Below are 102,668 nucleotides of genomic sequence, written 5' to 3'. Positions count from 1 at the left end.
GACCGCGCAGGCCAAAAGAGAGCCACACGACCAGCGTGGGCAGCCGCAAAGAGAGCGACGGCCCGGGCGCCTGGACCGAGCCTGGCCGGGCACCGGTCCTGAGGCAATGAAACAAGTAGCCGCGAAGCGTTCGAGAGCCGCGGGGATCTGCCATGGCGAAGTCGGCCGATCATGGGTGTGGCCAGCGTGGTGGACGTGGGTCGGTCAGCAGATCTGGGCACCGATCATCTTCGAGGGCAATGGGCGGAAGGTGTTCGAGCGGTGTACATCCGCTTGAGGCCGCTCCGGGGCCGGAAACTGAAGCGCCCCTGACCATTTTCCTGCTGGTCAGAGGTGTGGAGGTGGGCAGGGGGGGTCGAACCGCCGACCTTCCGCTTTTCAGAAGTAAAGAACCACCCTGTCGCCATGGCGTCTACCGAGGTTGGACGGTGCCCGACGTGCGCCCGTGGTGCTGCTTGGTTGCCGTCGTTGTCGTCAGAGCTGTCGTCACCCTCCGGCCCGTCGACCTTGGCCTTTCAACCGCCGGACGTGCCGCTCATGCTGTCCGGCTCGGCGTCGCTGGGCGCGGTCGATGAGCAACGCTCGCGGGTCGGCTGCCAGCTCGTACAGCTCGACCTCGAACGGGTCGGCGTCGTACTCGATGAGTCGGGCCAAGGCTTCCCGGTCTTGCTCGACAGTGCCTCGCCGGCGCACACGGTCCCGCCAGACTCGCCCGCTCGCCTCCGCCGCGTCCACGCCTCGACGGTAGCCCAGGACGGGCGCCCAGAGCACTGCGAGAAACGCACATGCTTCGAGGACAAGCCAGGTCAGGAGCGGCGCCCCGAAGATCCACCTTCTAGAAAGTCGGCCGCCCCAAGATCGCCACCATCACCGCAGGTAGACCAGTGTGCGCCCCGGTCGCCGGTGCCAGCAGTCGTAAGCCTCTGTTGCGGTACTTCCGTGCTGTACCTTCCAGCCCCATGACGGGGCTATGTCCTGCCCCCTTGTGAGAGTTGCCCCATCCAAAAATTTGAGCGTCCAGCCCATGACGTATGTCAATTTTCTTGTATGAGTGATCCGTCGGCGGAGCGGATCCATCGTACCCCTGCCGCATCACGGAAGGTGATCTCTACCAAAAACATCTCATTGCGGAGATGGTGTGGAACTTCTTCATACTCATCTTCCGTCAGTTCTAGCAGAATAAACTTAGTCTCGTGGGGTGGAAGTACGGCGATGTTTTCAAAGAACCAATCGCCTCCGTCAGTCGGCTCACCATCACTTGCCGGCCGAAATACCGGGTAGATATCGAATACAGGAAGATCGGACGCATTCCGCACAAAAGCACCAAACGAATTCTCTCCGGGGACGTCATTTGATGCTGGCGCGAACCACGCCGCAATTTTCTCTGCCTGGCTGCGGCTTTCTGCTTCATAACGGGCCCTGCGTTCCTCGGCCGCGCGTTCGTCACGCTCGGATTCAAGCCTGTAGATGCGATGGGCGTAGATCACTGTGAGGACCAGGCCAACGAGCGTGAGGACGGCTACAAGAGCGCTGACCCACGTGGGGACGTCGCCCCAATCGAGCTTTGCGCTGCTGGCCGAGAGGCGCGGGAGAGGCATGCGATCAAGCATTGCCCAAAACGTTGATCAATAGTGCCCGATCTAACCAGCGTAGAGCATCTGATTACAAGCAAGATCAGCGATGTCCAGGAGCGTCCCCACATATCCCTTGACCAGGGCCGCGACCTCCCGCACGTCCACACCCGTCCAAGCTCATCCAACCCCGTTGTTAGCACTGCCGTTAGCACCCACACTCGCCCCGGAGGGTGCGCCCGCGCGAACGGCGAGACGGTGTGACAGACGGATTCGCGCGGGCGTGCCCTCCGGCCCGCGGGGGGCTGGGGGCCGCGAGGCCCCCGCTTCACACACGCTAAGCCCGTAGAAAAGGGTTCTTGCCGTCCCTGCACCGCTCCTGAACAAGCGCATCCCACTCTGCCTCAGAAAGCGGGCAGTCCACAAGTTTCCAGAACTCCGCTTTTTGAAGACAACACTGCCTAGCCATGAGGCCAGCAAGATGTTCATTTATCTCTTTGGCGCTATGGGATATCCGGGTAACAAGAGTGGTGACACCATCAACATCCTTCCGGAGCATGTGATGATGATTCTCGTCCGGAACCATGCCCTTAGCGGTGAGGGCGGTTGCGACCTTTTCGACCTTTACGCTACGGGCCATTGGTCCTACCTAAGGGGTATCGAAGTACGTCCGAAGTTCCCTCAGATGGTACTCAAGTTCGGGTGAAAGGGCGGGTTGTTCGCTAAGGAACTCCAAGTGCTCCCGGAGCGCTGCGTGCAGGTCCACCACCGCCTCGCGCAGAGTTACGCCGACACCGAAAACGCCAGTAGCAGTATCGGCCAGCGAGGTCAATCCATCGCTCTGTTGCACGAAGACGTATATGGGGCGAGCAAGATCCTCAATAAAGATGAGTACCCTCTTGCGTGGCTCGCCCGGAAAAGTGACTACCTCGCTAGAAGATTGTTCTACAGTCTTACTGGCGGATTGTTCGACCTTGACGCGGGTGGGTCGGCTGCGGACTACAGGGAATGCGATGGTGGTGCTGGCGCTGTTGGTGGCTGACTCTGCCTCAACCTGCACCCTTGACGATGAGGCAACGGCTTCACCCAATGCCATGACGCTCATGCCTATCCTCCTGCATCGGCCTGATCGGGTCCGCCATCTTCGAGCAGCTTGTTGAGTAGATCCGCCAATTCCTTGAGGCGCTTTTTGGAAAGGCTGACCCTTGCCACGGGTTGAACCTTTACGTGGTGGAGTTCCTGGGCAGCTTGCCGTTGCTCCTCCGTGCTGCCGACCAAAATGGGTGGAGCGAGGTATCCCAGGCTCAAGATCGCTTCGTCTGCGCCCGGTCCCGCAGGGGCGCTCAACTGGAGCAAGAACTGGTTGACCGCCATGATCGGGACCTTCTCGGCATCCTTCCAGCTCACGGCAAGGTTCAGTGTCTGAGTCACGGGTTCACTCACCCTTCGATGATGCCATGCGTACTCGTATGGCTGTCGTGCCCCTGCTCCAGCTTTTCATGACCGCTCTTGGACACAAAGGCTTCTTTCAGGACTGCTTGGCGGACGGGCGGCGTGGCGTGGCGGGACCGGACGGGACAGGCCGCACGCCCGGCGCGCCGGGGCGGGCGGCCGCCGGCGGCCGCGTAGCGGGCGCCCTTTAAGACGTAGAGAAAGTCCTCATCCGGCACGGGTCGCACTTCGCTGACCTGCGGTTATGGCATGAGTCTGGTTAGGGTTCTGCGGGTTTGGTCGGCGAGGCTGGTGGCTGCGCCTAGGCGGTTGTCGATGGTGATGTGTGCTGAGTTGGGTGGGTCGTCGGTGTTGACGGTGCTGGCATAGGCGTCCCAGTTGGCGAGTTTCCAGCCGTCGCGGGGGGCGTCGCGTTGCTCGATGTACTCGTGCATGGTGTCGATGTCGCTGTGGACCCAGATGGACGTCACGTCTACGCCCTTGGCTTGACATCGGTGGGTGAGGCGGGGGAGCCAGCTCGGGTTGTTGAGTTCGGTGATGAACGGGGCGGCGAGGATGATCGATACGCCGCAGTCGATGTTGCCGTAGGCGGCGTTCATCAGGCATCGGTACTCGTGCGGGCGGACTTCGGCGCGGTAGAGGGTGGTGTGGCGGTCGTGCTGGTCGGCGCCGAGTGAGATGAGCAGGCGTTCGGTCATGCGGCGGGTGAGGGCGTCCTTGTCAAGGAACGCCCAGCCTGAGAGGTCGGACAGGAAGCGGGCGAACTCGGTTTTGCCGGATCCGGCGTAGCCGCCGACCAGGACCAGGACGGGGTTGCCGCCGGCGTTGGCGACGGCGCGGCCGTGCCAAGCGTTGGCCAGGCGGGTCTTGAGGGTGTCGGCTCCGGGGAAGAAGGCGGACAGGTCGAACGGGGTGCCGTCGTGGTCAGGGTCGTTGCCGTGGGCTTGGGCGGCCATGCGTTCCAGGACGGAGAGCGCGACGTTGTGCGCGCGGGCGAGGTAGGGAAGCCAGTCGTCGGGGATGCGTATGCCGCGTTCCCAGCGGGACACCTCGTGTCGGGTGATCGTGTCAGAACCGGCGAGGTCGCAGAGTTGGGCGGCTAGGGCGCGTTGGCTTCTGCTGCCTCGTAGGCGTGCCAGGTATGCGCCGAATGCTCGCCTTGCCTCGGTCGTCATGGGCGGCTACCTCCTGTGAGCAAGTCTGGCCCCCGGGTGGCCCCCTGTCAGGCTCCTTTGTAAATCGCGGGGCGGCGGGACGCTGGCGGGGCGGTTGACGACATGCCGCGCGGGCCGATCCGGCTCGACGACCACCCGTGAGGAATCCCGCGATGGAAACGCGTGCGCAGACTGATGACCCGGTGCTTGATCGGCTCCGGGAGGAGTTCACCGGACATCGGATCTGGCGGGCTCGGCGCTGGGATGGGCGGCCCGGTGACTGGGTCGCGACGCTGCATGATCCCTCCGCCGGCGTCGACCCGACGGTGATCCGGGCGGACTCGGTGGCGCTGCGTGAGGCGCTGGTGCTGGAGGCGCAGCGTGCGGGCCGCCCGGTGATCAAAAGGGCGTGGTGATGGTTGCTTGGACTCCCCCGCCATCACCGGAAGGGGCTGCCTCTGAGCGCGGGGCGGCTCCGGGGGAGGCTGAGGTGGCGCGGCGGGTGCTTGTTCCCCCGGATGCACTGGCCGCGCTGCCTCGGCCGGTGACGGCGCGGCGGCTGCTCAACAGGCTGCGGCGGGCGCTGCGGCGTGAGGGGTGGAGGACCGAACGCCGGTACGACTATGCGGTGCCGTTGTTGCGGGTGTACTCGCCGGGCACGTCGTGTATCGGGGACAGCGTCGCCGTTGTCGGGGTCGGTGGTGAGTGGTGGTACCGGTCGAGTACCGGGGAGCTGCTCGCGCCGTGTTCGCGGGTCGACCTGGCCGTGAGTGGGGTCTCGGCTCTGCTGATGCCGTGGGTGTCGGCCGCGGCCTCGTCGCGGAGGACGGGCGGGGCCTGATGGATGCCGGGGCGGCCCTGGAGGAGGTTGCGGAGCGCTTCGGGGTTCCGTGCTGGCTGGGGCGCGCTACCCGGACCTATTGGGCGCTGGTGCGCTGTAGCGGCGGGTGGCGCCTGGTGGAGGCGTTGACGGTTCGAGAGCTGGCCATGGCCATCAGACGGCCAGACGGGTGGCCATGGCCGTGACGGCCGCGCGGCAGAGGGAGACGTTGGGGCGTGGTCCCCTGTCGCGCGGCCGTCTTCTAATCGAGGTCGGGCGGGACGGTCACGGGCGGCCGGGGGCCGGTGGTCACGGTGGTGATGATGCGGTGGGCTGTCTGGGCGGGGTCGGTCTGGTCGGTGTGTATGACCAGGTTGAAGACCGGTTCGGCGGTGGCGTGGAGGTCGCTGCGGGTCTCGTCCCATGCCTGGAGGCGGATGGGTGTGTCGACGTCGCCGCGGTGCTTGGAGCGGTCGGCACAGACTGCTCGGGGGATCCAAAGGAGGACGGCGGTCCAGTCGAGCGGTACGGCGGCGCGTAGGCGTTGCAGGTCGGCGAGGTTGCCCATGTGCACGACGGGGATCCGGTCGGCCTCGACCAGGGCGGCGACGTCGTCGCGGTCGACGGCGTAGACGTTGCCGTAGCGGTGGGTCTCGACGGCCAGACGGCCGATGGCGCGCAGCTTGTCCAGGTCGGCGGGTGAGATGTGGCGGTAGCCGGTGGTGCGGCCGGTGCCGACTTTGAGTTTGGGCAAGGGCGCGTATCGGGTGTCCTGGCGTGCCAGCTCGGCCGTGACGGTGTCCTTGCCGCTGGTGGGTGGACCGTAGAGGATCACGCCGTGACTGGTCATGGAAGGACCCTACGCAGCGCCTCCCGTGTCTGGTCGGCGATGCTGATCGCGGCGCCTAGCCGGTTGTCGACGGTGAGGTGGACGCCGGGCGGACTGGCCTGGGTGTCGAGCGTGGCGGCGTAGGCGTCCCAGTTGGCGAGCTTCCACGCGTCGCGTGGGGCGTCGCGGAACTCGATGTACTCGTGCATGGAGTCGACGTCGCACCGGACCCAGATCACGGCGACGTCCACGCCCTTGGCCTTGCACCGGTTGGTCAGGCGGCTCAACCATGCTTCGTTCTTCAGTTCGGCGATGAACGGGGCGGCGAGGATCGTGGATATGCCGCAATCGATGTTGTCGTTAGCGGTGTCCATGAGGCAGTTGTATTCCAGTGGCCTGACCTCTTTTAGGTAGAGGTCGGTGTGGCGGTCGTGGGGGTCGCCGTCCAGGGAGGTCAACAGGCGTTCGGTGAGGCGTCGTGTTAGCGAGTCCTTGTCGAGAAATGCCCACCCGGATACGTCGCCGAGAAACCGCGCGAACTCGGTTTTTCCTGATCCGGCGTAGCCGCCGACCAGGACAAGGGTGGTCGTGGCGATGCTGCCGCTCATGGCCCGGCCTCGCCATGCGCTGACCACTCGGGCTTTGAGCGCGTCGCCGGCGGTGGGGTCACGGTCCTGGGTCTGGTCGGAGACGCGGTCCAAGCCCTGTGAGATGGCGGACGCGGCGTCGTCCGTGGCGGCAGGGCTGAGCGGGCCTGGCAACGGGAGCGTGAGGTCTCCGGACTCCTCGGCGGGAAGTGGGAGACGGAATCCCAGTTCGGGCTCGCTGGCCTCGTACATGAGGCAGTAGGCGCGGCGGTAGTGCGGGCCTGGGTACATGTTGCCGTTCTCGTGGCCCCACAGGGTTTGGAAGTTCGCCGCGACTCTGAGCCCTCCCCGATGGGCGACTTGGCGCAACTTGTCGCCTGCGGCCTCAAGACTCAGTCCGTGGTTCTCCCGGCGTTCACGGAGCTTGCGGGGCTGCCAACCGCTTCGCTGCTTGGTCGTGCTCAAATCCCAGCCTTTCCGGTTTCAGTAGATACCGACACATATCGGTGCGTGCTCGGCGTCTACTCGGGGGCGTGAAAGCGGACGTATAAACAGACGTGAAAGAACCCGATGAAGCATTAATGATGGGCTTTGCGTGCCTCCTGAACTGAAATACCGGTGTGCCGAACGAGAGAACGGATCAGGACAGGAGGCGGTCACCGGTGGCGGCGGACGGCGAGCATGAGCAGACTCCTCGGGAGTTGTTGGAGCTGATTCTCGCCGAGTTGGACGACCTCACTTGCCGGGTTGATCAGCTTGAGGACGCTCTGAGAACACGGTCCGCTCAATCCGGGCGACGCGTTCGCCCAGGTCCCGGACAGCGGCGAGAACTTCCGTGAGCTGCTTCGTTGTCACGTCGGCCTCGGCGGCGGGCGCGGCCTGGCTCGTCGGGTCGGTGTCGGCCTGGTCGCGGACGAACACGCCCTTGCCCTGCTGGCCGATCACCATGCCCTCGGTCCGCAACACGCTGATGGCGGCCTTCACCACTCCGGCGGATACGTCGTACTCCTCGCCGAGTCGGGCGGTGGACGGCAGGGACTGGCCGGGTGCTAGCCGTCCGTCGTTGATCTGTTGCCGCAGGTCATCGGCTATCTGGAGATACCCGGGCTGGCCGGTCCTCTTGACCATCGTCCGCCTTCCTTCGGGGGCCTGCACTCAAGTTCAGCACACACGACCGACCAAGAAAACCATGGCGGCCTTGACAACTTAGACAGCTAAGTAGACTATGTTGTCTAAGTGGAACTACGAACCTCGGAGGTTCTTCGTGCGCAACATCCCGGTGAACGTGTCGACGTTCACGTTCGTGTGCGTGTCGGCGCCGCGTCCCAAGCTGGTCAGTCAGGAGACGGGCGAGGTCAAGATGGACCGCAACGGTCAGGCGGTGTTCACGGTGGGCCTGGCGGCCGCCGACCCGATGGGGCGGGTGGAGTTGCTCAACGTGGCGGTGCCCGGCGACCAGTCGGTGACCATCGGCGAGATCGTCACCCCGGTCGGCCTCGTCGCCTTCCCCTGCGGTTCGTCCCGCCCAAGACCGACGACTCAACGCGAACCATCCCGCTGCCGGACCTGTGCGTCACGGCGCTCTGTGAGCACCGGGTGTTGCAGGACGCCGAACGGGCCGACGCCTGGCCGCGCTGGCAGGATCGTGGGCTCGTCTTCCCGTCCAGCCTCGGCACTCCCATGGAGCCGGACAACCTTCGCCGTAGCTGGGGCCGTATCCGTGCGGCGGCTGATCTCGGCGACATGCGGCTTCACGACATGCGCCACACGTGCGTCTCGCTGCTCCTGGACCTCGGCGTTCCGCCGCACATCGTGCGAGAGATCGTCGGACACAGCGACATCGAAGTGACCATGACGATCTACGCACACGCGGCCCTCGACGAGAAGCGCGCGGCGCTCCGGAAGCTGGGGGATGCCCTCGGCTAGGGACGTTGTCGTCAGGACTGTCGTCAAAAGGCCCGGAACCGATAATGGTTCCGGGCCTTTTGGCTGGTCGTATGGGGTGGGCAGGGGCGGGGTCGAACCGCCGACCTTCCGCTTTTCAGGCGGACGCTCGTACCGACTGAGCTACCTGCCCAGGACGCGTGGTGCGCCTGGCGGTCCTGACGGGATTTGAACCCGCGGCCTCCACCTTGACAGGGTGGCGAGCACTCCTAGCTGCTCCACAGGACCTTGCTGCTCCGAGCTTAGTGGCTTCGGAGGGTGTGTCTTGGCGGGTTGCCCCGCGCTTGGCGACGTCCGAGAGCATACGCGATGGCCGAGGTGGTCGCCAACTCGATATCCAGGGGGCCGGCGCGGGCGTCAGGGGGAGATGCCGGGCCGATACGTGCATCGGGGGGTGGTGGTTCGGTGGCTGGGGCGTGGCATGATCCCTGGTAGCGGTTCCTTCCCTCCGGAGGCGCACGTGACCAGCATGCTTGAAATCCGTGTGCGGTGGGTGCTGCTCGTGGTGGTGGGCTCCGCGAATCTGGTCGGTGCGCTGGTCGTGTTGTTGTTCGCGACGTTCGTGCTGCCTGATCCGCCGTTGGACGATCGCGACTATGCCCGTCAGGTGAACGCGGTGGCGTTCTTCAGTTATCCCGTGGTCGCGGCGCCCGTGGCGTTGATCTCGGGATTGTGGCTGTGGCGGCCCGTTGTCAGGCTCGTCCGGGACGGGGGGACCGCCGATCGGCAGCAGAGGCGGGCCGTGCTGCTCGGGCCGCTTCGGTTGACGCTGCTCGTCGGTGGGTTGTGGGTTGTCGGGGCGCTGGGGTGGGCTGTTCTCGATCTTGTGCTGTTCACCGGGCGGCTGGCGGTGAAGACGGGGTTGACTTGCCTGCTGGGTGCGGCCACGACCTGCACGATTGTTTATCTGCTGTCGGAGCGGCTGTTGCGGCCTGCGGCGGCGCTGGTGCTGGCGGCGGAGCGTCCGCGCCGGGTCCGGTTGCCGGGGGTGACGACGCGGGTGATGCTCGCGTGGGCGCTGGGGACGGCGATTCCGGTACTCGGGCTGATTTGTGTGGCTGTCGCCGCGTTGGCTGCGCCCGACATCAATGTTGTGCAGCTCGCGATCACGATCTTGGGGCTTGGTGGGGTCGCGCTGCTGGCGGGGGTTTATGTCACCTATATGGCGACCCGGGCGATCGCTGATCCGATCAAGGCCGTCCGGAAGGGGATGGCGCGGGTCGAGCGGGGCGATCTCAGTGCCGAGGTCGCCGTGTACGACGCGAGTGAGGTCGGGCAGCTCCAGGCCGGGTTCAACCATATGGTCGCGGGGCTCCGTGAACATGAGCGGTTGCGTGACCTGTTCGGACGTCATGTGGGGGAGGAGGTCGCCGACCTGGCGCTGGAGCGTGGCGACATCACGCTCGGTGGTGAGACCCGTGAGGTGGCGGTCCTGTTCGTCGACCTCACCGGTTCGACCAGGCTGGCGGACACGCGGAGCCCGGACGAGGTGGTCGGGCTGCTCAACAGGTTCTTCGGTGTCGTGGTGACGGTGGTGGCCCGGCACGGGGGGTGGATCAACAAGTTCGAAGGGGACGCCGCCCTCGCGATCTTCGGGGCGCCGACGCAGGTGGAGGATTCGGCCGGCGCGGCGCTCGGTGCCGCGCGGGAGCTTGCGCTGCGGCTTCGGGTCGAGGTCCCGATGCTGGACGCGGGGATCGGCGTGTCGGCGGGTCCCGTGGTGGCCGGGTACATCGGCAACGAGCAGCGGTTCGAGTACACGGTGATCGGTGATCCGGTGAACGAGGCGGCGCGGCTCAGCGACATGGCGAAGACGATGGCGGGGCGTGTGCTGGCGTCGGCGGTCGTGTTGGAACTCGCCCACCTCGCCGAGTCGGACGAGTGGGACCTCGGCAGGTCGGTGACGCTGCGTGGCCGGAGCCGTCCGACCAGGCTGGGCACGCCCCGGCCGCCTGTGCCGCCGCTCCCCGTCCAGGGGGAGCCGGTGACGGTGAGGACGCCGGCCGTCCGGCGTGTGCGCGTCCCGCGCCGGCTGCGGCGAAGCCGGAAACTGCTGCTCGGCGCGCTGATCCTTTCGAAGGCGGCCAAGGACGCCAAGCAGGACGACGGCGAATAGTCCCTCTGTTCTGATCAAAGGACCGTGTCCGCTCACGTGTCACGCGGAGCCGATGCGTATCGTCAGCGGCTGTACACGGTCTGCTACCGGCCCGTAACTCCGGTGTCACCGGACGGCCCGAGGCTTGGGGCGGACACGCCCAGCTCCCGGAAGGTGACCATGCACCGACGTACTCGTATCGCGCTCATCGCCGTCACGGCGTCGACGGCGATCGTCGTCCCCGCCGCGTCCGCCGCCGCGGATCCCGGCCCCGTCCCGTCCCCGCCGCCCGGTGCGCCCGAACCGCGCCCGCGTGTGAACGCCTCGTCGGATGCCGAGGTCACGAACGTCGCGCACCGCGGGGCGTCCGCGTACGCGCCGGAGAACACGCTCGCCGCCGTCAAGCTGGCCAAGACGCAGCGGGCGGACGTGTTCGAGATCGACGTCCAGGAGTCCAAGGACCACAAGCTGGTCCTCATGCACGACACCACGCTCGCCCGGACGACGAACGTCGAGGAGGTGTACCCGGACCGGGCGCCCTGGAAGGTCTCCGACTTCACCCTCGCTGAGATCAAGAAGCTGGACGCGGGTTCGTGGTTCGCGAAGAAGTACAAGGGTGAGCGAGTCCCGACGCTGGACCAGGTGCTCAGGGCCATGCGCGGCCGTGGCCTCGGGATGCTCCTGGAGATCAAGAGCCCGGCGCTCTACCCGGGTATCGAGAAGCGCATCGCAGCCTCGCTGAAGCGCTCGCCGTCGTGGCTGCGGCACGACCCGAGCGAGCGCCGCCTGGCCGTCCAGTCGTTCGACTGGGAGTCCGTGCGCCGCTTCCACTCGGTGATGCCCAGGGTGCCGACGGGGCTGCTCGGTACACCGAAGGTCAAGGACCTGCCCGAGCTGGCGTCCTACGCCGATCAGATCAACCCCACGTACGGCGACCTGACCGCGTCCTACATCAAGAAGGTGCACGCGGCCCGCATGGACGTCCTCACCTGGACGGTGAACGACCGCGGGCAGATGAGAAAGGCCGTCCAACTCGGTGTGGACGGGATCATCACCAACAAGCCGGACGTTCTCCGCCGCGTCCTCCGGGAGTCCGCCACCCGCTCGGCGGCCTGAGCGCCACGCCGCCCACGGGCTCCGGGGCAGCGTTCGATCAACGTCGCGACAACGAGAGCCGGATCGCCGCGTCGGCTGATGTCAGGCGGCGAGCGCGGTGATCACGAGGGCTGATCACGAGGCCGGCTGATCACGAGGCCGGCTGGTCCGGGGTCGGCTGGTCCGGGGGTGCGGGGAGGCGTTCGCGGGCGCGGGTGATCAGAGCGCGCGCCGCGGGGCTGCGCGGGCCCTCGGCTCGCCAGGCGAGCGCGATCCGGCCGGTCAGCCGGGGCCGGACGATCGGCATCGCGTGGAGGTCGCCGGGAAAGCCCCGCGCGGCGGACTCCGGGAGGACGGCAACGCCTAGACCGTGCGCGGCGAGCTGCGCCAGCACGGGCGGTTCGCCGGCCTCGAACGCGATTCGCGGGCTGAGGCCGGCGTCCCTGCACGCCTCGTCCAGGACGGCGCGCACCCCGGTGCCCTTCGGCAGGCTGACGAGGTTTTCGTCGGCGAGGGCCCGCAGCGGGACCGTGGACCTCCGCGCCAGCGGATGATCACGGCTGACGGCGGCGAAGAGGTGCTGCTCGATGACGACCCGGGTCGCGATGCCTTCGGGAGGTTCGCCGCCGAGGCTGAGGAACGCGAGATCGACCCGCCCGTCCCGCAGCGCCTCGGCCAGCGTCGCGGTGTCGTCCTGGATGACCGTGATCTCCACATTCGGATGGTCGCGGTGGAAACCGGACAGCATGCCGGGCAAATCCAGGGACTGAATCCAGTCGACCGTGCCGATCGTGACGCGCCCGCGCAGCAGCCCCGTCAGCTCGTCCACCGACCGCCGTGCGCCCTCGACCGCCGCGAGCGCGGCCCGCGCGTAGGGGAGGACCACCGCGCCCGCCTCGGTCAGCCGGACGGTCCTTCCGGACCGGTCGAGCAGCGGCTGCCCCAGTTCCCGTTCCAGTTGCCGGATCTGGGCGCTCACGCCCGGCTGGGCGACGTGCAGCCGCGCCGCCGCCTTGGTGAAGCCGGCCTCTTCCGTCACCGCCACGAAGTACTCAAGCTGGCGCAGCTCCATAACCAGTGATGCTAACAGTGGGCTCGTCCAGCGCTGAGGCTTCTGCCCGCTCCGCGGGGCGATGAACGATTTCTTTGGCCTCTCTTGGGTGCGTCACTGCTGTTCAGAGGACTGATTCCGGTCTGGGCGGTGATTACCTCACCTGCGGGAGGTCGGGTGAACGGACGGCACACATGGTCCATACGGGTGCGGATGACCGTGATTGCCGGGACGGTCGCCGCTCTGATCTGCGTGATGCTGAGCATATTGATCGTCGTCGGGCTCCGTGGCCGCGCGACGGACTACGAGCGGAACAAGGCCGCCTCCTCGGCACTGCGGATCGCCTACGAGGTCGATCGGCGAAGGGTGCAGGGCGCGCTCACCGCGCCGGAAGACGTCGTCGTGCAGCTCCTGAACGATCGGCGCGCGGTGGTCGCCGGTACGGAGAGGGCGCTGGACGGGCCGCCGATCGCCCGATTCCACCCGGCGGAGCCGAACATCTACGCCGACCGGGTGCTCTGCCCGCCCGCGGGGCTCGACCGCTGCATGTGGGTGCTCGCGCTCCGCGTCTACAGGCAGGGCGGAGACTGGGTCATCTACGCGGCAACCCCCACCATCCCCTGGTATGTCAGCCCCGGCCTCCTCATGTTCCTGATCAGCACGTCCCTCCTGGTCACGTTGCTGGTGTGCCTGCGGGCCTGGGGGACGGTCGACCGCACCCTCGCCCGGGTGGACGCGATCCGCGCCGAACTGGCGGAGATCACCGCGAGCAGGTCGGGCCGCCGCGTGACGGTGCCGGAGAACCAGGACGAGATCCGATGGCTCGCCGAGGCCGTGAACGCGACCCTCGACCGCCTCGACAGCGCCCTGGGGCGGCAGCGCACCTTCACCTCCGACGCGTCCCACGACCTGCGCAGCCCCATCACCGCCGCGCGCGCCCAGATCGAGGAGGCGCTGCTGTTCCCGGACAACGTCGACTGGCCGCAGACCGGCCGGGCCGTCCTGCAGAGCCTCGAACGGCTGCAGGCGATCGTGATCGACCTGCTGCAGCTCGCCCGCCTGGACGCCGGGGCATGGCAGGGAACGGAGATGATCGACCTCGGTGCCCTCGTCACCATCGAGGTCGCGAGATCCGACCGCACCAAGCGGATCGTCCCGCACCTCCAGGAAGGCGTGACGGTGCGCGGTGACCGGCTCCGGCTCGTCCGGCTGCTGACGAACCTGCTGGACAACGCCGAACGCCACGCCGACACACGGGTCGACATCACCGTGCGCCGCGAGGGCGACGCCGGCGTCCTCGAAGTCCAAGACGACGGCGCCGGCGTCGCCGAGCAGGACCGGGAGCTCGTCTTCCAGCGCTTCGCCCGCCTTAAGGCCGGCAAGGAACGGGACGCCGGCGGTACCGGCCTCGGCCTCCCCATCGCCCGCGAGATCGCCAGACTCCACGGCGGGACGCTCACCATCGAGGACAGCGACCGAGGCGCCCGGTTCGTCCTGCGCATCCCCCGCTCCGTCCCAAAGATCAACGACCACCCCAAGTAGGACACGGAGCGAGGCAACCCGAGACTCGGACGAGACACACACGAGACGACGCGCGAGCCGGGTCTGCAGGACGAGACGCGCGCGGGGAAGGAGGCGGGGCGCGGAAAACCCCGCGGTGCGTCGTGCACGCGGGGTCGAGAGGGGTGTGCGGGCCCGCGCGGGGACGGGCCGGACGGTGGTGCCGCAGGTCAGACGGCCGACTGTGCGGGCACGCCGCGCAGGTGGATCCAGCCTTCGGTCTTGAGCTTCTTCACCCGGCAGCTGATGGGCTCGTACTCGGCGGGGTTCACGTGGCCGGCGCTGTGGGTGATGACGGATTCGTAGACGAACTGCGAGGCGATGAAGCCGAGGTCGGCGCCGGTTGCGGCGAGCCGGTCCTTGAGGGGGCGCGCGTCCAGGAGCCGGGCGGTGTGGATGAGGGCCCAGCCGGTGACGCCTGGCGGGTCGGGCATCACGGGTCCGACGTCCACCGCCACCCTGAGCTGGATGCGGACGGCGCCGCTCGACCGCTGGTTGTGGCGGCGCAGCCGCACGGCGAGGGCGGCGAGCATGGGGTCGATGACGGCGGCCGTCGGCACCTCGGGAGGCACGACGATCAACGCGCCGTCGCCCCGGTCCTCGGTGTGGCAGGCGTCCCAGGGGACCCGCGACTCCTCGAACGCCTCGCGCAGGACGGCGTACATGGCGTGCCGCATGTCGAGGCGGTCCGCGTCGTTGCGGTGGGACGCGGTGAAGCCGGCGATGTCGGTGTAGACGATCGTGCAGTTCTGGCCCGCCCAGGACGGTCCGGGCGGGGTGATGACCATGGGCTGCGTCGCCTGCGCATGGGACGGGGCCCGGGGGGCCGCCACCGGGTGGACCGGCCAGGACCCGCCGCCCGGCGACCGCACCATGTACGCCGATCCTCCAGTGGCCGCGGGGTATGGGGCGTGACCCACCGGCGGGTAGGTCAGCTGTGCCGGCCCGGTCGCGTAGGTCTGCGCTGAGGTCGCGTATGGCTGCGTTCCGGTCGCGTAGGTCTGCGTGTCTGTTCCGTATGGCTGCGTTCCGGTCGCGTGGGGATGTGTTTCAGGCGGGTAGGGCGGTGCTGCGATCGCGTACGGGGGTGTTCCGGTCGCGTACGGGTTGGCTGTGGTCGTGTGGCCCGGCGGCGTTCCGGTCAGGCAGGGCGGCTGGGGTACGTGGTGTGCGGCGTGGGCGTATGACGCCGGCGGCCGCGGCGGGGGGCCCGTCTGCTCGGTCAGCCGGTCGTAGATCTGGCGTTCCATGACGGCGACCACGCGGGGGTGGTCGCTGAGGTACGTGACGAACTGCTGCGTGGTCATGCGCAGGCCGTGGACGGTGTCCATGGCGACGATGGTCGCCGACCGCCGGCGCAGCAGCAGGGCGGCGCGTTCGCCGATGATGTCGCCGGGGCCGCGGAAGGCGATGATCCGTTCGCGTCCGTCTCGTTCCACGGAGACCCTGATCGAGCCCGACCGGATCACGATGGCCTGGTCGGCGGACTGGCCCTCGAACCAGAGCACCGTGCCGACCGGGTAGACGACCTCCTCGGCGGTCGCGTGGAGCGCGGCCCGTTCGATCTCGGTGAGGGAGCCCCAGAACCCTTGCCTCGGGGGCGGCGCGGCGGGCTGCTCCGTCGGACCGGACGCGGCCGTCCCGGTGGGCGGGAGTTGGCGCCGGCATTCGATGTCCCGGCACCCGGCCTCGGCCGTGTCGTGGGTTTGCGGGGGGTGGGGGAGGACGGAGGGGCCGCTCTCGGAGGGGGCGATCTGGTCTGGATCGTGCTGGCGGGTGTATTCGTCCATCAGCACACCCGCCCGATGTTCGGCCGGACGGTGAATGGTGTGTTCGCGGGGTGGATGTCAAAGGTCGGGGAGTGGATCTTCTGTCGTGCCATGTCGAGAACCCCATGCCTCGAATCGCGTCTTCGGATGCCGCCCATCCGGCCGTTGTGGATTACCTGGCACGGACGGTCACGGGGATCCGAAGTCCGCTTTCACCTATAGCCCGCACCGCGTGATCGCGGTTAGACTGGGTGAGTCCGCAGGGAACGTTTTGGCAGGTCAACCCCGGATCTCGCTGCGTTTTCGCAGGGGTCCGGTGACGATCGGTCAGTACGTTCTCACGCGGGCCCGGGGAGTCGCTCTCCGCTTTCCATCGATCGTCTTGGCTCGCAACCGGTGATCGGCGGGAAGCGGTGAGCGACTCTTTTGTCTTTTCTGGCAATGCCGAAATATCGGTGTCCCGTGGCGACCTCCCCGTTCGGCGCGTCCGTCTTCGTTCGCCGGCGGCGTACGTGGCCCGTGTCCGCCGGTGGGGAGTTCCCGGACGGGGGACGCGCGCGTCCCGTCCGAGCCCTCACTCTGCGTCGAGGTCGTTCCGATTCCGATGTAGCAGCGCGCTTGGTGGCAAGACGAAGTCTGCTATATGCTACCTAGCACATTACAACATAGTTCGCGGTCATGCAGCGGTCTGGAAGCTTCAGGGCAGAGTTTTAGGCGATATGGCGGGTCTGGGCCTGGGGGTGTGGGTTGGCGTGGCCAGGTCGGGTGGCGCATTGACGGGGTGCACCGCGCAACGTGGCGCGCTGCCAGATTGCATGCAGGCTGGTGTCACCGACTACTTAGAGTGAGCGAATGAGATGACCAGTGATCAGGGCCCGATCGTCCAGAGCGCCTTGCTGCGCAGTGAGCTCGTCCGCCTGCGCAAAGCGAAGAAGCTGACGCAGGAACAGGTGGCGCGGCAGCTCGAGTGGTCCCCGTCGAAGCTCATCCGGGTCGAAGGCGGTAAGAACGCCATCACCCGCACCGACCTGCAGGCCTTGCTCGGGGTCTACGACGTCACCTCGGAGGAACGCCAGGAGCGGCTGCAGGCACTGGCCCGCGGCGCGCGGGAGCCCGCCTGGTGGAACGCCTACCGCGGGGAGTTCGACCCCGGTTTCCTCAACTACGTGGCGTACTCCGCGGGTGCGGCCTACATCCGGCAGTTCCACGGGACGGTCGTCCCCGGGCTGATTCAGACCCCCGAGTACGCCGATGTGCTGTCCACCAGCAAAGCGACCGAACGGGCGAGAGGGCTCGCGGTCAAGTTGCGCATCCAGAGGCAGGAGGAGCTCGCCAAGCGGCAGAACCCTCCGCGCCAGCACTACATCATCGATGAGGCGGTCATACGCCGCCATGTCGGGATCAGGATCGATCCCGGGATCATGCCCGCCCAGCTCAACCACATCGCCGACACCTCCGAGCGCGACGATCTGCTGACCATCAGGGTCATCCCGTTCAGCGCGGGCGCGCACCCCGGTCTCGACGGGCCGTTCAGCCTGCTCGAATTCGACGGCGACCTCGACGACGTCCTCTACCTGGAGGGCCGGCCCGGGGCCAGCGTGATGGTCTCCGGCGATGACGACAAGATCCCGGAGTACCGCGACACCTTCGAGGTGCTTCGCGAGCACGCACTGTCGGCCGATGAATCGATCGCGCTGATGCGGCAGGCGGCCGAGGACCTCATGGCCTGACTCCAGCCCCGCAACTCGACAACCCGACTCCCGCCGGGAGGTGACAGCCGCCGCAGGCACCCACAAGGCGAGTGGCCTTCATAACACGCAGCGTGATCTTGTGACCCGGTTGTAGGCGAGATAACCAGAACCGTTTACACTCGTGACCGGGAAATTATCCACAAGGTCGTGGTTTGTCGTGCCCTGCTTGGTACTCGCCGGGCGGGTGTTCTTGTCCGATCGGTTGGCGAGACGGCACCCGCCGGCAATGGATGGAGGGTTGCTGGATGGTGGACCGGTCGATACAGGAGGCGTCGCTGTACTGGCGCAAGAGCAGCGCGAGCACCAACGATGACTGCGTGGAGGTGGCGACGCTCGGCCCGGCCGTGCTCGTCCGAGACTCGCGCGATCGCTCCACCGGTGTCCTCGCGCTCGATTCCGCCCAGTGGAATGCACTGGTGAACGCCATCCACAACGGGCAACTGGACGGACGCTGAGTCACAAGCCTCATTTATCGCGCCTATCGCAGAAATAGTCGAAACTAACGATGTTCCGAAGCATTGACTAGCGACTATTGACAAGACTGCGAATGGGAACTGGATTCAGAAATCCCTGAGCAGAACCTGAATCCCCGCTGAACCCGCCCCTGACCGCTCCGCCATGCCCGCCAGGGGCGCTCCGAACGCGCACCACCCCACCCGCCCCCAGCCTCCCGAACCGGCGCCCCCGGTGGCGCAAGCGTGTGGTGGCGCCGCCCCGCGCTCGCCCGGACCCTGTGGTCAGGTGGCGACTCTTGTGGTGTGAGGTGCGCTGGGCGGGACGTAGTAGTTAGGCATTGAACTACGGGTCGCCGGTGTGGCAGCCTGCCGTCACCGGGATCGTCGACCACCGGACGAGGAGTCACCGTGGACATCGACGCGTGGCATCGGATCTACGAGGCCCTCGACGACGAGCACGACTACGACGTCGGGGAGATCGACGGCAAGCTTCCCGAGGGCCTGGCGGGGACGCTGTACCGGAACGGACCGGGACGCTGGCAAGTCGGCGAGAGCCTCCTCGACCACATCTTCGACGGCGACGGCATGCTGTCGATGTTCGTGTTCCCCGGCGACGGCCGGATCCGCTACCGCAACCGGTACGTCCGGACCAGGCACTACCGGCACGGACAGCGCAAGGGACGGGTGGGGCTGCGCGGGCTCGGCACCCAGCGTCCGGGCGGACGCCTCGGCAACATGTTCCGCCCGCCCGCGAACGTCGCCAACACCGGCGTGGTCCTGCACGGCGGGCAGCTCCTGGCGCTCTGGGAGGGCGGACGGCCGTTCCGCCTCGACCCCGACAGCCTGGACACCTTCGGTGAGCATTCGTTCGGCGGACGGCTGAAGATGGCGTCGGCGTTCTCGGCGCACCCGTCCCGCTGCCCGGTGACCGGTGAGCTGTTCAACTTCGGGATGGACTTCACGCGGGTCCGCAGCCTGCGCTGCTACCGGGTCGACCCCGCGGGGGCGCTGCACCACATGCCGCGCGTCTCGCTCCCGTACACCCCGTGGAATCACGACTTCGCGCTCACCCGCAGACATCTCGTCTTCGTCATCAACCCGGTCATCCCGAAGGCCGCGCCGATCCTGCTGGGGAGCGGATCGATCGCCGACGGCCTCACCTACGAGCCGCACCGGCCGACGTGCTTCACGCTCGTCCCCCGGGACGGCGGCAAGGCGCGGGTCATCGAGCACGAGGCGCTGCTCGGGTTCCATTTCGTCAATGCCTTCGAGGACGGCGACGACACCGTCATCGAGTTCGTCCGCTTCGCCGACTGGGACCAGGTCGCGACGCGGTTTCGCGACTTCCGCACGAGTGACTTCCCGTGGGGCGACGCGCTGATGCGCTACCGCGTCACCCCGTCCGGGGAGGTCGAGGGGCAGGAGGTGTGCGCGCTGCCGATGGAGTTGCCGCACGCCGACGTCCGCCAGGCGGGCCGCCCGCACCGCTACACCTACTTCGCGGGACGGACGGAGACGAGCACGGGCGTCCACGCCTACGACCACACGACGGGCCGGCGCACCGTCCACGAGCTTCCTCCAGGCCACGGCTTCGGCGAGCCGGTGTTCGTGCCGCGCGCGCCGGACGCCGCGGAGGGCGACGGGTGGCTGATGGTCCTCGCCTACGACCCGGACGCCCACCGCTCCCGCCTGATCGTCCTGGACGCCCGGGACATGGAATCCGAACCCCTGGCCGTCGCGCACCTACGCCACCACATCCCCATGGGCTTCCACGGTTCCTTCACCGACCGCATCGCCACCCCGCCCGCCACCACATGAGGGTCGCGGCGACGGCCCTGGCGAGGGGGGCGGGTGTCAGGTGAAGGCGGTGGCGTGGGTTTCGGCCCATCGGCGGAAGGTCCGGGGCGGGGTGCCGGTGACGTCCTGCACTGTGGGACGGACGATCGATTCGTCCAGGGAGCCGTTCACGTAGAAGTCGAAGAAGGCGTCGACGTATTCGGCGGGCATCTGCCCGGTCATCTCGGTGCGGGCCTCGTCGTCGGGCTGGGCTTCGAAGCGGAGGTCGCGGTCGAGGACGTCGGCGAGGACGGCGACCTGCTCGGCGGGCAGGAGGGGTTCGGGGCCGGTCGGGTAGTAGGTGCGGCCTTCGTGGCCGCCGTCCAGGAGGGCGGTGGCGGCGACGGCGGCGACGTCGTGCGGGTCGACGGCGGCGGTGCGGAGGTTCGCGAACGGCAGCCGGAGGGTGTCGCCCGCGCGGAGCTTGGGGAGCCAGCGCAGTGTGTTCGACATGAAGGCGCTCGGGCGCAGGATCGTCCAGGGCAGGCCGGATTCGTGGAGCGCGCGTTCGGTGGCGGCCATGTAGCGGGTGACGGCGTTGGTCATGTCGCCGCTGCCCGCGGAGGCGCCCGAGAGCTGGACGACGTGCTGGACGCCGGCGCGCCTGGCTTCGGCGTAGACGCCCGGCATGTCGGCGTAGCCGGGGAGGAGGAAGGCGCCGGTGACGCCGTCGAGGGCGGGTGCCAGGGACGCGGGGTCGTCGAGGTCGCCCACGACGTGTTCGACGCCGGGCACCGGGGCGGCGGGCGGCGTGCGGACGAGGGCGCGCACGGGTTCGCCGGACGAGACCAGGATGCTGACGAGTTCGGAGCCGATGTTTCCGGTGGAGCCGCTCACCAAGATCATTGAAAGGGTCCTTTCACCAGGGGAGTGCGCGGCCGTCGCGGAAGAACCCGCCGGTCGGGCCGTCGTCGGGGAGGGTCGCGGCCCACACGATGCCCGCCGCGCCGTCGGCGGCGGGGCGTCCGCCGGGGCCGCCCATGTCGGTGGCGACCCAGCCGGGGCAGACGGCGTTGACGAGGACGCCGTCGGCGTGGAGTTCGGCGGCGAGCATTCGGGTCAGTGCGTTGAGGGCGACCTTGGACGCGGTGTAGGCGGGGGTTCCGCCGCCCATGTTGGTCAGGGAGGCGGCTTCGCTGGAGACGTTCACGATCCGTCCGTGGGGGCTGCGGCGCAGCTGCGGGAGCAGCGCCTGCGTCAGCCGCCATGGCCCGTACAGGTTGGTCTCGGCGGCCTCCCGGACGACCGAGAGGTCGGCGGTCGTCGCGCGCTGCCACGTATCGTAGGTGATCGCGGCGTTGTTGACCAGGACGTCCAGGTGCCCGATCTCGGCGGCGGCGCGGTCGATGTCGGCGGGGGACGTGACGTCCAGGCGGAGCGGTGTCGCCCCGGCGTCCTTGGCGGCGCGTTCTGCGGCGTCGGGTGAGCGGGCGCCGAGCAGCACGTCGTGGCCGCCTGCGGCGAGCTGCCTGCACACTTCGAGGCCGATGCCCCGGTTCCCGCCGGTGACCAGTGCGATCGTCATGAGGTTCCTCCCTCGCCGACCAAGGAAAGGATCAGCGGGGGAACGGGTGCGCGTCCAATGGCGATCGTGATAACCATCGGTTATGGACGCACATCTGCGGGATCTGCGCTACTTCGCGGCGGTCGCCGAGGAGCTGTCGTTCACGCGGGCGGCGGAGCGGCTGTTCGTGTCGCAGCCGGCGCTCAGCAAGCAGATCAAGCAGCTTGAGGAGCAGCTGCGGGTGCGGCTCCTCGACCGTGACCGGCGGACCGTGTCGCTGACCGCGGCGGGACGGGCGCTGCTTCCGGCGGCGTGCGAGATGCTCGGCGCGTGGGACGAGGCGCAGCGGGCGGTGAGCGACGCCGCGGCGAGGGAGGCGTCCGTCCTGACGGTCGGCATGTCCACCAGCGTGGGGCGCGGTCTCCTCGCGGACGTGCGGGAGCGGTTCACCGAGCGGCGCCCCACGTGGACCATCCGGTTCCGGCAGGTCAACTGGGAGGACCCCACGGCGGGCCTGGCCGACGGTGACGTCGATGTGGCGTTCGTGTGGCTGCCGATCCCGCGCCAGGAGACGTTCAACGTCCAGGTCGTCGCCGAGGAACCGCGCTGGGTCGCCTTCAGGGACGACCACCCGCTCGCCGGACGCGACACCGTGGCCTTTGAGGAGCTGCTGGACGAACCGTTCGTCGCGTTGCCGGACGACGCAGGCCCGTTGCGCGACTTCTGGCTCGCCACCGATGAACGTGGGGGACGTCCCGTGCGGGTGGGCGCGACGGTGTCGAACGCCGATGAGACGTTCGCGGCGATCGAGGAGGGCAGCGGCGTCGTGCTCATGGCGTCCGGGAACGCCGCCATCTACCGGCGTCCGGGCATCGTGACGGTTCCGGTGACGGGCCTGTCGCCGAGCCGTCTCGCTCTGGCGTGGCGGGCCGGCGACCACCGCAGCGCGATCCGTGACCTGCTCTGCACGCTTCTCCCGGACGGCGGCGCGGCCTGCGAGAGCGAGACGGCTAAGGAGTGACGTCCTCGGGGAGCAGTGTGGTGAGCTGCTCCGTCGTGAGTTCCGCGCCGTCGTTCGCGAGCTGCTCGGTGCGGCGCGCGTGCGCGGTGACGGCCGACCGGAACAGCTTGTCCACCTCGCGGCCGTTGCCCTCCTCGTACCGGTCGCGGGCGGCTTCGAGGTGCGCGGTGAGGGCCTCCCGGGTCGGCTCCGGGACGAGATAGTCCGCCGCTTCCGCCTTGCCCTGGAAGATCGCCACGAGGCCGTCCACGTCGTAGGGACGGAACGTCAGCGTCCGGGCGAACCGCGAGGCCAGGCCCGGGTTCGCGGACAGGAACCCCGCCATCTCGGACGTGTACCCGGCCGCGATCACGATGACCTCGTCGCGGTGGTCCTCCATGAGCTTGACGAGGGTGTCGATGGCCTCCTGCCCGAAGTCGTGACCGCTCCCGGCGGGCCGCGACAGCGCGTACGCCTCGTCGATGAACAGCACCCCGCCGCGCGCGCGCTCGAACACCTCCGCCGTCTTCTGCGCCGTGTGGCCCACGTACTGCCCGACGAGATCCATCCGCGCGGCCTCGACGACCTGGCCCTGTGCGAGGACGCCGAGGGCCGCGAGCAGCTCCCCGTACAGCCGCGCCACGGTCGTCTTGCCCGTCCCCGGCGGCCCGGCGAAGATCAGATGCCCGGTGAACGGCTCGGCCTCCAGCCCGGCGTCCCGGCGGCGGCGCGACGACGCCAGCAGGTCGAGCAGGTCGCTGATCTCCCGCTTGACCTCCGCGAGCCCCGTCATCGCGGTGAGCCGGCCGAGGACGCCCGCGACCTGGTCGGAGTCGCGGGCCTTCCCGAACCGCGCGGCGAGGCCCGTCTCGACGTCGAGGTCCTCGGCCAGCAGCAGGCTCAGTTCCTCCCCGGACGGCAGTTCCTCCAGGTCGGCGAACCGCTGCGCCTGCCGCTCCACCGCCGCCTCGAACACGCGCCGAGCCGCCCGCCCGTTGCCGAAGCTCGCGTCCCGCTTGACGGACGCGAAATGTTCGAGGATCGCGTCCCGCGTTCCGTCCGCGAGCCGGTAGCCGTCCTTCTCCGCCTGCGTCTCGGTGATCCGCAGCAGTTCGGCGGGGCTGTAGTTCTCGAACTCCACCGTCCGGGAGATCCGCGACTTCAGGCCCGGGTTGGCGGCGAGGAACTCGCGCATCTCCGCCGAATACCCGGCCGCGATGACGACGACCTCGTCGCGGTGGTCCTCCATGAGCTTGACGAGCGTGTCGATGGCCTCCTGCCCGAAGTCGGTGCCGGTGGTCTTGCGGGCGAGCGTGTACGCCTCGTCGATGAACAGCACGCCGCCCTTGGCCCGCTCGAACGCACCGGACGTCTTCAGCGCCGTCCCGCCGACGTTCTCCGACACCAGCTCGGACCGGCTCACCTCGACGACCTGGCCGCCGTCGACCACGCCGAGCGCCGCGAGGATCCGTCCGTACAGGCGGGCGACGGTCGTCTTGCCCGTCCCCGGCGGCCCCGCGAACACCATGTGCCGGCCGATCGCCGGTCCGGGCGGCAGCCCCGCGAGACGACGCTGCTCGGCGACCTTCTGCAGGTTCGTCAGCTTCCTGATCTCGCGTTTCACCCCGGCGAGGCCGACCATCGCGTCCAGTTCGGCGAGCAGGACGTCCGCCGTCGCGCCGCCCGACTGCTCCGGCGTCGCCCGCGCCTCGGCGGCGCCCGCGTCCACGACCGTCACCGGCTCCTTCACCTGCGCGGTCTCACCGGACTCCGTCTCGAAGTCGAGGACGTCGGGCGCGGCGTTCCGCTCGCTTGTGACGCCTTCCATGTGGACGCGCGCGGAAACGTCCGCGAACACGCCCGCCCGCCCGTTCTCCACGACCGTGCAGCCGCGCAGGGACAGTTCCGCACGAGGGTCCGCGCTCACCCCGAACAGCGCGCTGCCGGTGACGGTCGTGGCTTCGACCGTCCCGGAGCCGCCCTCGGCGACGGCGATGCCGATCTCCTTCGCACCGTCGACCCGCCCGCGCACGAACGTGGCCCGCCCCTTGTCGCCGACGACGACGCCGTGCTTGCCCGGGCCGAGGACCTCGCAGTCCTCGAAGACTCCGGCCCCTTCCTCCACGGCGACGCCGCTGCGGCGCGGCGACTCCATCCGGATGCGCCGACCGGTCAGCGTCCCGCCGGCGGTCACCCACACCGCCTCCATCGCCGCGTCCGTGATCAGGCAGTCCTCGGCGACGGCGGTCGCGTTGTCCCGGACGACCAGCGAGCACCGCTCCGACCCGTGCAGCGCCGAGTTGCGGATCGCCGCGTCCGCCCGGTCGTCCACCAGCACCGCGGCGGCCCCGGCACCCGTGATCGTGCACTGCTCGATCAGCGGCTTGGAACCCTCCGTCACCCAGATGCCGCTGCCGCCCGCCCCCTCGATCCGGCACGACCGGACCGTCACGGCACTGCCCTTGCGCAACGCCACCGCGTTGGCGTCCGTCCCCGTCACATCGGTGGACTCCATGATCCCGGACGCGGCGGAGTAGACGACCGCGCCGTCCTGGACCCGGCAGCCGTTGAGCGCGAGGCGGGCGCCGCCCCAGCCCCGCACCGCCACCGTCTCCGCACGGCTCACGAACTCGCACTGCTCCGCCAGCACGCTGCCCTCGGAGACGTCCAGCGCGGCGCCCTCCGCGCTCCAGTTCCGGACGATGAGTCCCTGCAGCGTCACGTTGCCGGTGAGTTCGATCGTCGCGTCCGTCGCGCCGTCCAGCGTGACCGAACCCGGCCCGCCGACGGCCGTCAGCACGAAGTCGCCAGAGCTGCGGAACCCGGTGTTCGGGTAGTGCCCCGGCTCTACCAGGATGTGCCGCCCGGAAGGTCCGTACGGCGGAGCCGGTGCCTGCAGCGCGTCCAGGACCGTCCGATAGGCCCCCGGGGAGGTCTGTGACACGACCAGACGAAGCAAACGGGCCTCCTCATGAAATCACCGTTATGGTGCCATGAGGAGGCCCGCTCCGGCGGGGTCAGCGGACTCCCCGCGGCCTGAACTGGACGCTGATCCGCGGCCCGGCCACGCGGGTGCTCTTCGGGATCGCGTGCTCCCACGTGCGCTGGCAGCTTCCGCCCATCACGATGAGGTCGCCGTGCCCGAGTTCGTGGCGGATCGTCCGGCCGCCGCCGCGTGGACGCAGCAGCAGGTTCCGCGGCGTCCCGACCGACAGGATCGCGACCATCGTGTCCTGCTTGGCGCCGCGCCCGAACCTGTCGCCGTGCCACGCCACGCTGTCGCGGCCGTCCCGGTACAGGCAGAGCCCGGCGGTGCGGAACGGCTCCCCCAGTTCGGCGGCGTAGTGGGCGTCGAGCGCCGCCTTCGCCTCGTCCAGGACGGGATCGGGCAGCGGCTCGCCCTCGTCGTAGAACGCCAGCAGACGCGGCACGTCCACGACCTTGTCGTACATGTGGCGCCTCTCGGCACGCCACGGGACGGACGTGTGCAGCCGCTCGAACAGCGCGTCCGCCCCCGGGATCCAGCCGGGCAGGACGTCCACCCAGGCGCCGTGGGCGAGCCGCGTCCGCCGCGCCGCACTCAGCGGACGCGGACCCCGCTCGTCCGTGTCGTCCAGAAGCGACCCTTGGAACATGCCTCCACTGTAACGCGCTGGTCAAACATGTGTTCGATCATTCAGCGGCGGAAGATCACCGCCAGGACGCGCAGGGACAGGACGCTGCAGACCACCAGCCCGCAGTACCCGAAGAACTGGTACAGCGTCACCGACGGGGTCATGACCGGGCCGCCCTTCAGGCCGAGCAGCAGGACGGCCATCACCCCGGCCGTCGAGGCGAGGATCGTGAGCAGCACCTGCTGGAGCAGCCCGGTGACCGTCCGCCGGTCGCCCTCGTCCGCGAACAGCCGGACGTTGATCGACAGGCGACCGGCCTCGGCGGCGGCGGTGATGCGGTCCAGGCGGCGGGGCAGGCGGCGCAGCATCGGCAGCAGCCCCATCAGCTCGTCGGTCGCGGCCTCCTGGAGCGACGCGGGACGGAGCCGCTCCCGCAGGTACGTCTCGCCGAACTCCTGGGCCTCGTTGACGATGCCGAAGCCGGGCGCCAGTTCGCTGAGGCCGCCCTCCAGCGTCGCCAGCGCCCGGAACACCGCCGCGATCTCCGCCGGGACCGCCAGGTCGTACCGCGCGACCAGCCGGAACAGGTCGGTGAACATCGCCATGTCCGGTGTGGAACCCGCCCCGAGATGCCGCGTCATGAAGGCGCCGAGAGCGCGGGCGAGGCCCTGCTCGTCCAGCTCGTCCGGACGGGCGACGACTTCGAGGAAGGCGTCCGTCACCGCGACCGCGTCACCGCGGTTCATGGCGAGGAGCATGCGCTGGAGGCAGCCGCGCAGTTCGGTGTCCAGCCGCCCGACCGAACCGAAGTCGATCAGCCCGAGGCGGCCGTCGTCGAGCAGCATGATGTTGCCGGGATGCGGGTCCGCGTGGAACACGCCGTCCAGGACGATCTGGCGCAGCACCGTGTCGAGGAGGGTGTGGGCCAGCTTCGTCCGGTCCATCCCCTGACCGTCGATGCGCGGGCCGGCCTTGCCGAGCGCGACGCCGTCGAGGCGCTGCATCACCAGGACCCGCCCGGTGCACAGGTCGCCGTACGGGTGCGGGATGACGACGTCCGACCCGCGCGCCGCCGCGACCGACGCCATGTTGCGCGCCTCGACCCGGAAGTCCAGCTCCTCGCGCAGCGCCGCCGCGAACCCGTCGGCGAGATCGACGACGCCGAACGCCTTCGCCCAGTCGGCACGGCCCTGCAGCGTCCGTGCCAGGCGCCCGACGATGTCGAGGTCACGTTCCACCACCGACCGGATACCCGGCCGCTGGATCTTCACCACGACGTCCTCGCCGGAGCGCAGCGTGGCCGTGTGCACCTGCGCCACCGACGCGGCGGCGAGCGGGGTGCGGTCGAAGGCGGCGAAGACGTCCTCGGGCAGCGCGCCCAGTTCCTCCTGGACGACCCTCTCGATCTCCGGCCACGGGACGGGGGCGGCGCGGTCCTGCAGCCGCCCGAGTTCCGACACGAACTCCGGCGGCAGGACGTCCCGCCGCGTCGACATCACCTGACCGAGCTTCACGAACGCGACGCCCGCCTGTTCGAGGGCCCGCGTCAGCTCACGCGCCAGCCTCTCCCGCTGCTCCGGTGAAGGCGGACGGGTACGTCCCCGCAGGTAGGGGCCGAGGCCGTGGCGCAGGAAGATGAACGTGATCCGCCAGTAGCGCCGCGTGCGCGCCACCCGCGACCGGACGCCGCCGAACCAGGAGAGCGGCGACGGGACCGAACCGGTCGGGACGAACGCCTCCCACAGCACGAGCAAGGTCATCGAGACGAGGAGGGCGCACGCGAATCCGAGGCAGACGAACCAGAGCATCGGCGTCACCTCCCGGCGCTCGCCCAGGTCGCCGATCAGCGAGGTGATGATCGGATTCGCCGCGCCCTGCCCGACGGCGCCCGCCGTGATCGTCCGGAACAGGGAGAACCGGACATTGAGGAGCCTCCGCGCCCCGTACGCCATGACCCATGTGTTGATCGCCGTCCCGACCACGAACGCGACGACCGTCGCCGAAGTATCCAATGCCGCCACCACCTGCTGAATCGCTGACCGTCGCAGGCGAGGCTAACGAGCGGCCCGCGGGCCCGGACTCCCGCCCCAGGGGGAGCCCCTCACCCCGGCGAGGGATCGGATCCGCCTCGGGGCCGGGGCGGGGGCGCGTGGCCGGGGCGGGGGCGCGTGGCAGGGCGGGGCGCGTGGCTCGGCGTCAGGAGTCCTTCAGGAGGTCCTTGAGGAATGTGGTGGTGCTGGCGGGAGGGGAGGCGCGGATCGCGAGCAGGTCCATGATCTTCTGGTAGCGGTCGGCCTCGTGCCCCTCGGGGTAGCGGGCGCCGGTCAGCTGTTCGAGGTAGACCACGTCATCGAGGTCGTGCTCCGCGAAGCGGACGATCGTGATCGGGCCGCCGAGCGCCACATGACCGCCCGCGGAGAACGGCAGGACCTGCACCCGCACGTTGGGCATGGACTCCGACACCGTGATCAGGTGCTCGATCTGGGCGCGCATCGTCTCCGGCCCCCCGATCGGCCGGCGCAGCGCCGCCTCGTCGATGATCGCCCACAGCCTCACCGGGGCGACCGGCCGGTGGAGGATCGACTGCCTGGTCATCCGCAGGGTGAGGCGCCGGTCGAGTCCCTCGTACGCCGCGTCGTGGTACTCCAGGCCGATGACGGCCCGCGCGTATTCGGGGGTCTGCAGCAGGCCGGGGATGTACTGCACCTCGTAACCGCGGATCGTCGTCGCCGACTGCTCCAGGCCGAGGTACTGCTCGAACCAGTTCGGCACCAGGTCGCCGTAGCTCTGCCACCATCCGGGCTTCTTCGCCTCCCGCACGAGCTCGATGAGGCTTGCGCGCTCGTCGGAGTCGTGGACGTCGTACAGGTCGAGGAGGTCGAGGACGTCCCTTACCTTGAATCCGTGCCGGCCGAGTTCGAGCCGGCTCATCTTGGAGGCGGACCCGCGAATCGCCTCTCCCGCCTCCGCCCGCCCGATTCCTTTGTCCTCACGCATCCGCCGCAGCCGCGCGCCGATCTGCATGCGCAGGGCGGTCGGACTCGGCCCGGCCTGCCGATGGTCCAGCACAAGATCTCCAGCGTCTCCGTACGTCACGGCAACCATCGGAGGGTCTCACAGGCAATGGCGGGCGCGCAGGAAACCTTCGGACAGAGATATGTAACTGCAGGCCGCCTGTACAAATCGCGGCATCGTGTTAAATGACCTTTACGGACCGTTCCAATATGTGGCGTCGCCGTTAGTCCGGCGCCGGGCGGCGGCGTTATCGCCGCGACACCAGCAGATCGAGATCGGCCCTGGTCACCCGCGCCCGCTCGGCGACCCCGTCCCGGTCGGTCCCGGCCTGCCCCACGATCTCGATCGCCCGCGCCAGCATCGTCGGCTGCTCAAGGGGCCTCGCCGGCCCCGGCTCGTGCCGCCGCCACCCCCGCGAACTCATCGTGCTCATCGCGTTGCGGTACGCGGTCTCCGTCATGATCCCGAGTGTGCGTGCCCGGTAGAGCAATGCCGCGATGCTGACGCCCCACACCGCTTTCAGATCGGCCAGCCGCTCCCAGTCGGCCTTCGCCGGCAATTCGGCGGCGATGTCCGCCTCCGGCATCAGGAATTCCGCCGCGAACCTGTGCGCCTGATCCTCGACGACCTTCTCCCCGGGCTCGGCATCGGCGTGCATCACCAAATGTCCCAGCTCATGGGCCGCATCGAACCGGTTGCGCCAATAATCGCCCTTGGCGGGATTGAAGAAGACCATCGGCCTCGGATGAATCCCCACACTGAACGCGTCGACCCGCTCCGCCGCCTCCGGCAGCACGAGGACGATCACCCCGTGCGCCTCCAGCAGCCGGACGACATGCGCCACCGGTCCGGGCTGCTCTACCAGCGACTTCCTCGTCAGCCGCGCCGCCTCGACGGGACCGCTCCCGGCGATCTCGTCCGGCGAGACCGGATACTCGGGCAGGTCCACCATCGGGAGGTCGACGAGGCCCTCGAGGACGGCGACGACATCGGTGGCGATGCGGCCGTACGCCAGCGCCTGGTCCCGTTCGATCTGACTCGTCGACCTCAACGACCGGAAGTGGGCACCGTCCATGGAAACCGGGCTCCGCCCAGCCTGAAAGAACGCGACCGGCACCCCGAGCGCGATGGCCAGGCGCCTCATCGTCGGCTCCTCGGGCCGCTGCACACCCGCCTCGTACTGCCCGATCGCCTTCGGCGTCGTCCCCACGGCCTGCGCGAGCTGGTTCTTACGCATCCCTCGGAGCCGCCGGGCAAGCGTCAGCCGCTCGCAGTCGAACAGCACCCTGCGCCACCCTTTGCTAGGCCGTCTTCGTCTCCCCGCGAAGCCGCATCGGGACGTCGGCTTCCTTCTCGTCCCACAGCGGCATGGTCCGCTCGACGAGCTTACGACGTGGATCGGGCCCGATGGTGTCGTCCAGCTGCTTCACCCAGTGCCAGGCGGTCCCGCCGTCCGCGTTCCACCTGGGACGCCCCAGGAAGAGCTCAAGCTCCAGCGGTTCTTCGCTGGCACTATGCGCGAGGACCAGCGTGACGACCCCGGGCGTGTCGTGCGCTTCGAGCCCGAGCGGCAGGGTCAGCTGCGGATCCTCGATATAGCCCTGACGGGCTACGGCCTGCTTGGTGGGACTGTCCCTGTCCCAGCGGATCCCCCCGACGTTGCCGAACTCGTGCCGCTTGAGGAGGACGCGATACGGCCCGTACCGCCACCCGGGTGAGCCGTTCAGATCGTCCCGGACGACCTGCTTCGCCAGGTCGCCCTTGCCGAACACGCGGTCGAGGTGGGTCTCCAACAACTCGAACGCGCCGACCCCGTACGTCCGCTCCTTGAAACCCGCCGCCCGGCTCAAACCCCCGAACAGGGCCAGCGTCGCCTCACGGTGGGCCTCCCGCACCCCATGCAGGAAGCCCGCCGCCAAGAGCTCGTCCCACGCAACCCGGTCCTCAGCCACCCTCCGACGATAACCGCGGGCACCGACACTATGAGCAGCCCTCGAACTGCGGCACTTCCCCGACCAGCTTGAGCCCGCTCGGCCCGAACCATTTACGCAGCAGCTCGCCGGCCGTCCCGTCCTGGTACATCGTCGTCACGGCCCGGTTCACCGCCTCGCACCCGTCGATGTCGCCCTTCCGCATCCCGACCCCGTAACGCTCGTCGGTGAAGGGCGAGTTGAGAATCTCCAGATCCGGCGCCGAGAACCCGGCCAGCACCAGATCCCCCGTCGAAACCGCATCGACCTCTCCACTGCGCAGCTTCGCCACACAATCGCTATAGGACGATCCCGGGACGAGCTTCGCCGGAATGCTCAACCCGACCACCACGCGCTCGGTGGAAACCGACCCGCTCGCCTGGCACATCCGCTGCCCGCCCAGGTCACGCACACCCCGAATCCGGGTCTCCCCGCGCCGCACCATGACGTCCTGGTGTGCCACGTAGTAGGGGCCGCCGAAGGTGACGAGCTTGGCGCGGTCCGGGGTGATCGAGTACGACGCCAGCACGAGATCGACGGCGTGATCGTTCAGCTTCTGCTCCCGGTTGTCCGACCTGACCTCGCGAAATGTGACCCGGGAAGCCCCGAGATACCGGGCGATGTACGTCCCCACATCGACTTCGAACCCCGTGAAGACCCCCTTCTCCCGGAACCCGAGCCTCGGCTGATCCGCTTTGACCCCGACCACGATGACGTCATCGTCGGCAATGGACGCCTCCGCGGCCGCACACCCCGATAGACCAATAGCGAGGACCAGAACCCCCAGAATGCACCGCACAAGGCATGACTAGCGCTCGAAACCAACCAGCAGATGAACACAGGACGATGCCAAAACCAAACAGCCGCAACCATCGCCCGACCCACAACGAATGGTCTACACGCTCCCCTCAAGCAGTTCCTTCAGTCGCTGGTGGCTGGCCGGGGCACCCTTCGCAGCCATACGCCGGACCATCGGCGCCAGGGCCGCGGCCACCCCACGTCCGTCGAAGTCCAGGCCGAACGTGACCCGGCAGCGACCGTCTCCGAGCGGCTCGACGGAGACGGTCGCGTTCGGACGGATCGCCCCGTCCACGCCCCGCGCGGCCCAGCTACGCGGCGGCGCGTTCTCCGTGATCTCCTGCGTCATGCTTCTCTCAGCGCCGCCGATCTTCCGGACGGTGGTGAATCGCGAACCCACGTCGCTTCCCTCAACGCGCACATCCGCCACGTCCTTCTGCCACTCGGGGAACCTCGCCGGATCGGTCGCGTAGGCGAACACCTCCTCCGCCGGCCGGTCGATATCGATGCTGTTCACCATGGCCGCCATGTCCCCTCCCGATGCCGTCACATCCGCACTGAGCGGTTCGTCATAGATACGACGGACCGCGAGGGGAGACTGTGACCGGTGGACGACGAGCGGCTCGTGGAACGGTTCGAGGCCGACCGCCCGCGCCTCCTGACGGTCGCGTACCGAATGCTCGGCTCACCGACCGAGGCACACGACGCCGTCCAGGACGCGTGGCTGCGCCTCACCAGGACCGACGTCGACCGCATCGAGAACTGCGCGGGTGGCTGACCACCACCGTCGCCCACATCTGCATGGACATGCTGCGGACCCGAACGTCCCGCCGGGAAGAACCGCTAGAGCAGCACCTACCCGAGCCCCTCGTCACGGAGGACGGCGCCGACCCAGAGCAGCAGGCTCTACTCGCCGACGCAGTGGGCCTCGCCATGCTCATCGTCCTGGACACGCTCACTCCGGCCGAGCGGCTCGCGGAACAGGCGTTGGCGTTCTCGTCCCGGACGGAGTACGCGCGCCCGGCCCTCGTCAACGGCGCCGCAGGCCTGGTCGTAGCGGCCAACGGCCGGCCGATCGCCGTGATGGCCTTCACAGTCGCGGACGAAAGGATCGCCGAACTCGACATCTACGCCGACCCGCAACGCCTGAATCAGCTCGACCCAGCGATCTTCAACGGCACCGCGAAAGACCCATCCCGCAAGCCTTGAACGTTGCCCACGCCGAGCTGCGTGCCTCACCAGCCACCATCGGCCCTCAGACCGAGCCCGAAGGCTCAGCTCACTTACGAGCCCGAGCCGTCCGCTGCTGGCTGCTCTTGACGGGCGCGGCCTTCCCCTCCGCCACGAACCGCTCGTGCTGCTGCCACCCCTGAAGCCACTTCCATCCAGCTCCAAGCGCAGCCGTGGCGGCCGCCACCATGAACGTCGTCACCTGAGTCTCGTCCAAGTCAGCCCCGGGGACGAGCTGCGCCACGACCCCGGCCAGCCACCCGGCCGCCACTGCGAACACGGGCGTGAACAAGGCAACCCCACGCCCCAACCATGACGCCTCACCCTCCGTCCCCTGATCAGGGACACCCTCGCTCGGAACACTGTCACCCGCGCCATCCACCACGAACATCACCCACTCCAAGATGGGGACGACGAGCGCTTAGACCGTCCCGTCGCCTCAACGACATCAGCCACCCAAGAGTGATGCGCCAACCCCCTGCCCGCCGCAGGACGGCCAACACCGGTCACGCCATACCCGCCGCATGGGCCGCGTTCGCCCAGAGGTTGATCACGAAGCGCAGGATCAGGAACTGCGCCGGCCGATGGCGACGAGAACGTCCACCAGCCTCGCCCCGTGACTTCTAGTGCCCGACCCCAGGCCCAGTTAGCGACCCCAGCCCCGGGCGACCGGGGGGCTTCAGGCGCGGAGGCTCACCAACTGGCGGATGACGTCTTCCAGCGCCGCCCGGCCGGCCGTGACTTCACTCATGTCGGCGAAGTAGGTCATGCGCCTGCCGGGCATATCGCCCTCCAGAAGCGCGCTGTTGATGTTCACGACCTCGGGGTCGTGGAAGACGAGGTGGACGCGGTCGGTGGCGCGGAGGTTGAAGGTCACGAGGTAGCCGCCGTCGAAGCTGAAGGTCGGCGCGTTCCACTTGATCTGCTCGGTGATGCCCGGGTTCACGCCCTTGATGATGTCGCGGGTCTCCTGCACCTCGGCCTTGAGCGGATGGTCCAGCTCGGCCATGAAGTCATCGACTGCGGTCATGAGCTGATCGTAAGGCGCAGTGCTCACACACAACGCCGCTGGAGACGAGCCGAGACGGGCGCTTGGAACGTCCCCGCCGCCTCACGACATCAGCCACCCAAGAGCGATGCGCCACCCCAGCCCGCCGCAGCACGGCCAACACAGGTCACGCCATACCGCCGCAGGGGCCGCGTTCCGACCTCCTGAGGATTGATCACCGAAGCACGGGATCAAGATCTCGTACTCGCTGGCTCGTCCACGTTCCAGGCGCCGGGCAGCGGTGCTTCGCAGACGGCACAGACATAGTGATCATCTTTGACGATGTTGCGTTGGCGGCATCGGAGACAGCGGCGGAAAACGATCGGGTGGGTGAAGCCGCCGGGATGGTGAATGCCTGCGCCGTCAAGCGCGGCCTCCACGGCAGCCCAGGACGTGAAGTCAGGACAATAGCCCGTGGATTGGTTACTGATCTCCAAGACCAGCCAGCGGCCGTCCTCTTGAGAGAAGGTGATCTCGCCGGCGCTCAGCACAGGGTCACCTCCCGCACAGGCGACATGTTCGCTGCGCTGCGGGGCGACGCGGAGAGTCCCGTTCACGTCGATGACGAACGTGAACGGGTCCTCCCGCTCGGACTGGCCCTGCTCGTTCAGCCAAGCGGCGAGATCATCAAGTGAGGTGATCCGTCGCCCGCCAATGTCGGACCGGACGTGGTCGCGGATCTCAGCAGGCCCGACATAGTCGTATCGGCGGTTCATATGGAGAGCCTGCCCCAAGTTCGCTGACGAGAGCTACGAACCTGACTTTCGGATCTGCTCCACCTCGGCGCCGTCTCGGCTTCACGCCCCGAGACCGCACTCCGCCCGCAGTCTCCGCACCATAGACTTCGCCCGAAACAGAAGCGAGCCGGAGAACCGTTGATTTTGGATCACCAGCAGCGCCTGCGCGAGCGTTACCTCGCAGCACCCGTCATGCCCGCTCCGGCGCCTTGGCAGCCCGTCCTGACCAACCGAACACCTATCGGTGGTCTGCTGGGCATCGGATTCGCACCTCACCCTGCCGACGGCCGTGACCTGGCGATGGTCGTCTCTACCAACGGCCACGGTCTCTTCGACACCCAGACCGGCCAGAAGATCGCCCGCGATCACGATCCCGACCTGGACACCAGCACTCCCGACGCATCTCCCGACCTCACCTGTCCCGGGCTCGGCCCCCTCACGGGAACGCAGGTGCGCATCGCGGGACTGTTCGGCGGAGGTCTCCACACCGCCACACCTGACGGTTGGGCGCTCGACGTCGTCGCCCCAGACTGGCCCGACCACCGCGTTTTGCTCTCCGCAGACGGTGGCGTCAACAACGGTCCACCCGGCGGCCAGTGGTGGCATATCTTCCACGCCAACTACTCCGAGTTGCGCACCGCCGGATTCTCACCTTCTGGCCGCACACTCGCCGTCGCCACCAGCAGCGACCTCACGCTCTGGACCAGGCCCCCACTCAACCAACCAACCTGACCGCCAACGCCGAATTCCCAACGATCTCGACGCGCCAGCATCGCTGTGAGTCCCATCCCACGCCCCAGCACTCCGCTGGACCCGTGAGTTCCCCGCCCCTCCGCGCCACCGCCCGCGTCGTCACGACCGTCGGCCACCCCACGGCTGCGGCATCCGTGCTGTCGCCTTGATCAGGCCTTTGTGGAGCGACTTGTAGGGGCCAAGACCTGAGCCGAAGGCTCGTCCTCTGGGCGCCAGTCCAGGTCGTCAGGGCTAGCCCTTGAGACGCTGGACGAGAGTTGCGAACGCTTCAGGCGTGAGGGTGAGGTGCCCGTGCCCTTGGCGCTTGCTGTCACGGACTCCGATGCCCTGTCCAAGTCGCGCCACCTCGACGCACTCGCCTGACGTTCCCTGGGTTGACCGACTGCTCTTGCGCCATGTGGGGGGATTCATGTGAAGCTCTCCATCAGTTGCTCGATCAGGCGTCGTGAAGATTCTACGGGCAGTGCCACTGCACCGATGCGATCGAACCTCAGCTTCAGGCCGCGAACCTCAGCCGCCTCGAGTACCAGTCGGCCCCCGTTAGGTGCTTCTACAAAGCCGACCTCTCCTTGCTTGACAGTGATGATCTTGAACGGTCCGTCTAGTCCCTCATGTGCGCCCGCGCTCTTTGGGACGATGCGCAGGAACACGTTGGAGCGTCTGGACAGCTCGAGTAGATAGGCGAGCTGCCCTCTCATTACATCTGCGCCGCCGACCGGTATATCGATCGCGCTCTCAGAGAGCAGCACCCAAAGTTCGGGCGGGTTGTTGCCATCGAGAACCTTCTGTCGCGCCATTCGCTTCTTAAGATCATCCTCAATATCCTGGTTTCGTCCAGACTCGAGAAGCGCACGGGCATATCCGGGAGTCTGGAAGAGTGCCGGTATGAGTTGGCCGTCGTAGCTGTGAATCCTCTCTGCGCGCGCTTCGAACTCAGTGAAGTTCTTGAACCAGGTCGGGTCGTGCCCTTGGCGGGCGTACCAGACCAAGATCGAGAAGTGGCCGCCGGTCTGCCAGGCCTCGTCCACTATGGCGGCCTGCTTCTCGTCCAGCTTGGCCTCGCCGTTCTCCAGTCTGGAAATTGAGGAACGAGCACAGTTGAGCAGCTTCCCCACGGCGTCTCCCGTGAGCCCGCGCTGCATGCGGTGGAACCGCAGCGAGTAGGCGATCCATGCCCACATCGAAGATCGCGGGTCCGGCGACTCGTTGATGTTCACGTCCCACCCTCTCTGGCAGCGAAGTTCCAGAAGTTCTCGGGAACAAGAAAAGGCTAGGTCAAGGCGCCCAGTCTGTGACGTGAAGAAAGGAACTTGTGACCTACAAGGAGGGTCTCAAAATGGCGCAGATAGTGCAGTCCGGACATATGGCAATCGGTCATGCCACCGATATAGCACTGGGAGGTATGTGCGCGTGGCGCCTCCCGACCGACGCAAGTTGCGCTTCGATCGCCCGTTCCCTCCTCAGCATCGCCATGACGACCCTCGGCCTGGACCGTGACACAGCCGACGACGCGATCCTGGCCGCCAGCGAGCTGGCCACCAACGCCCTCCACCACGGCCTCAACGCCGGCCCCGAAACCCCGACCGCCCCACCCGAACTATGGGTGTGGGCCCGAGCCATCCCAACACCGCAACTGGTGCTAACGGTCTTCGACGCCTGCCGCTCGTCCTGGCCGGACACCACACCTCGGGAGCTACTGGGCGACCACGGCAGGGGCATCGGAATCGTCGGCAAGCTCGCCGAAGCATGGGGCGCGCACCCAACACGCTCGATATGCACCCGCGGCATACCAGGAAAAGCCGTCTGGTGCGCCTTCGCTCTCCCCGGCCCATGGCCCAACGCCCGCACGACAGCGCCACCCATGCTCGCGGCCCGCCACCTGGCCACAATGCTCACCGCACGCGGAATCGCAAACGTCACCCACCGCCACGGCCGAGGCGTCTCCCTCGTCACCATTCCCCTCACCCGCAACGAGGAGACGAACATCTGGATCGAGCCAGGCCACCTCAGCTACACCACCCCCACCAGCACCCGCCACCGCCGCCCCATGGTCGACCTACACGACGTAACCGAAACCCTCATCCACCACTACGAAGAGAGCCGGTGAAGCAATCGGTAACGTCCTGCCGCGGAGGTGCTCCCCGGTGCCCGGGCGTGCGTTCGTAGCGGTGGTGCAGACGGCGGGAGTCGTCCAGCCATGACACCTGTCGTTCGACCCCATGAGCTCCGATGAGCAGGTCGAACGGGTCGTCACCGGATGTCGCAGTCGGCGGTCTCGCGGATCTGGCGAGCGTTCGGCCTCAAGCCGCACACCGTGCAGACCTGGAAACTGTCGACCGCCCCGCAGTTCGTCGACAAGGTCCGCGACGTGGTCGGCCTGTACCTGGACCTGCCCGAGAACGCCCTGGTGCTCGCGGTGGACGAGAAGAGCCAGATGCAGGCGATCGACCGCACCGCCCCCATCCTGCCGATCACCCCGGCCGGGATGACCCACGACTATGTCCTGCACGGCACCACGCAAGCCATTCGTATGGACCAAACCTGCCGACGAGAACCTCGAAACCCTCGCTACATAATGCCAACGAATTAACGACTCACGACACTAACTGCCTGACGACCCCAAGGCCCTTGAATGCCTCCGCGAAAGATTGCGTGATCTGCTGCTAGGACCCGGCAGATCTTCCGTGGCTTGCGCGATACCTACGACAATGTTTGGGTAGCCGGGTCTTTATGTCGAGCGGGGAGTTACAGATCTCCGCGATGAGGACGATCAGTCCTATCCTGCAGCACGAAATCTCTCGTACCGCTGCTCGATGGCCTCCAGATTGGGCCGATCGATTCGTCTTCTGGGTAGGGATAGTGGTGCGTCGTTCATCTCCTGGAGGCCATACTTTAGCATGGGTCCATCGACTTCTCGTAGGATATCGGTGCGCACCCGTATTTTCAGGTCAGGACTTATTCCAAGAATATTTTCATCGTAAGCGGCATGGTGAATCTTGCAGAGTGCGAGGCCGTTTGATACGGCGGGAACGCCGCGTTCATCACTGTCAGGAATGATGTGTGCAGCGTCAAGCAGAGAGATGTGTCGTAGACGACACATTGCGCAACTACTGTCGTACGCGTGAATTACACGTTGACGGAATACGGGCTGGTGAAGGCGCTGCTTGCTAATTCGCTCGGAGTACCTACGTTCTACTGGGCTGACAGATGTTGTGTTTCGAGCGAGCGCTACCTGAGAGCGATCAAGGCCGACTGCTACCTGAGATTGCTGGGGCTCATCCGCAATTATCCACACTGGATAGAATGGCAAGTAGATGCCCTGCTGAACGCCGAAGAACCAGATCAAGGGAACTCCGAGAGCGTGGGCTTGTCGCAGACCTCTATTAGTGTAATACTGTGGGTCGTTGCCCTGGTATTTGTATCTAAGAAACCCATCCGTGCCGAGAACATCCTCGTACGGAGCGCGCTGACCTTCTGAGGTGTAAGTGGTCAAGATCGATAGAGCAGCGGTCAGATCCTTTGGTTTCCGGATGCCGAGTTGATAGTCAACCAGCGGAAAATTGCTGCCTTCGAACTCAAAATCGAGAAGTTCTTGACGGTGGACGACCGGGTTATCAGGAGAAGTTCGACCGTCGAGCCACTCCATAGCGGCCCTTCGAAGGCGTCCGTCAAAGTCCTCGCTTAGTTGCATACTCACACGAAGCTTTCTACTACCTCGTCGCCGGACCCGCCAGGCCATGATCTCGAGTCTGGGGGCCACAGTTGGTCACGAGGCGGGTCTATCCTCATATGAACCCGCCTACCTGGTGGTACGCACGAAAGTCATGCGAGTTGAGGTCGGTGAGTTGGGAGGACGGCGCCTTCGTCCGGGTGGCCCAGAGGACTGCGTCGTGGAAATCCAAATCTGGGCCGGGCGTTCGCATGACAACAAGTCTCGTCACCACAGGTGGCGAAGGGGTGCCGCCCCTACGCGGTGGGGCCTGACTCCCGGTGCCGTCCGCAGGCGTCGCGGGCATGGTGCCGAGGTGTCACGTTCCCGGACGCGAGGATCTCGGCCAGCGCGCGAGCGAACCTTTCCAGTGCCTCGACCCGCCCCATGGGAACGGCCGAGTCGCCTACACCGTCGTCGCGGCGGCACAGCCACGTCTGCCCACTATCGTCGGTCAGCACGATGACCTTCGTGCCGGCGAGGTGGAACGTGGCGTCCTTGTGGCCGCCCGCGTTCAGCACGTCCTCCATGCTCGATTCGATGCTCACCTGGTGACCTCCCACAACTTCCCGCGCGCCTGCCCAATCTCCCGCACCATCCCCCACCGTCGCGTGCCGGCCAGTATGTGTCGGACGTGAATGTCCATCCGGCGGGACGTCAGCAGTGGCGCGACGCGCGCGAGCGCGTCCATCCCACTGGTCATGCCCCCCACGTCACCGGCCTCGATAGCCGTCTTCGTCAGCCGCGCCTGGTAGAGGCCAACCAGCAGCGGGGACTGCGCCTCCACCGACGCGACCGCCGACTGCAGGTCGGCTGTCCCCTTCGCGTGCTGGCCGAGGTCTGAGAGCGCGATGCCGGAGTTGGCCATGACCTCGGCGCCGTCGACCGGGCTCAGCCGCACGGCGAGGGCCTGGGCTTCATCAAGGGCGCGGCGGACCGGGCGTTCCTGTCCGGGCAGGACGGCCAGGGATCGGCCGAGGCGCACGAGAAGAGCCGCTCGGGTGGCATCGTCCAGGTCGTCCAGCACCAGGCCACGGCGAACGTACTCGGCGGCACGTGACCGCGGGCTGCCGTAGGTGCAAATGAGGGACAGGGTCGCGTACGCGTGCGCTTGCGCTCGGGCGTCCTGCGCTCGGGCGGCGAGGGTGAGGGCGAGGCCCGCGACGCGTTCGGCGCGGTCGAGGTCGCGAGTGTCGTGCAGAACGAGCGCGGCCTGGCGGGCGAGCCTGGACCCGGCGGCCTGCAGCCCGGTGTCGGCGCCGAGCACGGCGGGTGCGATGTGGTGGACGTGGCGGAGCGCCTCCCGCACCAGCGGCGCACCGCCGATCTGTTCCTCAGTGTGGGTGAGCCGGTCGGCGAGCAGCCGCACATACGAGGCATCGCGGTACGGGTTGCTGCTGGTCGCCGACGGGATCAGTGCGACGCTGGCCGCCGACGCCAAGAACTGGCGCCGCTTCACGGGGTCGTCCTCCTCGGACGGGACGAGTTCGAACTCCCAGCCCACGGTACGCAGCAGCCGTGCCGACCTGGCAAGCCCAGGGTCACGTTTACCGGCTAGGACCATCGACACCCATGGCTGCGAGACGCCGAGCCTGCGTGCAAGTGCGGCCCCTGACCATCCGTGACGCCGCATGACGGCGGCGAACGCATCTCCCAGGCTGCTGATGCCCATGCCCCGGAACGTATAACGGACCGTTAAGCGCTGACTACTGATGTCGGTGAGCTGCTGCTTTTCTGCTGGTGAAGTTCCTAGTCACCCACAGACACAGGCGGCCCCGGCCGGTGCGCGAACACCGGGTGTTCCGGGGCCTGACCGGAAACGGAGTCCGGCCATGAGCAACGTATCCGAACCGGCGTCGCCGAGTGACGCCGAGATCGCCGCGCTCCTGGAGTTGCTGCGGGCCGACTACGACGGTTGGCACTTCCAGTACAGCGCTGAGGTGGTGAGCCTGCCGTGGGAGGCCATGCGCGGCCCGATGAGGTTCCCGCCCGGCGGTGGCGTCGCGTGGATGCGTGCGGTGTCAATGGAACGGTTGCGGACCCTGCTGGATGCGCTGGCAGAGATCGAGTCGCCGTGATCGGCGACACGGTGGTCGACTTGCCGCCGATCATCGACCCACCGCCGCCGATCCCCCGCGGCGTCACGCACTGGCACGGCGACGCCACCGGGTCGTGGTGGGCGATCGTCCCCGGCCGCGCCGGGCCGCGCTTGGTGGAGGCGGCCAGCCGGGATGCACTGGCCGTCACTGTCGATTGGCACCTGCGGACGGCCGCCCTATGAGCCGAGGCGGCGCCGCCGTGGACTGACCGCCCCCGATGTCCCGGTGGTGTCGCCCCATCTGAAACCGCGGCCCCGGATCATCTGGCGCGCGTCCGGGACCGCGGTACCACCGCATGATGCGCGCCTCTGGAGGTGTTCAGATGACCAGCACCACCGACCGGGCGACCCAGGCTGTCAAGGATCCGCGCGACCTTGTGCCGCCCGAGGTGTTCGCCCTCCTTGTCGAGACGTCCGCCGCTACCACCACGTCACTCGTTGCTACGCCGAGCGGATGTTTCGGCCAGGTGCTCGTCTTCCTCAAGGCGCAGGCGAACGTCGTCCGGGCCCGGGCAGAGGGACGGCCGTGGGTGCGGATCGTCCCCACCCTCCCCGTTGCCCCGGCGTGGCACGCGTTCATGCTCCGCTCCCAGGCCTACACCACGTTCTGCGACGTGCACGCTGGCCGGTACATCCACCATGTGCCTTCCAGGACCACCATCCCGGCTCTGCGGGCGACCGGATACCGCGTCGACCTGGAGTTCTGGCGCGGTGAGCGCAGCCGTGCTGCCCGCCGGAGTGCGCCACGCCGGAGACCGCCCGATGGCAGGGCATCAGGTCGCCCCGGACACCACCAAACGGCCGGATGTCGAGCCGACGCACTATCACTGCTACCGGTGGTCCGGCGGTGGGCAGGAGTGGGAGCGCCTCGGGCGCACCGACTCACTGGACCTCAACTCACCCGAGCGGCCACCGGACCGCACGTCGGCGTGAAGGTGTGCATGGCCGTCGTCGGGGCGGCCGACCGCTGCCACTGAGCACGGCGGGAACGCCCCCCGCACTCCTTGGAGGAGGACGAGGGGCGTTCGCGTCGGCCGGGCTTCCCCACCCGCCGACGACGGCCAGCCTACGGGAGGGATTTCTTGTGGTTTAAGACGGCGTGATGGCCATGGGATCTATGTTCATCGCCTTGGTGAGTTCGCCTGCGGACGTGGCCTCGTGGGCGGGTGTGTCAGGGTGGGGTTGTGGTTGGTTTGGGTGGGCGGGCTCGGTTTCTCGGTTTTGCGGTTTTGCCTGCTTGTCTTGTGGCTCTGGGTGGGTGTGGGGCCGTGGTCGGGTGGCGGCTGGGGCTGTTCAACTCGGATGGGCGGTTCGAGGACGTCGACGCCTGCGAGATCATGCCCGATGCGGCGACGCTGGCGCCGTTGGTGGCCAATGGTGCGCGGGAGCCGGGAGACTCCAGGCCCGAAGGGTTCCTCGGGCTTGCCGACGATGCCGCGGCGTCAGAGTGCAAGTGGAGCAGCGTCCCGGCGGGAGTGGACCGTCCTTTCCGGACGGTGCGGATTCATGCCGCGACCAAGCAGGCGACCACGCGTCAGACCGGCCCGGAGCGCGCTGCGGAGGCGTTGGAGAGGTGGCATGGCAACCGTGTCCAGCGTGGCTCGACGATCACGTCGCTCCGTATAGGCGAGGAGGGCTACCGGACGACCGACAAGGCGACCTACGTCGTCGTTGTGGCCCGCATCGAGGTCTTCGACATCCATGCCAAGTTCCGGATTTCGAACGTGGTCGTGGACGTGTCAGCGCGAACCCATGAGCGGCCGGGTGAGAAGGAGAACGCGCAGGTGGTGGGCCTGGCGAAGCGTGTTGCCGCCCGCCTCGACTCTCGGGATTGACGTCTGGGGTCGTCGGGGACCGCTAGGCGTTTCGTTGGGTGGTCGCTTCAAGAGGGATCACGGGTCAGGCGGTGGTGGCGTGTTCGATTAGTTCTAGGAGGCCGGCTTCGCGTTCTTCGGCGGTGGCTCCGTAGTCGTGGCTGTAGGTGAAGTCGGCGTTGGTGAACTGGTTGAGCCACATTGCGCAGTAGTTGCCCGGCATGAAGCAAGGCTCCAGTTCGGTGTACACGCGGGTGACCTGTTCGGGGCGGACGCCTTGGGACGAGAGGCGTTCCCAGAGGAGGTGTTCTGGGTGCTCGACGCCTACCTGGGTTTCGTCGGTTTCGATGTGTTTGCGGCCGTCCGGTTCTTCGATCTCGAAGGCGACGGAGGCGGGGAAGCTCAGGGCGTGCCGGATGAGTTCCAGGACGCGGGACCACCAGGACTCGTCGTCGTCCAGGGCGGGGGCGTCTGTCTGGAGGAGGCGGGCGCGGAGGTCACGGAACACGTCCACCGGGTCTCGGCGGCCGGGGTCACGGAGGACGGGTAGGGCCTCGTCCAGGGCCAGGAGCGATTCGAGAAAGGACGGGACGTCGGCGTTCACGTGCAGGGGCGCGATGTCGGCCACGACGAAGACGGCCTGGACGGTGCCGGACGGGTCGACGCAGATCTCGGCGCCCTGGTCGGTTCCGAGGCGGCACCACGACGCCGCGTCCGGCGGGAGGTGTGGGGCTTCGATCGAGGCCGCGTAGTCGCCGAGGGGGAGCGGTTCGTCGTCGGTGGCGGAAAAGTAGGGGGCCACCTGTGCCGGGAGGCCGGCCCGCAGGGCGGTGCGGGCCGTGCCGGGTAGGGGCAACCCGGTTGTGTCGAGGTGCCGCAGGGTGCCGAAGTGCCCCGTCAGCCGGGTTCCGAGGTCTTCCGTCATTGCTCCAGTCTCTCAGCCGCGGGTGCGGGTGCGGTTAGGCTCCTGTGGACGTGTCGATCAGGGAAGGTGGGCCGTGGAGGCGGGCGAGTTCGAGCGCATGTTGACCGAGGCGCGCAGGACGCTGGAGTCGATGCGCCGGGGTGGCGAAGCGGCGGAAAGCGCGGAGGTCCAACCTGTTGAGGGGGTCGGGGAGGCGGCCGAGGGCAGGGTCAGGGTGACCGCGGCCTCCGGGGGACGGCTCAAGGACGTGGAGATCAATCCGCGGGCCATGCGGATGTCTCCGGAGGAACTCGGCGGGCATCTGGTGGCGGCCGCGAACGCGGCGCTCAACGATCTGCGTGGCAAGGCCGCGGAGGCGGCGGGGGACGCGGTGGACACGGGCGCGCTCAATAAGCAGGTCGACGAGATCCAGACCGAGGGCATGCGTCAGATGGCCGTGTTCAATCAGGCTTTCAACGACGTCCTGTCGAAGATCAAGGGCGGTCCGGCTCAGTAGGGCGGTGCAGGCGCAGCGTTGCCGTGCCGTGGGGGCCTGCCACGGCCAGCAAGCCCTGGGGGGTTAGTGCCAGGGCGTTGACGGTGAGGCCCAGGTTCATGGTCCGTTCGTCGCCGGTCAGCAGGTCCCAGATGCGCAGGTGGCCGTCGGTCCAGGCGACGGCCGCGGCGGGGCCGGACGGGAGGGTCGCGAAGGTCGCGGCCGTGACGCCGGTGTTGCGGCGGATGAGTGGTTCGTCCACGGGGGGTTCGCCGGCCGTCCACAGCCGTACGGTGCCGTCGGCGCCGCCGCTGATCAGGCTGAGGCGGCCACTGCGGCCGTGTACCCCGGTCACGGCGGTCACCGGTCCGTCGTGCAGGTGTTGGACGAGGACCTGCTGAGGGGCGGTGGCCTCCCACACGTGCACCTGCCCGGAGGTGTCGCCGGCGACGAGGTGGCCGGAGCCGGCGGTGCCCACGGCGGTCAGCCCTTGCCAAGCTTTGAGGGTGGCGCGGACGGTGCTCGCTCCGACCTGCCTGGAGCCGTTGTCGACGGTCTGGTTGAGCAGGCCGCTGATGCGGTCGGCGCGGCTCCCGGACTTGGTGACGGCGCTCGCCCGGACGGTGCGGTGCGCGTCGAGGTGCAGGACGGTGCCGTCCGCGAACCAGAGAAGCCCCCAGATTTCGGGTGTGCCGCCGGTGATGCGCCCGATGGGGGTTCCGGTCGCCGAGTCGAGGGTGTGCAGGGTGCCGTCGGCGGCGGCGACGAGGAGCGCGCCGTCGCGGCGGGCGAGTGCGGAGACGGGGCCCGTCCAGCCTTCGCCGCGGACGTTGAACCAGCCGGGCTCCCAGGCGGTGGAGGCGTGCGGCGCGAAGCGGTCGGCGAGCGGGGCGTCGTTCCGGAGTAGTGCCGACAGGCGGAGCAGGGCGGCGCGCTCGGCGGGGTCCGAAGTGGTCAGGAGGCCGGGGCCGACCGCGCGCCAGATGGGCCAGACGGCGGGGTCGTCCAGCGATTCGAGTACCGCTGTCGCGGTTCGCGGGTCGGCGTGGACGAGTTGCGCCGCGTCCGCCACCAGGCGTTCCGCCACGCCGGTTACGGCGGCGTGGCGTAGCAGATGCGTGGTGATGTAGGGGGTGCTCTGGCCCCATTGCGGGGTGCCGGAGGCGTTCTTGGGGATCTGCTCGTAGAGGGCGCGGCCCATCGTGTGCTCGATCTGGGTGTGGAGCTCCGGTGTCCGTTGGCGCAGGATCGCCTCGCGTAGCGGACGCAAGCCGATCTGGAAGGAGTCGTCGACGCGGGTGACCAGTGGTGCGACGAGGCCGATGGACGCGCGGGCCCGTTCCGCGTCACCGGTCAGCGCCGCAGTGAGCCGCGTCCACTGCGTGCCGTCGATGAGCCCGTACGCGGACGCGAGCACCTGAAGCGCGGGCACGGCGTCGGGCGGGACGCGGTCCAGCCATCGTTCGGGGACGTTCTCCGACGCGCCCGCGAACAGGGCGAGTTCGGCCATGCCCACGTTCGGGAACAGGGCCTCGGCGTGGGGGGCGCCTCGCAGCCACGCCGAGAACGCGGCCCGGTCGGTCAGCTCGGGATCGTCGAGATGGACGACCTCGGCGGGGACGGTGAACGCGGAGAGGAACTCGGGGCGCCCCTCGACGAGCAGCCGGACGTGCTGGAACTCCAGCAGCGGGTCCAGCAGCCCGGTGATGATCGCGGAAGCGGCGGAGCCGTCGCAGGACGGGCCCGACTCGTCCAGTTCGGCGACGACGACGGTCGCGGGCCGGCGGTCCGCCGCGATGCCGGCGACGACCGCCTCGGGGGCGCCGCCCGCGACCGACAGCTGCTCCGCCAGCGCCCACGCCAGCGTGTGCGGGGTCATGCCCCGCGCGCTGATCATGGCGTGGACGGCGCGGACGGGACCCGCGTCGGCGAGCGCCGCCCAGGCCGTCAGGTGGCTCTTGCCGGTGCCGGGTGCGCCGGTCACGGCGCAGAGCCGGGGGCGCAGGACGTCGGTGAGCCACGCCCGGACGGCCGCCGCGGCGGGTTCCCGGCCCGCGCCGATGGAGGGCGCCTGGTTCAACTCGACCGGTGTCGACACTGTGATCCGCTCCGTCACGTTTCCTGTGCGGCCTGCTGCATGAGTTCGAGGAGGCCGCGTTCGCGCTCGTCGGCCGTGGCGCCGTAGTCGTGGCTGTATGTGAACTCCGCGTTCCGGAACCGGCTGAGCCGCATCCGGCAGTAGTTGCCGGGCAGGAAGCACGGTTCCAGTTCCGTGTAGACGCGCGTGACCTGCCCTGGTGCGATGCCGCGGGCGTCCAGGCGGTCCCAGAGGAGACGCTCGGGATGCGGCAGCCCCACGCGGGCCTCTTCGGTTTCGACGTGCCTGCCCCCGCCGGCGTCCTCGTATTCGATGGCGGCGGCGAACGGGAAGCTCAGGGCATGCCGGATCTGCTCCAGGACGCGCGGCCACCACGCCTCGTCGTCCTCCAGTGCCGGTTCGTCGATGCGCAGGAGGGTCCCGCGCAACTCGCGGAAGATCTCGGCGGGGTTCCGGTCGCCGGGGGACGCGAGCGGCGGCAGGTACCGGTCGAGCGCCAGGAGGGACGCGACGAAGGCCGGGACATCGGTGTTGACGGTCATCGGCGGGGCGGTCGCGGTGACGAACACGGCCTGGACGTCCCCGGTGTCGCTCACGCACATCTCGGCGCCGTGGTCGGTGCCGATGCGGCACCAGTCGGCCGTGTCGGGTGCGGCGTCGGGGAACCCTACGGTCGCGGCGTATTCGCCCAGGGCGAGCGGCTCTCCCGTCGAGGCGGTGAAGTAGGGGCCGACCTGGAGCGGCAGCCCCGGGTCCGCCAGCGCGGCGGCCGCCTCGCCCGGCAGCTCGCCCGGCAGTTCCCCGGCGGGGACGCGCCGCAGGCCCTCGGGGCCGAAACGCGTGATGATCTCAGCGGTCATCGGACGTCCCCCTCGGCGCCGGTGATCCGGGCCAGGGCGGTCGCGGCCGTGGCCTGGTAGGCGCGGTCGGTGGCGATGACATCGGTGCTCGGGCCGCCCGCGAGGACGTGTGGGCTCTCCGCTATCTCCCGGATGTCGGGGACGGCCGGTGCCGCGTCCGCGCCGATCTCGCCGAGGCACCGCAGCGCCAGCATCCCCGTCGGGGTCGCGGAGACGGCGTCCACCAGGAGCGGCAGCGTCCGTGCGGTGTCGCCCGTCACGTGCTGGATCACGGCCGCGGCCCCGGGTGCGGTGTCGTCCAGCAGGGGGAGTGCGGGCTCGGCCGCGGCGCCCAGCGCGAAGAGGCGTTCGGCGTCCTCGTCGTCCAGGCCGGAGCGGAGGGGCCCGCTGAGGAACCGCAGCGGCTCCTCACCGTCGCCGGTGATCTGCCAGATCGCCCAGGCCGCGCTCTGGCTGACCTGCGGGCCGTGCTTGCGTCCGAGATGGCGGCGCAGCACGGGAACGGCGTCGGAGGCGGCCGGGCCCAGCGCGGCCAGGGCCTTCGCGACGGCCGGGACGGCCTTGCGGCGCTCCAGCAGGGAGATCATGTCCGGGAGGAGCGGCAGCGCCCGGTCGCCCCATGCGGCGAGCGCCGTCATGACGCGCGCGAGGTGGTTGCCCGCGAAGCCCGTGCCCTTCTTCGGGTCGGCGAGGAACTCCCTGACCGGGCCGAGGAGCGCGTCGGCGTGTTCCTTCATGCCGCCGAGGGCCGGGGCGGGATCGAACGACAGGCGCGGGTCGGCGAGGTCGGCCGCCAGTGCCGGGACGCATCGCGCGTCGCCGGCGCGGGCCAGCGCCTCCAGTGCGCTGCCCGCGACAAGGTCGTCGGGATCGTCGAGGAGCGGGAGCAGACGGTCGGTGACGAGGGCGATGTCCGGGCCGCCCTGCTTGATCTCCCAGACGGTCTCCCGGACGAGTTCGGCCTCATCGCCGGTGAGGAGTTCCGCGAGCGGCGGGAGCAGCTCGCGGGGACCCGCCCGCCACGTGCGCATGACCTCGCCCGCGCGGTGGACGGCGTCCAGCCGCTTCTCCGCGTCGGAGACGGCGAGGGCGTTCCGCGCCAGCCGGATCTGCGGGGCGGGGAGCTCGCTCAGCGCGGCCGTCAGGAAACCGGTGCGGCCACCGTCACGGACCCACAGCTGGTCGTCCAGCGCCGACTCGTCCGCCCGGATCTCCGCGGTGACGGCGTCCAGCAGGCCGTCGTCCAGGTCGTCCACGCGGCACCACAGCAGCGCCACCGCGGCGGCCGCCCGCACCTCGCGTCGGGTGTCGGCGGCCCGCCCACGGAACCAGCCGACCGGCCGGTCGTCCCGGTCGGAGCAGATGTCGCCGACGGCGAGGACCATGCTCGCCGCGGCGCCCGCGTCCTCCTCCGCCTCCGCCTTCTCCTGGAGGGAACGGACGGGGTCGGGGTCGTGGTCGGGGAAGTCGGCGAGGACGACCGGGGCCGCGGCCCGCACCGCCGGGTCGCCGTCGTCCAGCAGGCTCAGCAGCGTCGGGACGCCCGCCTCCACGGCGGCGCGTGCCGCGCGCGCCCACTCCAGGACGGTCGCGAGATCGGGCTCGTCGTACTCCGCCTCGTCGTGCTCCTCCAGGTCCCACAGGGCCCCGGCGATGTCCGAGAGCAGCGCGAGGATGCCGGGACGGTGATGGGTTCCATGGCTGGAGACGAGGTCGAACAGGACGGTGACTGCCGGCACCGTCGCCGGATAGACCCAGCCCTGGTGGTAGATGATGCCGGACAGGTCGTACAGGGCGCGTTCGGCGACCGCCGGGTCGGCCGATCCGGCCTTCTCCAGGGTGTCCGGCAGGTTGGTGGCGGCGCCGTAGGCGTGGGTGAGGCCGGCCCAGTCGGCCGCGTCCCGGAACCGTCCGCTCATGCCCGCCTCCCGGTGGGTTCAGAGCGAGTTGGCATGTCGCTTGACCGCCGAGTTCGCACTGGACTTGGAACCAGGTATGTCATTGTCGTAAGGGTAGCTGTAGGTCACGTCGACCTTGTTGCGGAAGTATCTGGGTATCCATTCCTCGCACCATGCGCCGGGCACGTCGCACGGCTGGCGTTCGGTGTAGACCTCTTTGAGCTTGCCGCCGCGTTCGAGGATCTCCATGCCGGCGCGCTTCTCCGAGTGCCGCCCGTCGCTGCGCGCGACCATGATGCGCTCTTCGCCGTTTTTGTCGATGTAGCGGAACGCGGCGAAGTTGCGGCCCGATCTGTCCCCGCTATGGCGGCGCGCGTCATCGACCGCGCGGGCCAGGTCGTTGCTGTCCCGGTCGACCTTGCGGGTTCTGACATTGGGGCCCGTGTCGCCCTTCTCGCCGTCCTTCCGGTTCTTCATGTTGTACTTCTTCGAGAGGTCGCCCTCTCGCGACTTGTTCGGGTGGATCAGCTCGTACTGGCGGGTCCGGCCGCTGCGGCTGCGGAACGTCCGGGTCTCCGAGAGCACCTTCGAGATGACCTTCGCGCCGCCCGCGCCGCCCCTGCCGCCGCTGCTCCCGGGCCGGTTCCCGCCGCGGTTCCTAGCCATTGAGCAGCGCCTCCACCGCCATGCCGATCAGCTGGTCGATGATCAAGCCGGTGATCATCTTGAAGATCGGGATTTCGAGCAGGGACGCGCCGAAGGTGACCACCGCGGTGGCGATGGCCTGCGCGATCTGGATCGCGAGGATGATGAGCTGGACGATCACGTTGATCTTCAGTGCCAGGATGATGATGCCCGCGATCAGCATTCCGGCGCCGACCAGCATGCAGTCGGTCCCGGCGTCGCGGATGTTCGCGGACGCGGCCTCGTCGTCCGTCCACTCCTTCTGGAACGCCTCGAAGTCGTCGCCCTTGTTGGCCGTCCAGACGCCCTGCGCCACCGCGTCCGCGTCGGCCGACGCCGACTGCAGACCGCCGCCGAAGGAGATCCACGTGCCGCCCATCTCCATCAGCTTCGTCTCGTCGCCCTCCGGCCAGGTGTAGCCGAGCATTCCGAGCAGGCCGATGAGTTCGCCGGGCAGTTGCATGCCCATGAGCTACCCCAATGCCTTGCTGACGGCATTGACCGTCTGGACGTTCGACTGCTCCATCGTGGTGTAGTTCTTCGCGATCGCTTCAAGTGCCTTGGCGCGTTCGCTCAGCTCTTCGGCGTTCTCCTTGAAGCATTTCATCGCCGCCTCGAAGCAGGCGTTGTGCGCTATTCCGATGAGCATTCCGATATCGTCGCCGCCCCATGGCTCGCCATAGCCGTTGATCTGCGACTCGAACTGCTGCACCTGCCCGCCGAACTGTTCGGCGGCCTGTGTTAGGCGGCCGGCGGAGGAGGTGAGCTGGTCGGTCGATACCTGGAAGCCGTCGGTCATCGCCGCCCCCCGTGCAACTGGGCCATCAGGTCCGCGATCGACTGGGTCATCTGCTGCATCTGCCGCATGCTCATGTCCTGGACCGCGCGTGCCCTGGCCGTGATCTGCTCGGTGTCCGCGCCGGCGGGCGGCCCCGCCGGATCGGCGCGAAGTCCCTGGAACGCGGTGTTCACGGCCTCCGCGACATGCTCGCCGATCTCCTCGGAGGACATCCGCATCGCGCGCGGGGCCAGGTCGATGCTCTCGATCTCTCCGTCCGCCGAAACCGTCGCCCGGACCAGCCCGCCGGCGGCCTCGCCATGTCCTTTGGCGGACGGCCCGGAGGCCGTGCCGTCCGGTCGCCCGCCGGATCCTTCCCCGCCGCTCGCACCCTGTGTCCCGAGCGCGGCCCGCGTCTCGTTGAGCAGATGTTCCAGTTCGCTGCCGGGGATCCCTGTCATCGAGAACCCACCCCCTGATTCGGTCGCCTCGGAGATCATAATCAATGAGGACGATTGTTGGCTAACACCGAAAAACGTGATTGGTGGTGGTCGGCGGGTTCGGCTGGAGGGCGGTGTGCCGAGCGGAGCTCGTCGGTTGATTGGTGGTGGGCGGGGGCTGGAGGACGGTGTGAGTGATCAGGAGACAATGGTGACCGCGAGGTAAGTGGAGGGTGACAATGGTCACGCTTTCAATGGCCGGGGTAAGCCGCGCGCGGTTCGTGATCGCCCCCGTCCCTGACCCGCGGTCCTGACCCCGGTCCCGGCCCTGCCCGCGGCCCCGGCCGGACGGGCCCCGGCCGGGCGATCGCGGCCGCCGGGGCGGTGAGAGTAGAACCTGTTCTTGTCTTACGCGCCGGAGACGAGCAGGCTGTGTCGCATGGACCTGGTCACTCTGGAAGAGATCCGCCGCCTGAAGTTCCGCTACCTGCGCTGCGTCGACCTGAAGCTCTGGGACGAGTTCGCCGGCGTGTTCACCGAAGACGCCGTCGCCGAGTACGACACCCCGGTGCTCGGCAAGACCCTCCGGCTGGAGGGACGGGACGCGATCGTCGACTACATGCGCGGCAACCTCGGCCCCGACAAGATCTCCACGCACACGGCGGGCGCCCCGGAGATCGACGTGGACGGCGACCGCGCGACCGGCACGTGGTCACTGGACGACACGATCATCCTCGTCGAGCATCGGATGCTCATCCGGGGCGCCGCGTTCTACCACGACGCCTACCGGCGGTGTGCGGACGGACAGTGGCGCGTCGAGCGCACCGGGCACCGGCGCACCTACGAGTACGTGGTGTCGCTGGACGACATGCCCAGCCTCAAGTTCACCGCCGGGGTCCCGGACTCCCGATGACCGGGACCGGCGTTGACGCTTCTTAGAACGAGTTCTAGCGTCCGTCCGACGGTGAGTCCCCGCGTCCGTGGCGCCGAATGCGCCGCGCGCGGGAGACTCGTCCACCCAACGCGATGACGCGACCCCAGGGGAGCCCGGCGTGGCCATCGACTCAGCCGCAGGCAAGACCGACCGTCCCGACACCGGTTCGGCCACGCGATCGTTCGCCGAGGCGATCGCCGAGGCCGAGCGGATCATCCGTGCCGCGCCGCACGTCAAGACCGACCAGGACCTGGCCGAAGGGCTGGACTACCTCGCCGGCAGCATCAAGGCGTCGCTGCACATGGTCCAGGCGTACCAGCACGAGCACCCGTACTTCGCCTCGTCCACCGGGCCCTACACCAAGCTCGGCCTCGACAACCCCGACACGCTGTACTTCCACGCCTACATCAGGGACGACGCCGAGTACGTCGTCACGGGGCGGCGCGGCACCACCGCCGACCTCAGCTTCCAGATCATGAACGGCGACTACTCGCCGACGCAGTCGCCCGACAGCCTCACCGCCTTCGACGACCGCGAACTGGCCATCGCCGGGGACGGGACGTTCCAGCTCCGGTTCGGCCCACCGCGGCCGGACGCCGGCCCCGGTTACGTCGCGGTCGCCCCCGGCTCCGCGATGCTGATCGTCCGGGAGGTGTTCAGCGACTGGGAGAACGAGCGTCCCGGCGAGATCCGCATCCACCGCGCCGACACCCTCGGCACCTCCCCGCCGCCCGTCCCGTCCGACCGGATGGCCCGCCGGTACGAGGTGGCGGGGAAGATGCTGCTGGCGCGGCTGCGCACCTTCCTGGCCTTCCCCGAGTGGCACTACCTGCAGCTGCCGGTCAACACGCTGACCGAGCCGCGTCCGACGCCCGGTGGGCTGGCCACGCAGTTCTCGTCCGTCGGCCACTACGACCTCGACGACGACGAGGTGATGGTGATCACCGCGCCGGCGGCCGACCGCGAGGTGGCGCCGTACCAGGGCTTCCAGCTCGGCAGCATGTGGTACGTCTCGCTCGACTACATCAACCACCAGACGAGCCTCACCGCCGACCAGGCCCGCGTGGACGACGACGGCATGATCCGTTACGTGGTCGGCGAGCGCGATCCCGGCCTCGCCAACTGGATCGAGCGGACCGGCCACCGCCGCGGCTACCTGCAGTTCCGCTGGCAGCGGCTCACCCGTGCGCTCGGCGCCGAGGACGGCCCGTCCTTCGAGGTGATGCCGTTCGACGAGCTGCCGCGCCGGCTTCCGCACTACGAGCGGCAGCGGGTCACCGAGCGGGAGTGGAAGGAACGGATCACCGCCCGCCAGGTCGCCGTCGCCCGACGGATGCTCGGCTGATGGCCGCGGGACTCCTGGAAGGCCGGGTCATCGTCATCTCCGGCGTCGGCCCCGGCCTGGGACGCGGCCTCGCCGTCCAGTGCGCCGGGGCGGGAGCCGACGTGGTGCTGGCCGCGCGGAACGAGGAACGGCTCGCCGAGGTCGCCAAGGAAGTCGGGGAGATCGGGCGCCGCGCGGTCACCGTCCCGACCGACATCAACGACGCGGCGGCCTGCGAACGGCTGGTCGAGACGGCGCAGCACTCGTTCGGACGGGTGGACGGCCTGGTCAACAACGCCTTCGCGACACCGCCGCTGAAGGATCTGACCAAGGTCGACCTCGACGCGGTGAGGCGCGGATTCGAGACGAACGTGCTGGCCGCACTCCACCTCACCCGCCTGCTCGTCCCGGCGCTCGAGGAGACCGGCGGCTCCGTCGTGATGGTCAACTCGGCGGTTCTGCGGCACTCCAGGCGGACGTTCGGCGCCTACAAGATGGCCAAGGCCGCGCTCCTCGCGATGGCGCAGAACCTCGCGACCGAACTCGGGCCGCGCGGCGTCCGGGTCAACACGATCGCCCCCGGATACATCTGGGCCGACAACCTCAAGTGGTACTTCGACCACCTCGCCAAGAAACGCGGCGTCCCGGCGCAGCAGATCTACGACGAGAACGCCGCGACCACCGACCTGCGCAAACTGCCCGAACCGGACGAGGTCGCCGACGCCGTGGTGTTCATGCTGTCGCCGCTGGCCCGCGCGATCACCGGCCAATGCCTGGACGTCAACTCCGGCGAGTGGCACCACTAGGACCATCAGGAAAGGCGCACCGATGACCCCAGGTCGCGACAGCGTGGGCACGGTCGAGGACCTCCACGCCTCGGCCCGCAAGATCACCGGCATGGACGGCTTCGGCGACGACGACCACCTGGACGGGCTGAAGGTGCTGCTGGAGTCCTGCGCCAGGGACGCCGGTTTCACCCCGCTCGGCAACAAGGCCCAGCGCGCGATGCTGCGCGGCGCGCTCGCCGCCCGCCAGTTCTCCGAGGCGGCGTGGCGGCGGCATCCCGAACACGCCGACGTCCCCGTCGAACGGCCCATCTTCGTCACCGGCCTGCCCCGCACCGGTACGACCGCGCTGCACCGGCTGCTCACCGCCGACCCCGCCCACCAGGGCCTCGAACTGTGGCTGGCCGAGGTGCCGCAGCCGCGGCCGCCCCGCGCCACATGGGCGGACGACCCGGTCTTCCAGGCCATCGACGCCGGATACCGGCGGCACCACATCGAGAACCCCGAGTTCATGGGCCTGCACTACATCTCGGCGGACACGGTCGAGGAGTGCTGGCAGCTCCTGCGCCAGAGCATGCTGTCGATCTCCTTCGAATGCCTGGCGCACCTGCCGGCGTACTCGTCCTGGCTCGCCGCCCAGGACTGGACGCCCGCCTACCGCAGGCACCGCCGCAACCTCCAGCTCATCGGCCTGAACGACACCGGGCGGCGCTGGGTGCTGAAGAACCCCAGCCACCTGTTCGCCCTGGACGCGCTGCTCGACGTCTACCCCGACGCGCTGATCGTCCAGACGCACCGGTCCCCGCGCACGGCGATGGCGTCGATGTGCAGCCTCGCCGCGCACGCCACCGCCGGCTGGTCGGACGTCTTCACCGGCGCCACGATCGGCCGTGACCAGCTGGAACTGTGGAGCCGCGGCCTCGAACTGTTCCGCGCCGAACGCGCCCGGCACGACCCCGCGCAGTTCCTGGACATTCACTACGACGACTTCGTCCGCGACCCGATCGGCACCGCCGGGGGCGTCTACGAACACTTCGGCCTGCCGTTCAGCGAGGATGCCCGTACGGCGATGACGGCCCTGCACAACGAGAGCGCCACCGGCGCCGCCAAACCGGCCCACCGCTACGCCCTCGAAGACTTCGGCCTGACCCCCGAACAGGTGGACGAGCGGTTCAGCGGACTCGTATAGCGGGTGAACAGCTAGGCGAGGGCAATGTCCCGCAGCGCGGACGGGTGTTCCGGCCGTGGCCGGCGCGACCTCCGCGTGCGGGAGAGATAACGGCTTCGCTCCGTCCCCGCGCTTGGCGATCCTTTCAGCTGACCTGCGGCTTATCGAAGCGGTGGCCGGGGTAGGGCACCTGTGCCATCATGACCGCCCAGGTACTGGACGCTGCCTTCCCGAAGTGCACATTTTGGGGGACGAGCCCGATGACCGAACCGCTCCCGCCGACGCGCAGGAATCGCGCGAGCCTGACCTACAAACTGCGCTACGCCGCCCAGAACCCCGACAAGATCCGTACATACGCGGCCAGGGTGGCCCGCGACCTGAAACTCCGAATCTCCAGCCGCGGCCACGTCGCCTACTACCGGGCCGTCATGAAGTCCGACACGGCCAAGAACCCCGAGGCGGCCGTCGGCAGCCGGTCCCATGAACGCTGGCTCAAACTCGGCCAGATGCAGTTCGACTACCTGCGCGAACACGGACTCAAACCCGGTGACCGGATGCTGGAGATCGGCTGCGGCAACCTGCGGGCCGGGTGGCGCTTCATCGACTACCTCGACTCCGGCAACTACTACGGCATCGACATCTCGCCCGACATCCTGCTCGCCGCGCAGAACACCCTCGTCCGCCAGGAACTGCGTGACAAGCTTCCGCATCTGACGCTCGTCGACGACCTGAAGCTGCGGTTCCTGCCGTCCGAGCATTTCTCGGTCGTCCACGCGCACAGCGTGTTCAGCCATTCGCCGCTCGAAGTCATCGACGAATGCCTCGCCAACATCGGCCGCGTCATGGTCCCGGGCGGTTTCTTCGACTTCACCTTCGACCGCACCGAAGGAACTGAACACCACGTCCTCCGCGAGGACTTCTACTACCGCACCGAAACGCTGACCGCGCTCGCCGAAAAGCACGGTTTCACCGCCCGCTTCATGGACGACTGGGAAGAACTCCCGCACGGCCAGTCCAAAATCCGCGTCACCCGCCCCGACTGACGGCCCCCGCGGAACCACCGGCCGGGCGACCTCGCGGTCGTCCAGATCGGCGGGCAGTGCGTCCCGAGACCGCCGAGATCGGGTGCGGACAGGGCGCGGTGTCCTGCCGCGGGTGCCGCTGGTTGGGTGCGGGCACAGTGTGGGGACGGAAGCCTTGACGGCGGCCTCCCGTGATCAGACGCTTTGGGCCCGGATGGTCACAAGAGGAAGCCGTACCGATGCTGCGAAGGCTCATCGCCCTGCTCTGCGTCCTGCTGATGTCCGTGTCGGTCATGTCGCCCGCCCACGCGGACGGACGCCGGGACCGCCCGCGTCCCGTCGTGTTCGTCCACGGGTTCAGCGGCTCCGCCGGCCAGTTCGAGACCCAGGCGCGGCGCCTGGCCTCCAACGGGTACCCGGCCCGGTACATCGAAGGCCACGACTACGACTCGACGTTCAGCGTGAACACCGTGGAACAGGTCTTCGCGTCGCTGGACGAACGCATCGCGCGGCTCCTCGGCGAGACCCGCGCCGACAAGGTGGACCTGCTCGCCCACTCGCTCGGCACCTCCCTGATGCAGAGCTACCTGCGGAGCTCACCCGCGCGGGCGGCGACCGTCGCGCACTACGTCAACCTCGACGGCGCGACCGCGGAGAGCCCGCCGGGCGGCGTCCCCACCCTGGCCGTGTGGGGTGAGGGATCCACCGAACGCCGCATCGGCGGCGCCGCCAACGTGTACTTCTCCGGGCAGTCCCACACCCAGGTCGTGACGTCGCCCGAGACGTTCGCCCGGTTCTATGAGTTCCTCAACGGCCGGGCCCCGGACACGACGCGGATCGTCTCGCAGCGGCGCGTCTCCCTGTCGGGACGTGCCGTCCTGTTCCCGTCCAACGTGGGTGCGGAGGGCGCGCGGCTGGAGATCTACCGGGTGAACCCGCGTAACGGCAAGCGCCTGGGGCACCGCCCGCTCGCGAGCTACCGGCTCACCGGCGACGGGTCGTGGGGCCCGTTCAAGGGCCGGGGCGACGCGCACTACGAGTTCGCGGTCGTGTGGAGCGAGACGTCCGTCCACCACCTGTACTTCCAACCGTTCCTCCGCACCGACCGGCTCGTCCGGCTGCTGACCAGCCGTCCCGGTGAGGGCCTGTCGGGGCTCGTGGAGACCGGCGACCACCACTCCGCCCTCACCATCAGCCGGCAGAAGGAATGGTGGGGCGACCAGGGACCGGCGGGCGACTCCCTCTACATCAACGGACGGCAGGTGCTGAACGCCGCGAACGCCCCGCGCACCAAGCGCGTCATCGGGATCTTCGCCTACGACGCCGGGCGCGACGGCGTCACCGACCTGACCGAACCCATCCCGGAGTTCTTCGCCACGCCGTTCATCACCGGCATGGACGTCCACCTTCCGTCCGGCCGGCGCCCGACCACGATCGTCTCCCTGCCCCGCGGCGGCCACGGCCGCGCCGACGCCCTGGCCGTCCCCAGCTGGCCGTCCAGCGAGCACCGCATCTCCGTCCAGCTCAACGACCACCCGAACTGAGGCCCGCTCCCCGCCGGACGAGCCGGCGGTTCAGGGGTGGGCGTTCCTGAACCGTCGGCTCACGCTCCTCAGCGTGTGAGCCGCCCGGCGGCGGATTGATCAGCTCGCACGGGCGATGTCTCGCGCGAGCGGGCGTCTTGCGCGGGAGGTGAGGTGCGCGGAGACGAAGCGCGCGACGCGACGAGAAAATTGGTTGCCACGTACATGTGAACAGGAGGTGAAGGGAAGCGGGCGGGAAAGGAGGTGAACCCCCCAAATGAGACCAGCACAAGCAGGAACGCTGGGCGTCGCCGTCGTGACGGCGGCGTTCACCGTGGCGGGACCCGCGCGAGCCCACGGTCCTTCCACGTCGAAGGAGCGGGCCGCGCAGGAGTGCTCGGGCGACCTGGCCGCCAACGCCAGTGACTTCAACGGTGACGGCCACGCCGACGCGGCGGTGGCCGATCCGTTCGCCGGTGTGGACGGCCTGTCCGACGCGGGCGCCGTTACGATCATGTACGGCGAGTCCGGCGGCGGCACCGGCGAGGGGCCGCGCGCACGTGTCACGCAGAACTCGCCCGGCGTGCCGGGCGGGGCCGAGGAAGGCGACCGGTTCGGGTTCGCCGTCGAAGCGTTCAACCTGGACGCGGACGGCTGCACCGACCTGGTCGTGTCGGCGCCCGGAGAAGACCTCGGCGCCGCGGACGCGGGCGCCGTGACGGTGATGTTCGGCTCGCCCGGCGGGCTCGGCAGCGGCCGCCCCACGCTGTGGATCGACCAGGACACGGCGAACATCCCGGGTGGCGATGAACGCGGCGACCAGTTCGGCTACCGGCTGAGCACGGCCCCGGCGATGGGCCCCGACGCCGCCACCATCGTGGCCGGCTCGCCCTACGAGGACGTCGGGTCCGTGCGGGACGCCGGCGCCGCCACCGCGATGTGGTTCACCGGTGCCGGCCAGGTCGCCGCGGCGCGCTGGTTCGACCAGGACACGCCGGGGGTCCCGGGCGCCCCGGAGGCCGCTGACCTGTTCGGTTCGGACGTGGAGCTGACCCAGGTCTCGGGCAGCTCCGGACGGTGGGACCTCATCGCCGGGCTGCCGTACGAGGACGTCGGCTCGGCGAGCGACGCCGGAGCCGTCACCGTGATCGAGGACATCGCCGAGGCCCGCTCCAGCTACCCCTCGCAGTGGTGGAGCCAGGACACCTCCGGGGTGGCCGGGGGCGTCGAGGCCGGTGACCTGTTCGGCACCGACCCCGAGCACGTCGTGACCCCCGAGGGCACCTACGTGGCGGTCGGCGTGCCGGGTGAGGCCCTGGACGGCGCGGCCAACGCGGGCATGGCGCAGGTCTTCCGCACCTCCGGCGGAGGACTGCAGCCCCAGCGGGTGTTCCACCAGAACACGCCGGGCGCTGAGGGGGCCGTCGAGCCCTCCGACTACTTCGGCGGCGTCCTGCACGGTGTGGAGCGGCCCGTGGCAGGTGGCGAGGCCCGCCTCGTCGTGGGCCTGCCCTATGAGGACCTCGGAAACGTCCAGGACGCGGGGGCCGTCCAGTCCTTCTCGCTGGACGCTTCGGACGTCCAGGACCGGTGGTTCGAGCAGGGGTCCTCCGGGGTCTCCGATTCCCCGGAGAGCCGCGACGAGTTCGGATCGGCCCTGGGCACGGCGGGTGACCAGGACGAACAGGTCCTGCTCGTCGGAGTGCCCCGCGAGAACGCACGCGGGCTGGTGCATGTGCTGCCCTTCGGCGGCGCCGGCGACCGGACCTGGACGTCCGGCGAAGCCGAGCGTTTCGGCTTCGGCCTCGCCGGACACCGGTGACCTTCCCGGACGGACGTCAGGCGTCGCGGCGGCGTAGGGCGACGTGGGCGGCGGCGATCGCGGCCGCCGCCCACGCCGCGAGGACCAGCAGGCCGAGCGCCGGCGGGTACGAGTCGGACTCGCCGCGCATGAAGGCCGCGCCGGCGACGGCGGGCATGAAGTCCGCGGCGCGTTCCATCGCCGTGACGCCGCTCGCCTGCAGGCTGGCGGGCACCACCAGGACGACCAGGAAGATCACGATCAGCGTGCCCACCGCGCTGCGCAGCAGGGCGCCGACGCCCAGGGAGAACACGCTGATCACGGCCATGTAGAGGCCGACGGCGAGGACGTCGCCGAGCCAGGTCGGGAACTCGAACTCTCCCCAGTGCCCGAGCAGCGGCAGGGCGGCCAGCGACCCGGCCGCCGCGAGGACGGTACCGGCCAGGCCGCCGATGACGGCCGCGACGAGGGTCTTGGCCGCGAGCATCTCGCCTCTCCGCGGGATCCACTGGAGCGTCGCGCGGATCGCCCCGGTGGAGTACTCGCTGGTGATCAGCAGCATGGCCAGCCCGATCAGCACGAACTGGACCAGGTCCACCGCGCCGATCGCGATCGTCCCGGCACCGACGACGCCCTTGTCGTCCGCCGGGTCGTCGTTGTCGTTCGCGTGGACGGTGTAGATGGCGAGCTGCAGGCAGGCCAGCCCCATCAGGACGGCCGCCCCGAGCAGGTTCCACCAGGTGCTGCGGACCGTCCACGCCTTCGTCCACTCGGCGGCCACGGCACCGGGCAGGCGTCCCCCGGTCGCGGTGCTCCCCGGCCCGCCGCCGGCGGAGGCGTCCGGCAGGCGGCCGTCGGTCGTGGCGGTCATCGGCTCTCCTCCTGGGACGCGGCGAACTCGACGCTTCCGGCGGTCAGCTCCATGTAGGCCTGTTCGAGCGTGGCCTCCTGCGGGCTGAGTTCGTGCAGGAGGAGGCCGAGGCGGTGGGCGAGCTCGCCGACGGGTTCGACGGTGGTGCCCGAGAGCAGCAGTTCCCCGGGCGAGACCGTTTCGGCGGTGACGCCCTGCCGGGCGAGATGAGCGGCCAGTTGCCGCAGGCCCTCCGGGTGCGGCCCGCGGACCTTGACGCGGTGCCGGGAGCTTCCGGCGAGGATCTCCCCGATCGGCGCGTCCGCGATGAGCCTGCCCTTCCCGATCACCACGAGGCGGTCGGCGGTCAGCTCCATCTCGCTCATCAGATGGCTGGACACGAAGACCGTGCGTCCCTCGGCGGCCAGGGAGCGCATCAGCTCACGCACCCAGCGGACGCCGTCGGGGTCCAGCCCGTTCACCGGCTCGTCGAACATCAGGACCGGCGGGTCGCCGAGCAGCGCCCCGGCGATGCCGAGCCGCTGGCTCATCCCCAGCGAGTACGCCCCCGCCCGCTTGCCCGCGACGTCCGTCAGCCCCACCTTGGCCAGCATCTCGTCGACGCGCCGCCGGGGGATCCCGTTGCTGCGCGCCATCGCCAGCAGATGGTTCCGGGCACCGCGGCCGGGGTGCACGGACTTGGCCTCCAGCAGCGCCCCCACCTCGCGCAGCGGATGCCGGAACTCCGCGTACCGGCGGCCGGAGACCAGCGCCGTCCCCGCCGTCGGCTCGTCCAGCCCCATGATCATCCGCATGGTGGTGGACTTCCCGGCGCCGTTGGGTCCGAGGAAACCGGTCACCAGACCCGGCTCGATCTTCAAGGTCAGGTCCGCCACGGCCGTCGTCCCGCCGTAGCGTTTGGTCAACCCGGAAAGGATGATCATGCGCTCTCCCGCTCGTCGTCTACCGGAACGGTAGACGAGCGGCGGGCGGCGGCCGCAGTGCCCGATCGTCGCCGGACGCACCCGACTTTCGTCAGGTGCGCCCTGCATGCGGAAAGGGTCAGGCGAGGTCGGCGGCCGTGACCGAGACGTCCACCTGCGCCGCCGGCTCGACGCCCATCGCGGCCGCCATCTTGCGGAAGGCGCGCGCCTCGCCGGGGCGGCTGCGCCGCTCCAGGGTGCGGGCCAGCGCCTCGTAGGCCCAGCCGTTGGACGGGTCCAGTTCGACGAGCCGGCGGAACGTCTCCTCGGCCCGCCCGAGCTGGGCGCTGTGGAAGTACGCCCGGCCCAGCAGCTCGACGGCCGCCCGGTTCTCGCCGTGCTCCGCCACGATCGGGGACAGGATGCGCGCCGCTCCGGCGTAGTCCTTGGCGTCGAAGAACAGCGTCGCGCGCTGGAACTCCTCGTACGCGGTCATCATGGCCCCCTCTCCACGGATTCACCCCCAGGAACCGGGCGGACGTCCGCGTTGTTCCCGCGGCGTGGACCGGCCGTGCGCCCGCCGGATCGGCGCGGCACCGGCCGCCGGAAGCCTCAGGTCACCAGCCCCCCGCGGTAGGCGTAGACCACCGCCTGCACGCGGTCACGCAGGTCGAGCTCGGTGTGGATGCGCGACACGTACGTCTTGACGGTCTCCTGGCTGATCACCAACGTCGCGGCGATCTCGCTGTTGGACCGGCCGTCGGCGATGAGGCGCAGGACCTCCATTTCGCGGGCCGTCAGCGCGGTGTCGTCCGGTGTGCCCTCGGCGGGACGGTCCGACGCCGCCTTCCTGGTGGTCGCAGGCACGTCGCTGGTCTTGCTCGTGCTGGTCATCGTCCCCCGGTTCCCCAAGACCCGCGCACCGTCGGACGGCGGGGGCCGCCGGGGCGTGCTGGGCACGATGCGGGATCACCGCCGGACACTGCTCCAGCTGGGGCTGACGGTGTCGGTGATCAGTTCCATGCGGACCGGCCGGCGGGTCCTCGTCCCCCTGGTCGGGGTCAGCCTGGGGTGGGACGACGTGTCGACCGCCCTCCTGCTCGGCGTCACCGGCGCCCTCGACTTCGCCGTCTGCTACCTCGGCGGCGCGCTGGCCGACCGGGTCGGGCGGATCCACGTGGCCGCCGGCACGCTCCTCGCGTTCGGCCTCTCCCACGTCGCGATCGCCCTCGCGCTGGTCATGCCGGCGGGAGGCGTGGTGTACGCCGTGGCCGTCGCCGTCATGTCGACGGCCAACGGGATCAGCGGCGGCCTGATCCCGACGATCGGCTCCGACCTGGCCGACCCCGGTGCGCCGGCGTCGTTCCTCAGCGCGTGGCGACTGGTCACCGACGCGGGCGGGTCCGTGGCCCCGCTGGTCGTCGCCGCCTTCGCTGGCGCCCTCGGCCTGGGCGCGGCCAGCCTGGCCATGGCGCTCAGCGCCTCGATCGCGGCGAGACTCCTGCCGAGGTACGCCCGGCGACATCTCGACACATGAGCGCCCGAAGCCTTGACGAGAACGAGAGGAACCAGACCGGCCCCGCGGTCGGGGCCGCGGCAGGGCCGACCACCGACGGCGACCCGGGCAGGCGAGCCTCGTGGAGTTGCTCGCGCCATCCCCGCGGATTCCTCATCGCCTCAAGGTCGGCCGAGGCGTAGATCGTCCTGTGCCGCAAGACGCCTTCTGGGTCGAGCCCTCCGGCACTCGGACCCCGGCGCCGTTACCTGATACGGCGGGATCGACGGTGAGCGACGCCGTGAGGGTGAACGTGCCGTGGTCGGCGACGGCCGTGAGACTCCCGCCGAGGGCCTCGATCCGGGAGCGGAGGTTGGTCAGGCCGGCGGGAGGGCACTGATCTGTCGGCCGGTGCGGCCGCTCTGCGCCGTCATTGGTGATCCGCACCCGCAGTTCACCGTGGACGACGGCGATGTCGAACGTGCAGTTCTCCGCCCTGGCGTGCCGGATGATGTTGGTCGCCGCCTCTCGAACGATGATCCCTATCAGGTTGTCCACGCCGCGAGGGAGGTCGCCGGCGTTGTCCGTGATGGTGACCGTGGCCCCGCCGGCTCTGAGGATGGCGCGGGCGGCGAAGAGTTCGTCGCGGCACGTGACGCTGTCCAGTGCGGTGGTGAACGTGCGGACCTCGGTGAGCGCCTGCTCGGCGCTGCGCTGCGCTTGGGTGAGGTGGTCGCGAGCCTCGGCGTGATCGGCTCCACTGGTCCGGACGGCGAGCTCGATCTTGAGCTTGATGACGGACAGGTGGAAGCCGAGCAGGTCGTGGATGTCCCGAGCGAGCCGGAGCCGCTCGGTGATGACGGCCATTCGAGTCAGTTCGTCCCAAGTGGAGTGGAGACGATGGGTGATCTGGGGCAAGTTGTGCAATGCATAGATGACGGCAGCCCAGTACAAAGAGCCGGAAGCAAAGTAGATCCCGGACCAGAGCCCCTCGTGGTGGTGGAAGTATGCGAGAAGGGCGACGGTATTGGCCGCCACCGCGAACCACGACCACGGTGCGGGCATCCGGACCAGCGCGGTGCCTCCGGCCAGAGCCAGGAATATCAAGATCGAGGGGTCCGGGAAGAACATCAGCGTGGCACCGACGATCAGGCTGATCTGGGCGGCGAGGATGACCGGCCACCAGCGAACCGCAGTGCCACTCGCCCGGGGGGCTCCGAGATAGAGCTGGAGCGCCGCTATCGCGAGGACGACAACGATCCCCACGGTCATGTGGTCCGGGACGAGCTCGTGCCAGAACATGTTGAGGGCCGAGGTGGCGATGAAGTCGGCGACGATCAATAGGTGTGCCCACGCGGCGAAGCGGACCCCCACGCCGATGGGTGCCTGTCGCGCGGGTGCCGAGCCGTCCAGGCTGATGTTGCGGTGGATGTTGGCGATGGTCCGGGCGTCGGTGGCCGCTTGGGAGGCGAATCCGCCGATGACGGTGAGGTGGGTGCGGCTGAGCTTCGACGCTGTGAGTGCCTCGCGGGATTGCCCGATGATGGCTGACAACCGCGTGCCGACATCAATGCCGAGCCGGTCGGCCGCGCGCAACCGCTCTGCCTCGACTTCGACGTCGGCGAGCCGCCGTCCGTCCTCGTGGGTCTGCCGCACGAGCTGGGCCAGCCGGACGATCGCGAAGATCGCGAACCCGTTGGCCACGTTGACGAACACGGCATACACGAAACTCAGGGTCGAGGGAGTGAGGTACCCGCAGAGGGCGGCGTCACCGACGGCGACGACGGCGAACAGTACCACCGCAGGGCGCCGCGGCAGGACCAGCAGGATCCCGGCGCACAGGAACATGCCGGCCATGCCCCAGCCCTGCCCGATCACCAGGTAGGGCGCGAACACCGCGGTCGCCTGGACGCACAGAAGCAAGGCCGGGCTCCCGCGCCGCATGATGAGCAACGCCAAGGCGATGACGAGGACGACGATCGCCACGACCCCGGTGACGGCCAGGACGGGAGACAACTTCGCGTGAATGTCGAGCGATCGCAGGTGGGAGACGATCCGCGCCACGAACACGAAGCAGACGGCCCCGAGCGCATCCTGCCAGGCGACCCCTGATCGCCGTGTCACCACGTCCCCCCGATCCGGCTCAGCGTCGATTCCGGCCGGGCTGCGCGGCGGTGGTGTCCATGACGTTGCCGGGGCCCGGCTGTGCGCCGCATCGAGCTATCCGTGATCACGTTTCTCCGCCGGCAGGTCGGACGATTCGGAATGTGAGGTCGGTGGATCCGGTCGTTCCACGAGCGGGCGCAGAACCTCGAAGACGGCACGCTTGCGCACCGGAGACAGCGGCGGAACGAGGTAGGTTCCGCCGATCGTCACCACATAGAGCAATTCTGCGATCAGTTCCGGTTCGGTGTGGCCGATCTGTTCGCAGAGGTCTCGCAGGTAACCGATCCGCCGTGCGTCGACGCGAGCCAGCGTCGCGGCCGCCGTGGAATCCTGTTTCGCCCAGGCGCGGATGCCGACCTCGAGACGCGGATCGCCGGCGACCGCCCTGTCCATGAGGCGCTGCAACCGCTCGCGCGCCGGCCTGTGCTCGACTGCTTCGACCGCGTCGATGACCGAGGCGGTGTGCTTGGCCTCGAAGTGCGCGAGCAGCGCGGTCCGGAACCTCGGCATGGATCCGAAGTGATGGTAGAAGGCCCCCTTGGAGACCCCCATCCGCTCGCATAGCCGGTCGAGTGTCACGGCCTGGACGCCCTGAGCGCCCAGCAGCTCCAATCCCGTGTCCAGCCAGTTCGGTGCGCCTTTGGTCCGCATCCCCGGAACATACCATAAGGTACGGTATGTCGAAATGACGGATCGTTGCCCGGGGTCGATGGGATCACCGGCTCGTCCCGTCACTGAGGAGCCTTCATGACCGGTGACATCACCTGGCACTTCAACTTGAGGCACGAGAAGGCGATCGCCGCTCCACCAGAGCTGGTCTGGCGGGCGATGTTCGAGGTCCGGCTGTCAGACCTGCGGCTGGTGCGGGCCCTGCTCTGGGCCCGGGGCGTGCCTGCCCGGCTGACACGCCGTCAGTTCCGGGCTTCGGAGGGCCTCACTCTGTTCGAGGGGGCCAAGAGCCGGTTCGCCGTGCTCACCAACGACGAACCGCACTTGTTCGAGATCGGGCGGATCGCCCAATTCTGGCTGGCGGTCCCGAAGGACGGGCCGCTGGTCAAGGACCACGAGGCGTTCGCGGCTTTCGCTGAACCGGGCTACGCCAAGGCCCTGATGTCATTCGAGTTCCGGCCTGAGCGCGGGGGGACCCGGATGGTCACCACCACCCGGGTCGCCGCCACCGATGAACGTGCCAGGCGCAGGTTCGGCGGATACTGGCTGATGATCAAGCTCGGCGCCGGGGCGATCCGGCGCGCCATGCTGTCGGCGGCCGAACGGCGGGCCCTGGAACTGGCCGCCGCGAGAAGCTAGATGGGTCGCGTGGCCGCCGTGCGCGCGTTGTGGTTGCGACCGCCATGACGATCGCGCCGGACAGTCGTCATGCGGGCTCGGGCGTCGACGCTTGGCGCCCGGTGTCCGTCGCCCCGGATGCGCACCCCCGCGCGAGAACGCGCCGAGTTGACCGATGCTGCAGGCCAACCCGGCAATCCAGCGCCACGTACCCCGACCTGCATGTGCCGTAGGGTGACGTGACGAGACTCAGTCAGGTGACGCTGGGGGCATTCTGTGATTCGGGTCCTGGTGGCTGAGGACGTCCGTATGCTCCGCGAGGCCTTGGTCGACTTGATCGGCTACGAGGACGACATCGAGGTGGTCGCGTCGGTCGGGGCCGGCGATGCGATCGTGCCGGCGGCCCTGCGGGAACGTCCCGATGTCGCCGTGATCGACATCGAGCTGCCCGAGCGCGACGGCCTGGACGCCGCGGCCGAGTTGCGTGACCTGCTTCCGGAGTGCCGGACGCTGATTCTCACCGGAGTCGGCCGGCCCGGGAACCTGCGTCGCAGTGCCGGGGCGAACGTGGCGGGCTTCATGCTGAAGGACTCCCGGCCGCAGGATCTGGTGGCGGCGATCCGGACGGTGGCGGCCGGCGGCCGGGTGATCGACCCGCAGCTCGCGTACGCCGCGTTGGACGTGGCCGACAACCCGTTGACCGAACGCGAAGCCGATGTGCTCAGGCTGACCGCGGAGGGCTCGAATCCGCGTGAGATCGCGGCACGACTCCATCTCACGTACGGCACGGTGCGGAACTACCTCGCCTCGGCCGTGACGAAGCTCGGCGCGCGGAACCGGGTGGACGCCATCCGGATCGCGACGGAAGCGGGCTGGATCTAGGCCTGCGATTCGCCTCTGACGCCGCCGTACTCACGAGGTCGGTGCCGGCGGAAGCCTGCCATCCCCTCCGCGTGCCCTGCGCATAGTGCGGATTGCATGTCCGGCCGGTGCATCTGGACGGCCGGTCAGTGCACTGGGCACTGGTGGCGGCCGGCCTGCGCTGCGAGCGTTGGCGGCGAATCCATCCTGCTGATCGCTGGGAGGAATGATGCGCGTTCTGGTTGCGGGGGCCACCGGGGTGATAGGGAGCCAACTCCTCCCTGCCCTGGTCGCCGCCGGGCATGACGTCACCGGCTTGGCGAGGAGTGTTCCCGGTGCCGATGCCGATCTGGCGGGCGTGCGGATCGTCGTCGGTGACGCCTTGGACCGCGCGTCGATGGAACGCGCCGTTGACGAGGCGGCCCCGGACGCGGTGGTGAACATGCTGACCGCGATCCCGGCGGAGATCGATCCGAAGCGGCTCGCCGAGCAGTTCGCGCTGACCAACCGGCTCCGCACCGAGGGCACACGAAACCTGCTCGCCGCGGCCGGCGGCGTCAAGCGGGTGATCGCACAAGGACTCGCCTACGCCTACGACCCCCATGGGGACGGCCCCGCGGTGGAGGACGCCCCGTTGTGGCGCCGGCCGCCGAAACCGTTCGCCCCCGTCCTTGCGGCCCTTCGAGAGCTTGAGCGGTCCACTCGGGACGTCGGCGGGCTGGTCCTGAGGCTGGGCCATTTGTACGGCCCGGGGACCATCTATGCGCCGAACGGGTCCTTCGTCCGTCAGGTGAGAGCCGGGAAGCTGCCGCTGGTGGGCGGTGGCTCCGCGACGTTCTCGTTCTCGCACACCTACGACGTCGCGGCGGCCGTCGTCGCGGCCCTGGACGGTGACGAGGTCGGTGTGCTGAATGTGGTCGACGATGAACCGGCCCGGATGAGTGAGTGGCTCCCGTTCCTGGCGAACATGATCGACGCCCCCCGCCCCAAGACCGCGCCCGCCGTCCTCGCCAGGCTCGCGGTCGGTTCGTGGGGTGTGGCGTTCATGTCGCAGCTGCGAGGCGCAGACAACACACGCGCCAAGAACACGCTCGGCTGGGAACCGCGCTATGCGTCGTGGCGTACGGGGTTCGCCACGGAGCTGGGCGGGATGACGGCTGCGGACGCGTCGTCGTGACGACGACTCAGTCGGCAGCGCCCGATGCGCGAGTGCCGCAGCGAACCGACTGGCTCGTCATCGCGGCCACCGGCATCGCGGTGTTCATGGCACAGGTGGACACCACCGCGGTCAACATCGCGCTACCGACGGTCGAGAACGAATTCGCCATCGGCACCAGCCTGACGCAGTGGATCGTCCTGGGCTACGTCCTTCCGATGATCGCACTGTCGCTGCCGAGCGGGCGGTGGCTGGACGGGGTGGGCCACCGGAACGCGCTGCTCTTCGCCGTGTCCGGATTCGTCCTCACCAGCATGGCCGTGGGACTGGCGCCGAGCATCGGCTGGCTGATCGCGGCACGGGTGCTCCAGGGCGCCTTCGCCGCGGTGCTGTTCGCGCTGATCCCGGTGCTGACCACGGTGGCATCCCGGCCCGGCCAGCGCGGCCGCGCCATGGGCATCGTGATGACGCTCGGGCCGCTGGGCGGTGTGAGCGGGCCGGTCCTGGGCGGGCTGCTCGTCGAGCACGCCGGCTGGCAGTGGATCTTCTACCTGAACGTGCCCGTCGGCCTGATCGTGATCGCGATCGGTCTCACGCGGCTGCCGCCCGGCTCCGCGCTGCGCGTGCCGGGCAGGGGTTTCCTGGCGGAGATCGGACTGCTCGCGATGACCGCGATCGCACTGATGCTGTCGCTGACCTTCACCGCCGAGTACGGACCCGGCTGGCTGATGCTGGCACCGCTGGCTCTCCCGTTCGCCCTGCTGTGGCACCGGCACCCCAGCAGCGGCGCGGTCCGGGAGTTGCTGAGGGCACCGGGCATGCGGGGCCCGCATCTGGTGCTCCTGACCGAGATGACCGCGGTCATGACCATCGCGTTCCTCGTCCCGTTCCACCTTCAGCGCTCCGCCGGTGCGACGCCCGCCGACGTGGGATTGACCATGCTGACGTTCCCGCTCGCCACGATGACCTTCGGCCTGATCGGCGGCGCTCTCGCGGACCGCTTCACCCCGCGCCGGGTGACCGGCGTGGGCGCCGTGCTGATCACGCTCGGGGTGGCCCTGACGGTCCCACTGGCGCAGACATGGGGCATGAGCGACCTGATCTGGCGGCTGGCAATCATCGGGGTGGGCGCCGGCCTGCTCGCCGGGCCGAACCAGACCATGGCCATGAACAACTCACCGCGGCACCTGCTGGGCACCACCGGGGCGTCGACCAGCCTGGTCCGCCAGATCGGCATCGCCTTCGGCCCGGCGCTGGCGACCACCCTCTGGGCGCTGCCCGGCTACACCGTCACCGGGATGCGGCTGGCGATCGGCATGGCCGCCGTGTCGGCGGCCCTCAGCGTCCTCGCGCTCGTCCGCACACCACAACTGGACGCACGCGCCGACGGAGGCGACTGATCGAAGTTTCTCACCGACCCACACGGCCTGCCATGCGGTCGGCCACCCCGGGGAGCCGGGTAGTCAGGAGCGACCATCATGAAGATCCGCCGCCCCGCCCTTGCCGCCGCCGTCTTCGGCACGGCACTGCTGGCCACCGCGGTACCGGCGACCGCGGTACCGGCGACCGCGGCCCCAGCGTCCTGCGATCGGGCGTGCCAGGAAGCGAGAAGGCTGGAGGCGCGCAACGCGCTCCCCAGAACCGGCTTCTACGACGCGCCCGACCCGCTGCCATACCGGCCGGCCGGCACGCCGATCCGCACCGAACCCGCCGACGACTACTCCGTCAACGGCGGCTCGCTGCCCGCCACGCGGATCCTCTACCACTCCCGCACGTCCCGCGGACGTGATGTGGCCGCCTCAGGAGTGGTGCTCGTTCCACCCGGCACGCCTCCCGAGGGCGGCTGGCCGGTGGTCGTGGACGCGCACGGCACCAGCGGAGCGGGCCGGAGCTGCGCCCCCTCGCTGATGCGCGACCTCTACCACGGCGATCAGATGTCCCGCTTCCTGGAACGGGGATGGGCGGTCGTCGCCCCCGACTACGCCGGGCTGGGCGCCACGGGCCGCCACGAGTTCCTCAACAGGCGCGCAGCGGCCAACGACGTGATCAACGCCATGCGGTCGGCGCGCGAGGCCATACCGGGACTGTCCTCACGCTGGGTGGTGTGGGGCCATTCGCAAGGCGGCCACGCCGCGCTCGCCGTCGCCGAACGGCAGCGCGTCCGTGCCGAGCCCGGCTACCTCGGCTCCGTGGTCACCTCCCCGGGCGCCGATCTGCGGGCGGCTTTGGAACACATGAACACCGCGCCGGGCCTGGGCGGATTCATCGCACTCGTCACCGCGGGGGCGAAGGTGTCCGAACCCGGCCTGCCGCTCGGCCGACTCCTCGCGACACCGGCGCTCGCCCGTCTGAGATTCACCAGGACCGACTGCCTGCCCGTCGTGAGCACCGTCTACGGCGGCCTCGGAGGCGACGAACTGCTCAAGCCCGGCGCCCTGCAGCAGCCACGCTTCGCCCGCCACCTCGCGGCCAACTCCGTCGGGCACAGGCCGGTCGGCGGGCCGGTACTGCTGCTCCAGGGCGAGGCCGACATCGTCCTCCCCAGGCGGCTCACGGACCGCCTCGCTGGCGACATGTGCGCGACCGGCTCACACATGGACTACCGCACCTACCCCGGTCTGGGGCATGACACCTATCCCGGGCAGGTGGTCGGCATCGACGACGGAGCAATGCCCGACATCCTCACCTGGACCGCCGCCCGTTTCGCCGGAGAGCCCGCCCCTTCATCCTGCCCCTGAGCCGTGCGGCGGCGGCCGGGGGGCCGCCGCCCAAACCCAACCCGGATCCGGGTTTGCACCTCGTAGCGCTTCGTCGTTTGACAGGCTTGGTTAACGTGGTTAGCGTTAAGCTAACGAAATTAGCCAACCCTGGGGGATGTCATGACCGAGTACCTCGCCGTCGACGACGGCACGGTCGCCTACGAGGTGGCGGGGTCAGGCCCGCTGATCGTCCTCGCGCACGGCATGGGTGACAGCCGTGCCGCGTACCACGCCGTGATCCCGCCGCTGGTGGCGGCGGGCTATCGGGTCGCCGCGGTCGATCTGCGCGGCTGCGGCGAGTCCAGCGTCGGCTGGCCGGCCTGGAGCCGCACCGCCATCGCCGGTGACCTGCTCGCCGTGATCCGCCACCTGGGCGGCCCGGCCGTACTCGTCGGCCACTCGATCTCCGGCGGCGCCGCCACCATCGCCGCGGCGCGGGAGCCCTCGCTGATCACCGCGGTCGTCGAGTTGGCGCCGTTCACCCGCAAGCAGTCGATCCGTCTCGGCGACCTGCGGGTGAAGCGCTTCCGGCGGGGCATGCTGCGGCTGCTCGGCGCGAACGCGTTCGGAAGCGTGCCGCTCTGGCGCTCGTACCTCGACGTGGCCTACCCCGGAGTGAAGCCGGCCGGCTGGGCCGAGCGACTCAGCCGCATCGACTCCCTGCTGCGCGAGCCGGGGCGGATGAAGGCCTTGCAGGGCATGGGGCGCAGCGCCCCGTCCGACGCCGGCGCGCAGCTCGGCAACGTCCGCTGCCCGGTCCTGGTCGTGATGGGCACGCTCGACCCCGACTGGGGCGACCCGCGTGCCGAGGGTGCGGCCATAGTCGAGGCCCTGCCGTCCGGCCTCGGCCGCCTCGAGATGATCGAGGGCGCGGGGCACTACCCGCACGACCAGTTCCCCGACCAGGTGGTTTCGCTCATGCTCGCCTTCCTGCGATCGGACGCCGCTCGTGCCTAGGGTCGGCTTGGACCCGGCGGCCGTGGTCGCGGCCGGTGCCGCCCTCGCCGACGAGGTGGGTTTCGGCAACCTGACGATGGGTTTGCTGGCCGAGCGGTTGGGCGTGCGTACCCCGTCCCTGTACAAGCACGTGGGCGGCCAGGAAGACCTCAACCGGCGCATCGCGGTCTTGGCGTTGAGCGAGGCCGCAGACGCTGTCGGCGGCGCGGTCCAGGGGTATGCGGGCCGCGACGCCCTGGCGGCCGCGGCACGCGCCTTCCGCGCCTTCGTTCTGGAGCACCCCGGCCGATACGCCGCGACGATCGGCGCGGAACCGTCCGGCCCGGACGATCCGCTGGCCACCGCGGGCCGGCGGCTGCTCGGCGCGTTCACGGCGGTCCTGCGCGGCTACGAGATCGAAGCGTCCGACGTAGACCACGCCCTGCGCACGCTCCGCAGCCTCTGCCACGGCTTCGCCACGTTGCAGGCGGCCAACGCCTTCCAGTGGAGCACCGACATCGACGAGAGCCTCGAATGGCTGATCACCTTCGCCGACCGAGGCCTGCGCGCCATGCGAGCAGGCCGCGGCCCCTTCTGAGGAAGCGCAGTTGATCAGAGGTGCTCCGGGGGCACCTCAAGAGCGGCGCAGTGCATGAGCATCAGATCACCGTCGATCAATAGAGCGCTGCTGGAGGCGTTCGATGAGGACGTCCTGCGTGCCGTGCTGCCTCATCTACGACTGAGCATCTAACGCGTGCCGCGCTGGCGGTATGGGACGACGCCGACCACCCAATTCCCTTGGGCGTTCAGGAGGAGATCTCGGCATACCGGAGTTCGCAGGGACCCCTGTAGCCTGCCGCGGACGGTCCGGTCGATGGGCCGCAGGGGACCGGGAGGTTTCGTGGACGGGAAGTCATTCCTCGCGGTCTTCGGGGCCTGCCTCATCCTGGCCGGGATCGTCCTGCTGGTCAGATCCCGGTTGTTCCGTGCCCGCGCGGTGCGCGTGTCCGGGCGGATCACCAAGCTCAACGTCACCGTTGTGGAAAACGGGAGCAACGTCCGGGATGCGACCGTCGAGTTCATCACCGAGGATGGGCGCGAGATCACGACCAAGGGCGGCGACATCGGGTCGCAGCGCCTGCGTGAGGGAAGCCCGGTCAAAGTCCTGTACCACCCCAAGAAGCCCACTGTGGCCTATATCGAAGGCACGTCGATGCGCGGCGGCTGGGTCGGCGGAGTCTTCATCTGTTTCGGGGTATGCATCACCCTCGTCCTCGTCCTATTCCTGCTCTTCGGCCCCGAAGCAACGATGTGACCCGGCACGCCCCTGACCGTCAGTCCGCGGACGGTCCTGGGCGGCGAGCCACGCTTCTGCCTCGAAGGTCGTGTCTGGACGGCGAAGGCGTCCAGCAGGGCCGTCTTGCAGCCGTGCGGGTGGTACCCCCTACCGGATTCGAACCGGCGCTACCGCCTTGAAAGGGCGGCGTCCTAGGCCGCTAGACGAAGGGGGCCTGGAAGTGGCGAGGTTGGCTGCCACGCGACCTGGCCAAGTGTAGAGGACGGGACGGGTCGGCGCGCAAACGGTTACTCGGGATCGGGTGTGCGGGTGGGGGATTCGCTGCTGACGGGGGCCGGGCTGCGGGACGGCCAGTCGGACGGGAACTCCGACGGGAACGGGGATGTCGGGGACGGGGGCGGGGACGAGGCGGGCGGCTGCGGGTTGATGGGGCGGTCCGGGGCGGGCTCCAGGTGGCGTTCGATGTTGGCGGAGGTCAGGCCCAGGCCGCCCAGGCGCAGGTCGTCCCAGCCCTGGAGGCGGTGGGTGGCGCGGCTGAAGTACATGACGGACAGCTCGATGGGGGTCGGCTCCTCGTGTTCGAGGCCGCGGAGGCCGGCGCCGCCGGTGGAGCCCTGGACGAACAGGCGGGTGCCGGTGGGCAGGAGCTTGGTCGAGCGGGCGTGGGCGTGGCCGCCGAGGATGAGGGGCGTCAGGCCGGAGAACGCCTCGCCCTCGGTGGGGTCGTGGGCGACGACGATGTCGGGGGTGGTCCCGGTCTCACGGAGCTTGTTCGCGAGGCGCAGGCCCTCGGCGCGGATCGCGTCGGCGCCGGTGAAGTCGTCGCGGGTGCTCTTGTCGGGGGTGAAGCGGGGGTCGCCGATGCCGTAGATGCGCAGGCCCTCGACCTCCTGGGTCTCGTCGTTCAGGACGACGGCGTTCTCCTCGTCGGCGACGGCCTCCTCAGTGCCCTTCGAGTCGTGGTTGCCGCGGACGTAGACGTAGGGGACCTTCAGTTCGGAGATCTCGTCGGCGAACTTGTCCTCGGCTTCGCTGCCGTGGTCCATGAGGTCGCCGGTGTCGATGATGATGTCGACCTTGAACTGGGTGGAGACGGACTTGATCACGTTCCAGGCGGCGGGGTTGAGGTGGATGTCGGAGACGTGCAGGACGCGGATGGTGGACGGGTCCGGCTCGTAGGTCGGGAGGGTCGAGGTGGTCGCGTACAGCTCGGAGACGTTGCCGACGAGGCGGGCGAGCTGGGCGCGGTATTCGGAGAAGCGTTCGACGATGCTGCGGGCGTCGCCGACGATCTGGGGGGCGTTGGCGAGCAGGCCGGTGTAGCGGGGTTCGGCGATGGACTGGGGGTTGAACGTCGCCCAGGTCAGGATGGTGACGGTGACGAGGCCCAGCGCGGTGGACGTCATGCCGAGGATGGCGTGGCGCCAGGACCTGAAGAGGGCCAGGGCGGCGATGAAGCCGGCGGCGAGGGCGATCACGGCGGCGCGGACGAGGAGGTCGACGACGCCGTCGCGGATCTGGCCGGCGATCTGGTCGGTGAGGCGGTCGATCTCGGTGTCGTTCTCGATCAGCTTCTGGGCCTGCTCGGGACGGACGTCCTTGAGGCTCGCCTCCAGTGAGACCGGGCCCCAGTGGGTGTCGAGCTGGAGGGAGCCGAGCGGCGGCAGTTCCAGGTTCGTCCCGCCGTGCAGGGACGGGTGGAGGCTGAGCTGGACGTCCGTGGGCCCGACGGGGGTCACGGTGCGTCCGCCCAGGAGGAGGCCGACGTAGCCGGCGCCCAGGCCGACGACGATGACGAGGAGGAGCCGGGACACGCGGCCGGTGACGGCCGGGCGGACGCGGCGGGTGACGGGGGAGGCGAGGGCGCGGACGCGGGCGGTGGCCGCGGCGGCACGGGCCCTGGCGGGGGCGGAGCGGGCGAGGAGATCGCGTGGGGCCTTCAGGACGCGGGAGACGCTGAGACGCAGGATCGTGAGGGTGCCGGCCAGCGCGGCGCGGACCTTGGGCACGTGTTCCCCTTCTGTCGAGCAGAATGGCCAGTGTGATCGAGTTGTCGCGTGACGCGTTCGAGGACCTGGTGGGCGAGGCTCTCGATACGATTCCACCCGAGCTGACCGCCCACATGCGCAACGTCGTCATCGTCGTCGAGGACGATGCGCCCGAACGCGGACTTCTCGGCCTGTACCAAGGCGTACCCCTCACTGAGCGCGGCGACTGGTACGGCGCCGTGCTTCCCGATCACATTTCGATCTACCGCAATGAGATTCTCGAAATATGCGACACCCCGGACGACGTGGTGGAAGAAGTCCGGATCACCGTGGTGCATGAGATCGCTCACCATTTCGGGATCGATGACCGGAGGCTACACGAGCTTGGATACTGAGCCTGCGAATTGCGCACTGTAGGTCACACAACTGCCACGCAGCGTGAGTTAATGGGAGGGTCGCCCAACACCGGGCGGGCTGAACTGGAGCGTGCGTGGCGGGAAGGCAGACCGGGCGGCATCGTCGCCCCCCGGAGGAGCAGGCGACCTACCGCGAGGTTTTCGCGGTCGGAGAGTTCCGCGCCCTCTGGCTGGCGCAGGCGCTGTCGTTCGTCGGGGACCAGCTGGCACAGGTCGCCCTGGCCGTCCTCGTGTACGACCACACCAGGTCGGCGCTGCTCACAGCGGTGGTGTACGCGCTGACCTACATCCCGCCGATCGTGGGCGGGCCCGTCCTGTCCGGGCTGGCCGACCTGTTCCCCCGCCGCACCGTCATGGTCGTCTGCGACGTCCTGCGGGCGGGGCTGGTGACGTTCATGGCGCTGGTGCCGATGCCGGTCGGCGCGCTGTCGGTCCTGGTGTTCCTGACGGTCCTGCTGGGCACGCCGTTCTCCGCGGCCCGCGCGGCCACCCTCCCGGACGTGCTGGAGGGCGACCGGTTCGTGGCGGGAACGGCGATCAACAACATCACCCACCAGGGCACGCAGATGCTCGGGTTCCTGGCGGGCGGCGCGATCGTCGCCGTCGTCGGGACGCATGAGGCCCTCGCCCTGGACGCGCTGACGTTCGGCGCCTCGGCCGTCATCCTGATCGCCGGGCTGCGGCCGAGGCCGGCGCCCAAGCGGCGCGAGGGCGACTCGCTCGGCCTGTGGCGCGGCACTCGGGACGGCGCGCGGCTCGTGTTCGGCGACCCGGTGCTGCGGTCGCTGGTGCTGTTCGCGTGGCTGTGCGCGTTCTACGTGATCCCGGAGGGGCTCGCCGCGCCGTACGCGGCGACGTTCGGCGGCGGCGCGGTCACGGTGGGCCTGCTGCTGTCGGCGATGCCGACGGGGATGGTCGTCGGCGCGTTCCTGTTCAGCCGGTTCGTCCGTCCCACGAACCGGCTGCGCGCCATGGGGTCGATGTCGATGCTCGCCTGCCTGCCGCTGATCGGGGCGGGCCTGCACCCGCCGCTGTGGGGCGTCGTCGCGCTGTGGGCGCTGTCGGGCGTCGGCAGCGCCTACCAGCTCGCCGCCAACGCCGCGTTCGTGACCGCGGTGCCGGCGGCGGGACGCGGGCAGGCGTTCGGCCTCGCCCAGTCCGGCATCCTCGCCGGGCAGGGCGCCGGCATCCTCATCGGCGGCGCCGCGGCGCAGGTCCTCGGGCCCGAGACGGTGGTGGCGCTCGCCGGTGTGCTCGGGCTGTCGGCCGCGGCGATGCTCACGCTCGTCTGGAACCAGGTCCGCGGCGGCGTCATCGGCGGCGTGCGCGAGCGCGCCGGACCCGTCGCCGTCGCCGCGTCCCACGCGGGCGGCGACGACCTGCCGGGCGGCGTCAGCCGCTCGGCGTCCGCCTCCTAGGCGCCCGGTTCCGCGATCCGGGGCGCCCGGCCTCCGGTTCCTGACTGCTCGCGTCTTAGGCGTTCGTGCGGTTCTTGTTCTTGTTCACCGCGTCCTTGGACTTCTGGACGGCGTCCTGGACGGTCGGGGAGTCGCTCGCCTTCTTGAACAGGTCCTCGGCGATGGACTTCTGGGCGCCCTCCTCGGGGATGAGCACCCACGCGAGCGCGTACAGAGCGATCCCGGCGCCGCCGAAGATGGTGAAGACGGCCAGCCCGAGCCGGATGATGTTGGCGTCGATGCCGAGGTACTGCGCGGCGCCCGAGCAGACGCCGGCGACCATCCGGCCGTCGTGGGTGCGCCGCAGCTTCTTGTCGGTGTTTCCCGGGGTCCCTGTGGTGTTCTTGTCCATGTCCATGCCTCGATCATGCCCAGCGGGGGACGACTCTTACATCCGGATTCGCCCTGACTGACCCCTGAGTGAACCCCTGCCCGATCCGGGAGCCGTCCCCGACGTACCCTCATGGGCGGGACAGCCCCGCAGGAGGAGGCCGATATGGACGTGCTGCGCGTCGACGACCAGCTCACCGACGAGGAACGGATGGTCCGCGACACCGTCCGGGCGTTCGTGGCGGAACGGATCGTGCCGCGGGTGGCGGGCTGGTTCGAGGACGGCACGTTCCCCGTCCGCGAGATGGCCCCCGAGCTGGGCAAGCTCGGGCTGCTCGGCATGCATCTGAAGGGCCACGGCTGCGCCGGGATGAGCGCCGTCGCCTACGGGGTGGCGTGCCGCGAGCTGGAGGCCGCCGACTCGGGGCTGCGCAGCTTCGTCTCCGTCCAGGGGTCCCTGGCGATGACGGCGATCCACAAGTACGGGTCGGAGGAGCAGAAGGGCGAGTGGCTGCCGAAGATGGCCGCCGGGGAGGCGCTCGGCTGCTTCGGCCTGACCGAGCCCGACCGCGGCTCCGACCCCGGCACCATGCTCACCCGCGCCCGCCGGGACGGCTCCGACTGGATCCTCAACGGCGCCAAGATGTGGATCACCAACGGGTCGGTCGCCGACATCGCGGTCGTCTGGGCGCAGACCGGCGAGGGCATCCGCGGATTCCTCGTCCCGAAGGGCACGCCCGGGTTCACGACCGGCGACATCCACCAGAAGATGTCGCTGCGCGCGTCCATCACGTCCGAACTGGTCCTGGACGACGTGCGGGTCCCCGCGGACGCGATGCTCCCCGGCGTGCAGGGACTGAAGGGGCCGCTCGGCTGCCTGTCGGAGGCGCGCTACGGCATCCTGTGGGGCGCGATCGGCGCCGGCCGGTCCTGCTACGAGACGGCCGTCGAGTACGCCAAGACCCGCGAGCAGTTCGGCAAGCCCATCGGGTCGTTCCAGCTCACGCAGGAGAAACTCGCCTGGATGGAGGTCGCCCTAGGGCAGGCCGGCCTCGTCGCCCTGCACATCGGGCGGCGCAAGGACGAGGGGAACGTCACGCCGCAGCAGGTCTCGTTCGGCAAGCTCGCGAACGTCCGCGCCGCGCTCGACGTCGCCAGGCAGGCCCGCACCGTCCTCGGCGCCAACGGGATCACGCTCGAATACCCGGTGATCAGGCACATGAACAACCTGGAGAGCGTCCTGACCTACGAGGGGACGCAGGAGGTTCATCTGCTCACGCTCGGGAAGGCCGTCACCGGCCTGGACGCGTTCCGTTAAGGGAAGCTTGAACCCTCCGCGTAGGGTTACTGACTGGACGTCCTGCCACGGACCTGGGCAGACTCACCCGCGCAGGTCGGATCTACCAGAGGGAGCGGCATGAGAGTCGGCATCGTCGGGGCCACCGGACAGGTCGGGGCCAAGATGCTCGAAATCCTGGCCGAACGCGGATTCCCCGTCGACGAGCTGCGGCTGTTCGCCTCGGCCCGCTCGGCGGGACGCAAGCTGCCGTGGAACGGCGCGGAGATCACCGTCGAGGACGCGACGGCCGCCGACTACTCCGGCCTGGACGTCGTGCTGTTCTCCGCGGGCAAGACCACGTCCAAGGCCCTCGCGCCGAAGGTCGCCGCCGCCGGCGCCGTGGTGATCGACAACTCCTCGGGGTGGCGGCTGGACCCGGACGTCCCGCTCGTCGTCGCCGAGGTCAACCCGCACGCCGCGGCGAACCGCCCCAAGGGGATCATCGCCAACCCGAACTGCACCACGATGGCCGCGATGCCGGTGCTGCGGCCCCTCCACGACGAGGCCGGGCTGTCCGCCCTCGTCGTGTCGACCTACCAGGCCGTGTCCGGCAGCGGCCTCGCGGGCGTCGCCGAGCTGCACGACCAGGCGTCCAAGGTCGTCCAGAACGCCGACAGGCTCACGAACTCCGGCTCCGCCGTGGAGTTCCCGGAGCCGGGCGTGTACGTGCGGCCGATCGCGTTCAACGTCCTGCCGATGGCCGGGTCGATCGTCGAGGACGGCCTGGCGGAGACCGACGAGGAGCAGAAGCTCCGCAACGAGAGCCGCAAGATCCTGGAGATCCCGGATCTGAAGGTGTCGGGCACCTGCGTCCGCGTCCCCGTCTTCACCGGGCACTCCCTGCAGGTCAACGCCCGGTTCGACCGCCCGATCAGTCCGGAGCGGGCCGCCGAGCTGCTGGCGGCCGCGCCCGGCGTCGTCCTGTCGGACGTCCCGACGCCCCTGCAGGCCGCCGGCCAGGACCCGACGTACGTGGGCCGCATCCGGCGCGACGAGACCGTCGGCAACGGCCTCGCGCTCTTCTGCGCGGGCGACAACCTCCGCAAGGGCGCGGCCCTCAACACCGTCCAGATCGCCGAACTGGTCGCCGCCGAGTAACCGGCCCGGCGGCCTAGCTCGCGCGGCTGCCCCGGACCTCCAGGGAGTCCAGGAGGGCGGCGGTGCTCCGGGCGATCTCCTCGACGGCCCGGTCGAACGCCTCCGCGTTGTGGGACGCGGGGGCGCGGAACCCCGAGATCTTGCGGACGTACTGGAGCGCGGCCGCCCGCACGTCCTCGTCGGTCACGTCGTCGGAGTACGGAGGACGGAGCGTCTTGATACTGCGGCACATCCCCCCATTGTGCCCCGGCCCCGGACGTTTCACGGCCCCCCGGCGCTGCGAGCGCCGGGGGGCCGGGCGGGGGGCGGGGTCCCCGGAGTTCGGCGGTGGAGCACGGGCCGGGCCGAGATTCGCCCCGTGCGGCCGCCTGCGGTCAGCCCTGGGGGGTGGGGTGGGCTGTCCAAAAATGCACCGTGACGACCGGCCGGGTCAACGGATCAAGCCGCCACTGGATTTTCAATCGGGCTGAACAGGGCCGTGGAAAACTCTGAAACCGGGCCCTGAGCAGCGCGGACGCCTCCCTACTTGGTGATCGTGATGTTGTCCAGGCCGGCCTCCACGAGGCTTCCGGTGCCCGCGTCGGCGGCCTGAACGAGGATGCGGACGGTCTGCCCGGCGTAGGCGGACACGTCGGCGGTCTGCGTCTGCCAGTTGCCCGGCCGGTTCGTCGCCGCGCCCGACTGGTTCAGGACGGTCGTCGACCCGTTCGGCCCCACGACCGACACCCGCAGGAAGTCGTCGGTCGTGCTGTTGTTCAGGTGGGCGAGGTACCAGGAGAACGACAGGGTCCGCGCCTCGGCCGGCAGCGCGATCTCCGACGACCGGATGCTGCTGGTGCCGCCGTCCAGGTCGTAGGACCCTGCGCCGGACCCGGCCGCGGCGCCCGTCGTCAGCGCGCCGCTGCCGCCGGCCGCGGAGAGCTGGAGGCTGGTGCCCGACCAGTTGGTCGGCTGCGGGGTGCCGCGCTCCCACGTGCCCGAGGTGGCGGAGTCGGTGCCGTCCGGGTCGGCCGTCCAGCCGGTGCCGGATTCGAGGTCGTCGGAGTAGACCGTGTCGCCGGGCGGCTCCTGCGGCCCGCCGTCGCCGCCCAGCGTCCAGACGGCGTGGGCGATGGCGTCGGAGTTGCGGTCCAGCGCGGTGTCGTTGATGTTGGACGTGGTGTCGCAGTACGCGTGGTAGCAGCGGTCGAACGCGACGCCGGCCTGGCCGCCCCACATCTGCGCCTGCGCGGACGTCTTGCGTCCTTCCGCGCCGGTGAACAGGCCGCCGGCGGGGATGCCGACCCGGATGAACGGGCCGTAGTCGGAGCGTCCGTTGAACGCGGTGTCCTGGACGGGCACGTTGATCGTGGCGAAGTAGCTGCGCAGCACCCGTTCGAGTTCGGCGGAGCCGGCGGGGCCGCCGCTTCCGCTGGAGCCGTCGCCGTCATAGGCGAAGTAGCCCGGGTTGGGGGAGCCGACCATGTCGAAGTTGAGGTAGTCGCCGATGTCGGACCGTTCGCCCGACGACAGGTTGTTGACGTAGTACGTCGATCCGATGAGGCCGAGTTCCTCGGCGCCCCACCAGGCGAACCGCAGGTGCCGGTCGGGCTGGTAGCCCTCACGGGCGACGGCGAGCGCGGTCTCCAGGATCGCGGCGGAGCCGGAGCCGTTGTCGTTGATGCCGGGTCCCGCGGTGACGCCGTCGAGGTGCCCGCCGACCATCAGGGTGTCGTTGGTGTCGCCGCCGGGCCAGTCGGCGAGCAGGTTGTAGCCGGTGGCGCCGTTGTAGCTGAACGACTGGATGCTGGTCTGGTATCCGGCCGCGTCCAGCCTGCCCTTCACGTAGTCGAGGGAGGCGCGGTAGCCGGGACGGCCGTGGGCGCGGTTCCCGCCGTTGCTGTTGGCGATGCTCTGGAACTGCGAGAGGTGCGCCTTCACGTTCGAGAGCGGGATGTCCGGGGCGGCGAGTGCCGCGGTGGGCGCCGCCGACGCGGTGGCGCCGGGCAGGAGGGCGGCCACCAGCAGGGCCGCCGTGCCCAAAGTCGCGATCTTGCGCGATCTCATGTGTTCCTCCAGGGGGAGCGCGGCCCGCGACGGGGGAGCGGGCCCCGTCACGGGCCGCGGGCGGGGGGCGGTCAGGAACTGGTGATCAGGACGTTGTCGATGCCCGCCTCGACGAGGCTGGCGGTGCCGGAGTCGGCCGCGTCGACCACGATGCGGACGGTCTGGCCGGCGTAGGCGGACAGGTCGTAGGTCGCCGTCTGCCACGCTGCGCCGTTGTCGGCCATGGCGCCGCTCTGGCTCAGCGCGGTGCTCGACCCGTTCGGCCCGACGACCCGGACCCGCAGGTAGTCGTCCGTCGTGCTGTTGTTCAGGTGGGCGAGGTACCAGGAGAAGCTGAGCGACAGGGTGCCGCTGGGCAGGCTGATCGCCGGCGACCGGACGCTGGTCACGCCGCCGTCGAGGTCATAGCTGCCCGCGCCGGTCCCGGCCGCGGCGCCGGTGACCAGGTCGGCGCTGCCACCGGCCGCGGCGATCTGCAGGTTCGTTCCCGACCAGTTGGTCGGCTGCGGGGTGCCGCGCTCCCAGGCACCCGCGGACGCGGTGTCGGTGCCGTCCGGATTGGTCGTCCAGCCCTGGCCGGACTCGAAGTCGTCCGAGAAGACCGTGCCCTGCTGGCCGTCTCCGACGGTCAGCGTGAACGTCGCCGTCCGTTCGATGGAGTCGCCCTCGGCGAGGACGGTCAGCCGGTACGTGCCGTCAGCGGTTCCGGCCGGGACGTTCACGGTCATCGTGGACGACTGGCCGGTCGTCACGGTGCCCGGCGAGAACGTGGCGGTCGGGCCGGACGGGCTGCTCGTCGCCGACAGCGAGACCTGCTGGGCGCTGCCGCCCGTGGTCTGCGTGCCGACCGTCGCGGTCGCCGTCCCACCCGCCGGGGTCCGGCCGGTGCCGGGGCTCAGCGAGATCGAGAAGTCGTTCTGCTGGGTGCCGCAGCCCGCCTCGCCGCTCTGCGCCGGGACGTTCACCGCGCTCCAGGCCGCCTTCACCGCGTTGCACTCGGTGGCGGAGCCGGGGAACTGCTGCAGTGCCGCGTTGACCGTCTCGATGCGCGCCCTGGCGTGGCTCCAGTTCGACACCTTGCGGTTCAGGCCGCCCATGAAGATCTGTCCGGCCTTCTGGATGCCGATGCCGTTGACGGTCGAGCCGTCGCAGGTGGGGCTGTTCGGCTTGCCGTTGCCGGGGTTCGACCCCTCGGCGAGCAGGTAGAACCAGTGGTTCTGCGGGCCCGCGGCCGCGTGCACCTCGGTGCGCGGGATCGAGGACGAGTAGCAGTTCGGGTCGCCGAGCGCGCCCGGGTTGTACATGTTGCGGATCGGGCCCTGGCCGACCAGGTCGACCTCCTCGCCCACCAGGTAGTCCGGCGGGTCCAGGTTGGCCGGCTCGTTCATGTAGTGCTCGGTCAGCGCGCCGAAGATGTCGCCGGCCGACTCGTTCATGCCGCCCTTCTCGTTGCCGTTGCCGCCGCCGGCGCCGCCGGGAGTGGTGCTGAACACGGCGTGGCCGTTCTCGTGTGCGACGACGTCGGCGCCCGTGGCCTGCCGGGTACCGGACGAGTTGCGGCCGTAGTTGGTGTAGCTGCCGTTCCAGTACGCGTTGGCCTGGTTCAGGCCGACGCGCATGGGGAAGCCGCCGCCGTTGCCGTTGATGCCGTCGCGGCCGAGCCACGTGTCCAGCATGTCCCACTGCTTCTGGACGGCGAGCATGGCGTCGACGCAGGCGGTCTCCAGGTTGGTGCCGCTGCCGTTGCCCCAGGCGCTGTCGCTGCCGGTGTAGGTGGAGCCGTTCTGGCCGCCGCACCGGACGCCGGGACGCTGCGGGTCGCTCATCGACGTCGCCGCGGTGCTGATGTCGACGGTGCCGTGGTAGTAGCTCTGGTCGTCGGCGACGGCGTCCTGGACCTCGTCCCAGGTCTGGACGACCTTGCCGGTCTTGGCGTCGACGAACACGTGCAGCTTCGTCGGCGCCTTCTTCTGGACGCCGCTGACGACGGTCTCGTAGACGAGGCGTCCGGAGCCTTCGGCCATGACCTTCAGCTGGGGCTTGGACGCGCTCTCGACCTTGGACACGCGGGCGCGGGAGGTCTTGGCGGCCTGCGCCGCCGAGATCTCCGCCGTCGTCGAGACGTCGAGCTTGCGGGTCTGGGCGACGGACGTGCTGAGCACTCCGCCGCTCGCGTTGGTGGTGACGACGAAGTCGCCGCCGTATACGGGCAGTCCGTCGTAGGTGCGGTCGTAGGAGACGTGCTGCAGTCCGTTGAGGCCGGACGTGACGCCGCGCCGGACGATCTTCTCTTCGGGGGCCTTCTTGAACTCCGCGGGCTTCGCCGCGACCAGGCGGTCGGCCGAGGAGGCGGCGACGGTGCGGGGATCCGGCTGCGCCGGGGCCGCGGGGGCGGTGCGGGTCGTCGCACCTGTGGCGGGAACGGACATCGCCACGGCGAGGCCGACGGACAACGCCGCCGCCCCGATCGCGGTCTGGTGTCTCACGGGGGGTGCTCCTTCCACGTGCCGGACAGGGCGGGGCACGTGGACGTCCTTGTGGGAGCGTTCCGCGGGGCCGCCGCCCGTCCGACGGGGCTTGGGATGGGGGACTCATCCGGATGAGCTGCCCCGAAGTGCACTCCTTGTTGTTAAAACTGTCAATGAATCCATTTCATACTGGATTTTCAATTCCGCTGGCGCTGTTAATGAAAGTCTGGAAAACGGCGTTTACGCAGCGCGGACGGGCCGACCCGGTAGAACCGGTCCGGCCCGTCCGGTCCGATCGGTCCGTCCGCGCGGGAACCTTCGGGGCGGGGTGAGCGTTCGGCGGCCGCCGCCGCGGTCAGGGGGCGATGTTGTGGCAGAGCCAGGACAGGGCGAGCGGGTAGCGGTAGTCGATGCCGCCGTGCCCGGCGTCGAACAGCTCGAAGTGGATCACGTCCTCCTGGACGCCCGCGTCCAGGAGGGCCCGGTGGAACGCCTGCGCGCCCACGTCCAGGTACCACTCGTCGCGCGTCCCGCCGTCGATCCAGATCGCCCGCTGCGAACGCATCGCCTCGGCGTGGCCCGGAACCATCCGCACCGGGTCCCAGGCGAGCCAGCGCTCCCAGACGTCCTGCCGGATCACGCCGTCGACCGGGTCGAACGGGAGCTCCGGGGCGCCGTCGTCGCGCGCGGAATAGCACAGCGCCATGCCGAGGATGTTGAGCAGTTCCATGTCCTCGGGCTTGGTGAACGACGTGCGCCCGTTGAAGTCGTCCCACCACCGCCAGATGTCGCCGTCATACTTGCGCAGATGCCGGACGCATTTGGGGAACTCGGTCAGATAGCAGTACTCGAACAGGGCGTCGCCCGCGTGCGTCGCGAGCGCCCCGAACAGGTCGGGGCGCAGCATGGGCGTGATCATCGCGCCGTAGCCGCCGCTGGACTTGCCGCTGATCGCCCGGTGCTCGGGCGCGTCCAGCGTCCGATAGTGCCCGTCCACCCACGGGACGATCTCGTCGCAGATGTAGGAGTGGTAGCGGCCCGTGCCGGGCGAGTCGACGTACTGGCTGCCGCCGTGCGCCGTCCACGCGTCCACGAACACCACGATCGCGGGCGGCGCCTCCCCGGACGCGAACACCGCGTCGGCCGTCTCCGGGAACGGCTGCCGGTAGGGCATCCGGTTACGCCAGATCCCGACATGCCCGGTGAACCCCGTGATCACGTACACGCTGGGGTAGCGGCGTTCCGGCTCGTCGTCGTAGCCCGGCGGGACGTACACCAGGACGGGACGCTCGTGCGGGTCCTTCAGCGGGTTGCCGCGCAGCAGCTCACTGCTGACGACGTGCTCTTCCAGGCGGCCGGCGAACTCGGCGGACCACGGCAGCATGCGCACTCCCTCATCGCGGGGCGGTGATCGCTCCGACGCTAACCCAGCCCGCCGCGTCACCGCCTCCCGGACCGCTGTCACATTCTGGAAGTCCGGCTGGTCCACTATCGAAAAGGGAAGGAAGCAAAGATGACCGAACATGCCAAGCGCCTCCGTGAACTGCACCGTCCCGGCGACCCGCTGCTGCTGCCGAACGTCTGGGACGCCGCGAGCGCGACCACCGTCGAGGAGATCGGCTTCCCGGCCCTCGCCACCGCGAGCGCCGCCGTCTCCGCCATGCTCGGCTACCCCGACCACGAGGGGGCGCCCGCCGAGGAGATGTTCGCCGCCGCCGGACGCGTCATCCGCGCCGCGACCGTCCCCGTCACCGTGGACGCCGAGGCCGGGTACGGGCTGCAGCCCGCCGAGCTGGTCGAACGCCTCCTGGCCATCGGCGCGGCGGGCTGCAATCTGGAGGACACCTACGCCGGGGAACTCGCCGACCCCGAGACGCAGGCCGAATACCTCGCAGCCGTCCGGGACGCCGCCGGCGACGCGCTGGTGATCAACGCCCGGGTCGACACGTTCACCAACCAGGCCGCGGACCCGCTCGACGCCGCGATCGCCAGGGGCCGCCTGTACCTGGAGGCCGGCGCCGACTGCGTCTACCCGATCGCGGCGCCCAAGGACGCCGTCCCGTCCCTGGTCAAGGGGCTGCCGGGGCCGGTCAACGCGAACAACTTCCCCGGCACGTCCGTCGCGGACCTGGCCGCCATGGGCGTCGCCCGCGTCTCCTACGGCCCGATGCCCTACCTCCAGGGCCTGGAGGCGCTGAAGACGTTCGCGACCCGCGTCCAGGCCAGGGAGGATCCTTACGCCTGATCCGTGTGAGGGCGCCCACTCCCGGGCGCCCTTGCAAGTACCCACTTACGATGGCACAGTGAGACGGAGATCGCCTCTATGTATCAGGGAGTGGGCCCGATATGACCGCGACCGCAGAGGAGACGTCCCCGGACGTCCTCCAGGACTCCATGAGCGGCCTCGCGCTCGCGGCCGCCGCAGCGAACGTCGTCATGCAGCTCGCCCGCCTCCCCGTCGGGCACGGCGTCGCCAACAGCAAGGTCGACAGCGGCCGCGTCGACAAGCACCCGGTCAAGCGGACCCGCACGACCCTCACCTACCTCGCCGTCGCGCTGCTCGGCACCGACGACGAGCGCAAGGCGATGCGGCGGGAGGTCAACCGCGCCCACCGGCAGGTCCGCGCGAAGGAACCCGTCGCCTACAACGCCTTCGACCCCGAACTCCAGCTCTGGGTCGCCGCCTGCCTCTACCAGGGCGTCGAGATCATCCACCGGACCCTCTACGGGGAACCGTCCCCCGAGGAGGTCGGGGAACTGTACCGGGCCGGCGCCCGCCTCGGCACCACCCTCCAGGTCAAGGAGGAGATGTGGCCGGCGGACCGGGCCGCCTTCGAGGAGTACTGGCAGGACGGCCTCAGCAAGATCGAGATGGACGACCTCACCCGGGGCTACCTGCGCGACCTGACCGAACTGCGCTTCATGCCCGCCCCCGTACGCCTGCCGTTCGCCCGTACGAACCGCTTCCTGACCCTCGGCTTCCTGCCCCAGCAGTTCCGCGACGAGCTCGGCTACTCCTGGACGCCCCGCGACCAGCGCCGCTTCGACCGCCTGACCCGCGTCCTGGCCCGCACCAACAGCGTCCTGCCCCGCCCGGCCCGCGAGTTCCCCTTCAACCTCTACCTCCGCGACTTCCGCCGCCGCCTCCGAAAGAACCGCCCCATCGTCTGACCGGGGCCACGGCCAGGCCGGCGGCGCCGTTCGACGAGGCACTCCCTACCCCGCGGCGACGCGAACATCGCTGCCGGGTCAGCGGCGGGTGGGGGTGTCGTCGGGGCCGGAGTCGTCGTTGTCGGAGGGTTCGATCACCAGCCCGAAATCGCCGCGGTGCTCCCGGGTGCCCGTCAGCACGGCGTCCTCCAGGACTTCGGCGCCCTTGGTCCGGCGCTGCATCATCGGGTCGCTCTGGATGTCCTTGGCCAGGGAGAAGCAGAGCAGGATCAGCACGAGCGTGAACGGCAGCGCGCCGATGAAGGTGATGTTCTGGATGCCGTTCAAGGCCTCATCGCCCCCGATCACCAGCATGATCGCGGCGACGCTTCCCGTCATGGCGCCCCAGAAGATGACGATCCAGCGGGAGGGGTCGGTCGAGCCGCGCTGCGAGAGGGTGCCCATGACGATCGACGCCGCGTCCGCACCGGACACGAAGAAGATCGCGACCAGGACCATCACGATGATCGCGGTGATCAGCTCCCACGGCAGTTGGCCGAGCATGTTGAAGGTGATGTCCTCCTCCGAGCCGCTCCCGTACGGGTTGAGGCCGCCGCGCTGCTGGCTGATGGACGCCCCGCCGAAGATCGAGAACCAGACCAGGCTGACGACGCTGGGGACGAGGATCACGCCGGCGACGAACTGGCGGATCGTGCGGCCGCGGCTGATCCGGGCCAGGAACATGCCGACGAACGGCGACCAGGAGATCCACCACGCCCAGTAGAAGATCGTCCAGCTGGACAGGTAGGAGTCCATCGCCTCGCCGCCCGTGGCACCCGACCGCGAGGCCATCTCGCCGAAGTCCCGGATGTAGACGCCGATCGAGGTGGGCAGCAGTTCGAGGATGAACACCGTCGGGCCGACCACGAACACGAAGACCGCCAGCAGGGCCGCCAGCACCATGTTGATGTTGGACAGCCACTGGATGCCGCGGGCAATGCCGGAGACGGCCGACACGACGAAGCAGATCGTCAGCACCACGATGATCATCACGAGGACGGAGGTGCCGAGGGTCTCGATCCAGCCGGCCTCCTGCAGCCCGGTGCGGATCTGCAGGGCGCCGATGCCGAGGGACGCGGCGGAGCCGAAAAGTGTGGCGAACAGCGCCAGGATGTCGATGAGCTTGCTGACCGGGCCCTCGGCGCGGCGGCGGCCGAACAGCGGCGCGAACGCCGCGCTGATCAGCTGGCTGCGGCCGCGGCGGTAGTGCCCGTACCCGATCGCCAGGCCCAGGACGGCGTAGATCGACCACGGATGCAGCGTCCAGTGGAACATCGTGGTGGCCATCGCCGTCTCGATCGCCGGCGCGCTCTGCGCCGGGTCGGTGCCCGGGGGCGGCTCGACGTAGTGCATCAGAGGCTCGGCCGCGCCGAAGAACATCAGCCCGATCCCCATGCCCGCGCTGAACATCATCGCGATCCACGAGACGGTGCGGAACTCCGGCTCGTCGTCCTCAAGGCCGAGCGGGATCCTGCCGTACTTGCTGAGCGCCAGCCACAGCGAGAAGATCACGAAGCCGGTCGCGGCCAGGACGAACAGCCAGCCCACGTTCGCGAGGAGCCAGTCGAGCGTCGACTGCGCCGTCTTGCTCAGGTTGTCCGTCCACACCGAACCCCAGAGCACGAACAGGGCGGACAGAACCGCGGTGAAGCCGTAGACGATCCAGTCTGTGCGTGTTCGGCCCTTCTCAAGGGGTACGGGGAAGCCGCCGTCGTCGTCCGAGCCGCCGGTCTTGATCTTCTCCATGATTCTGGGTTGTTCCCAAAGAACCGCCTCTCACTTCCTTGGAGGAGTAATTCGTTTTCGACCTGCGGCGTCGTATTCCCGCGGGGCCTGGGAGGCGCGGCTGAGCGCGTCTCACGCTGCGGCCTTCCGCGCGTCGTTCACCGCCTGGACGAGTTCGTCCACGTCCGCGGGCGTGGTGCGGTGGCTGATGACGCAGGCGCGAAGGGCGGCGCGTCCGTCCAGCCGGACGGGGCTGATCCACGCGCGCCCGCCGCCGACGACCTGATGGGCGATCGCGTCGTGGTGTTCCCATGTCCCGTTGTCCGGATCGGCGAAGCAGACGACGGGGAGCGGGGTGTCGTTGACGATGTCCCAACCGGTGGCCGCGAGCGCTCCGCGGAGGTCGTCCGCCAGGCGGGCGTCATGCTCGAACTGCTCCGCGTACCCGGCCCGCCCGGCGACGGCGAGGCTGAGGAACAGCTTCAGCCCCATGAACCGCCGCGACCATTGCTGGCCGGACGTGTAGGGGTCGACGGTGTCGGGGACGTCGGCCGGCATGTAGGACGTGGTGACCCGGAACGTCTCCGCGAGCCCTTCCGCGTCGGTGGACAGCAGGGCACCCGCACCCATCGGGACGCTCAGCCACTTGTGCGCGTCCAGCGTGATCGAGTCGGCGCGTTCGATGCCGGACAGCGCGGGCCGCAGCCGGTCCGAAAGCGCCGCCGCGCCCCCGTACGCGGCGTCGGCGTGGAGCCGCAGGCCGAGATCGCCGCAGAGATCGGCCAGCTCGTGCAGCGGGTCGATGACCCCGGCGGCCGTCGTCCCGGCCGTCGCGACGACGAGGAACGGCAGGTCGCCGTTCGCCCGGTCGGCCGCCACCGAGCGGGCCAGGTGCGGCACGTCCAGTCCCAGGCCGGGCCCGGTGGGGACGAGGCGCACGGCGTCGCGTCCGATGCCGGTGGCGTGCGCGATCTTCAACCAGGCCAGATGGCTTTCAGCGGACGCGTACATGACCGGACGGCCGTCCAGGGCCCGCAACCCTTCGGTGCCGTACCGCGGCCAGGTCCTCGTGAGCGCGAGCAGCACAGCGGTCATGTTCGCCTCCGCGCCGCCGCTGGTGAACGACCCGGCCACCGACTCGGGCGGGTAGCCCAGCCGTCCGCCCAGGAACCGCAGCAGGTGAGCCTCGATCTCCGCCGCCGCGGGCGCGTGCGACCACGCGGCGAGCTGCGGGTTGAACGCGGCGGCAAGGGTCTCGCCGATGATCCCCATCAGGGTCGGCGTGGGGTTGAACAGGCCGAAATAGCGGGGGTGCGTCGTGTGGACGGTCGCCGCCCGCAGCAACTCCGCGACCTCGTCGATCACCGCCTCGGGGTCGGCCGGACGGTCGAAGTCGTACGCGCCGATGGCGGCCCTCAGGTGCGGGACGTCGACGGGCGCGCTCACGGCCCGCTCGGCGATCCGCTCGCGCTCGTCCCGGAACAGTTCGGCGACGTGCCGCCAAAGCCGCTCGGCCGCCTGCCGCGGCGGGTCGAAGGAGGCACGTCCAACGGGGAGATCGTCCATACACCCACTCTCGCGCCCCGGTGCGACCGCCCCAAGTGGCAGGAACGACCATTACCGCTAAAATAGTGACATGCACACGTTGGCCGTGGCCGTCACCGAAGGCGTGCCGATCTTCGAGCTGGCCATCCCGTGCGAGGTGTTCGGCTACCGGCGGCCGGGGCTGACCGCGTCCTGGTACGACTTCCGCCTGTGCGCGCCCGCCGGGACGCGCACCGCGGCCGGGTTCGCCGCGGACGCCGAGTACGGGCTCGACACGCTCGCCGAAGCGGACACCGTCGTGATCCCCGCGTGCGCGAACGTCCTCGACGATCAGCCGTCCGACCTGATCGACGCCGTCCGCGCGGCGCACGCCAACGGCGCCCGCGTCGTGTCGCTGTGCACGGGGGCCTTCGTGCTGGCCGCCGCCGGCCTTCTCGACGGACGCCCGGCCACCACCCACTGGATGCACGCCGGTCAACTGGCGGCCCGCCACCCGAAGGTCCTGGTGGACGCCTCCGTCCTCTACATCGATGACGGCGACATCCTGACCAGCGCGGGCACCGCCGCCGGACTCGACCTGTGCCTCCACATCGTCCGCACCGACCACGGCGCCGCCGTCGCCAGCGCGCTGGCCAAACGCCTCGTCATGCCCGCACACCGTCCCGGCGGCCAGGCGCAGTACATAGACGCGGGCACAACCGTCCAGGACGCGGACGAACTGGGCCGCCTCCTCGACTGGACCCGCCGGCGCCTGGACGAGCCCCTGACCGTCGCCGCCCTGGCCCGCCAGGCCAACGTCACGACCCGCACGCTCATCCGCCGCTTCCACTCCGTCACCGGAACGACGCCCATGGCCTGGGTGCGCGGCATCCGGATCGACTACGCCCGCGAGCTGCTGGAGACCACGTCCCTCTCCGTGGACCAGATAGCCGAACGCTGCGGCCTCGGCAGCCCGGCCAACCTCCGCCACCACTTCACCCGCACGGTGGGCGTCCCCCCGACGGCCTACCGCCGCACCTTCTCGTCCCGGAACACGGCCTGAGGCTTCCCACGGGAATTTGATGTCATGGCAAGCACTGATGGTCAACGAGTGAGCGCACAACGGAGCGGGGACGGGTTCCGGACGTCACGGTGACGGTGGGGTGGGCGACCGAAATCGGGGGACAGTAGGGGTGTGGCTTTGGTCACATCGGTCGCTTGGGTCCCAGTAGATCACCGCTAGAACAGTGTTGTTCCCTTTTGGTCACTCTTGCCGGTTATAGCGTTTCGTGTTCCCCTAATTTAGGCAATGTCCGGTTGCGGATCACTCCTGGCCGATTCCATTCCACCGGCACAACCGCCACGACGCACGCCACCCACGACGACGCACGCCACCTACGACGACGCACACAGCGACAGCGGAGGTCCGGATGCGCAAGGAGACGCTGGAGAGCTTCGTCCTCGGGGACGTTCTCCGGTCGCAGGCGCAGGTTCACCGAAGACAGACGTTCCTCAAGTTCCGGGACGGCGAGATCACCTACGGCGAGGTCGACGCGACCGCCGACCGGCTGGCCCGGGCGCTGTCGGGCGCCGGGATCGGGCGCGGCGACCACGTGGGCGTGATGCTGCCCAACTGCGCCGACTTCGTCCATCTGATCTTCGCGCTGGCGCGGCTGGGCGCGGTCGCCGTGCCGATCAACATCGCGTACCGCGGCGAGCTGCTGCGGCATGTGCTGGACAGCTCGGATTCGGGCTGGCTGGTCATCGACGGGCCGTACGCGGAACGGATCGTCGACGTCGCGGACCGGCTGCCGAAGCTCGGCGGGGTGATCGTGCGGGACGCGGCGTCGAACGGGGTGCTGCTGGACCGGCTGGGGAAGCCCGCGCGGGACCTGTCGGCCCTGCCGGAGGACGGGGACGGGCGCGTCGAGGTGCCGGTCGGGTTCGCCGACATGCAGGCGATCATGTACACGTCGGGGACGACCGGTCCGTCCAAGGGCGCGATGGTCCCGCATGCGCTGGCGCTGACCTGCGCCTACGACTCGCTGGACTTTCTCGATCGGTGGGGCAAGACGATCTACTGCCCGCTGCCGCTGTTCCACGCGGCGGCGCTGTGGGACGGGATGCTGTCGGCGCTGCTGGGCGGCGGGTCGATCGCGATCGTCGAGCGGTTCAGCGCGTCGAAGTTCTGGGACGACGTGCGCCGCTTCGACGCGCAGGTGTGCATGAGCGTGTTCTCGATGATCCCGATCCTGCTGAACCGGCCGCCGACGTCGCGCGACCGCGACCATCGGCTGGAGACGTTCTACATGGGCAAGTCGAACCTGGACGAGCCGATGCGGGAGCGTTTCGGGGTCCGGTCGGTGGAGACGTACACGAGCACCGAGGCGGGCATCGCGACCGGCAGCCCGTACGGGGAGTGGCGGACGGGCTCGTGCGGGCGGGCGCACGAGGAGCGGTTCCAGGTCGCGGTGGTGGACGAGTACGACCGGGAGGTGGGTCCGGGGGAGCCTGGTGAGCTGGTGCTGCGGCCGAAGCAGCCGTTCGTGCTGACGACCGGGTACTACGGGAACTGGGAGGCGACGACCCATTGCTTCCGGAACATGTGGTTCCACACCGGAGACCGGGTATGGCGCGATGACGACGGGTATTACTTCTTCCTTGACCGGATGAAGGACGCCATCCGCCGGCGCGGTGAGAACATCTCGGCCTTCGACCTGGAGACCGAGATCAACCAGCATCCGGCGGTGTTGGAGTGCGCCGCCATCGGCGTGCCCTCGGAGCTGGAGGACGAGGACATCAAGGTGTCGATCGTGGTGCAGCCGGACACCGGCATGGACCCGGCCGAGCTGATCGCCTACTGCGAGGAGCGGCTGCCGCGGTCGATGGTGCCGCGCTACGTCGAGTTCGTGGAGGCGCTCCCGCGCACGCCGACCGACAAGGTCGCCAAGTTCAGGCTGCGCGCGCAGGGCGAGCACGGGATCACCGAGACGACATGGGACCGGGAGGCGGACGGCCGGTGAACTGGGACGACACACCGGAGGAGGCCGCGTTCCGCGAGGAGGTGCGGGCCTTCGTCAAGGAGAGCTTCCCCGCGTCGTACCGTCCGGCGGGGGACGAGGAGCAGAGCCTCGAACCGGAGGACGTGGCGGGCTACAACTGGCCCGTCGACCGGGTCGCCGACGATCAGGGACGGCGTGAGGGCGCGCGGGCGTGGGCGGCGGCGCTGGCCGGGCGGGGCTGGATCGCGCCGCACTGGCCGAGGGAGTACGGCGGCGCGGGGCTGTCGGCGCTGGAGGAGTTCATCCTGCACGAGGAGATGATGCGGGCGCGGGTGCCGACGGTGAACGGCATCGGCGCGTTCCTCCTCGGCCCGACGCTGCTGGTGCACGGCACGGAGGAGCAGAAGGCCGCGCATCTGCCCGCGATCGCGAAGGGCGAGGCGACGTGGGCGCAGGGGTTCTCCGAACCCGGGTCGGGCTCTGACCTGGCGTCCCTGCGCTGTCGAGCCGTGCGCGACGGTGACGAGTACGTGGTGGACGGGCAGAAGGTGTGGACGTCCCTCGGGCAGTACGCCGACTGGCTGTTCGTCCTGGTGCGCACCGATCCCGATGCCGAGCGCCCGCACCGGGGCATCACGTTCCTGCTCATCAAGGCGGACGCGCCGGGCGTGACGATCCGTCCCATCACCGATCTGCGCGGCGCGGCGCCGTTCTGCGAGATCTTCTTCGAGGGCGTCCGGGTGCCGGTGGCGGACCGCGTCGGCGAGGAGAACCGCGGCTGGTACGTCGCGATGTCCGCGCTGGGGTTCGAACGGGCCGGGATCGGCGCGACGATCAAGTACGAGCAGGCGCTCGCCGAGCTCGTCGCCTACCTGCGGTCGCCGGAGGGCGCGCGGTACGGGCGCACGAGCCCCGCGCTGCGGCAGGAGATCGCCCGCCGGAAGACCGAGATCCGGGTCCTGTACAACCTGGCCCGCTACACCGTGTCGCGGCAGGCGGCGGGCGAGGAACCCGATTTCGAGGCGTCCATCAACCAGCTCTTCGGCGCCGAGCTGCACCAGCGGCTCGCGCGTACGGGCGCGCGGGCGTTCGGACGGTCCGCCGCCCTCTGGGAGCGTGAAGGGGCTCCCCTCAACGCCGCGTTCACCCACATGCGCAGGGACTCGGTGGCGTCCACCTTCCTCGGCGGCACCACCGAGATCCAGCGCAACGTCATCGCCACCCGGGGCCTGCACCTGCCCCGCAGCTGATCACCCGGCCCGCAGCCGATCAACGACGAGGAGCGAGCACATATGCCCGACGAGAACGCCTACGAGACCGTCGATCTGCGGATCGAGGAGAGAGTCGCCTGGCTGACCCTGAACAGGCCGGACAAGCTCAACGCGCTGACGCCGACGACGATGACGGAGCTGCGCGACATCTTCACCCGCGTCGACGACGACGAGGACGTCTGCGTGGTCGTGCTGCGCGGCGCCGGCGAACGCGCGTTCTGCGCCGGGATGGACCTCGCCTGGTCGGAGAAGCTGACCCCGCGGGAACGGATCGAGCAGGGCCGGCTGGGCGAGAAGACGTTCGCGATGATGGAGCGGACGTCGGTCCCGGTGATCGCCGCCGTGCACGGCTACGCCGTCGGCGGCGGCCTGGAGCTGGCGCTCGCCGCCGACTTCATCATCGCCTCCGACAACGCCAAGATGGGCCTGGTCGAGATCACCCTGTCGGCGCGTCCTCCGTACCGCCCGAAGATGACCGAGGACGGCGACCCCGACCAGCCCGAGTTCGGCGGGTCGGCGCCCGGCTGGGGCGGGGTGAAGCGGCTGCCGGAGCGGATCGGCAAGGCCCGCGCGAAGGAACTGCTGTTCACCGGCGCGCGCATCGGCGCGGACCGGGCTCTGCAGCTCGGGCTGGTCAACGACGTGTACCCGGCGGACGAGTTCGACAAGCGCATCGGTGAGCTGGCCGAGCGGATCGCGGCGATGAACCGCTACAACCTGCGCCTCGTCAAGGAACTGGTCACCTACGGCTACGACTGGATCGAGCCCCACCCGAGCTAGGAGAACCCGTGCAGATCTACCGCATCGATCATGTCGCGCAGGTGGCGGCCGACCTCGACGCGCAGGTCGGGCTGCTGGAGGGGCTGTTCGGGTTCCGGCGGGTCCGGAGCTGGGACAACCCCGGTGAGGGCGTGCGCGGCGCCCGGCTGGAGATCCCCGGCAGCGGGGGGCAGGCGTGGGAGGTGGTGGCGCCCGCCGGCGACGGCTCCTCGCTGCAGACCTGGCTGGACGACCACGGCGGACGTCCCGGGCTGCACCACGTCGGAGCCGAGGTGCCCGATCTCGACGCCGTCCGCGCGGAGCTCGAGGGGCGCGGCGTGAAGCCGACCGACGGGCCGCGGGGGCGGTGGCTGGAGGCGTCGCTGAGCCCGCCCGAGCGCGGCCCCGGCGTCCTGTTCCGCCTGCGCGGCCCCGGCAGCCTGGACATGTGCGGCGACTCGGACGACTCCACCCCGGACGTCACCGAGTCGGACGCGCCGTCCCTCGGCATCGTGGCGCTCGACCACGTCTGCCAGGCGTTCCACGACCGCGACGAACTGGCCCGCTGGTACCACGACCTCGCCGGGTTCGTGCAGGTCTGGCGGACACCCGACGACGAGCATCCCGACATGGCCGACCTGGTGCTGAACATCCCCGGGTCGACGATCTGCTGGGAAGTGATCACCTCGCGGGGCGAGGACTCGTTCATCGAGCGGTTCCTGAACCGCAGTGGCCCCGCCGCGCACCACGTCACGTTCGAGGTCGCCGACTGGGACGCGGCGATGGCGGCCTGCGAGCACCACGGCACGCCCACGTTCGACGACAACGAGGGCAGCACCGACGGCGCGGCGTGGCGGGACACGTTCATCCATCCGAAGCACACCGGCGGCGTCCTGGTCCAGCTGTTCTGGGAGGAACGGCCGGGCGTGTGGGTCCGCTCCGACAAGATCCCGCCGCCATGGACCTGAGCCGCACCGAGGACCAGGAGCTGATCGCCGCCACCGCCCGCGAGCTTCTGGAGTCGCGGGCCGCGACCGCCGGGGCGCGGGCGATGGACGGCGACCCGGCCGGCTACTCCGCCGCGCTCTGGAAGGAGATGGTCGACCTCGGCTGGACGGGCCTGGCCTTCCCGGAGGAGCACGGCGGCGTCGGCGGCGAGTTCCTCGACGTCTGCCTGCTGTTCGAGCAGCTGGGATACGCGCAGGTCCCGAGCCCGCTGCTGGCGTCGGTGGCGTGCTGCGGCATGCCGGTCGCCCGGTTCGGCACGTCGGAGCAGAAGGAGCGGTGGCTGGGCGCCGTCTCGGGCGGCCAGGTCGTGACCGCCGCGCCCCTGCCCTGGGATCGTCCCGGGGACGGGCCGGTGGCCACGCGTGACGGCACGGACTTCGTCCTGAACGGCACCGCCACGTTCGTCCCGTATGCCGCTTCGTCCGAGCACATCCTCGTGGTGGCGCGGCTGGGCGGGGAGCCCGGCGCGTTCTGGGTGGACGCCTCGTCGCCGGGCGTGATGCTCCAGCCGCTGGGCACGGTCGGTGCGGACCGTCCCTGCCACGTCGAACTGTCGGACGTTCGCGTGCCGGCCGAATCCGCGCTGGACGCGGACGCCGCCGGGGCGATCTCCCTGTTCGGCGCGGCGGCCGCCTGCGCCGAGATGGTGGGTGCGGCGCAGCGCGTCCTGGACATGACGGTGGAGTACGCGACGGAACGGGAGCAGTTCGGCCGCCCGGTCGGGTCCTTCCAGGCGGTTCAGCACCACTGCGCCAACATGTCCATCGATGTGCTCGGTTCCCGGTTCATCGCCTACGAGGCCATCTGGCTGCTTTCGGTGAACCGGGACGCCGCGCAGGAGGTGTCGATGGCGAAGGCGTGGGTGAGCGAGGCGTACGAACGCGTGTGCGCGCTCGGCCACCAGGTGCACGGCGCGATCGGCTTCACCCGGGAGCACGACCTGCACCTGTTCTCCCAGCACGCCATGGCGGCGTCACTGGCCTTCGGCGACGGCGACCTTCATTTCGACGCCCTGGCCGACGACCTGGACCTCCCCTGACCGCCGGCCCGGCATCCTGATCCGCGGCCAAGGCGCCCGGCCGGATCGATTCCGGCCGGGCGTCCGCGCTGTCACCCGGTCACCACGGACTCATCGAGCGCCGGGGGTGGCCGACTCGGGGGAGTCTGGGGTGTGTGGGCCGGTATGCTCCATGGGCCCCTCCCAGAATCAGATTGCCCATGACACAGACACCAGAGGCATCCGTCGCCGGCGAAACGATGGTGGAGCGCTCCGCCGAGCGTCCGCCGGGGGCGCGGCAGACCCCGGGCGGCGCGGCTCCCCGGCGGCGCGACCCGCACCTGGACAACGCCAAGTACCTGGCGATCCTGCTGGTCGCCGCCGGGCACGGCGTGGCGAGCCTCAGGGACGTCCCGCTCGCCGCGGCGTTCTACAACTTCTTCTACATGTTCCACATGCCGGTGTTCGTCCTGATCAGCGGCTATCTCTCGAAGAGGTTCACGCTCACCGACGACAAGGTCGTCAAGCTCGTCGGCTCCACGCTCGCTCCGTACCTCATATTCCAGACCGCCTACAGCCTGTTCGCCTGGCAGGCCGGTGGCCGCGAGTTCCAGATCGACCTGCTGAACCCCTATTACGTGACCTGGTTCCTGCTGGCCCTGTTCGTCTGGCGGCTGCTCACCCCGGTGTGGAGGCGGCTGCGGTATCCCGTGGCGACGGCCGTGCTCATCAGCCTCCTCGTGTTCATGACGGACATCGGCAGCACTCTGGACCTGTACCGGATCCTGGGGCTGGTCCCGTTCTACGTGCTGGGGCTCACCCTCCGGCCCGAACTGCTGGACGTCGTCCGCCGGCCCGCGGTCCGCGTCCTGGGCGCCGTGACCCTCGCCGCAGGGTTCGCGATCGCCTACCTGACCTACGAACGCATGAACGTGCGCTGGGTTCGCTGGACCCACTCCAACGGCGACATGGGCGTCGACGAGCTCACCGGCACGGTGATGCGGCTGGCGCTGCTCCTCGCGGGCTTCGTGCTCATCGCCGCGTTCCTGGCCGTCGTTCCGTCCCGCCGCACCTGGTACAGCGACCTCGGCACCGTGACCCTGTACGGGTATTTGCTGCACGGGTTCCTCACCCGGCTCTTCACTTTCGGGAACTGGCACGAATCCGGCTGGTTCGACCACATCCCCGGCGTGCTGTCGATGGTGATCACGTGCTTCGTGGTCGTCACGCTGCTGAGCACGGCCCCGGTGCGCCGCGTGACCCGCTGGGCCGTCGAACCGAACATCGCGTCCTTGTTCACCCGGACGGTGACGGCCCCGCCGTCGGCCGCCCGCGGCACCGGGACGCCGGCAGCGGGCCGGAGATCCTAAGAGCCACTACATAAACCGATGGACGCGGTACAGTAATGCGGCAGTAATCTCCCGGTTTGGATCCGATGTCCTGAGTGCCCCGTGTCGCCCGCTGCGAGATCCGATCGGTGACTGCTCACCTTCCGTCAAGGTGGCCGTCCGGGCTGCCATGGAGAAAAGGATGGACGCGTTGGCCATGGCATCGCAGGGCGATCAGCGCACCGTCGCCGTCATCCTGGCGGGCGGCAGTGGGCAGCGGATGGGGCTCAGTACGCCCAAGCAGCTCCTCAAGATCGCCGGAAAGACGATCCTCGAGCACACGCTGAGCGTGTTCGAGGAAGCGCCGGACATCGACGAGATCATCGTCCTGATGAACCCCGGTTTCCTCCAGGACGCGGCGCACTGCGCGGAGAAGGCCGGCTGCAAGAAGGTCACCGCGGTCCTTCCCGGCGGCGTCTCTCGGAACGCGACAACGCAACTCGCCCTGGACGCGCTCGCCGACCACCCCGGCGAGACCACCAACGTGCTCATGCACGACGCCGTACGGCCCCTGCTGTCGAAGCGGATCATCCGCGACTGCGTGGCCGCGCTCCGCGAGCACCAGGCCGTGGACGTCGCCATCCCGTCCGCCGACACCATCATCCAGGTCGACGGGGACGTGATCGTCGACGTGCCGCCCCGGGGGAGCCTGCGCCGCGGGCAGACCCCGCAGGGCTTCCGGCTCGCCGTCATCCGCGCCGCCTACGAGAACGCGTGGCGGGACGAGAACTTCGAGGCGACCGACGACTGCTCGGTGGTGCTGCGGTACCTGCCCGGCACGCCGATCCACGTCGTCCCCGGTGACGAGCACAACATGAAGGTCACCGAGCCGGTCGACATGTTCATCGCGGACAAGCTGTTCCAGCTCGCCCCGACGGACACGCCGACCCTCACCGAGGACCAGTTCGCCGAGGCGCTCGCCGGGAAGACGATGGTCGTGTTCGGCGCCAGCCAGGGCATCGGCGCCACCGTCGCCGAGCTCGCCCAGGGCTTCGGCGCCCGGGTCTTCGGCTACAGCCGGGGAACCACCCGCACGCACGTGGAGCGGCCCGACGACGTCGCCGCCGCACTGGCCCAGTCGTACTCGGCGACCGGACGCGTCGACTACGTCGTCAACACCGCGGGCGTGCTGCGGATCGGCCGGCTCGACGCGATCGAACCCGACGCGATCGAGGAGGCGCTGCGGATCAACTACCTCGCGCCGATCCACATCGCCCGCGCGGCGTTCCCCTACCTGGCGAAGAGCGGCGGCCAGCTGCTGCTGTACACGTCCAGTTCCTACACCCGCGGACGCGCCGACTACAGCCTGTACTCGTCCGCGAAGGCGGCGACGGTCAACCTGACCCAGGCCCTGGCGGACGAGTGGTCGGCCGACGGGGCGCGGATCAACTGCATCAACCCTGAGCGGACGAGCACCCCGATGCGGACGGCGGCGTTCGGGCAGGAGCCCCCGCACACGCTGCTGAGCGCCGACCAGGTGGCCCGGACGTCGCTGAGCGTGCTGCTCTCCGACCTCACCGGGCAGGTCATCGACGTACGCCGCGAAGACCCCCTCGCCGCCGGCGGCATGTCCGGCTGACCCCCCAGCGCACCCGTCGGCCCGCGGGTGCCGGTCCCCCTTTGCCCTCACACTTGTCGCCCTCAAGGGCCGCGTTGATCAGATGGAGGTTCGCCGTGCGGCGACTGGTCTCCCCGTACCTGAAGCTCATGCGCTTCTCAACGGTGTCGCTCCTGCCCATCACGCTCGTGCTGCTGCTCGTGACGGCCGTGGCGGGATCCCCCGGCTGGTTCCTCGGTGCGGCGATCGCCTGCTACCTGGCCGAACCGGCCGTCCAGTGGCTGATGCCGGACGCCGCCAGGGTGCTGCGCTGGGGCCAGATGGGCGTGGGAGCGCGGATGCTGGTCCGCCAGGCCGCCTTCGTGGTGCTGCTCGTCCAGGCCGGTGACGTCGGCGACGCGACGATCGTCACCGCCGCCATCGGGTTCTTCGTCCTCGACTGGGTGCGCACCGCGGTGCTGTCGGGGTCGGTCGCGCTCCGCCGGGTCAACAAGATCCCCTTCGTCACCCGGAACCTGGGGCGGGGCGAACCGGCGTTCCCCAAGGCCGCGCCCGCCTGGCAGACGCGGCTGGTCGATCTGCTCGAAAGCCGGTCCGACCTCCTGCCGGTCCTGCTCGGTGCCGCCGGGTTGCTGGCCGGCGTCCCCGCGCTGCTGATCGCCGGGCTGCTCGTCACGGCGGCCGGCCTGGTGGCCGCCCAGGCCGGGCAGGCCGTGGGGCTGCGCCGGATGCGCTTCCTGCGGGACGACGACCGCGTGGGCCGCGATGTGCAGCGGCGGGTGAACGCCTACAAGCCCGAGGTCCTCCTGTACTTCACCGGAACGGCCGTGAACGCGTACCAGGGCAACATGTGGCTGGAGACGCTGGAGCGGCTCGACCGCAGAGCGATCGTCCTGGTCCGCTCACCGGAGGCCGTGGAGGCGCTCGCCGCCACGCGGCTGCCGATCGTCTGCATCACGCGGGCCGAGAGCGTCATGAACTTCGACTGGTCGAGCGTGCGGGTGGCGCTTTACACCGGCAACACCGGCAAGAATCTCCACATGCTCCGTGAGCCCGACATCAAGCACGTGTTCATCGGCCACGGGGACAGCGACAAGGACTCGAGCTCCAACCCGGTGAGCAAGGTCTTCGACGAGGTGTGGGTGGCCGGTCCGGCCGGCCGTGACCGCTACCGCAACTCCGAGGCGGGGGTGCGGGACGAGGCCATCGTCGAGGTGGGACGCCCCCAGCTCGCCGGCGTCGCCAAGGGACCCTCCGGGAACCGGGTGCCGACCCTCCTGTACGCCCCGACCTGGGAGGGCTGGGACGGCGACCACAGCTACAGCTCGCTGCTCCCGATGGGCGAGAAGATCATTGGCACGCTCCTGGGGCAGGGATCCC

General features: G+C 69.5%; 100 protein-coding genes, 3 tRNA genes and 4 pseudogenes (1 of these 107 cut by a window edge). 53 read left to right on the top strand and 54 right to left on the bottom strand.

All coding sequences use genetic code 11. The features are described 5' to 3' along the window. Positions 1-1,034 precede the first annotated feature (1,034 nt). The 5 genes from ACTWPP_RS22705 to ACTWPP_RS22685 form a co-directional block, all read right to left on the bottom strand. A complete protein-coding gene (locus ACTWPP_RS22705; protein WP_443106334.1) occupies positions 1,035-1,610 on the bottom strand; it encodes a hypothetical protein in 576 nt (191 codons plus the stop codon). Positions 1,611-1,908: 298 nt separating this feature from the next. After that, entirely contained in the window at positions 1,909-2,211 is a 303-nt protein-coding gene (locus ACTWPP_RS22700) for a hypothetical protein (protein WP_443106333.1), read from the bottom strand. 9 nt (positions 2,212-2,220) lie between these two features. Further along, entirely contained in the window at positions 2,221-2,676 is a 456-nt protein-coding gene (locus ACTWPP_RS22695) for a hypothetical protein (RefSeq protein WP_443106332.1), read from the bottom strand. Between the two features lie 2 nt (positions 2,677-2,678). Next, positions 2,679-3,014: a hypothetical protein gene (locus ACTWPP_RS22690; protein WP_443106331.1), complete on the bottom strand. Its 336-nt coding sequence runs from the start codon at positions 3,012-3,014 to the stop codon at positions 2,679-2,681. Positions 3,015-3,265: 251 nt separating this feature from the next. Next, a complete protein-coding gene (locus ACTWPP_RS22685; RefSeq protein WP_443106330.1) occupies positions 3,266-4,072 on the bottom strand; it encodes an AAA family ATPase in 807 nt (268 codons plus the stop codon). 308 nt (positions 4,073-4,380) lie between these two features. On the opposite strand from ACTWPP_RS22685, the gene ACTWPP_RS22680 reads away from it, so the two are divergent. Beyond that, entirely contained in the window at positions 4,381-4,593 is a 213-nt protein-coding gene (locus ACTWPP_RS22680) for a hypothetical protein (RefSeq protein WP_443106329.1), read from the top strand. Positions 4,594-4,679: 86 nt separating this feature from the next. Further along, the gene (locus tag ACTWPP_RS22675) at positions 4,680-5,018 is read left to right on the top strand and encodes a hypothetical protein (RefSeq protein ID WP_443106328.1); all 339 of its coding nucleotides are present in this window, start codon (positions 4,680-4,682) and stop codon (positions 5,016-5,018) included. A gap of 241 nt (positions 5,019-5,259) precedes the next feature. Here ACTWPP_RS22675 and ACTWPP_RS22670 read toward each other — a convergent pair whose 3' ends face one another. From ACTWPP_RS22670 to ACTWPP_RS22660, 3 genes are all read right to left on the bottom strand, one after another. Then, complete coding sequence (locus tag ACTWPP_RS22670; RefSeq protein WP_443106327.1) at positions 5,260-5,847, bottom strand: guanylate kinase; 588 nt, start codon at positions 5,845-5,847, stop codon at positions 5,260-5,262. Further along, positions 5,844-6,704, bottom strand: coding sequence for an AAA family ATPase (locus ACTWPP_RS22665; protein ID WP_443106326.1), 861 nt, complete (start codon positions 6,702-6,704; stop codon positions 5,844-5,846). The genes ACTWPP_RS22670 and ACTWPP_RS22665 overlap by 4 nt, the downstream gene beginning before the upstream one ends. A 444-nt stretch (positions 6,705-7,148) precedes the next feature. Beyond that, positions 7,149-7,541, bottom strand: a complete 393-nt coding sequence (locus tag ACTWPP_RS22660) for a winged helix-turn-helix domain-containing protein (protein WP_443106325.1) — start codon at positions 7,539-7,541, stop codon at positions 7,149-7,151. 97 nt (positions 7,542-7,638) lie between these two features. Here ACTWPP_RS22660 and ACTWPP_RS22655 point away from each other — a divergent pair. Continuing rightward, a pseudogene (locus ACTWPP_RS22655) lies at positions 7,639-7,863 on the top strand (hypothetical protein); the annotation flags it as partial. 59 nt (positions 7,864-7,922) lie between these two features. Continuing rightward, complete coding sequence (locus ACTWPP_RS22650) at positions 7,923-8,339, top strand: tyrosine-type recombinase/integrase (protein ID WP_443106342.1); 417 nt, start codon at positions 7,923-7,925, stop codon at positions 8,337-8,339. A 77-nt stretch (positions 8,340-8,416) separates the two neighbouring features. Here ACTWPP_RS22650 and ACTWPP_RS22645 read toward each other — a convergent pair. Together ACTWPP_RS22645 and ACTWPP_RS22640 are read right to left on the bottom strand one after the other, a co-directional pair. Then, positions 8,417-8,490 (bottom strand) — tRNA-Phe (locus ACTWPP_RS22645). A 17-nt stretch (positions 8,491-8,507) separates the two neighbouring features. Further along, a tRNA-Asp gene (locus ACTWPP_RS22640) sits at positions 8,508-8,585 on the bottom strand. 265 nt (positions 8,586-8,850) lie between these two features. Between ACTWPP_RS22640 and ACTWPP_RS22635 the strand changes: the two genes are divergently transcribed. Together ACTWPP_RS22635 and ACTWPP_RS22630 are read left to right on the top strand one after the other, a co-directional pair. After that, a complete protein-coding gene (locus tag ACTWPP_RS22635) occupies positions 8,851-10,473 on the top strand; it encodes an adenylate/guanylate cyclase domain-containing protein (protein ID WP_443106324.1) in 1,623 nt (540 codons plus the stop codon). A gap of 159 nt (positions 10,474-10,632) precedes the next feature. Continuing rightward, a complete protein-coding gene (locus ACTWPP_RS22630) occupies positions 10,633-11,568 on the top strand; it encodes a glycerophosphodiester phosphodiesterase (RefSeq protein ID WP_443106323.1) in 936 nt (311 codons plus the stop codon). Between the two features lie 130 nt (positions 11,569-11,698). Here the strand turns inward: ACTWPP_RS22630 and ACTWPP_RS22625 are convergent, their stop codons facing one another. Then, positions 11,699-12,619, bottom strand: a complete 921-nt coding sequence (locus tag ACTWPP_RS22625) for a LysR family transcriptional regulator (RefSeq protein ID WP_443106322.1) — start codon at positions 12,617-12,619, stop codon at positions 11,699-11,701. 192 nt (positions 12,620-12,811) lie between these two features. Here ACTWPP_RS22625 and ACTWPP_RS22620 point away from each other — a divergent pair, with 192 nt between their 5' ends. Then, positions 12,812-14,140: a sensor histidine kinase gene (locus ACTWPP_RS22620; protein ID WP_443106321.1), complete on the top strand. Its 1,329-nt coding sequence runs from the start codon at positions 12,812-12,814 to the stop codon at positions 14,138-14,140. 188 nt (positions 14,141-14,328) lie between these two features. Here the strand turns inward: ACTWPP_RS22620 and ACTWPP_RS22615 are convergent, their stop codons facing one another. Then, positions 14,329-15,948, bottom strand: a complete 1,620-nt coding sequence (locus tag ACTWPP_RS22615; protein WP_443106320.1) for a cyclic nucleotide-binding domain-containing protein — start codon at positions 15,946-15,948, stop codon at positions 14,329-14,331. 836 nt (positions 15,949-16,784) lie between these two features. Between ACTWPP_RS22615 and ACTWPP_RS22610 the strand changes: the two genes are divergently transcribed. From ACTWPP_RS22610 to ACTWPP_RS22600, 3 genes are all read left to right on the top strand, one after another. Beyond that, a complete protein-coding gene (locus ACTWPP_RS22610) occupies positions 16,785-17,657 on the top strand; it encodes a helix-turn-helix domain-containing protein (RefSeq protein WP_443106319.1) in 873 nt (290 codons plus the stop codon). A 266-nt stretch (positions 17,658-17,923) separates the two neighbouring features. Then, positions 17,924-18,133, top strand: a complete 210-nt coding sequence (locus ACTWPP_RS22605) for a DUF397 domain-containing protein (protein WP_443106318.1) — start codon at positions 17,924-17,926, stop codon at positions 18,131-18,133. A 408-nt stretch (positions 18,134-18,541) separates the two neighbouring features. Next, entirely contained in the window at positions 18,542-19,951 is a 1,410-nt protein-coding gene (locus tag ACTWPP_RS22600) for a carotenoid oxygenase family protein (protein WP_443106317.1), read from the top strand. A 36-nt stretch (positions 19,952-19,987) separates the two neighbouring features. Here the strand turns inward: ACTWPP_RS22600 and ACTWPP_RS22595 are convergent, their stop codons facing one another. Together ACTWPP_RS22595 and ACTWPP_RS22590 are read right to left on the bottom strand one after the other, a co-directional pair. Continuing rightward, positions 19,988-20,815 (bottom strand): NAD(P)H-binding protein, encoded by an 828-nt coding sequence (locus ACTWPP_RS22595; protein WP_443106316.1) that lies wholly within the window; start codon positions 20,813-20,815, stop codon positions 19,988-19,990. Between the two features lie 13 nt (positions 20,816-20,828). Continuing rightward, complete coding sequence (locus ACTWPP_RS22590; protein ID WP_443106315.1) at positions 20,829-21,494, bottom strand: SDR family oxidoreductase; 666 nt, start codon at positions 21,492-21,494, stop codon at positions 20,829-20,831. Positions 21,495-21,576: 82 nt separating this feature from the next. Here ACTWPP_RS22590 and ACTWPP_RS22585 point away from each other — a divergent pair, with 82 nt between their 5' ends. Further along, positions 21,577-22,494 carry a LysR family transcriptional regulator gene (locus ACTWPP_RS22585; RefSeq protein WP_443106314.1) on the top strand — a complete coding sequence of 306 codons (918 nt, stop codon included), beginning with the start codon at positions 21,577-21,579 and terminating at the stop codon, positions 22,492-22,494. Here ACTWPP_RS22585 and ACTWPP_RS22580 read toward each other — a convergent pair. The 8 genes from ACTWPP_RS22580 to ACTWPP_RS22545 form a co-directional block, all read right to left on the bottom strand. Then, positions 22,484-25,432: an AAA family ATPase gene (locus ACTWPP_RS22580; protein ID WP_443106313.1), complete on the bottom strand. Its 2,949-nt coding sequence runs from the start codon at positions 25,430-25,432 to the stop codon at positions 22,484-22,486. The genes ACTWPP_RS22585 and ACTWPP_RS22580 overlap by 11 nt on opposite strands. 58 nt (positions 25,433-25,490) lie before the next feature. After that, complete coding sequence (locus ACTWPP_RS22575; RefSeq protein ID WP_443106312.1) at positions 25,491-26,108, bottom strand: alpha-ketoglutarate-dependent dioxygenase AlkB; 618 nt, start codon at positions 26,106-26,108, stop codon at positions 25,491-25,493. Positions 26,109-26,149: 41 nt separating this feature from the next. After that, on the bottom strand, positions 26,150-28,099 hold the full coding sequence (locus ACTWPP_RS22570; protein WP_443106311.1) for an ABC1 kinase family protein: 1,950 nt from the start codon (positions 28,097-28,099) through the stop codon (positions 26,150-26,152). Positions 28,100-28,283: 184 nt separating this feature from the next. Next, positions 28,284-29,192, bottom strand: a complete 909-nt coding sequence (locus ACTWPP_RS22565; RefSeq protein ID WP_443106310.1) for a helix-turn-helix domain-containing protein — start codon at positions 29,190-29,192, stop codon at positions 28,284-28,286. A gap of 157 nt (positions 29,193-29,349) precedes the next feature. Next, positions 29,350-30,387, bottom strand: coding sequence for an XRE family transcriptional regulator (locus tag ACTWPP_RS22560; protein ID WP_443106309.1), 1,038 nt, complete (start codon positions 30,385-30,387; stop codon positions 29,350-29,352). Positions 30,388-30,403: 16 nt separating this feature from the next. Then, a complete protein-coding gene (locus tag ACTWPP_RS22555; RefSeq protein WP_443106308.1) occupies positions 30,404-31,054 on the bottom strand; it encodes a hypothetical protein in 651 nt (216 codons plus the stop codon). A gap of 28 nt (positions 31,055-31,082) precedes the next feature. Continuing rightward, positions 31,083-31,781, bottom strand: a complete 699-nt coding sequence (locus tag ACTWPP_RS22550) for a glutamate ABC transporter substrate-binding protein (RefSeq protein WP_443106307.1) — start codon at positions 31,779-31,781, stop codon at positions 31,083-31,085. Between the two features lie 186 nt (positions 31,782-31,967). Continuing rightward, the gene (locus ACTWPP_RS22545; protein ID WP_443106306.1) at positions 31,968-32,399 is read right to left on the bottom strand and encodes an SRPBCC family protein; all 432 of its coding nucleotides are present in this window, start codon (positions 32,397-32,399) and stop codon (positions 31,968-31,970) included. 78 nt (positions 32,400-32,477) lie between these two features. Between ACTWPP_RS22545 and ACTWPP_RS22540 the strand changes: the two genes are divergently transcribed. Further along, on the top strand, positions 32,478-32,648 hold the full coding sequence (locus ACTWPP_RS22540; protein WP_443106305.1) for a sigma factor: 171 nt from the start codon (positions 32,478-32,480) through the stop codon (positions 32,646-32,648). 23 nt (positions 32,649-32,671) lie between these two features. After that, complete coding sequence (locus ACTWPP_RS22535) at positions 32,672-33,079, top strand: hypothetical protein (protein WP_443106304.1); 408 nt, start codon at positions 32,672-32,674, stop codon at positions 33,077-33,079. Positions 33,080-33,149: 70 nt separating this feature from the next. On the opposite strand, the gene ACTWPP_RS22530 is transcribed toward ACTWPP_RS22535, so the two are convergent. The 3 genes from ACTWPP_RS22530 to ACTWPP_RS22520 form a co-directional block, all read right to left on the bottom strand. Beyond that, positions 33,150-33,392 (bottom strand): hypothetical protein, encoded by a 243-nt coding sequence (locus ACTWPP_RS22530; protein WP_443106303.1) that lies wholly within the window; start codon positions 33,390-33,392, stop codon positions 33,150-33,152. Between the two features lie 387 nt (positions 33,393-33,779). Further along, complete coding sequence (locus ACTWPP_RS22525) at positions 33,780-34,130, bottom strand: DUF1801 domain-containing protein (RefSeq protein WP_443106302.1); 351 nt, start codon at positions 34,128-34,130, stop codon at positions 33,780-33,782. 209 nt (positions 34,131-34,339) lie between these two features. Beyond that, entirely contained in the window at positions 34,340-34,864 is a 525-nt protein-coding gene (locus ACTWPP_RS22520) for a hypothetical protein (RefSeq protein WP_443106301.1), read from the bottom strand. Positions 34,865-35,023: 159 nt separating this feature from the next. On the opposite strand from ACTWPP_RS22520, the gene ACTWPP_RS22515 reads away from it, so the two are divergent. Then, entirely contained in the window at positions 35,024-35,617 is a 594-nt protein-coding gene (locus ACTWPP_RS22515; protein WP_443106300.1) for a hypothetical protein, read from the top strand. 252 nt (positions 35,618-35,869) lie between these two features. Here ACTWPP_RS22515 and ACTWPP_RS22510 read toward each other — a convergent pair whose 3' ends face one another. Together ACTWPP_RS22510 and ACTWPP_RS22505 are read right to left on the bottom strand one after the other, a co-directional pair. After that, on the bottom strand, positions 35,870-36,049 hold the full coding sequence (locus ACTWPP_RS22510; RefSeq protein ID WP_443106299.1) for a DUF397 domain-containing protein: 180 nt from the start codon (positions 36,047-36,049) through the stop codon (positions 35,870-35,872). Further along, positions 36,046-36,855, bottom strand: coding sequence for a helix-turn-helix domain-containing protein (locus ACTWPP_RS22505; RefSeq protein WP_443106298.1), 810 nt, complete (start codon positions 36,853-36,855; stop codon positions 36,046-36,048). The genes ACTWPP_RS22510 and ACTWPP_RS22505 overlap by 4 nt, the downstream gene beginning before the upstream one ends. Positions 36,856-36,974: 119 nt before the next feature. Here ACTWPP_RS22505 and ACTWPP_RS22500 point away from each other — a divergent pair, with 119 nt between their 5' ends. Both ACTWPP_RS22500 and ACTWPP_RS22495 read left to right on the top strand, forming a co-directional pair. After that, positions 36,975-37,745 (top strand): ATP-binding protein, encoded by a 771-nt coding sequence (locus tag ACTWPP_RS22500; protein WP_443106341.1) that lies wholly within the window; start codon positions 36,975-36,977, stop codon positions 37,743-37,745. Between the two features lie 159 nt (positions 37,746-37,904). Then, a pseudogene (locus tag ACTWPP_RS22495) lies at positions 37,905-38,156 on the top strand (IS630 family transposase); the annotation flags it as partial. Positions 38,157-38,414: 258 nt separating this feature from the next. On the opposite strand, the gene ACTWPP_RS22490 reads toward ACTWPP_RS22495, so the two are convergent. Then, on the bottom strand, positions 38,415-38,738 hold the full coding sequence (locus tag ACTWPP_RS22490; protein WP_443106340.1) for an HNH endonuclease: 324 nt from the start codon (positions 38,736-38,738) through the stop codon (positions 38,415-38,417). Between the two features lie 21 nt (positions 38,739-38,759). On the opposite strand from ACTWPP_RS22490, the gene ACTWPP_RS22485 reads away from it, so the two are divergent. Then, a complete protein-coding gene (locus ACTWPP_RS22485) occupies positions 38,760-39,116 on the top strand; it encodes a hypothetical protein (protein ID WP_443106344.1) in 357 nt (118 codons plus the stop codon). A gap of 488 nt (positions 39,117-39,604) precedes the next feature. On the opposite strand, the gene ACTWPP_RS22480 is transcribed toward ACTWPP_RS22485, so the two are convergent. The 3 genes and pseudogenes from ACTWPP_RS22480 to ACTWPP_RS22470 all read right to left on the bottom strand — a co-directional run. Then, complete coding sequence (locus tag ACTWPP_RS22480; protein WP_443106297.1) at positions 39,605-39,895, bottom strand: hypothetical protein; 291 nt, start codon at positions 39,893-39,895, stop codon at positions 39,605-39,607. Further along, the gene (locus ACTWPP_RS22475; RefSeq protein WP_443106343.1) at positions 39,892-40,851 is read right to left on the bottom strand and encodes a hypothetical protein; all 960 of its coding nucleotides are present in this window, start codon (positions 40,849-40,851) and stop codon (positions 39,892-39,894) included. Before ACTWPP_RS22475 ends, ACTWPP_RS22480 begins: the two co-directional genes overlap by 4 nt. Before the next feature lie 6 nt (positions 40,852-40,857). After that, positions 40,858-41,019: pseudogene (locus tag ACTWPP_RS22470) on the bottom strand (helix-turn-helix domain-containing protein); the annotation flags it as partial. Between the two features lie 160 nt (positions 41,020-41,179). Here ACTWPP_RS22470 and ACTWPP_RS22465 point away from each other — a divergent pair. The 4 genes from ACTWPP_RS22465 to ACTWPP_RS22450 all read left to right on the top strand — a co-directional run bounded on the left by ACTWPP_RS22465 (position 41,180) and on the right by ACTWPP_RS22450 (position 43,280). Continuing rightward, positions 41,180-41,425 carry a hypothetical protein gene (locus ACTWPP_RS22465; protein ID WP_443106296.1) on the top strand — a complete coding sequence of 82 codons (246 nt, stop codon included), beginning with the start codon at positions 41,180-41,182 and terminating at the stop codon, positions 41,423-41,425. Next, positions 41,422-41,628: a hypothetical protein gene (locus ACTWPP_RS22460; RefSeq protein ID WP_443106295.1), complete on the top strand. Its 207-nt coding sequence runs from the start codon at positions 41,422-41,424 to the stop codon at positions 41,626-41,628. Before ACTWPP_RS22465 ends, ACTWPP_RS22460 begins: the two co-directional genes overlap by 4 nt. Positions 41,629-42,156: 528 nt before the next feature. Next, the gene (locus ACTWPP_RS22455) at positions 42,157-42,378 is read left to right on the top strand and encodes a hypothetical protein (protein ID WP_443106294.1); all 222 of its coding nucleotides are present in this window, start codon (positions 42,157-42,159) and stop codon (positions 42,376-42,378) included. A gap of 335 nt (positions 42,379-42,713) precedes the next feature. Further along, on the top strand, positions 42,714-43,280 hold the full coding sequence (locus ACTWPP_RS22450; protein ID WP_443106293.1) for a hypothetical protein: 567 nt from the start codon (positions 42,714-42,716) through the stop codon (positions 43,278-43,280). Positions 43,281-43,344: 64 nt separating this feature from the next. On the opposite strand, the gene ACTWPP_RS22445 is transcribed toward ACTWPP_RS22450, so the two are convergent. Next, positions 43,345-44,184: an SUKH-4 family immunity protein gene (locus ACTWPP_RS22445; RefSeq protein ID WP_443106292.1), complete on the bottom strand. Its 840-nt coding sequence runs from the start codon at positions 44,182-44,184 to the stop codon at positions 43,345-43,347. 73 nt (positions 44,185-44,257) lie between these two features. Here ACTWPP_RS22445 and ACTWPP_RS22440 point away from each other — a divergent pair, with 73 nt between their 5' ends. Further along, entirely contained in the window at positions 44,258-44,680 is a 423-nt protein-coding gene (locus ACTWPP_RS22440; RefSeq protein ID WP_443106291.1) for a YbaB/EbfC family nucleoid-associated protein, read from the top strand. Here ACTWPP_RS22440 and ACTWPP_RS22435 read toward each other — a convergent pair. The 7 genes from ACTWPP_RS22435 to ACTWPP_RS22405 form a co-directional block, all read right to left on the bottom strand. Next, entirely contained in the window at positions 44,658-46,757 is a 2,100-nt protein-coding gene (locus tag ACTWPP_RS22435; protein ID WP_443106290.1) for a hypothetical protein, read from the bottom strand. The two genes, ACTWPP_RS22440 and ACTWPP_RS22435, sit on opposite strands and share 23 nt — an antisense overlap. Positions 46,758-46,771: 14 nt before the next feature. After that, positions 46,772-47,617, bottom strand: coding sequence for an SUKH-4 family immunity protein (locus tag ACTWPP_RS22430; RefSeq protein WP_443106289.1), 846 nt, complete (start codon positions 47,615-47,617; stop codon positions 46,772-46,774). Next, a complete protein-coding gene (locus ACTWPP_RS22425) occupies positions 47,614-49,536 on the bottom strand; it encodes a hypothetical protein (protein WP_443106288.1) in 1,923 nt (640 codons plus the stop codon). The genes ACTWPP_RS22430 and ACTWPP_RS22425 overlap by 4 nt, the downstream gene beginning before the upstream one ends. Positions 49,537-49,554: 18 nt before the next feature. Continuing rightward, positions 49,555-50,100: a nucleic acid/nucleotide deaminase domain-containing protein gene (locus tag ACTWPP_RS22420; protein ID WP_443106287.1), complete on the bottom strand. Its 546-nt coding sequence runs from the start codon at positions 50,098-50,100 to the stop codon at positions 49,555-49,557. Positions 50,101-50,173: 73 nt separating this feature from the next. Then, positions 50,174-50,668: a WXG100-like domain-containing protein gene (locus ACTWPP_RS22415; RefSeq protein WP_443106286.1), complete on the bottom strand. Its 495-nt coding sequence runs from the start codon at positions 50,666-50,668 to the stop codon at positions 50,174-50,176. A 3-nt stretch (positions 50,669-50,671) separates the two neighbouring features. Continuing rightward, complete coding sequence (locus ACTWPP_RS22410) at positions 50,672-50,998, bottom strand: WXG100 family type VII secretion target (RefSeq protein WP_443106285.1); 327 nt, start codon at positions 50,996-50,998, stop codon at positions 50,672-50,674. Then, positions 50,995-51,438 carry a YbaB/EbfC family nucleoid-associated protein gene (locus ACTWPP_RS22405; protein ID WP_443106284.1) on the bottom strand — a complete coding sequence of 148 codons (444 nt, stop codon included), beginning with the start codon at positions 51,436-51,438 and terminating at the stop codon, positions 50,995-50,997. The genes ACTWPP_RS22410 and ACTWPP_RS22405 overlap by 4 nt, the downstream gene beginning before the upstream one ends. Positions 51,439-51,856: 418 nt before the next feature. Between ACTWPP_RS22405 and ACTWPP_RS22400 the strand changes: the two genes are divergently transcribed. From ACTWPP_RS22400 to ACTWPP_RS22370, 7 genes are all read left to right on the top strand, one after another. Next, positions 51,857-52,330, top strand: coding sequence for a nuclear transport factor 2 family protein (locus ACTWPP_RS22400; RefSeq protein WP_443106283.1), 474 nt, complete (start codon positions 51,857-51,859; stop codon positions 52,328-52,330). A gap of 139 nt (positions 52,331-52,469) precedes the next feature. After that, positions 52,470-53,696, top strand: coding sequence for a hypothetical protein (locus tag ACTWPP_RS22395; protein ID WP_443106282.1), 1,227 nt, complete (start codon positions 52,470-52,472; stop codon positions 53,694-53,696). Continuing rightward, the gene (locus ACTWPP_RS22390) at positions 53,696-54,481 is read left to right on the top strand and encodes an SDR family oxidoreductase (protein ID WP_443106281.1); all 786 of its coding nucleotides are present in this window, start codon (positions 53,696-53,698) and stop codon (positions 54,479-54,481) included. Before ACTWPP_RS22395 ends, ACTWPP_RS22390 begins: the two co-directional genes overlap by 1 nt. 22 nt (positions 54,482-54,503) lie before the next feature. Next, complete coding sequence (locus ACTWPP_RS22385; protein WP_443106280.1) at positions 54,504-55,649, top strand: sulfotransferase family protein; 1,146 nt, start codon at positions 54,504-54,506, stop codon at positions 55,647-55,649. A gap of 239 nt (positions 55,650-55,888) precedes the next feature. Beyond that, positions 55,889-56,671: a class I SAM-dependent methyltransferase gene (locus tag ACTWPP_RS22380; protein ID WP_443106279.1), complete on the top strand. Its 783-nt coding sequence runs from the start codon at positions 55,889-55,891 to the stop codon at positions 56,669-56,671. 218 nt (positions 56,672-56,889) lie between these two features. Next, the gene (locus ACTWPP_RS22375; RefSeq protein ID WP_443106278.1) at positions 56,890-58,194 is read left to right on the top strand and encodes an alpha/beta hydrolase; all 1,305 of its coding nucleotides are present in this window, start codon (positions 56,890-56,892) and stop codon (positions 58,192-58,194) included. 256 nt (positions 58,195-58,450) lie between these two features. Continuing rightward, on the top strand, positions 58,451-59,995 hold the full coding sequence (locus ACTWPP_RS22370) for an integrin alpha (protein WP_443106277.1): 1,545 nt from the start codon (positions 58,451-58,453) through the stop codon (positions 59,993-59,995). A 16-nt stretch (positions 59,996-60,011) separates the two neighbouring features. On the opposite strand, the gene ACTWPP_RS22365 is transcribed toward ACTWPP_RS22370, so the two are convergent. From ACTWPP_RS22365 to ACTWPP_RS22350, 4 genes and pseudogenes are all read right to left on the bottom strand, one after another. After that, positions 60,012-60,845: a hypothetical protein gene (locus ACTWPP_RS22365; RefSeq protein WP_443106276.1), complete on the bottom strand. Its 834-nt coding sequence runs from the start codon at positions 60,843-60,845 to the stop codon at positions 60,012-60,014. After that, on the bottom strand, positions 60,842-61,768 hold the full coding sequence (locus ACTWPP_RS22360) for an ABC transporter ATP-binding protein (protein WP_443106275.1): 927 nt from the start codon (positions 61,766-61,768) through the stop codon (positions 60,842-60,844). The genes ACTWPP_RS22365 and ACTWPP_RS22360 overlap by 4 nt, the downstream gene beginning before the upstream one ends. A 118-nt stretch (positions 61,769-61,886) precedes the next feature. Further along, positions 61,887-62,243, bottom strand: coding sequence for a tetratricopeptide repeat protein (locus ACTWPP_RS22355; protein WP_443106339.1), 357 nt, complete (start codon positions 62,241-62,243; stop codon positions 61,887-61,889). A gap of 116 nt (positions 62,244-62,359) precedes the next feature. Continuing rightward, positions 62,360-62,599: pseudogene (locus tag ACTWPP_RS22350) on the bottom strand (response regulator transcription factor); the annotation flags it as partial. Between the two features lie 31 nt (positions 62,600-62,630). Here ACTWPP_RS22350 and ACTWPP_RS22345 point away from each other — a divergent pair. After that, a complete protein-coding gene (locus ACTWPP_RS22345; protein ID WP_443106274.1) occupies positions 62,631-63,284 on the top strand; it encodes an MFS transporter in 654 nt (217 codons plus the stop codon). A 132-nt stretch (positions 63,285-63,416) separates the two neighbouring features. On the opposite strand, the gene ACTWPP_RS22340 is transcribed toward ACTWPP_RS22345, so the two are convergent. Both ACTWPP_RS22340 and ACTWPP_RS22335 read right to left on the bottom strand, forming a co-directional pair. Next, entirely contained in the window at positions 63,417-65,366 is a 1,950-nt protein-coding gene (locus ACTWPP_RS22340; RefSeq protein ID WP_443106273.1) for a sensor histidine kinase, read from the bottom strand. 96 nt (positions 65,367-65,462) lie between these two features. After that, positions 65,463-66,059 carry a TetR/AcrR family transcriptional regulator gene (locus ACTWPP_RS22335; RefSeq protein ID WP_443106272.1) on the bottom strand — a complete coding sequence of 199 codons (597 nt, stop codon included), beginning with the start codon at positions 66,057-66,059 and terminating at the stop codon, positions 65,463-65,465. A 96-nt stretch (positions 66,060-66,155) separates the two neighbouring features. Between ACTWPP_RS22335 and ACTWPP_RS22330 the strand changes: the two genes are divergently transcribed. From ACTWPP_RS22330 to ACTWPP_RS22295, 8 genes are all read left to right on the top strand, one after another. Continuing rightward, a complete protein-coding gene (locus ACTWPP_RS22330; RefSeq protein WP_443106271.1) occupies positions 66,156-66,716 on the top strand; it encodes a hypothetical protein in 561 nt (186 codons plus the stop codon). Positions 66,717-66,971: 255 nt separating this feature from the next. Continuing rightward, positions 66,972-67,577, top strand: coding sequence for a response regulator transcription factor (locus ACTWPP_RS22325; protein ID WP_443106270.1), 606 nt, complete (start codon positions 66,972-66,974; stop codon positions 67,575-67,577). A gap of 208 nt (positions 67,578-67,785) precedes the next feature. Beyond that, positions 67,786-68,733 (top strand): NAD-dependent epimerase/dehydratase family protein, encoded by a 948-nt coding sequence (locus tag ACTWPP_RS22320; protein ID WP_443106269.1) that lies wholly within the window; start codon positions 67,786-67,788, stop codon positions 68,731-68,733. Positions 68,734-68,765: 32 nt separating this feature from the next. Continuing rightward, positions 68,766-70,112 carry an MFS transporter gene (locus ACTWPP_RS22315; RefSeq protein ID WP_443106268.1) on the top strand — a complete coding sequence of 449 codons (1,347 nt, stop codon included), beginning with the start codon at positions 68,766-68,768 and terminating at the stop codon, positions 70,110-70,112. Positions 70,113-70,190: 78 nt separating this feature from the next. Further along, a complete protein-coding gene (locus tag ACTWPP_RS22310; RefSeq protein ID WP_443106267.1) occupies positions 70,191-71,450 on the top strand; it encodes a lipase family protein in 1,260 nt (419 codons plus the stop codon). Between the two features lie 141 nt (positions 71,451-71,591). Next, positions 71,592-72,428, top strand: coding sequence for an alpha/beta fold hydrolase (locus ACTWPP_RS22305; protein ID WP_443106266.1), 837 nt, complete (start codon positions 71,592-71,594; stop codon positions 72,426-72,428). Beyond that, on the top strand, positions 72,421-73,005 hold the full coding sequence (locus tag ACTWPP_RS22300; protein WP_443106265.1) for a TetR/AcrR family transcriptional regulator: 585 nt from the start codon (positions 72,421-72,423) through the stop codon (positions 73,003-73,005). The genes ACTWPP_RS22305 and ACTWPP_RS22300 overlap by 8 nt, the downstream gene beginning before the upstream one ends. Positions 73,006-73,308: 303 nt before the next feature. Continuing rightward, complete coding sequence (locus ACTWPP_RS22295; RefSeq protein WP_443106263.1) at positions 73,309-73,722, top strand: DUF3592 domain-containing protein; 414 nt, start codon at positions 73,309-73,311, stop codon at positions 73,720-73,722. A gap of 120 nt (positions 73,723-73,842) precedes the next feature. Here the strand turns inward: ACTWPP_RS22295 and ACTWPP_RS22290 are convergent. Both ACTWPP_RS22290 and ACTWPP_RS22285 read right to left on the bottom strand, forming a co-directional pair. Next, positions 73,843-73,918, bottom strand: a tRNA-Glu gene (locus tag ACTWPP_RS22290). 73 nt (positions 73,919-73,991) lie between these two features. Continuing rightward, positions 73,992-75,713: a metallophosphoesterase family protein gene (locus ACTWPP_RS22285; RefSeq protein WP_443106262.1), complete on the bottom strand. Its 1,722-nt coding sequence runs from the start codon at positions 75,711-75,713 to the stop codon at positions 73,992-73,994. A gap of 23 nt (positions 75,714-75,736) precedes the next feature. On the opposite strand from ACTWPP_RS22285, the gene ACTWPP_RS22280 reads away from it, so the two are divergent. Both ACTWPP_RS22280 and ACTWPP_RS22275 read left to right on the top strand, forming a co-directional pair. Further along, positions 75,737-76,087: a metallopeptidase family protein gene (locus tag ACTWPP_RS22280; protein ID WP_443106261.1), complete on the top strand. Its 351-nt coding sequence runs from the start codon at positions 75,737-75,739 to the stop codon at positions 76,085-76,087. A 95-nt stretch (positions 76,088-76,182) separates the two neighbouring features. After that, positions 76,183-77,526, top strand: a complete 1,344-nt coding sequence (locus ACTWPP_RS22275; protein ID WP_443106260.1) for an MFS transporter — start codon at positions 76,183-76,185, stop codon at positions 77,524-77,526. Between the two features lie 55 nt (positions 77,527-77,581). Here ACTWPP_RS22275 and ACTWPP_RS22270 read toward each other — a convergent pair whose 3' ends face one another. Beyond that, positions 77,582-77,923, bottom strand: coding sequence for a PspC domain-containing protein (locus ACTWPP_RS22270; RefSeq protein WP_443106259.1), 342 nt, complete (start codon positions 77,921-77,923; stop codon positions 77,582-77,584). Between the two features lie 138 nt (positions 77,924-78,061). Between ACTWPP_RS22270 and ACTWPP_RS22265 the strand changes: the two genes are divergently transcribed. Together ACTWPP_RS22265 and ACTWPP_RS22260 are read left to right on the top strand one after the other, a co-directional pair. After that, positions 78,062-79,213 (top strand): acyl-CoA dehydrogenase family protein, encoded by a 1,152-nt coding sequence (locus ACTWPP_RS22265; RefSeq protein WP_443106258.1) that lies wholly within the window; start codon positions 78,062-78,064, stop codon positions 79,211-79,213. Between the two features lie 99 nt (positions 79,214-79,312). Next, positions 79,313-80,332 carry an aspartate-semialdehyde dehydrogenase gene (locus ACTWPP_RS22260; RefSeq protein WP_443106257.1) on the top strand — a complete coding sequence of 340 codons (1,020 nt, stop codon included), beginning with the start codon at positions 79,313-79,315 and terminating at the stop codon, positions 80,330-80,332. A 13-nt stretch (positions 80,333-80,345) separates the two neighbouring features. Here the strand turns inward: ACTWPP_RS22260 and ACTWPP_RS22255 are convergent, their stop codons facing one another. The 4 genes from ACTWPP_RS22255 to ACTWPP_RS22240 form a co-directional block, all read right to left on the bottom strand. After that, entirely contained in the window at positions 80,346-80,564 is a 219-nt protein-coding gene (locus ACTWPP_RS22255; RefSeq protein WP_443106256.1) for a DUF2277 domain-containing protein, read from the bottom strand. Between the two features lie 290 nt (positions 80,565-80,854). Then, on the bottom strand, positions 80,855-82,378 hold the full coding sequence (locus ACTWPP_RS22250; RefSeq protein WP_443106255.1) for a M20/M25/M40 family metallo-hydrolase: 1,524 nt from the start codon (positions 82,376-82,378) through the stop codon (positions 80,855-80,857). Positions 82,379-82,449: 71 nt separating this feature from the next. Continuing rightward, positions 82,450-84,864, bottom strand: a complete 2,415-nt coding sequence (locus tag ACTWPP_RS22245) for a M4 family metallopeptidase (RefSeq protein WP_443106254.1) — start codon at positions 84,862-84,864, stop codon at positions 82,450-82,452. 337 nt (positions 84,865-85,201) lie between these two features. After that, a complete protein-coding gene (locus tag ACTWPP_RS22240; protein WP_443106253.1) occupies positions 85,202-86,230 on the bottom strand; it encodes an alpha/beta hydrolase in 1,029 nt (342 codons plus the stop codon). Between the two features lie 129 nt (positions 86,231-86,359). On the opposite strand from ACTWPP_RS22240, the gene ACTWPP_RS22235 reads away from it, so the two are divergent. Both ACTWPP_RS22235 and ACTWPP_RS22230 read left to right on the top strand, forming a co-directional pair. After that, positions 86,360-87,091 carry an isocitrate lyase/PEP mutase family protein gene (locus tag ACTWPP_RS22235; RefSeq protein WP_443106252.1) on the top strand — a complete coding sequence of 244 codons (732 nt, stop codon included), beginning with the start codon at positions 86,360-86,362 and terminating at the stop codon, positions 87,089-87,091. A gap of 101 nt (positions 87,092-87,192) precedes the next feature. Then, a complete protein-coding gene (locus ACTWPP_RS22230; RefSeq protein WP_443106251.1) occupies positions 87,193-88,017 on the top strand; it encodes an oxygenase MpaB family protein in 825 nt (274 codons plus the stop codon). Between the two features lie 78 nt (positions 88,018-88,095). On the opposite strand, the gene ACTWPP_RS22225 is transcribed toward ACTWPP_RS22230, so the two are convergent. Both ACTWPP_RS22225 and ACTWPP_RS22220 read right to left on the bottom strand, forming a co-directional pair. Beyond that, on the bottom strand, positions 88,096-89,802 hold the full coding sequence (locus ACTWPP_RS22225; RefSeq protein WP_443106250.1) for a BCCT family transporter: 1,707 nt from the start codon (positions 89,800-89,802) through the stop codon (positions 88,096-88,098). Between the two features lie 111 nt (positions 89,803-89,913). Beyond that, complete coding sequence (locus ACTWPP_RS22220) at positions 89,914-91,347, bottom strand: pyridoxal phosphate-dependent decarboxylase family protein (protein WP_443106249.1); 1,434 nt, start codon at positions 91,345-91,347, stop codon at positions 89,914-89,916. A 70-nt stretch (positions 91,348-91,417) separates the two neighbouring features. Between ACTWPP_RS22220 and ACTWPP_RS22215 the strand changes: the two genes are divergently transcribed. The 9 genes from ACTWPP_RS22215 to ACTWPP_RS22175 form a co-directional block, all read left to right on the top strand. After that, positions 91,418-92,368 carry a GlxA family transcriptional regulator gene (locus tag ACTWPP_RS22215; protein WP_443106248.1) on the top strand — a complete coding sequence of 317 codons (951 nt, stop codon included), beginning with the start codon at positions 91,418-91,420 and terminating at the stop codon, positions 92,366-92,368. Between the two features lie 367 nt (positions 92,369-92,735). Continuing rightward, positions 92,736-94,328, top strand: coding sequence for an AMP-binding protein (locus tag ACTWPP_RS22210; RefSeq protein ID WP_443106247.1), 1,593 nt, complete (start codon positions 92,736-92,738; stop codon positions 94,326-94,328). Then, on the top strand, positions 94,325-95,557 hold the full coding sequence (locus tag ACTWPP_RS22205; RefSeq protein ID WP_443106246.1) for an acyl-CoA dehydrogenase family protein: 1,233 nt from the start codon (positions 94,325-94,327) through the stop codon (positions 95,555-95,557). The genes ACTWPP_RS22210 and ACTWPP_RS22205 overlap by 4 nt, the downstream gene beginning before the upstream one ends. Positions 95,558-95,599: 42 nt before the next feature. Then, positions 95,600-96,358, top strand: coding sequence for an enoyl-CoA hydratase/isomerase family protein (locus tag ACTWPP_RS22200; RefSeq protein WP_067633940.1), 759 nt, complete (start codon positions 95,600-95,602; stop codon positions 96,356-96,358). Positions 96,359-96,366: 8 nt separating this feature from the next. Further along, positions 96,367-97,305 carry a VOC family protein gene (locus tag ACTWPP_RS22195; RefSeq protein ID WP_443106245.1) on the top strand — a complete coding sequence of 313 codons (939 nt, stop codon included), beginning with the start codon at positions 96,367-96,369 and terminating at the stop codon, positions 97,303-97,305. Further along, positions 97,296-98,384, top strand: coding sequence for an acyl-CoA dehydrogenase family protein (locus ACTWPP_RS22190; protein WP_443106244.1), 1,089 nt, complete (start codon positions 97,296-97,298; stop codon positions 98,382-98,384). Before ACTWPP_RS22195 ends, ACTWPP_RS22190 begins: the two co-directional genes overlap by 10 nt. Positions 98,385-98,563: 179 nt before the next feature. Beyond that, a complete protein-coding gene (locus ACTWPP_RS22185; RefSeq protein WP_443106243.1) occupies positions 98,564-99,712 on the top strand; it encodes an acyltransferase family protein in 1,149 nt (382 codons plus the stop codon). A 160-nt stretch (positions 99,713-99,872) separates the two neighbouring features. Further along, the gene (gene ispD / locus ACTWPP_RS22180; protein ID WP_443106242.1) at positions 99,873-101,309 is read left to right on the top strand and encodes a 2-C-methyl-D-erythritol 4-phosphate cytidylyltransferase; all 1,437 of its coding nucleotides are present in this window, start codon (positions 99,873-99,875) and stop codon (positions 101,307-101,309) included. Positions 101,310-101,404: 95 nt separating this feature from the next. Next, positions 101,405-102,668: the 5' portion of a CDP-glycerol glycerophosphotransferase family protein gene (locus tag ACTWPP_RS22175; RefSeq protein ID WP_443106241.1), read on the top strand. It continues 542 nt past the right edge of the window; 1,264 of the gene's 1,806 nt are visible here — the first part of the coding sequence; its start codon is at positions 101,405-101,407; its stop codon lies beyond the right edge, outside the window.

Source organism: Actinomadura sp. 3N407 (assembly GCF_052245875.1).
Taxonomy (GTDB): Bacteria; Actinomycetota; Actinomycetes; order Streptosporangiales; family Streptosporangiaceae; genus Spirillospora.
The sequence above is the reverse complement of the archived record's forward strand: the minus strand, read 5'-3'. Positions and strand labels throughout refer to the sequence as shown.

Bases quoted from the DNA above. Each gene is read 5' to 3' on its own strand.
- ACTWPP_RS22335 (WP_443106272.1), bottom strand. From the start codon at position 66,059: ATGCGGACCAAAGGCGCACCGAACTGGCTGGACACGGGATTGGAGCTG.
- ACTWPP_RS22415 (WP_443106286.1), bottom strand. From the start codon at position 50,668: ATGGGCATGCAACTGCCCGGCGAACTCATCGGCCTGCTCGGAATGCTC.
- ACTWPP_RS22240 (WP_443106253.1), bottom strand. From the start codon at position 86,230: ATGCTGCCGTGGTCCGCCGAGTTCGCCGGCCGCCTGGAAGAGCACGTC.
- ACTWPP_RS22630 (WP_443106323.1), top strand. From the start codon at position 10,633: ATGCACCGACGTACTCGTATCGCGCTCATCGCCGTCACGGCGTCGACG.
- ACTWPP_RS22520 (WP_443106301.1), bottom strand. From the start codon at position 34,864: ATGAACCGCCGATACGACTATGTCGGGCCTGCTGAGATCCGCGACCAC.
- ACTWPP_RS22200 (WP_067633940.1), top strand. From the start codon at position 95,600: ATGCCCGACGAGAACGCCTACGAGACCGTCGATCTGCGGATCGAGGAG.
- ACTWPP_RS22665 (WP_443106326.1), bottom strand. From the start codon at position 6,704: ATGTACCCAGGCCCGCACTACCGCCGCGCCTACTGCCTCATGTACGAG.
- ACTWPP_RS22705 (WP_443106334.1), bottom strand. From the start codon at position 1,610: ATGCTTGATCGCATGCCTCTCCCGCGCCTCTCGGCCAGCAGCGCAAAG.
- ACTWPP_RS22375 (WP_443106278.1), top strand. From the start codon at position 56,890: ATGCTGCGAAGGCTCATCGCCCTGCTCTGCGTCCTGCTGATGTCCGTG.
- ACTWPP_RS22280 (WP_443106261.1), top strand. From the start codon at position 75,737: ATGGCCAGTGTGATCGAGTTGTCGCGTGACGCGTTCGAGGACCTGGTG.
- ACTWPP_RS22210 (WP_443106247.1), top strand. From the start codon at position 92,736: ATGCGCAAGGAGACGCTGGAGAGCTTCGTCCTCGGGGACGTTCTCCGG.
- ACTWPP_RS22310 (WP_443106267.1), top strand. From the start codon at position 70,191: ATGAAGATCCGCCGCCCCGCCCTTGCCGCCGCCGTCTTCGGCACGGCA.
- ACTWPP_RS22380 (WP_443106279.1), top strand. From the start codon at position 55,889: ATGACCGAACCGCTCCCGCCGACGCGCAGGAATCGCGCGAGCCTGACC.
- ACTWPP_RS22215 (WP_443106248.1), top strand. From the start codon at position 91,418: ATGCACACGTTGGCCGTGGCCGTCACCGAAGGCGTGCCGATCTTCGAG.
- ACTWPP_RS22565 (WP_443106310.1), bottom strand. From the start codon at position 29,192: ATGGTTGCCGTGACGTACGGAGACGCTGGAGATCTTGTGCTGGACCAT.
- ACTWPP_RS22605 (WP_443106318.1), top strand. From the start codon at position 17,924: ATGGTGGACCGGTCGATACAGGAGGCGTCGCTGTACTGGCGCAAGAGC.
- ACTWPP_RS22445 (WP_443106292.1), bottom strand. From the start codon at position 44,184: ATGACGGAAGACCTCGGAACCCGGCTGACGGGGCACTTCGGCACCCTG.
- ACTWPP_RS22385 (WP_443106280.1), top strand. From the start codon at position 54,504: ATGACCCCAGGTCGCGACAGCGTGGGCACGGTCGAGGACCTCCACGCC.
- ACTWPP_RS22265 (WP_443106258.1), top strand. From the start codon at position 78,062: ATGGACGTGCTGCGCGTCGACGACCAGCTCACCGACGAGGAACGGATG.
- ispD (WP_443106242.1), top strand. From the start codon at position 99,873: ATGGACGCGTTGGCCATGGCATCGCAGGGCGATCAGCGCACCGTCGCC.
- ACTWPP_RS22575 (WP_443106312.1), bottom strand. From the start codon at position 26,108: ATGTTCCAAGGGTCGCTTCTGGACGACACGGACGAGCGGGGTCCGCGT.
- ACTWPP_RS22230 (WP_443106251.1), top strand. From the start codon at position 87,193: ATGACCGCGACCGCAGAGGAGACGTCCCCGGACGTCCTCCAGGACTCC.
- ACTWPP_RS22425 (WP_443106288.1), bottom strand. From the start codon at position 49,536: ATGAGCGGACGGTTCCGGGACGCGGCCGACTGGGCCGGCCTCACCCAC.
- ACTWPP_RS22250 (WP_443106255.1), bottom strand. From the start codon at position 82,378: ATGAGATCGCGCAAGATCGCGACTTTGGGCACGGCGGCCCTGCTGGTG.
- ACTWPP_RS22305 (WP_443106266.1), top strand. From the start codon at position 71,592: ATGACCGAGTACCTCGCCGTCGACGACGGCACGGTCGCCTACGAGGTG.
- ACTWPP_RS22545 (WP_443106306.1), bottom strand. From the start codon at position 32,399: ATGGCGGCCATGGTGAACAGCATCGATATCGACCGGCCGGCGGAGGAG.
- ACTWPP_RS22365 (WP_443106276.1), bottom strand. From the start codon at position 60,845: ATGACCGCCACGACCGACGGCCGCCTGCCGGACGCCTCCGCCGGCGGC.
- ACTWPP_RS22400 (WP_443106283.1), top strand. From the start codon at position 51,857: ATGGACCTGGTCACTCTGGAAGAGATCCGCCGCCTGAAGTTCCGCTAC.
- ACTWPP_RS22330 (WP_443106271.1), top strand. From the start codon at position 66,156: ATGACCGGTGACATCACCTGGCACTTCAACTTGAGGCACGAGAAGGCG.
- ACTWPP_RS22535 (WP_443106304.1), top strand. From the start codon at position 32,672: ATGGACATGCTGCGGACCCGAACGTCCCGCCGGGAAGAACCGCTAGAG.
- ACTWPP_RS22390 (WP_443106281.1), top strand. From the start codon at position 53,696: ATGGCCGCGGGACTCCTGGAAGGCCGGGTCATCGTCATCTCCGGCGTC.
- ACTWPP_RS22615 (WP_443106320.1), bottom strand. From the start codon at position 15,948: ATGGACGAATACACCCGCCAGCACGATCCAGACCAGATCGCCCCCTCC.
- ACTWPP_RS22430 (WP_443106289.1), bottom strand. From the start codon at position 47,617: ATGACCGCTGAGATCATCACGCGTTTCGGCCCCGAGGGCCTGCGGCGC.
- ACTWPP_RS22660 (WP_443106325.1), bottom strand. From the start codon at position 7,541: ATGGTCAAGAGGACCGGCCAGCCCGGGTATCTCCAGATAGCCGATGAC.
- ACTWPP_RS22510 (WP_443106299.1), bottom strand. From the start codon at position 36,049: ATGAATCCCCCCACATGGCGCAAGAGCAGTCGGTCAACCCAGGGAACG.
- ACTWPP_RS22410 (WP_443106285.1), bottom strand. From the start codon at position 50,998: ATGACCGACGGCTTCCAGGTATCGACCGACCAGCTCACCTCCTCCGCC.
- ACTWPP_RS22625 (WP_443106322.1), bottom strand. From the start codon at position 12,619: ATGGAGCTGCGCCAGCTTGAGTACTTCGTGGCGGTGACGGAAGAGGCC.
- ACTWPP_RS22225 (WP_443106250.1), bottom strand. From the start codon at position 89,802: ATGGAGAAGATCAAGACCGGCGGCTCGGACGACGACGGCGGCTTCCCC.
- ACTWPP_RS22220 (WP_443106249.1), bottom strand. From the start codon at position 91,347: ATGGACGATCTCCCCGTTGGACGTGCCTCCTTCGACCCGCCGCGGCAG.
- ACTWPP_RS22360 (WP_443106275.1), bottom strand. From the start codon at position 61,768: ATGATCATCCTTTCCGGGTTGACCAAACGCTACGGCGGGACGACGGCC.
- ACTWPP_RS22610 (WP_443106319.1), top strand. From the start codon at position 16,785: ATGACCAGTGATCAGGGCCCGATCGTCCAGAGCGCCTTGCTGCGCAGT.
- ACTWPP_RS22320 (WP_443106269.1), top strand. From the start codon at position 67,786: ATGCGCGTTCTGGTTGCGGGGGCCACCGGGGTGATAGGGAGCCAACTC.
- ACTWPP_RS22500 (WP_443106341.1), top strand. From the start codon at position 36,975: ATGGCGCAGATAGTGCAGTCCGGACATATGGCAATCGGTCATGCCACC.
- ACTWPP_RS22595 (WP_443106316.1), bottom strand. From the start codon at position 20,815: ATGATCTTGGTGAGCGGCTCCACCGGAAACATCGGCTCCGAACTCGTC.
- ACTWPP_RS22700 (WP_443106333.1), bottom strand. From the start codon at position 2,211: ATGGCCCGTAGCGTAAAGGTCGAAAAGGTCGCAACCGCCCTCACCGCT.
- ACTWPP_RS22270 (WP_443106259.1), bottom strand. From the start codon at position 77,923: ATGGACATGGACAAGAACACCACAGGGACCCCGGGAAACACCGACAAG.
- ACTWPP_RS22695 (WP_443106332.1), bottom strand. From the start codon at position 2,676: ATGAGCGTCATGGCATTGGGTGAAGCCGTTGCCTCATCGTCAAGGGTG.
- ACTWPP_RS22590 (WP_443106315.1), bottom strand. From the start codon at position 21,494: ATGACGATCGCACTGGTCACCGGCGGGAACCGGGGCATCGGCCTCGAA.
- ACTWPP_RS22490 (WP_443106340.1), bottom strand. From the start codon at position 38,738: ATGTGTCGTCTACGACACATCTCTCTGCTTGACGCTGCACACATCATT.
- ACTWPP_RS22185 (WP_443106243.1), top strand. From the start codon at position 98,564: ATGACACAGACACCAGAGGCATCCGTCGCCGGCGAAACGATGGTGGAG.
- ACTWPP_RS22260 (WP_443106257.1), top strand. From the start codon at position 79,313: ATGAGAGTCGGCATCGTCGGGGCCACCGGACAGGTCGGGGCCAAGATG.
- ACTWPP_RS22235 (WP_443106252.1), top strand. From the start codon at position 86,360: ATGACCGAACATGCCAAGCGCCTCCGTGAACTGCACCGTCCCGGCGAC.
- ACTWPP_RS22190 (WP_443106244.1), top strand. From the start codon at position 97,296: ATGGACCTGAGCCGCACCGAGGACCAGGAGCTGATCGCCGCCACCGCC.
- ACTWPP_RS22370 (WP_443106277.1), top strand. From the start codon at position 58,451: ATGAGACCAGCACAAGCAGGAACGCTGGGCGTCGCCGTCGTGACGGCG.
- ACTWPP_RS22355 (WP_443106339.1), bottom strand. From the start codon at position 62,243: ATGACCGCGTACGAGGAGTTCCAGCGCGCGACGCTGTTCTTCGACGCC.
- ACTWPP_RS22620 (WP_443106321.1), top strand. From the start codon at position 12,812: ATGACCGTGATTGCCGGGACGGTCGCCGCTCTGATCTGCGTGATGCTG.
- ACTWPP_RS22255 (WP_443106256.1), bottom strand. From the start codon at position 80,564: ATGTGCCGCAGTATCAAGACGCTCCGTCCTCCGTACTCCGACGACGTG.
- ACTWPP_RS22585 (WP_443106314.1), top strand. From the start codon at position 21,577: ATGGACGCACATCTGCGGGATCTGCGCTACTTCGCGGCGGTCGCCGAG.
- ACTWPP_RS22465 (WP_443106296.1), top strand. From the start codon at position 41,180: ATGAGCAACGTATCCGAACCGGCGTCGCCGAGTGACGCCGAGATCGCC.
- ACTWPP_RS22405 (WP_443106284.1), bottom strand. From the start codon at position 51,438: ATGACAGGGATCCCCGGCAGCGAACTGGAACATCTGCTCAACGAGACG.
- ACTWPP_RS22525 (WP_443106302.1), bottom strand. From the start codon at position 34,130: ATGACCGCAGTCGATGACTTCATGGCCGAGCTGGACCATCCGCTCAAG.
- ACTWPP_RS22670 (WP_443106327.1), bottom strand. From the start codon at position 5,847: ATGACCAGTCACGGCGTGATCCTCTACGGTCCACCCACCAGCGGCAAG.